Raw genomic sequence first — 113,365 nt, 5'->3', positions numbered from 1 at the left:
GCGTTGCACCCGCGGCCCGGGACAGTAATGGCATGCGGGCGTGGATCTGGTTCATCGTCGGCGGGTTGCCCGCCGCCGTGCTGGCTCCCCAGCTGCCCTCGTTCGCCCGGCAGCTGGTCTACGCCCTCGGCGGGATCGTCGCCATCGTGGTGATCGTGCGGCGGCTGCGGGCCGGCCGGGTCGCGCGCCGGCGCGCCTGGTGGTGCATGACCGCCGCGATGGGCTGCGCCGCGGTCGCGAACTTCTCGTGGGCGGTCGCCATCGCGCTCGGCGGCACCGGGGCCGGGATCGCCTGGATCGACGCGACGTACTTCGCGATGTACCCCCTGATCGCCGCCGGCATGCTCGGCCAGCCGATCGTGCGCCGCTACGGCTCCGCCCTCGCCGGGTTCACCGAGGCCGGGGTGGCGCTGTGCACCGCCGTCGTCGTCACCTGGGTGCTGCTGTACGACCCCTTCGTCCGCGACCAGCCCGCGCACGCGATCGATCTGAGCATCGCCCTGTTCCCGGCGCTGGACCTGCTCATCCTGGGCACGGCGGTGCGGATGGTGGTCGCCTCCGGCACGCTGCGCGCCACCCACCTGCTGCTGCTGGCCGGGGCCGCCTGCCTGCTCACCTCCGACGTGCTGTACTTCGTCTCGGCCTCGCTCGGCGGCGCCTGGGCCGGGTCCGGCATCACGTCGGCCGGGTGGGCCGCGAGCTACGTGTTCATGGCCGCGTCCGTGCTGCACCCGACGGCCGCGCAGCCCCCGGCCGACGCCCGGCCGTCCTCGGGGCGGTGGGGCACGGTGGTGTACGCCGCCGTCGTGCTCATCGGCCCGCTGGCCACCGGCTGGTCGCTGCTGCACGAGCTCGGCGGGCACGGGCTGGAGGTGGCCGACGTGGCGGTGCCGCTGGTGCCGACCGCCCTGTCCGCCGTGCTGCTCGTCGTCCGGCTCGGCCACGCCGGGCGGGTCGAGCGGCGCCGGGCCCACGACCTGCGGGCCGCGCTGCACCAGCAGTCCCAGATGCAGGCCCTGCTGCGCCACCACGCGCTGCACGACGCCCTGACCGGCCTGCCCAACCGGCGGCTGCTCGACGACCGGCTCACCGAGCTGCTGGCCGGCGGCGACGGCGGCGGCCTGATCGTGTTCGACCTCGACGGCTTCAAGGACGTCAACGACCGCTTCGGCCACCCGACCGGCGACGCCCTGCTGGTCGAGGTCGCCCGCCGGCTGGAGAGCCTGCTGAGCCCGGGCGACACCCTGGCCCGGCTGGGCGGCGACGAGTTCGCGCTGCTGTGCCCGCGGGTGGCCGAGCCGGAGCTGCTGGCCCGCGGGTCGCGGCTGCTGGCCGAGTTGCGCCGCCCGGTCGAGGTCGGCGGCGTCGAGCTGTTCGTCTCCGGTACCGCCGGGGCCCGCGCCTTCACCGCGAAGTACAGCGCCACCACGGTGCTCGCCGACGCCGACGTGGCCCTGTACGCGGCCAAGGCGGCCGGCAAGGACCGGGTCATCGGCTTCGACGAGGAGCTGCGCGACCAGCAGCTGCAGCGCAGCAAGACCGCCGAGCGGCTGCGGGCCGCCCTGGCCGCGGACGAGCTGGCGGTGTGGTACCAGCCGATCGTCGCGCTCGACGGGGACCGTACCGTTGGCGTGGAGGCCCTCGTGCGCTGGTGCCCGCCCGGCTCCGCGCCGATCGGCCCCGACCGGTTCATCCCGGCGGCCGAGGCCAGCGGGCTCATCGTGGCGCTCGGCGACTGGGTGCTCAACCGGGCCTGTCTGGACGCGGCCGGCTGGTATCCGGACACCGGCGTCGGCGTGAGCGTGAACGTCTCCCCGCGGCAGCTGGCCGAGCCGGACTTCGTGGCCCGGGTGCACGCCGCGCTGGCCGCCTCGGGCCTGCCGGGCGACGCGCTCACCATCGAGATCACCGAGGGCGTGCTGGTCGGCGCCGGGCCGCAGGCCGAGCAGACGATCGCGCACCTCACGGCCCTGCGCGCGATCGGGGTGCGGGTCGCCATCGACGACTTCGGCACCGGGTACTCGTCCCTGGCCTACCTGCGCGACCTGCCCATCGACGTGCTGAAGATCGACCGCTCGTTCCTGCCGCACAGCCGCGACGACGTGGCCGGGCAGACCGCGCTCGTGCGGGCGATCGTGGACCTGGCCCGCAGCCTCGGCCTCGTCACCGTGGCCGAGGGCGTGGAGACCGAGGAGCACGCGGCGCTGCTGCGCGACCTCGGCTGCGACCGGGTCCAGGGCTTCCTGCTGGGACGCCCGGCCCCCGCGGCCGGGCTGGAGCTCGTGGCCCCGGGCGCCCCCTCGTTCGCCTGAACCGCCGGCCTAGCTCGGCAGGGTCCAGTTCTGGTTGGTCTGGCCGTTGCAGGTCCAGATCTGGATCTGGGTACCGTCAGCGCTGTTCTGCCCCGTCACGTCCAGGCACTTGCCGGTCTCGGGATTGACGAGCGTCTGCCCGGCCCGGCTCCACTGCTGGTGGCCGTTGCCGACGCAGTCCCACAGCTGCACCTTGGTGCCGTCGGCGTTGGTGCCGCCGGCCACGTCCAGGCACTTGCCGAGGGCGCGGACCGTGCCGTCGGAGCCCACCGTCCAGTTCTGGGCGCCGGTGCCGTTGCAGGTGTACAGCTGGATCTTCGTCCCGTTGGCCGTGCCCGACGCGGCGACGTCGAGGCACTTGCCGGCGAGCCCCTTGACCGGGCCGGTCCCGCCGCCGGGGGTGGTGCCGCCGCCGGGCACGGTGAACTCGCCGCGCACCAGCACGCGGCTGTTGAAGTACGTGTTCTGCACATTGGCGTTCGTGTTGTACGCCGGGTCCTGCAGGTACTCCGCCCACACCATGAAGTACGTCCAGCGCGGCTGGGCGTTGAGCAGCGCCACGCTCGGCACCTGCCCGACCTCGGCCAGGGCGATCGGCTTGCCCCCGGCCACGTTCAGCATGGCCTGGTAGTCGCTCGCGCTCGGGGCGAGCTTCACCCACACGTCGAGCGAGGCGACGTCCACATAGGACGCGCCGGGCCAGTAGTCGGCCAGCGAGCCCATGTTGACGTCCTTGACGTTCCACACGTACACGAGGTTGGACAGCCCCTGGCCGGCGTAGTAGTCGTGGACGATCTGGAACAGCTTGCGGCTGCCGTTCGCACCGGGGCGCCCGCCCCACCACGACCAGCCCTCGTTCATCTCGTGCACCGGGCGGAACAGCACCGGCACGCCGGCGTTCTGCAGCTGGCGCAGGTACGGCACGGCCTCGTTGAGCCGGTTCTTGAACGCCGTGTTGAGCGCCGAGCCGTCGGTGACGAGCTGGCTCCACTGGCTGTCGGAGAGGTGGCTGAGCACGCCGCTGCTGTCCCAGCCGCAGGTCGAGCCCACCGTGGGCGGGCACATGTGCCAGGTCAGCGCGACGAGCGAGCCGCCCTGCCACTGGCGGATGGCCTCGGACACCATCGTCTGGCGGGCGTTGACGTCCGAGCTCGCGAACAGGAAGTCACCGCCCCAGAGCCCCGGCGTCTGGCCGGTGATGCCCTGGGCGACCCGGGTCCACTTGGTCGGGTCGGAGTTGGGCTCGCGGTTGTGCTGCCCGGTGATCGTGTACTGCCCGGAGATGCCGGACAGGTACGACACCAACGCCGAGCGGGTGGATGCGGGGAAGGCCTGGGCGGGGGCGGGGGTGCCGACGATCGCGGCGAGCAGGATCGCCGCGGCGGCGATGGCCTTGCGCACTGGTACTCCTTTCAGTTCTGCTGAACCGAGTAAGTGCGGACGACACTAGGACTCCTTCCGCATCGATGTCAATACATGCTGAAACGAGCAAGGGCTCTACGCTGGCCGGATGACCGACTTTCCCAGTTTCGAGATCCCGGGCCGGACCGCCCTCGTCACCGGCGCCGCCCGCGGCATCGGCCGGGCCATCGCCCTGACCCTGGCCAACGCCGGCGCCGACGTGGCCATCGGCCTGCGCGACGCGTCCGCCGACGCCGGCCTGACCGCCGAGATCGAGGCGCTGGGCCGGCGGGTCCTGCCGCTGCAGATGGACATGACGAGCCCCGAGCAGATCAGCGCCGCCGTCGACGCCGTGGTGGACCGCTTCGGCCGGCTCGACATCCTGGTCAACAACGCCGGCATCGCCCCCGGCAACCCGGCCGAGCACGTCACCGAGGCCGACTTCGACCTGACCCTGGCGGTGAACCTCAAGGGCACGTTCTTCGCCAGCCAGGCGGCCGGCCGGGTGATGATCCGGCAGGGGTACGGCCGGATCGTCAACCTCGGCTCGCAGGCCGGCGCGGTCGCGTTGCCGGGCGAGGCGGTGTACTGCATGACCAAGGCCGCCATCGCCCACCTGACCCGCTGCCTGGCCATCGAGTGGGGCCCGCACGGCATCACGGTCAACGCGGTCGCCCCGACGTTCGTGGAGACTCCCGGTAACGCCGACTACCTGGCCGACCCGGCCAACCGCGCCGAGGTCCTGGAGCGGATCGCCGCCCTGCACCGCCTGGGCGAGCCGATGGAGGTCGCGGGCGCGGTGCTGTTCCTGGTCTCCCCGGCCGCCTCCCTCATCACCGGCGAGGTGATGCTCATCGACGGCGGCTGGACGTCGCGCTAGGCAACGGACGGTCTCTCGGGCACCGTTGACCACCGTGCGATGTCCTGAACAGCAGTGGGGGAGCTTCGCTCCACCCACACCCCCTCAACACCGCACACCATCCGACTGGCGGCAGCACGTCAGGCGAACAGGGCGTGGGTCAGGCCGGGGCGGGGCCGGTGCTGTCGCGGACGACGAGGGCGGCGTTGCCGTAGCGGACGCTGCGCGCCGGGCGGTCGTCGAGCAGCTCGAACAGCAGCCGGGCGGTGCGCATGCCGTAGTCGGTGATGTTGCGCTGCAGCACGGTCAGGGCCGGGTGCACGAGCTGGCACAGCGGGGAGTCCTCCCAGGCCAGGATCGACACCTGGCCGGGCACGGGGACGTGCATCTCGGCCGCCACGCCGAGGCCGGCGAGGGCCATGAGATCGTTGTCGTAGACGATCGCGGTCGGCCGGTCGCGCCCCGCGAGGATGCGCCGGGTCGCCTGCGCGGCCGCCTCGCCGGTGTAGTCGGCCGGCACGGTCTGCACGCCGGGCAGCACCGTCGCCAGCGCCGCCGTGCGGGCCGCCGTGTGGGCCAGGTCGGCCGGGCCGCTCACCCGGGCGACGCGGCGGTGCCCGAGCGCGGCGAGCAGCCCCGCCACCTTGGCCGCGCCCGCGTGCTCGTCGGTGGACAGGTTGGCCACGCCCGGCAGCTCGCCGGAGCCCCCCGCCACGACTGCCGGAAGAGCCAGCTCTTGTACCGCCTTCAGCCGCGGATCGTCCAGCCGCAGGTCACACAGGACCACGCCGTCGACCCGGCGCTCGGCGTGCCAGCGGCGGTAGATGGCGATCTCCTCGTCGACGTTCTCGACGAACTGCAGCGCGAGGCCGAAGCTGCGGGCGTACAACTCCATCTGCAACCCGGCGATGAACTGGCGCCGGAACACCTCACTGCGCAGGGCGGCCGAGGTCCGGCGCAGGGCCAGCCCGACCACATCGGCGGCGGCCGACCCGTGCAGCGCGACGGCGGCCCGGTGCGCGGTGAACCCGAGCTCCTCGGCCACCTCGCGGACCCGCTCGCGCAGGTCGTCGGAGACCCCGGGACGGCCGTTGAGCGCGTACGACACGGCGACCCGCGACACGCCGACGCGCCGCGCGATGTCGCTCATCGTCGGCCGCCGCCCCACCGCCATGGGACGAAGCGTAACCAATTCAGTTTCGTGGCGGCGCGGCGATGCTGTCGCGGAGCAGCAGGCGGGGGGTCGCGTCCTGATAGTCGCCGGGCAGGCCGCCGAGCAGGATGCGGGCCGTGTTGGCGCCGTAGGCGTGGATGTCGCGGGCCAGGGCGCTCAGCGCCGGGTAGGCCATCTCGCACAGCTGGGAGTCGTCGCCGGCCACGATGGAGAGCCGGCCCGGGACGTCGACGCCCAGCTTGCGGGCCACGTGCAGGCCGGCGGTGGCCATGATGTCGTTGTCGAACATGATCGCGGTCGGGGGGTCGGCCGCGGTCAGCAGGCGCTCGGTCGCCCAGGCACCGGCCTCCCAGGTGTAGTCGGTGTCGACCACCTCGGCCGCGGTCAACCGGAGCCGTTTCGCGGCCGAACGGAACGCGGCCGTGCGGATGTGGGTGTGTGAAAGCGACACGAGACCGCCGACCCGGGCGATGCGCCGGTGCCCGATGCCGGCCAGGTAGCCGACGGCCTCGGTCAGGGCGGCCGCGTCGTCGCTCCACACGGCGGGGATGGTGGAGCCGGCCGGGCGTACCGACGGATGCCCCACCAGCACGCCCGGCAGGCCCAGCTTCTCCAGCGCCGCCACCCGGCTGTCGTCGACCCACAGGTCGGTGAGGATGGTCGCGTCGATGCGCCGCGCCGCCCACAGCCCGCGCAGGGCCTCGATCGCCCGCTCGTGGTCGCCGACGACCTGCAGCACCAGCGCGGTGCCGGTCCCGGACAGCTCGGTCTCCAGCCCGGCGATGAACTTCATGTAGAACGGCTCGACCCCCAGCGTCGCCGCGTCCCGGGCGATGACCAGGCCGATCGCCTCGGCCCGGGCCGCCGAGAGGTTGCGGGCGGCCACGCTGGGCTGCCAGCCCATCTCGTCGGCGATGGCCCGGATGCGCTCGCGGGTCCGGGCCGACACGCCGGGCCGGTCGTTCAGGGCGAACGAGACCGCGCCGATGGAGACGCCGGCGGCCTCGGCGATGTCGCTGATGGTGGGGCGTTTCACGGTTGTCCTTGCGCCGTCACGTGGTGCTCCGCGGGTTCACTTCGTCGCTCCGCTGGTGAAGCCGTTGTAGATGAAGCGCTGGAGCAGCAGGAACAGGATAAGGGTGGGCAGGATGACGAGGACCGCGCCCGCCGAGATCGTCTCCCAGTGCGCGCCGAACGGGCCCTTGAAGCGGAACAGCGACGTGGAGATCGTCCCCAGCCCCTCCGAGGGCATGTACAGGAACGGGATGTAGAAGTCGTTGTACACGAAGATGCCCTTGATGATGACGACCGTGGCGATCGCGGGCTTGAGCAGCGGCAGGATGACCGACCGGTAGATCTTGAACGTGGAGGCGCCGTCGAGGCGGGCGGCCTCGTCGAGCGAGATCGGGATGCCGCGCATGAACTGCATGAAGATGTAGATCGCCACGATGTCCGTCCCCATGTACAGCAGGATCGGCGCCCACCGCGAGTCGAACAGCCCCAGCGTGTCGATCACCCGGAACGTCGCCACCTGGGTGGTGACCCCGGGCACCAGGGTGGCGACCAGGAACGCCCCGACGACCAGGCGCTTGAACCGGAAGTGGAACCGGTCCAGCGCGTAGGCGGCGAGGGTGCCGGCCAGCACGGTACCGACGACGGAGACCAGCAGGATCAGCGCGGTGTTGGCGAAGCCGGTGAGCATCCGGCCGTTGGTGAACGCGGTGGCGTAGTTGGCGAAGTTCAGCCAGTCGTGCGGCAGGGCCAGGGTGTCGCCGGTCGCCATCTCCTCGGGCGTCTTGAGCGAGGTCAGGAACACGGTCACCAGCGGCAGCAGCACCACGATGGACGCGATGACGAGGCTGGTGTACCGCAGCAGTCCGCCGAGCTTCACGTCAGGTCGGTCCTTTCATCCGGTACGAGCCGCCGCTGCAACCAGGTGATCAGCAGCACGATGACGAGCAGCACGACCGCCGCGGCCGAGGCGAGCCCGGTCTTGTTGAACTGGAACGCGAGCTTGATGGTCTGGATCACGAAGGTCTTGCTCTCGCCCGCGCCGCCGGTCATCACGAACGGGATCTCGAACACCGACAGCGACCCGGACACGGCCAGGATCACGCTGAGGCTGATGATCGGGCGGATGCCGGGCGCCACGATGTGCCGGAAGATCTGCCAGCGGCTCGCGCCGTCGAGCTCGGCCGCCTCGTACAGCTCGCCCGGTATCGACTGGATCGCGCCCAGGAACAGCACGAACGTCAGGCCGGTGAACCGCCACACCGACACCCCGGACAGCGACCAGTTGACCAGGTCCGGGTCGCCCAGCCAGAGCTTGTCCGGGTGCCCGCCGAACATCGCCAGGACCGAGTCGAGGGTGCCGTGCGGGCGGAAGAAGTACAGGAACACGAACGACACCGCGACCCCGTTGATCAGGTACGGGAAGAACAGGATTCCCTTGAACAGGTTCCGCAGCCGCAGCTTGAAGCTCAGGATGAACGCGAAGTACAGGGCGAGCGCGATCTGCACGGCCGCGGCCGCCAGGTAGTACAGGCTGACGAAGAACACCTGGAACAGTTCGGGGCGGGTGAACAGCTCCACGTAGTTCTCGGCGCCGACGAACGCCGGGTCGTCGCTCAGGCCGTCCCAGTCCGTGAAGCTGTAGCCGACCATGCTGCCGACGGGGATGTAGGTGAACGCGACGAGCAGGGCCAGGGCCGGGAGCAGGTAGATCCAGGGCATGAACCTTCGCACGGGTTTCCTTTCGCTGGAGGGGCGGGCCGGCGTGCCACCGGCCCGCCTCTGGATCAGCCGACGGTCTTGGCCGCTTCCATCCAGCGCTTGGTCAGGTCGGCGAAGATGCCCTTGAGGTCGCCGGGGGCGGCGCCGCGGGCGGTGTCGACGATCTTCTGCCGGTAGTCGGGCTTGCTGATCCCGACCTCGGAGGCATTGTCGATCTTCGTGAGCTTGGCCGACTCGGCCTGGGACAGCTCGATGAACTGCACGCCCGCGTCGGTGAACGGCTTGAGCGCGGGCGGCAGCGGGGCGCCCTTCACCGCGGAGACGGCCTGGTTGACCGCGGCCGCGTCGGACTTGTCGATGAACCAGTCGAACCAGGCGCGGGCGGCCGCCTTGTTCTTCGAGTGGCTGTTGATCGCGTACTGGTAGTCCGGGGCCACGACGGAGCAGAACTTGCCGCCGACCTGCTTCGGGAACGGCATGTACCCGATGGAGTTGGGGTCCTTGCCGGCCTTCTTCGCCGCGTCCTGCATCTGCACGATGGCCCACGAGCCGAGCCACATCGTCGCGATCTTGCCGGTGGCGATCGCGCCCTTCGAGTCCTCCCAGTTCGTGGTGGTCGGGTCGGCCTCGGAGAGCTTGTTCTTCACGATGTCGTAGAGCAGGGTGTCGGCGGTGTTGAAGTCGCTGCCGGCCGCCCAGGGGTCGGTGGTGGGCAGCTTGTCGTTCGCCTTCGGGTCGCAGCTGACCGAGCCGATCACGCTGGACCAGGAGCTCAGCGGCCAGCCGTCGTGGTAGTTGGTGTAGTACGGCGTCGCGCTGGTCTTGCTCTTGATCTGCTGCAGGTCGGCCACGAACTCCTCGGGCGTGGTCGGCCACTTGGTGACGCCGGCCTGGTTCCAGACGTCCTTGTTGTAGACGAACCCGTTGACGTAGGCGAAGCCGGCCACGCCGTAGACCTTGTCGGCCACCTTCGCCTTGTCCGTGAAGCTGTACTTGGCGGCGACGTCGGTCGCGCTGCCCAGGCTCGCGAAGTACTTCGGGTAGTCCTCGGTCGACACCGTGTTCGGGATCAGCAGGACGTCACCGTAGTTCTCGGTGTTCATGCGGATCTTGACTTCGCCCTCGTAGTCGGTGACGCCCTCGAACTTGACGTTCACCTTCGGATAGAGCTGCTTGAACTGGTCGGCGTACTTCTGCATCGTCCCGTCGGTGACCAGGTCGGTGCGGTTGGTCAGCACGGTGATGTCGCCGGAGACCGCGGCGGCGTCGGCGGGGGACAGCGCCTCGTCCGACGTGCCGGACTTGCTCGAGCCGCCGCACGCGGCCGCCGTGAGGGCGGTGGTGGCGAGTATGGCGGCGACCATGGCGGTGCACGCTCGTCTGTTCATGGGGTGTGCTCCATTCGGGCCTAAAGCGTTTTAGTGAAGCGGACGCAGAATGGCATCGCTTCGCCGCGCTGGTAAAGACCCTTGACCGAACCGTTATAATCCGACAAATACCGCTATTCGGACACGGCTTCGGGCCCGCCGGCCTTTCCTGGCCGAACGGGCTCGCGGTTATGGAAATAGGGGTGTCAGGCGGTCGGGTTCAGGCGGGCGGTGCTTCCTCTGGGGCTGAGGTGGGCGGGTTCCCCGTGGGTGCTGTGGACCGGCGTACCGGCGATGGCGGCGAGCAGCAGGTGCGCGGCGCGCACGCCGTACGCGCCGATGTCCCTGGTCAGGGCGGTGAGCGGCGGGTGCAGGAGCCGGCAGACGGGCGAGTCGTCCCAGGCGATGATCGACAGCTGGGACGGCACCGGCACGCCGAGCTCGTGGGCGACCGTCAGTCCCGCGACGGCCATGATGTCGTTGTCGTAGATGATCGCCGTCGGCCGGTCCGTTCCGATGAGCAGCCGCCGGGTGGCCCGCGCGCCCGACTCGCCGGTGTAGTCGGCCGCGACGGTGACCGTCTCGCGCAGGCCCAGCCGGGTGCAGACCTCGGTGAAGGCGGCCGTGCGGATCGCGGTGTGCGCGAACTCCGCGATCCCGCCGACCCGGGCGATGCGGCGGTGGCCCAGCGCGGCCAGGTACTCCACCGCCTCGACCATCGACTGCGCGTCGTCGGACCAGACGCTCGGCAGTGCGCCGCTCGCGTCCGGCGGCCCGATGACGATCGCGGGCAGCCCGAGCTCCTCCAGTGCGGCGACGCGGGGGTCGCCGGTGCGCACGTCGCAGACCAGCACGCCGTCGACACGGGCCTCGCTGTGCCAGCGGCGGTAGAACGCCAGCTCCTCGTCGCGGCCGGCGGCCATCTGCAGCAGCAGCGCGTACGACTGGCGGGAGAGCTCCAGTTCGAGGCCGCTGATCAGCTCCATGAAGAACGGCTCGACGCCCAGGGTGCTCGGCGGGCGTTGCAGCGTCAGCCCCACGACCCGCGCCTGCGCCCCGGCGAGCGCGCGGGCGTTGCTGTCGGCGTGGAAGTTCAGCCGGCCGGCCACCTCGAGGATGCGCTCCCGCGTGGCGGGGGAGACGCCCGGGCGGCCGTTCAGCGCGTACGACACCGCGCCCTTCGACACGCCGGCCTCGCGGGCGATGTCGGCGATGGTCGGTCGCTTCACCTCTGCTCCCTCGGCGATCCCGGGTCTTTCTCGGTTCAGGCGGTTTTGCGGTTCAGGCGGTTTCTCGGGTTCAGGCGATGCTAGCCGCAACCGCCGTCCTTGTCGCTACCCGAGGCCGAGCCCGCCACGCGCGCCGGCGCGGTTCGGACCGGCATTGACAGGCGGGAGGGGCCTGGCTACGTTGAGCGCGCTTACTCGGTTCACAAGGACGATAACAGGGGTCGCCGATGTACCGCTCGCTGCACGAAGGCTGGACCGTCTCGACCACCGGGGACGTCGACCTGCAGGACGTCGCGGCCACCGTGCCGGGCTGCGTGCACACCGACCTGCTCGCCGCCGGCTTGATCGACGACCCGTACCTCGACGACAACGAGCACGGGCTCGCGTGGATCGGGCGGACGCACTGGCGGTACAAAACCGGCTTCGAATGGCGGGCCGAGGGCTTCGAGCGCATCGACCTGGTCTGCGACGGCCTGGACACGATCGCCGCGATCACGCTGAACGGGCACCGGGTCGGCGAGACGCGCAACATGCACCGGCGCTACCGGTTCGACGTGACCCCGCACCTGCGCGAGGGCGCGAACGACCTCGTGATCGACTTCACCGCACCCTACGAGTACGCGGAGACCCAGGCGACCCTGCTCGGCGCGCGCCCGGGCCCGTACGACGAGCCGTACGCGTTCATCCGCAAGATGGCCTGCAACTTCGGCTGGGACTGGGGCCCGACGCTGGTCACCGCCGGCATCTGGCGCCCGATCGGGCTGCACTCGTGGTCGGGCACGCGCATCGCCGAGGTGCGCCCGAGCGTCCGCCGCGACGGCGCCGACGTCACCGTGGTCGTCGAGCACGCCGGGGAGCACGCCGGGGACAGTGCCGCCGTCGAGGTCGGCGCGGCCATCGGTGACGTGCGCGTCGAGGGCAAGCTCGCGCCGGGCCAGACCGAGACGACGCTGCGGGTCGACGTGCCCGATGCGCGGCTGTGGTGGCCGCGCGGACACGGCGAGCAGCATCTGTACCCGCTCACGGTCACCGCGGCCGAGGACGTGCACACCAGCCGGGTCGGGCTGCGCAGCGTCGAGCTCGAACCGGACGCGTTCCGGCTGGTGGTCAACGGTGAACCGGTGTTCGTGCGCGGGTTCAACTGGATCCCGGACGACACGTTCCCGGCGCGCACCGGGGCGTCCGAGCTGGCCGAGCGGTTCGGGCAGGCGGTCGACGCGGGGGCGAACCTGCTGCGCGTGTGGGGCGGCGGGGTGTACGAGTCCGACGGCTTCTACGCCCTCGCCGACGAGCTCGGACTGCTCGTGTGGCAGGACTTCCCGTTCGCCTGCGCGGCGTACCCGGAGGAGGAGCCGTTCACCGCCGAGGTCGAGGCCGAGGCGCGCGACAACATCGGCCGGCTCATGGGGCACCCGAGCCTCGTGCTGTGGTGCGGCAACAACGAGAACATCGAGGGCCATCAGCACTGGGGCTGGCCCGGCGAGCTCGACGGCCGCAGCTGGGGCGCCGGCTTCTACTACGACCTGCTGCCGCGGCTGGTGGCGGAGCTCGACCCGGCCCGCCCGTACTGGCCGGGCTCCCCGTACTCGGGCGCGCCCGACCGCGACGTGCACGATCCGTCGACCGGGACCATCCACATCTGGACGGTCTGGGGCTCCAAGGACTGGACCCACTACGCCGACTACACGCCGCGGTTCGTGGCCGAGTTCGGGTTCCAGGGGCCGCCGACGTACGCGACGCTGCGCGCGGCGGTCAGCGACGAACCGCTCGCCCCGGACTCGCCCGGCGTGCGCCACCATCAGAAGGCCACCGACGGCAACGCGAAGCTCCTCAGTGGACTCGGCGCGCACCTGCCGCAACCGTCCACGTTCGACGACTGGCACTACTGGACCCAGCTCAACCAGGCCCGCGCCATGGCGTTCGGGGTGCGCCGGTTCCGGGCGCTGATGCCCTACTGCATGGGCACGATCGTCTGGCAGCTCAACGACTGCTGGCCGGTGACCTCCTGGGCCGCGGTCGACGGGGGCCGCCGGCGCAAGCCGCTCTGGTACGCCCTGCGCCGCGCCTACGCCCCGCGCCTGCTCACCTTCCACGAGCAGGGCGTGGCCCTCGTCAACGACACCGCGACGCCGTGGACCTCGACCCTGACGCTGACGTTGCGCGACCTGTCCGGCGAGGTGGTGTCCACGACGTCCACGGCCGTGACGGTGGAGCCGCGATCGGTGGTGCGGGTGCCGTCGGGGATGGACGGCACGCCCGCGCAGCTGCTCGAAGCGACCTTCGACGACGCCCGGGAGGTGCGCTTCTTCGCCGAGGACCCGCAGGTGCCGTTCCCGCCGGCCGCGTTCGACGCGCAGGTGCGCGACGTCCCCGGCGGGCAGGAGGTGCGCGTCACCGCGGGCACGGTCCTGCGCGATCTGGCGCTGTTCCCCGACCGCCTGCACCCGTCGGCCACGGTGGACGACCAGCTCGTCACCCTCCTGCCCGGCGAGTCGGTCGTGTTCCGGGTGCGAGCGGACATCGCGCTGGACCCGGCGGCGCTCGTCGCGTTCCCGGTCCTGCGCTGCGTGAACGAGCGACGGCCGTGACGCGGGTGCTGGCCGTGGACGTGGGCGGCACGAAGTTCGCGGCGGCGGTCATCGACGCCGACGGGGTGGTCCACGCGCGCACCGAGGAGCCGATCGCCGGGGCCGAACCGGTCGAGGTGCTGCGGCGGGTCGTGACCACGGCCGGACCCGCGGACGTCACCGCGGTGGCGATCGGGTCGGCCGGGCCGCTCGACCGGGAGCGGGGCACCGTCAGCCCGGTGAACATCCCGGCGTGGCGCGACTTTCCCATCGTGGACACGGTGGCCTCCTGGTTGCCGCCGGTGCCGGTGCTGCTCGCCGGGGACGCGCAGTGCATGGCGCTCGGCGAGTGGTGGCGCGGGGACCGGCCCGGGGCGTTGCTCGGGGTCGTGGTGTCGACCGGGATCGGCGGCGGGCTCGTGCTCGACGGGCGGCCGCATCTCGGGCCGACCGGGAACGCCGGCCACATCGGGCACATCACCGTGGATCCGCGCGGAGAGCCGTGTCCCTGCGGCGCGGTCGGGTGCGTCGAGATGTTCTCCAGCGGGCCGGCGATGGTGCGCTGGGCGCGCGGGCAGGGCTGGTCCGGAGCCGACGCGAGGCACCTCGCCGAGGACGCCCGCGGTGGCGACCCCGTCGCCGTGCGCGCGTTCGCGCGCGGGGCCGACGCGCTCGCGACCGGGCTGCTCACGACGGCCGCACTGTGCGACGTGGACCGGGTGGTCATCGGCGGCGGGGTGGCCGCGGCCGGGGACGTGCTGTTCGGGCCGCTGCGCAGCGCGCTCGCGGGCCGCCGGGGCATGGCGTTTCTCAAGCGGCTGTGCGTCGAACCGGCCGTCCTCGGGCGCGATGCCGGGCTGTTCGGGGCGGCCGCGCTGGCGCTGCAGACATCGGTTGACTTAACTGCATTTAGCTGCCTTACTCGGTTCAGCTGACGTTCAGTACGGGCGTCGGCGAACCGAGGAAGGAGTTCCTGTGCGCAAGGCTTTTGCCGCGACGGCAATCCTGCTCGCCGCGCTTACCGGCACCATGACGGCCGCCACCGCCGCCGGCGCCGCGCCCCCGACCGCGAGCGGCACCGCCACCGCCGCCGACGTGGTGAACTACCTGCAGAGCATCACCGGGCGTTCGATCATCTCGGGGCAGCAGGACGGGCCCAGCTCCGCCCCCAGCACGTGGCAGCAGAAGGTGCACGACATCACCGGCGTGTATCCGGGGGAGTGGGCCGGGGACTTCGCGTTCGAGCAGAACGACATCAACGCCCGGCCGACCGTCATCGCGCAAGCCAAGTCGGTCTGGGCGGCCGGCAGCATTCCGGCGCTCGTCTGGCACATGTGCCCGCCCACCGTGGGGCCGTCCTGCCACTGGGACTACGGGACCGGCGCCATCGAGTCGAAGCTCACCGACGCCCAGTGGAACGAGCTCGTGACCGACGGCAGCTCGCTCAACACGGCGTTCAAGCGGCGGCTGGACGAGGCGGTGCCGTACCTGCAGGACCTGAAGAACAACGGGATCCCGGTGCTGTTCCGGCCCCAGCACGAGATGAACGAGGGCTGGTCCTGGTGGGGCGGGCGGCCGGGTGCCAACGGCAGCCGCAAGCTGTTCCAGATCACCCACGACTACCTCGCCGGCGTCAAAGGCCTGTCGAACCTGGTGTGGGTCTGGAACCTCAAGGACGTCGCCGGCGGGGAGAGCCACGTCGCCGACTACTGGCCGGGAGCGTCCTATGTGGACGTGGCCACCCTCGACGCCTGGGTGAACAAGCAGCCGACGCAGGCCTGGTACAACGCGATGCTCGGGATCGCCGCCGGCAAGCCGATCGGGCTGTCCGAGGTGGGCACCGTACCGACGCCGGAGACCATTTCCGCGCAGCCGCGGTGGACGTTCTTCAGCGTCTGGATCAGTTGGCTGACCGATCCGGCGTGGAACACCAACGACGCGATCAAGCGGACGTACTACGACCCGCGCGTGCTGCACCGGGGCGACATCCACTTCGGCGGCACCACCACCCCGGGCGGAACCGGGCCGGTCAAGGGGCTGGCCGGGAAGTGCCTCGACGTGGCGGCCGCGGGCACGGCGAACGGGACGAAGATCCAGCTGTACACCTGCAACGGCACCGGCGCCCAGAACTGGACGGTGGGCTCCGACGGCACGGTCCGCGCCCTCGGCAAGTGCCTGGACGTGGCCGGCGGCACCAACGCCGACGGCACCAAGGTGCAGCTGTGGGACTGCGTCGGCAACGGCCACCAGCAGTGGTCGCGCTCCGGGCAGACGCTGGTCAACCCCGAGACCGGCAAGTGTCTCGACGTCACCGGGCAGAACAGCGCCGACGGCACCCAGATCCAGATCTGGACCTGCAACGGCCAGACCAACCAGAACTGGACCCTGCCCTAGCTGTACTTGGTCATGACGGTGGTGACACGCCGGTGCGGTAGTTGATCGGACGAGGACCTCCAGGCGAAGTGGAGTTTGCCGACTTCACTGATCATCCTGGAGGTCCTCGTGGCCCACCGTAATGCCCGCCTGACCGTGTAGGGGCGTTGGCTGCTGGTGCAGCGGGTTCGTGTCGAGGGGCGTCCGGTCGCGCATGGGGCCAAGGAGCTGGGTGTGTCCCGGCAGTGCACGCACCGGTGGGTCGCCCGCTACGACGCTGAAGGCGTCGCCGGGCTGCATGACCGTTCCAGCCGGTCGCGGAGCAGCCCGGCCCGGACGCCGACCGGCATCGAGCGACGGGTCCTGGCCGCCCGCCGGCGGTGGCGGTGCGGGCCGGCCGGACTGGCCCGCCGCACCGGCGTGCCGGCTGCGACCTGCGGACGCATCCTGCGCCGCCATGGGATGCCCCGGCTCGCCGACTGCGACCCGCTGACCGGCACGCCCATCCGGGCGCCCAACGAACAAGGGACCACCGCCGCCGCCGTCCTGCACCGGGCCGCGGCCTGGTCCGCCGCCCACGGCATCCACATCCAACGCGTCATCACCGCAACGCCTTCGCCTACCGCAAAGCCACCGCATTCCAGCAGGCCGTCACCGACCTCGGCGCCGTCCAGCGGTTCACCAAACCGCACAGCCCCTGGACCAACGGCAAAGTCGAACGGTTCAACCGCACCCTGCAAACCGAATGGGCCTACCGCCGCCCCCTACACCAGCAACACCCAGCGCGCCGCCGCACTCCCACGCCGGCTCAAGGAGCACAACCATCACAGACCCCACAGCGCCCTGAACGGCCAACCCCCGATCAGCCGACTGTCACCAACGTCATGACCGGGTACACCTAGCGCGCCGGACGCCGGCGGTGGGCGAGCGATCCGCCCACCGCCGCGGCCAGGGCGACCGCGGCGAAGATGACGAGCACCGGCCGCGGATCGTCGCCCTTGGCGGGCGGCGCCTCGCTCACCACGACCGGGGCGTTGGGAGCGGGCGGCACGAGCGGCGGAACGGCCGGGGCGATCCGCGTGATCGCCCCGGTCCGGGCATCGGCGGCGTACAGCACGCCCGGCGCCGCCGCCACCAGCGAACCGGTGCACGGCCCGGGCGTCGGCGCCGGCTCGGGCGCGTCGCCGGCGGGGAAGCGGCGCACCGTGCAGCCGTCCCCCGCGTACAGCGTGTCCGAGGCATCCACCGCCAGCGCCCGCGCCCCGCTGGAGGCCACCGTCAGCCGGGTGCCGATCGGCGTCAGCTCGACGATCTGCGTGCCGGTGGCGACGAACAGGTTGCCGTTGTGGTCGGCGACGAGGGCGGTGGGGTGCGGGACCTGGGCGTACCGGACGGGCTTGCCGTTCGCGACCCGCCACACGGCGCTCGCGTCGGCCCAGGAGACGGTGCCCTCGTCGTCGACGGTCACGGCCAGGACCGCGGCCCGGCCGGCGGCGGCCACGCTCCGGGTGCCATCCGGGGCGAACCGGAGCACCCGGCCCGCGCTCGTGCCCACGTAGATGTTGTCCTGCGCGTCGACGGCCAGCCCGGACGGCCCGGCGATCTGGTCGGCGAACAGCGTCGGGCGGCCGTCCGTGCCGATCGTCATGACGCGGCGGCGCTGCGGGTCGGTCACGAACACCGTGCCGTGGCTGTTCACGGCGATGTCGTGCGCGCCCGGCACCGTGCCGACGGCGGTCACGACCTCGGCGGCGCCGGCCGGGGCGGGGACGGGCAGGGCCGCGAGCACGCCGAGCCCGGCGCCGATCAGTGCCGCCCGCAGTCTGTCCATCCCGCCGCCCCCTTCAAAGCCAGTACATGCCAGCTTCAAGGCCTAACGACTGAGCAATATTTCGGACATGTCGGAAATATCCGTGGGAAGATCAGCAGTGATGGAAGCCGAGCGGGAGGCGGCACGACTCGCCGCGCTGTACGCGACCGCGGTGCTCGACACGCCGCCCGAGGCGGACTTCGACGACATCGCGGCGCTCGCGTCCGACATCTGCGGTACCGCCATCGGCATGGTCAGCCTGGTCGACGGCGACCGGCAGTGGGCCAAGGCCGGCGTCGGCTGGGACGGCTCCCCGCAGACCCCGCGCGAGCTGTCGTTCTGTGCGCGCGCGATCGAGCACCCCGGCATCTTCGAGATCGGCGACACGGTGGCCGATCCGCAGTTCGCCGGCAACCCGCTGGTCACCGGCGAGGGGGTGCGGTTCTACGCCGGCGCGCCGCTCGTCCTGCAGGACCGCGTCGGCGGCACCGACGGGCCGGGGCTGCCGATCGGCACCGTCTGCGTGCTCGACCGGGAGCCGCGCCGCCTCTCCGAGCAGCAGCGGCGGGCGCTGCAGTCGCTGGCCCGGCACGCCGCCGCCCACCTCGAACTGCGCCGGTACGCGCGCGACGTGACCACCACGGCCGACCGGCTGCGCGAGCTCGAGCGCATGAAGGACTCGTTCCTGGCCAGCGTCGGGCACGAGCTGCGCACGCCGCTGTCGTCCATTCGCGGGTACCTGGAGCTGCTCCTGGACGGCGACGACATGTCCCCGGACACGTCGCGGCAGTTCCTGTGCGTCATGCAGCGCAACGCCGACCGCCTCCTGCGGCTGGTGGAGGACCTGTTGCTGGTGAGCAGCCTGCAGCAGCAGGACGGGCTCGCCCTGGACCTGCGCACCGTCGACCTGGCCGCGGTGGCCCGGGCCACGAGCGCGGAGAGCCGCCCGCTGGCCGCCTTCCAGCAGATCGAGATCGTCGAGCGGCTGGAAACGCCCGCCCCGGTCTGCGCGGACGCGCACCGGCTCGGGCAGGCGCTCAGCCGGATGTTGTTCAACGCGCTCAAGTTCACCCCGGCGGGCGGCACGATCACGGTCGGCGTGACCGCGGACCCGGTGCCGACGCTGACCGTCACGGACACCGGCGTCGGCATCCCCGCGGCCGACCTGCCGTTCGTCTTCGACCGGTTCCATCGCTCGACGACCGCCGACGAGCTGTCCACCCAGGGCGCCGGCGTGGGCCTGACCATCGTCAAGGCGATCGTCGACGCGCACGGCGGCACGATCGCGATGGCCAGCAGCACCGGCCCGGACTCCGGCACCGTGATCAGCGTAACCCTGGACGCGGCCGCCGAAGACTGCCCCTGAACGGGATTCAGATCGGTACCCCGGCTGCCGATGTCCCGACCGGCTCCACACGACGAGACGGGGAGGATCGCGCATGGGCGCGCACCGGGTACGGCGGGCGACCGCGGCCGGTCTCACCGTCGTCGTCCTCGCCCTCGCCACGCTCAGCACCGTCGGCGTCATGCGCACCCGCCGCGCCGCCGACACCGTGACCCGGGCGACCGCGCTGGCCACCGCGTACGAGCACGCGCACGACGCCGTCGCCGCCGAGCAGCTCGCCGAGCAGCACTACCGGCTGGACCCGGGCCCCGAGGTCCGGGCCGACCACGCCGAGGCCGCCGCGACCCTCCGCGGGGCGCTCGACGACGTGTCCGCCCGCGGCGACGCCGGCGACCGCGCGCTCGCGGACCGGGTCCGGGCGCTGCACGACGAGTACCTGGCCGCGATGAACAGCCTCTTCGCCGCCGTCGACGGGGCCGACGCGGCGCTCGTGGCGCGCATCGACGCCGACTTCACCGACCCGGTCTTCGACCAGCTCACCGCGATCGTGCGCACCGCGAACTCGGCCCACGCGGCCGAGGCCGCCGACGCCGTGTCCGAGCTGCGGCACACCGAGTCGATCGTGTTCACCACCACGACGCTCGGCTTCGCGGTCGGGCTGGTGCTCATCACCGGCTTCGCGCTCGTCGCCGCCGGCTACCAGCGGCGGCTGCTGCGCCAGGCGGCCGAGAACGAGCGCCAGGCGCTGCACGACGCGCTCACCGGCCTGCCCAACCGCATCCTGCTCGCCAAGCGCGCGGAGGCGGCGCTGGCCGATCCCGACGCGCCGGTGGCCGTGCTCGTGCTCGACCTCGACCGCTTCAAGGAGGTCAACGACACCCTCGGCCACCAGTACGGCGACGAGCTGCTGCGCCAGGTCGCCGCCCGCAGTACCGGCGCGCTGCGCCCCGGTGACCTGGTCGCGCGGCTGTCGGGCGACGAGTTCGCGGTCCTGCTGCCGGGAACCCGCACCGACGAGGCCGCCGAACTGGCCGCGCGCCTGCAGCAGGACCTGCACCGCAGTTTCGTGCTCGGCGACGTGACGGTCGACGTCGAGGCGAGCATCGGGGTGGCCGGCGCGCCCGGGGACGGTCACTCCGCCGACGCCCTCCTGCGCTGCGCCGACATCGCCATGTACGTGGCCAAGGAGGCCAAGAACGGCGTCGCGGTGTACCGCCCGAGCATGCACACCGACGACAGCAGCCGCCTGCTGCTGCTGGGCGACCTGCGCCGCGCCCTCGACGCGACGGACCAGCTGACCCTGCACTACCAGCCGAAGGTCCGGCTGGACGACAACGGCCTCAGCGGCGTCGAAGCCCTCGTGCGCTGGCAGCACCCGACCCGCGGCGCGATCCCACCGGCCGAGTTCATCCCGGTCGCCGAGACGACGGGCCTCATCAACCGCCTCACGTTGTACGTCCTGAGGCTCGCCCTCGCGCAGGTCCACGACTGGCGGGCGGCGGGCCTCGCCATTCCCGTCGCCGTCAACCTCTCGCCCCGCTGCCTGCTCGACGCCGAGCTGGTCCGGCACGTGACCGGCCTGCTGGAGGAGCTCGCCGTGCCGGCGCGGCTGCTGCGCCTGGAGGTCACCGAGTCGGCCGTGATGGCCAACCCGGCCCAGGCCACGGCGACCCTCACCGAGCTGCACGACCTCGGCATCCACCTGTCGATCGACGACTACGGCACCGGCTACTCCTCGATGGCGTACCTGAAGCAGCTCCCGGTCGACGAGCTCAAGGTGGACCGCACCTTCGTCCAGCACATGCACGTCGACCAGGACGACGCCATCCTGGTGCGCGGCGCGATCGAGCTCGGCCACAACCTGGGCATGACCGTCGTGGCGGAGGGCGTAGAGGGCACCGCCCACGCCGCCGCCCTACTCCGACTGGGCTGCGACATCGCCCAGGGCTACCACTACGCCCGCCCCATGCCGGGCAGTGATATCGAGCAGTGGCTGCGCACCCACACGGCGACTTCGGCCATGCGCGACTTGGCCGAGGCTTAGCAGCTGAAGGTCTTTCGGGCACCGTTGGATACCGTGCGATGTCCTGAACAGCAGTGGGGGAGCAAGCTCCACCCACACCCCCTCAACACCGCACCGGGTCCCATGGGCGACGGAAGGTCTTAGAAGAGCTCGGCCTCAAGATCCGCGGGGCACTGCCAGAGCTCGTGGGTGAGCCGCATGTTGCTGGCGGTCCAGATCATGCTCAGGCGCGGGGTGCCGTCGTGGGTGTCGAGGGCCACCATGGGCTTGGACTGCTGGTTCATCCCCTTCAGGCCGAACAGCGCGATCGGCTCCCCGCCGGGCCGCTTCGCCGCGCGCCGCTCGTCCTGGTGCACGTCGTACGCGGCCGCGAGGCGCCAGGGTGCGCAGAGCTGCAGCTGGTCGTACAGGCGCTTCACCCAGGTCTCGGCGTGCTGGGCCAGGCCGTAGGAGATCGGGTAGCCGGCCAGCAGCGCCGTCAGCTCCTCGTCCAGCTCGACGCCGCACCGGGCCAGCGCCTCGCCGATCGCGTACCGGTCGAGCAGGTCCAGCACGGGGCGGGCACTGGCGGCGTCGGGGAGATTCCACCGTACAAGCGAAGGCTCCTGGCTTGTCCAGAGCCAGGGCAGGCGATCCCAGCGGTGGTCCTGGTTGGCGCCGATGAGCCCCTCCAGGCTCACCACCAGCTCGTCGTCGAGGGACCGCACCGACAGCCAGGGCCCGCGCCGGCTCAGGCCCGGCCCGTAGCCGGCCAGCGCGACGACGGCGCTCTTGAGATAGCGGCCGTTGCGGTCGCGGGGGAAGTTGAACGCGAGCCGGGCGTCGTCGAGCGCGCCGAGGTCGCGCGCGATCGCGGAACGCTGCTCGGCCGGCAGGTCGGCCCCGATGCCGAGCCGGCGGACCCGGGGACGCGCGGCGGCGGACCGGCGCGCGGCGGCGACCCGGATGCGCAGGGAGCGGCGGCGCTGCGGGGCCGGCTTGGGCGGCGTGGCGCGCAGCATGTCGCGGTACCCGTGCCACAGCCGCACCGCGTCGACGACGGCCTGCTCGTCCCGCGCGAGCCGGCGCGGCGCCCACACCGCGCCCGACGAGTCGGTGGCCCCCTCCAGCAGCGTCACCTCGAACAGCAGTTCGCCGTCGGCGGCGGTCAGGTCGTGCTCGATGTCGACGTCGCGGGTCCAGGTGTGCCCGTCGGCGGACAGCCCGCCCTCGCCCGGCGGCACCAGGCGGCGCGCGGCGACCACGGTGACCTGCATCCGCCCGGTGCCGTGCGGCTCGTCGACCACCAGCCCGGTGAGCTCGGCGGGCACCTTGCCGTAGAAGTCGTACGTCGGGGTCAGCGACCCGAACGCGGGCTCGATGCCGGCCTCGCGCAGCCGCGCCCACACGCCCGCGAGCTCCAGGCGGCGGCGCCGCTCGTGCCGGTCGACGGCCTCTGCCACGGGCGTCATCCTGCCACAGCCCGTAGCGTGGACGCGTGGGTGATCTCGATGCCTGGCTGCGCGGCGCGCTGCCCCGCGAACGGATCGTCGAGCGGCGGCAGCTGACCGGCGGTCACAGCAACCACAACGAGCTGCTGCGGACCGAGCGCGGCCACCGCTACGTCCTGCGCCGCTATCGGGGCACCAACGCCTGTGCCAAGGAGGCCGCCCTCGCCGCCCGCCTGGCCGGGATCGTCCCCGTGCCCGAGGTGGTCGCGGCCGACCCCGCCGCGGGCGTGCTGCTGTCCCGGTTCGTGCCCGGCGCCCCGATCGCGCTGGAGCCCTTCGCCGTCGGCGAGACGCTGGCCCGGATCGGCTCCGTCACGTTCCCCACCCCCGGCTTCTTCCAGGCCGCGTTGGTACCCGACGAGGCCGAACCCACCGCCGGCCTCGACGCGTGGGTCGACCGCTGCCTGCGCGAGGGCAACGCCGACGGTCACCTGACCGCGGCCGAGCGGGCCCGCCTGCTCCGCTACGCCTCCGCCGCCACCGACGACCTGCGCGTGCTGGCCGGCGCCCGGCAGCTCGTGCACGCCGACTACAACCCGAAGAACCTCGTCGCCGGCCCCGGCGGCACGGTGGCGGCGGTGCTCGACTGGGAGTTCGCGTTCAGCAGCAGCCCGCTCTTCGACATCGGCAACATGCTGCGCGATCCGCGCCCGGACGGCTTCGCCGCGGCCTTCGTGGCCGGGTTCGCGGCGGGCGGCGGGGAGCTGCCGCCGAACTGGCGCGAGCTGAGCCGGGCCCTGGACCTGTACTCCCTCGCGGACTTCCTCACCCGCCCCGTGGCGCACCCCTACTTCGCCCGGGCGATCACACGCATCCGTGCGTTGGGGTAGCAATGGGGTATGGACTTCGGAGTCGGCTATTTCCCCACCCACAATGCCATGGGCCCCGGGCCGCTTGCCCGGCTGGTCGAGGAGCGTGGGCACAGCGCGCTGTTCTTCGCCGAGCACACCCACATCCCGGCCGCGCGGGAGACGCCCTACGAGCGGGGTGAGCTGCCGCAGCGGTACTGGCACACGTACGACCTCTTCGTCGCGCTCACGGCGGCCGCGGCGGCGACCGGCCGGCTGCGCGTGGGCAGCGGGATCTGCCTGGTCATCGAGCGTGACCCGATCATCACCGCGAAGGAGGTCGCCTCGCTCGACCAGCTCTCCGGCGGGCGGTTCGAGTTCGGGGTCGGCGCCGGGTGGAACCGGGAGGAGATGCGCAACCACGGCACCGACCCGCGGGTGCGGATGAGCGTCCTGCGCGAGCGGGTCGAGGCGATGAAGGCCATCTGGGCCGAGGAGGAGGCTTCGTACCACGGGAAGTACGTGGACTTCGACCGCATCTGGTCGTGGCCCAAGCCGGCCCAGCGCCCGCACCCGCCGATCCTCGTCGGCGGCACCGGCCCGACCGTGCTCGACCGGGTCCTGGCCTTCGGCGACGCCTGGTTCCCCAACTACGACGAGAGCATCTTCGACCGGATCAAGGAGCTGCAGGCGAAGGCCGAGCGGCCGGTCGACGTGCACGTGCTGTCCGCGCCGGCCGATCCGGCCGTCCTCGAGCGGCTGCACGCCGCCGGTGTGGTGCGGGCCAGCCGGTGGATGCCGTCCGGGCCGCGGGCGACCGTGGAGCGGGCGCTCGACGAGTGGGAGCACGCGATCGCGGTCTTCGCGGGTGAGGCCTCGTGACCAGCCTGGACGAGGCCGAGTCGCGGCGGCGGTTCGCCGCGGCCCGGGTCGCCCGGATGGCCACGGCGACGCCGGACGGGCGGCCGCACCTGGTGCCGATCGTGTTCGCGCTGGACGCTGACACGATCTACCACGGGGTGGACGCCAAGCCGAAGCGGCACACGGCGCTGCGGCGGCTGGCCAACCTGGCCGCCAACCCGCGGGCGGCGGTGCTGGTCGACCACTACGACGACGACTGGTCGCAGCTGTGGTGGGTCCGGGCCGACGGCGGCGCGCGGGACGTGCTGCCCGACGCGCCCGAGGGGCTGATGGCGGTGGACCGGCTGCGGCAGCGGTACCCGGCCTTCTCGCTGCGCGGCGGCCTGGTGGCGATCGACGTCACCAAGTGGACCGGGTGGTCGGCCGCCAGGAAATCGGACATTTAGCCGCGCGCCGCGGGTGTGCCGAGCGGGGTGGGTGGCCGGCGGATAAAGTTGCTGATCATGACCGACTTCTCCGCGGCACACCAGCAGCTGATCGACTCCGTCGCCGGCCCGGACGGGGCCCGGCTCGACGAGACCGTGGTGACCTACGAGCACGACGGCGCCCCGATGGAGGGCTACTCGGTGCACGACGCCGCGGTGGCCGGACCCAAGCCCGCGGTGCTGATCGTGCACGACTGGACGGGGCTGCGGGAGTACCCGAAGGCCCGCGCCCAGATGCTCGCCAAGCTCGGCTACTTCGCGTTCTGCGCCGACGTCTACGGCACCGGCCGGCGCTTCGACGACCACGAGGGCGCGGCCGCCGAGGCCGGTAAGTACTACGGCGACCTGGCCCTGCTGCGCGCCCGGGTCCGCGCCGCCTACGACGTGCTCGCGGCCGACCCCGCGGTCGACGCGAGCCGGATCGTCGTCACCGGCTACTGCTTCGGCGGCTCGGCCTCCCTCGAGTTCGCCCGCACCGGCGCCCCGCTCGCCGGCACCGTGTCCTTCCACGGCCGCCTGGTCACCCACGACCCGGCCGAGGTGGACCTGATCAACGGCCCGGTCCTGGTCCTGACCGGCGGCGCCGACCCGGTCGTGCCCGACGAGTCGATCGCCGCGTTCCAGGACGAGCTGCGCACCCGGCCCGACCTCGACTGGCAGGTCACTACCTACGCGGGGGCCGAGCACGGCTACACCCTCCCCGAGGGCCCGTATCACGCGGCCGCGGACCGGCGCAGCTGGCGCGCGTTCGAGGCCTTCCTGGAGGAGGTCTTCCATGGCGGCTGAGGGCGGCAGCACCCGCGCGGTCGTGACGGCGCTCGCGGCCAACCTGGGCATCGCGGTCAGCAAGGGCGTCGGCGCGGCCATCACCGGCTCGTCGTCGATGCTCGCCGAGGCCGTGCACTCCCTCGCGGACACCACGAACCAGGCGCTGCTACTCGTCGGCGGGCGCCGGGCCAGGCGGGCCGCGGACGAGCAGCACCCGTTCGGCTATGCCCGTGAGCGGTACATCTACGCGTTCATCGTCTCGATCGTGCTGTTCAGCCTCGGCGGCCTGTTCGCGCTGTACGAGGGGTACCACAAGATCCTGCACCCGGAGGACCTCGAGAACCCGCTCGTCGCCGTGATCATCCTGGTCATCGCGATCGGCCTGGAGGGTTACGCGCTGCTCACCGCGGCGCGCTCGGCCAACGAGACCCGGGGCAACCGCACCTGGTGGCAGTTCATCCGGCACGCCAAGGCCCCGGAGCTGCCGACCATCCTGCTCGAGGACGCCGGCGCGGTCACCGGCCTCGTCGTGGCCCTGCTCGGCGTGGGGCTGTCGGTGCTCACCGACAACGCGATCTTCGACGGCATCGGCACGCTCGTCATCGGCCTGCTGCTGGTGGCGATCGCCTGGATTCTCGCGCTGGAGACGAAGAGCCTGCTCGTCGGCGAGTCGGCGTCGAAGGCGAACATCGCGAAGATTCGCGAGTCGCTGCTCGCCGAGCCGCTGTTCGACCGCGTCGTGCACCTGCGCACCATGCACCTGGGCCCGGACGAGCTGCTCGTGGCGGTGAAGGTGACGGTCGCCGAGGGTACCGTGGCCGAATCCATCGCGGAGGCGACCAACAGCGCCGAGGCCCGCATCCGGGCGGCCGTCCCGATCGCCACGCTCATCTTCGTCGAGCCCGACATCTATCAGCCGGCGAGCGGGAGCAGCCCGATCCTGCCGTGATACTCGCCGCCGATGCGGTCCGTGTCCGAGCCGACGAGTAGCCCGGCCGCGCACGGCACCAGCACGCCGACCCCGACGCCGCGGCTGTGCGTGGGATTCCACGCCAGCGCGGCGCCGGTGGCCGGGTCCAGCGCGGCGATCCCCGGCCGCTCCACGGCGCCCGGCCCCTTGCTCTTGTGCCCCTTCGGGTTGTCCATCCACTGCATGTGCCCGCCGACGTAGACCGCGGCCCCGGTGATGGCGACGGTCCAGAGCGTGTTGCCGCCGGTACGGTTCACCCACATCGGCCTGTGGTTGCCGGACCCCGCCACCTCGAACCGCGCCACGCTGTCGCACATCCGCGTCGGCCCGGACATCCCGCCGGTCGCGGTCACGGCGAGCCAGGTCCCGTCGGGCGCGAAGTCGACACCGCGCAGATAGCTGTCGTACAGCGTGTTGCACCGTCCCGCGTACGCGTCGCTGGACCATCCGGACAGCCCCGGCGCGGCCCCGAGGTCGGCCACCACCACCTGGGTGCGCCGCTGCCCGCCGGCCGCGTCGAACGCCCCGACCGCGGCCAGCCTCGCCCCGTCGCCGCTGACCGCCACCCGCTCGACCTTGACCAGCCCGCGATCGCGCCGGCTCAGCTTGAGATCGAGCGCGGGGTCGGCGGCCCCGGTGAACGCGTCGACCCGTGCGAGCCCGACCCGGTTCAGCCCGCCGATCCTGGTGAACGTCCCGCCGAGGTACAGCCAGGGCCCGTTCGTGGCCAGCGAGCGGATCTGCCCCTTCCCGGCCGTGGCGCCAAACCCGGGCACCACGACGCCACTGGTGGCGTCGACCTCGACCAGCCCGGTGCGCGCCTGACCGTTCACCCGCGCGAACCGCCCCGCCACGAACACGCCATGCCCGTCGGGCGCCGCGGCGAGCGCCTCCACGGGCCCGTCCAGGTCGGGCGCGGCGTCGAGCACCCGCCCGGTTCCCAAATCAAAAGCGAAGACATACCGCCGCTTGTACTTCACTGTGCCCGACGAGTCCGCCACCTTCGTGAAGTCCCCGCCGACCACGACGGTCGACCCGACGACGGCGATGGCGTTGACCGTCCCGTCGAGCACGTTGGGCGTCCACGCGGCGGGCTTCTCGCTCACCACCCCGCGCTGTCCGATCCCGGCCGCCGCGGGCCCGGCACCGGCGATGGCGAGCAACAGCACGACAAGGGCGATCAACCGGCGGCGCTTCCTGGACACGGGATCTTCAACGACGCTTCCCGGATTTCGGTCACGCGGGGTGCAACCGTGCGGGTGGGGTCGCGCATCTCAGTCAGTCGAAAGCCGATGACGACGACCGGGGAGGGGAGCGCGTGGCGCAGGAGGAGGCCCGGACCGCGGTCGCCGAGGCGTACCGGGCGCACTACCGGCGCCTGGTGGCCGCCGTGTACGCCGCGACCGGCGACTTCGCTGGCGCGCAGGACGCGGTCCAGGAGGCGTACGCCGCGGCCATGGACCGCCCGGCCAGGTTCGCCGCCCTGGAGGACCCGCAGGCCTGGCTGCGCGTGGTCGCCCTGAACGCGGCCCGCCAGCGCTGGCGCCGCCGGCAGGTGTTCGACCGGCTCGTGCGCCTGGGCCGGGTCCCGAAGGATCCCGAGCCCGCTCCGCCGCTGACCGGCGACCGGATCGACCTCATGCGCGCCCTGCAGAGCCTGCCCCGCCCCACCCGCGAGGCGATCGTCCTGCACCACCTGTTCGACCTGACCGTCGAGCAGGTCGCCGACGAGCTCGGCGCCCCGGTCGGCACCATCAAGGCCCGCCTGACCCGCGGCCGCGCCCGCCTCGCGGACGTCCTGCAACCCGATCCCGCCCACCGCTGAGGAGGCCGCGAACATGTCTTTCACCGATCTCACGAACGAGCTCATGGACTCCGTCGAGCAGCCCGGCCTGGCCGAGATCGAGCGCCGGACGCGCCGCCGGCGCCGGCGGCGGGCGCTGCGCGGGGGGCTGACCGGCGCGGCCGCGGTCGTCGCCGTGGTGGCCGGGCTGGCCCTGCTGCGGCCCGGCCCGGCGCCCGCTCCCGAGCCGGCCGCGCCCGGCGACGGCACCGTGCACTGGGCGGGCACCGGCGACGCCGGCCACGTGTACGCGATCGTGCAGTCCTGCGCGAGCTGCCCCGCCGAACTGCTCGGGTCCGACGACGGCGGCGACACCTGGACCGTACGCACCTCCTCGGTCGGCACGGCCCTGGTGGTGCGCGGCCCCCGGACCCTGTCCGTGACCATCGGCGTCGACATCACCATGGTGAGCGTCGACGGCGGCCGGACCTGGCAGCAGGTGACCCTGGACCCGGCCCCGGCCGCGGGCGTCCCGGACGGCGGCTGGCTGCAGTGCGCCGACTTCCTCGCGCTGGAGGGCCCGGTCGCCCCGACCGGCGAGACGTGCATCCCGACGGTGATCGACCCGGCGGCCCGCACCGCCCGGCCGCTCGCCGACCCGCCCGAAGCCTTCGCCGCGCGCTCGCTGGTGCGCCTGCCGGCCGCGGCCGGCTGGTGGCTGCTCGGCAACCGGGACGGCGAGCCGGCCGTCGCGGTCAGCCAGGACCAGGGCGCGCACTGGGTCGTCACCCGGCCGTTCGGCCCCGTGGCGGGTTCGGCCGCGATGAGCGTGACCAGGGAATCGCTCGACGGCCGGCGGGCCGCGTGGACCGTGGTGTGGCAGGACGCCGGCTCGCGGTCGACCTCCCGGCAGTTCACCACCGACGGCGGGGTGCTCTGGTCGGCCCAGCGCGAGGACGCCGTCGCCCCGCTCGACCTCCCGCCGCAAGCCGTGGCCGGCCCCGACGGCCGCTGGACGGTCACCGCCGGCGACACGATCCGGATCACCACCGACGGCGTCCGCTACGAGGAGCTCCGCCCGCGCCTGTGAGGTGTGCCGCACGGTGATCCGCGTGGCGGGCGTCTCGTGGCAGGCTCTGGCGGTGACCCACACCGAGCCTGCCGCGCAGACGTCCTCCGCACCGGGAACGCAGCCGGAGCGGACCGGGTGGAGCGGCCGGCAGCTCGTCGTCGTGCTGGTCATCGGTACCGCCGCGCTCATGGTGTCGCTCACCCAGTCGCTGCTCGTGCCGGTCCTGTCCGAGCTGGCCGTGGACCTCAACGCCGGGCGGGACGGGGTGGCGTGGCTGCTCACCTCGACGCTTCTGGTCGGCGCGGTCGCGGTCCCGGCGTTCGGGCGGCTCGGCGACCTGTTCGGAACCCGCCGCATGCTGCTCGTGACCATCGGCGCGCTGGTCGTCGGATCGCTCATCTGCGCGCTGGCGAACGACCTGACGACCATGATCGTGGGGCGGTCCGTGGTCGGTCTGGCCGTGGCCGCCGTGCCGCTCAGCATCAGCCTCATCGGGGTGTCGCTGCCCCGGGAGCACGCGCCGGCCGGCATCGCGCTGATCAGCGCCATGCTCGGCGTCGGCGGGGCGCTCGGGTTGCCGCTGGCCGGGCTGATCGCGCAGTACGCCGACTACCACGTCCTGTTCTGGGTCTGCGTCGGCGGCGGGCTGCTCACGGTGCCCGGAATCGTGCTGCTGGTGCAGGAACCGGCGCGGATGGCCAAGGGGCGCATGGACCTGATCGGGACCGCCCTGCTCGGGGCGGCCATGCTGGCGCTGCTGCTGCCGCTCGCCCAGGGCGCCTCCTGGGGCTGGACCAGCCCGTGGACGCTCGGACTGCTCGCGGCGGCGGCCGTACTGCTGCTGGTGTTCGTGCTCGTCGAGCTGCGGCTGCGCTCGCCACTGGTCGATGTGCGCACGACCGCGCGGCCTTCGCTGCTCCTCACGAACATCGCGTCGCTGTGCGTCGGGTTCGCCTTGTTCGCCACGCTCATCGGGACCGCGTCCTACGTGCAGGCGCCGGCCGCCACCGGCTACGGGTTCGGGCAGTCCGTGCTCGCCGGGGGACTCTGCATGCTGCCCGGCGGCATCGCGATGCTGCTGCTCTCGCCGCTGTCCGCCCGGTTGCGGCCGCGGACCGCGCTCATCATCGGGTCGCTCATCATCGCGGCCGGGTTCGCCACCCGCATGGTGCTCGTCGACTCGCTCTGGCAGGTCGTGCTCGGCGCCACCATCTCCGGCGCGGGGACCGGCATCGCGTACGCGGCCATGCCCGGCCTCATCATCCACGCCGCGCCGCGCTCGGAGCTGGCCGCCGCGAACGGCCTCAACGCCCTGTTCCGCAGCGTCGGCAGCTCCCTCGCGAGCGCCATCGGCGGGGCGATCCTGGCCGCGCAGACGATCTCCCTCGCCGGGCACGAACTGCCGTCGCTCGGCGGGTACCGCATCCTCTTCGCCATCTGCGCCGCCGCCGCGATCGGGGCCGCAGTGCTCGCGGTGTTCATCCCGCGGCACGCCTCGACGGCGGACGCGGCGCTACCGGAAGACTAGAAGGGGATCGCCGTCAGCCAGTCGCCGCCCCGCAGCGGGCGGTAGCCCAGGCGGCCGGCCAGGGTGCGCACGACCGCCGGCATGTGGGCGGCGCCGTAGACGACCGCGATCTCGATGTCCTCGGCCGCGCGCTCGGTGTGCAGCTTCGTCAGGGCCGCGGTGAGCAGTTCGTCCCGTTCGAGCAGCAGGGCGCGGTTGAAGAAGCGCAGCCGCGGCTCGTCGTCGTCGCTCACCTCGTAGCGGCGTTGCAGCGCGGCGTCGCGGCCGCCGACCGCCATGCTCACCGTGAGCGCCGGGGTGAGCAGCAGCAGGTCGAGCCAGGCGACGAACGGGAGGCGGTCGCGCCGGCCGGCGCGGATGAGGTTGTCCGGCCAGACCGTCGGGACGCCCAGGGCCGCGTAGTCGATGTTCTGGTGCACGAGGCCGGCCGCGCAGCGCTGGCGGGTCAGGCGCATGGCCGTGACGTACGCGAGCCCGGTCGAGCTGGGCCCGTCGTACGTCTCGGCCACGATGACCTGCGACCCGCCGATCCTGGCGGCGATGCGCCGGTAGTACTCCGGCCGTCCCATGTGGATGGTGGGCACGAGCACGAACCGCAGCGGGGTGTGCCGGTGGCGCAGCACGACCACCGCCGTCCGCACGCCCAGCACGCTCACCTCGGTGATCTGCATGGCCGCCTCCCCCGCGACGTGTCATCGAGGGTAGAGCGGCCACGCCACACCAGGACTACACGGCGGCGGCTACGGCGAAGGCCTCCGCCTCGTCCAGCAGCCGGTGCGCGGCGGGCAGGGACAGGTACCGCGTGTCCACCTCGACGACCATCCGCACCACGTCCGGCACCTCCTCGACGTGGAACATGAGCTTGGGGCCGAGGAACGCCGCCGGCTCCACCGTCCGCGTGGTCAAGGACAGGGCCGCCCGCGGATCGTCGTCCGAGGAGGCCGAGACCGCCGGCGCCGGGCCGAAGCGGCGGTCGTTGTACAGCACCCGCAGGTCCGGCCGCGCCCCGCGATCCCGGGCCAGCCGCTCGAACAGGTCCTCGCGGGCCGCCGGGTCGTAGTAGGCGTACTTCGACGCGCTCATCGACGCCGTCCGCGCCCGCGCGATCGCCTCGTCGGGGGTTGTGCCGGCGACGTCGAGCACGCACAGCCCGTCCTGGGTGAGCGGGCTGACCACCTCGCGCAGCGCCGGCCGGAACCGGTTGCCGATGATCCCCAGCGCCACGAACGGCCCGCGCCCCGGCACCGCCCTGTCCAGCCCGGTCGCGATGGCGGCGAGCAGCACCCACGCCGGGTCGGCCCCGACGCGCGCGCAGAGCCGGGCCGACGCGAGGTACAAGGCCCGCGATTCCCAGAAAATGCGGCAGAACGTCGGATCGCCCCGGTCGACGGCGTCGCCGAGCAGGCTGACGGGGACGCTGCGCAGCTGGTGCTCCCAGTACCGCATCGCCGCCGCCGTGTGCCGCAGCATCGCCGGTTCCCGCTGCGCCCGGGCGAGCTCCAGCGGTGAGAGCGCGGTGTGCGGGGCGGGGTCGGCCAGAGCCAGGTCGCGCATCATCACCTCGACGCCGCCGAGGTCGGCCGCGATGTGGCACATGAGCGCGACGACGTGCGTGACCGCCCCGCCCCGGCGGACCACGCCCATGCGCAGCGGCCACTCGGTGTCGTACTCGAACTTGCGCTCCCGCCACCGCGCCGCGAGCGCCTCGGCGACCGCGGCCGGGTCCGCGCCGTCCGCCGCCTCATGGATCTCCAGCACCGCCTCGCCGGACCCGAAGACCTCCTGGCTGACCGCGCCGTCGTCGCCGAAGCGCAGGAGGGTGCGCATCGACGGGTACCGCGACATGTGGAACCGCAGCTCGCGCACGAAATCGTCGACCGTGCGCCCGTCGTCGACCGCGACCACGCCGCCCATCGGCAGCGAGGACCCGATGTCGAGCATCGCCTCCCAGACCTGCTGCTGTCCCCAGGCCAGCGGCCCGGTTCCGGCCCCGCGGCCCTCGAACGGCACGACGACGCGATCCACCAGCACGGTGTGCTCCTGTCTGCAGAGCCCCCGTGAACTGACATCCGTCGCCATGAATGTTGACATCGCCGGGAACCGTTGCAGGATCGGCCGTTCGGCTTAGTTCATTACTTGATGTATGTCGTGTCGTCGCTATATGTGGCGATCCGGGTGCACCTTGGCGCGGCTCAGCGCGAACGCTCCCAGGATCGCGGCCGGCACCAGCACGCCGATCCACAGCCAGAGCGCGGCGCCGCCGGTCGGGCGGTCGGCGGCGAACGACGGGCGCACGATCCCGGTGCGGTCGAACACCACGGGCACGAGCGTGCCCACCGCGTGGTGCTCGCCCGAGGCCAGCCGGCCGCAGGTGAGCGTGTACTCGTAGCTCGTCGACGGGTCGCCGTTGCGGTACGTGCCCAGGTTCGTGTCGTAGCCCAGCACCCGGCACTGCTCGGTTTCGCCGAAGACGTCCAGCCAGAGCAGCGGCGCGCCGAGCGGCCCGGTGAGCAGCAGCACCAGCGCGGCCGGCATGGCCAGCAGCCCGACCGGATTCGACTCGAAGGCCACGCTGCACACGGCGAACGCCCCGGTGAAGCCGAGCACGACCGCGATGCCGACGCCGAGCGGGCCCGGCGCGAGCAGCCCCCAGACGATGGCCAGGACAAAGACCCAAAGACCAAGGCTGCGTCGGTACCGCAGGTGCCCGTCCTCGGCCGCGCCCGCGCGCACCGGGATCGTCAGGACCGCGAGCGGCGCGACGAGGGCCAGCCAGGCGATCGCGTCGGCGGGGTGCTGCCAGAGGTGCCGGATCAGGATGCCGGAACCAAGTCCGGCCTGGATGGCGGCGGCGACCGTGAATCCCGCGAGGGTCGGCCGGGCGCGGCCGCGGGCGGAGCGGAACCAGGCCACCGCGCCGATCGCGCCGAACGCGGCCGCCCAGCCGTCGGCCCGCGCCGAGCCGATCAGGCCGCCGCCGAAGATGCCGGCGGCGATCGCGAGCGCGATGCCGTACCACGCAACCAGCTTCGATCGCATGCGCGGACGCTAGGGCCGGCGGCTTGCAGCGTGATTGCACCGCGCTGCAAGCCGCCGGCATGCTGGTCGTTCGCCCTGGGTGTTACGTGCCGCAGGAGACGGTCGGCCAGTTCCAGTTGCCGTTGGCCATGATGGTGACGCCGAACGAGTTGCCGCTGCCGTTCGGTTTGCCGATCATGACCTGGGAGCTGGGCCAGGTCGCGTTCACGTTCCAGGTGGAGCTGATCTTCGCCGGGCTCGGCACGTTCATCGTCACGGTCCACGCGTTCGAGCCGGAGACGGTGACGTTCAGGTTGTACCGGTCGGACCAGCGCTGGCCGGCCGAGAGCGTCGCCGTACAAGTGCCGCTCTGGGGTGGTGTCGTTGTTCCTCCACCGCCGGTCGGCGGGGTGCCGCCGCCGTCGGGTGCGACCGCGCGGCCGGTCGACGGGGAGATCATGCCGGCGCAGAGGTTGCGGCTGGCCAGGCCCTGGGCGATGCGCGGGATCGCGGCGAGGGTGTTGGCCGGCCACTCGTGCATGAGGATGATCTGCCCGTTGGTGAGCCGGGCGTTGGCGGCGACGATCGCGTCCACGCTCGCGCCGTTCCAGTCCTGGGAATCGACGTCCCAGATGATCTCGCGCAGGCCGTACTTCTGCTCGACGGACTGCAGGGTGCCGTTCGTCTCGCCGTACGGCGGGCGGAACAGCCGCGGGGTGCCGCCGCCCGCGTTGGCGATCGCCTGCTGGGTGCGGGAGATCTCCGAGTCGATCTGGGCCTGGCTCTGCTGGACCAGGTGCGGGTGGGTGTAGCTGTGGTTGCCGACCCACATGCCCGCGCTGACCTGCGCCCGGACCTGGGCCGGGTACGAGGCGGCGAACTGGCCCTCGTTGAACATGGTCGCCCGCAGGCCGTTCTGGCGCAGGGCGTTGAGGATGGCCGGGGTCTTGTCGTTGGACGGGCCGTCGTCGAAGGTGAGCCCGACGTACCCGTTGCAGGTGGCGGCCCGGGCCGGAGTGGTCCCGACCACGCCGACGGCGAACGTGGCCCCCGCGGCGAGGGCGAGGGCGGCGATCAGGATGCGGTTGCGGTCTCTCATGTGCGCGCGTTTCCTCCTCAACAGGGCAGCAGCGTGCCGTGACCCGGCTGGGGCGGGACCGAGTAGACGGATGTCGATGGCGCCAGTATTGGGCGGCCGTTCACGCGGTGTCAAAGATTTCCGTTCCGGCCTGTACCGCTTCAGCAGCCACGACGTGGGAGGCTTCTTGATCGAGTCGTGAAAATTCCGGGGTTGGTTTCGGAAAACACCGGCATGCGAAAATATCGAAAACGATGAGGGGGAGCTCGTGACCGTCGAGGACGCAGGCAGGGTGACCATCACCGCGATCGCGCGGGAGGCCGGCGTCTCCGTGCCCACGGTGTCCCGGGTGCTCAACGGGCGCTCCGACGTCTCGCCGCAGACGCGCGAGCGGGTGGAGGCGATCCTGCGCGAGCACGGGTACCGCCGCCGCACGGCCCGCAACAAGCCCGCCGCCAACCTCATCGACCTGGTCTTCAACGACCTGGACAGCCCGTGGGCGGTGGAGATCATCCGCGGCGTCGAGGAGGTCGCGCACGCCACCGGCAGCGGCACCGTCGTCTCCGCGATCCACGACAAGCCGGCCTCGGCCCGGCAGTGGCTGCAGAGCCTGCGCGCCCGGGCCACGGACGGGGTCATCTTCGTGACCTCGGACGTCACCCCGCCGATGCACGCCGAGCTGCGCCGGCTCGACATCCCCCTGGCCGTGATCGACCCGGCCGGGGTGCCGACCATCGACGTGCCGACGGTCGGCGCCACCAACTGGGCCGGCGGCCTGCGCGCGACCGAGCACCTGCTCGCGCTCGGCCACCGCCGGATCGGCTTCATCGCCGGCCCGAAGCGCTTGCTGTGCAGCCGCGCCCGGCTCGACGGCTACGGCGCGGCCCTGTCGGCGGCGGGCCTGGAGATGGACCCCGACCTGATCCAGCAGGGCGACTTCTACCACGAGTCCGGCTGCTCTGGCGCGGAGGCGCTGCTGTCGCTGCCGGAGCCGCCGACCGCGATCTTCGCCTCCAGCGACCAGATGGCGTTCGGCGCCTACGAGGCCGTCCGCCTGCGCGGCCTGCGGGTGCCCGACGACGTCTCGGTGATCGGCTTCGACGACCTGCCGGAGAGCCGCTGGGCGTCGCCGCCACTGACCACGGTCCGCCAGCCGCTGGCCGAGATGGGCCTGCTGGCCGCGCGGACCGTCCTGCGCATGGCCCACGGCGAGACCATCGAGACCCCGCGCGTCGAACTGGCCACCGAGCTGATCGTCCGGGACAGCACCGCCGCCATGAGCTAGGCCCTGTCCTGGGGCCGGCCGCCGTCACTCGCGCTGACCGATGTTCTCCATGAGCGGCGCCCGCAGCAGGCGGCCGATCGGCAGGATCGTGGTCGCGAGCGCGAGCACCGTCGCCCCGCCCAGCACCAGGACCCAGCCCAGCGGCGGCACGTACGGCAGCAGGCTCCCGGTCAGCGCCCGGACCACCGCCGTCAGCGTCAGCGCGGCGATCGCGACGCCGAGCAGCAGCGCGGTGCCGAGGAGGCCGACCTGCTCGGCCCGCACCATCCGGGCCGCCTGCCGGCGGGTCACGCCGGCGAGCCGCAGCAGGGCCAGCTCCCGCCGCCGGGACAGGGCCGCCATGACCATCACGTTGGCCGCCGCCAGGGCCGCATAGCCGACCATGACGCCGATCAGCAGGCGGTTGAGCCAGGCGCTGACGGCCAGGTCGTGGCCGACCTTCGCGGTGAGCTCGCCGGCGGCGGCCACCCGGGCGCCGGGGTAGCGGGCCGTGATGGCGCTCAGGTCGGCGTCGCCGCGGACGAGGACCGCCTCGTCGGTGGTCGCCGCGGTGTGGCCGGCGACCGTGGCCCGGGCCAGGGTGAGGTCGCCGAAGCCCAGGCCGCGGTCGTAGATCGCGACGACGGTCAGGGTCCGCGGGGTACCGTCGCCGAGGCGCACCTCGGCCCGCGAGCCGACGTGCCAGCCCTGGGTGGCCGCGCGCAGCGACGACACCGCGACGGTGTCCGCCGCCAGCTGGTCCAGGTTGCCGTCGGCCACCCGCAGGTCCATCGTCCCGGCGAGCCCGGCCGGGTCCACCACCTGCGCGGACGCCGGCTCCGGCTCGCCCATCGCGGTGACCACGACCGCGGTGTGGGACAGGCCGGTCGCGGCCCGTACGCCCGGCAGCCGGCGCACCTCGTCGGCGACGGTCGGGGGCAGGCCCGCCGGGGCGATCAGGGCCCGGTCGGCGGTCAGGCCGGCGCGGCTCTGGTCCACCGTGCCGCGCTCCAGGTTGTTCTGGACGAACCACACCGAGCCGCCGAAGCCGACGGACAGCACCAGCGCGGTCAGCACGGCGGCGCCGCCCCGGGCGTTCGCGCGCAGGTTGGCGGCGGCCAGGTAGCCGCTGGTGCCGCACAGCGCGCGCAGCGGCCGGGCCAGGACCCGCGCGGCGTACCCGTTGATCCACGGGGCCAACAGGGCGACCGCGGTCACGAAGAGGTACAGCATCCCGATGGCGCCGGCGAGGGCGGCCGTGCCGGTCGCGGCCACGGTGAACGCGCTCGAGGTGGCCGCGCCGGCCAGGACCACCAGGCCCGAGATCAGCCGGACCCGGCCGCCGCGCGCCGGTTCGACCGCGGCCTCGCCCAGCGCCTCGGCCGGGCGGACCCGGGTGATCCGGCGCGCCGCGACGAGCGCGGCCAGGACCGCCGACACGACCGTCAGCAGGGCCACCGCGGCCGCCCCGATCGCGCCGGGCACCATCGGGAACGCCGCCGGGATGAAGCCGCGGCCGACCAGCTCGCCGTGCACCCAGCGGGCCGCCAGCAGGCCCAGCGGGATGCCCAGGGCCACGGCCAGCAGCCCGACCAGCCCCGCCTCGGCCATGATCAGGCGGCGGGCCTGGCCCGGGGTGGCCGCGATCGCCCGCAGCAGGGCCAGCTCGCGGCGGCGGTGGCGGACCGAGAGGCCGACGGTGCCGGCGACGACGAAGACCACGAGCATGACGACGTACCCGCCGAAGCTCCCACCGGCGAGGACCAGCAGCTCGGCCGCGGCGCGATTGTCCGAGCGCAGGGCCCGGCCGACGTCGGCGCCGGCGTACACGTTCGCGTCGGGGCCGGCCAGCTCGGCGATCGGATCGATCAGGCTCTTCGCCGGCGTGCCGGGCGCGACCTTGACGGTGATGGCGTACGCCCGGCCCGGGTGGGACGAGAGCGCGGCCATGCGCGCCTCGGTGAAGTACACCGCCGGGGCCGCTCCTGACACCACCCCGTCGACGCGGAACCGCAGCGGCTCGCCGCCCACCACCACGTCGACGGTGGACCCGGGCGCGAGGCCGAGCCGGGCGTCCGCGACCAGCGCGTCGTCGGCGGGCACGGCGGGCGATCCGTGGCCCTCGACCAGCGCGCCGCCGACGAGGACCGGCACGGTGTCGTCGACCGCCGCCGACGCCACGCCCGGGAGCTCGCGAAGCTTCGAAGCCAGCTCCACCGGTACTGTGCCGCCCTCCGGAAGCGCGATCGTGCTGCGCTGCTCCTCGCCGTCGAAGTCGCGGCTGGTGATGGTGACGTCGGGCCGGGCGACGACGATGTCGGCGCCGGCGTAGCGGCCGGGCGGGGGCGCATAGCGCAGGCCCGACTCGACCAGCACCCCCATCGCGGTGAGGATCACGGCCCCGGCGGTGAGCGCGAGCAGGGTCGCGATCGCCGAACCGGGCCGGTTGCGCAGCATCTGCCAGGCGAGTCGGCGCATCGTTCAGCCCTCCAGCACCGGCGTGCGCCGGTCGAGGCCGGCCAGGAGCGCGGCGATCCGCGCGGTGCCCGGCTGCGGAACGTCGCGGACGATCCGGCCGTCGGCGAGGACCACGACCCGGTCGGCGTACGAGGCGGCCACCGGGTCGTGGGTCACCATCACCACCGTCTGGCCGTGCTCGTCGACGATCCCGCGCAGCAGCGCCAGCACGTCGGCCGCGGTGGTCGTGTCCAGCGCGCCGGTCGGCTCGTCGCAGAAGACCACGTCGGGCCGGGCGGCCAGGGCGCGGGCGATCGCCACCCGCTGCTGCTGGCCGCCCGACAGCTCGGCCGGGCGGTGCCCGAGCCGCTCGCCGAGGCCGACCCGCGCGACCACGTGGGCGAGCCACGCCGGGTCGGGCCGCACCCCGGCCAGGCGCAGCGGCAGCTCGATGTTCTCGGCCACGCTGAGCGCGGCGATCAGGTTGAACGCCTGGAACACGAAGCCGATCCGGCCCCGGCGCAGCTCGGTCAGCCGCGTCTCGGACAGCCGCGACAGCTCCGTGTCGCCGACGAAGACCCGGCCCGACGTCGGGCGGTCCAGGCCGGCCGCGGTCTGCAGCAGCGTGCTCTTGCCGGAGCCCGACGGGCCCATGACCGCGGTGAACGTGCCCCGCGCGAACGCGGCGTCGACCCCCGCGAGGGCGTGCACCGCCTGCGTCCCCGTGCCGTACGTGCGGGTCAGCGCCTCCACGCGCACCGCCGCAGCCATGACGGACATGTTCGATCCCTCCGTAGTGGACGAGCCCCCGGGCCCCTTCGAGAGACGCTAGGGTTCGCTTCGACGGCGGACGATGCAGCACACTGGCCAACGCGGGTACAGCAGGCACTACCAAACCGGAGGAGCTCGAAGATGGCGGCGCCGTTCGACACCGGACGACCCCACCCCGCGCGGGTGTACGACTACCTGCTCGGCGGCAAGGACAACTTCGCCGCCGACCGGTCCGCGGCGCAGGCCGGCCTGAAGGTGAACCCGAACGCGGCCACCGCGCCGCTGCAGAACCGCGCGTTCCTGGCCCGCACGGTCAAGTTCCTGGCCGAGGCGGGCGTGCGGCAGTTCCTCGACATCGGCACCGGCCTGCCGACATCGCCCAACGTGCACGAGATCGCGCAGGGCATCGCCCCGGAGTCGCGGATCGTCTACGTCGACAACGACCCGATCGTGCTCACCCACGCCCGGGCCCTGCTGACCAGTGCGCCGGAGGGGCGCACCGCCTACGTGGACGCGACCCTGCAGGAGATCAAGGGCGAGTTCTGGGAGCACCTCGACCGCGACCGGCCGGTGGCGCTGCTGCTGTTCGCGATCCTGCACTTCGTGGATGACGACGACGAGCCGTACGAGCTCGTCCGCCGGCTCATGGCCGCCCTGCCCAGCGGCAGCTACCTGGTGCTCTCGCACATCACCGCGGACTTCGAGCCCGAGGAGTGGGGCCGCTTCGCCGCGATCATGCGGGCCCAGGGCATCACCACCCGGCTGCGCGACAAGGCCGAGGTCACCCGCTTCTTCGACGGCTTGGAGCTGGTCGACCCGGGCGTGGTCCCGATCCTCCAGTGGCGGCCGGACGCGACCGCCCCGCTCACCGACGCGCAGGCCGCCCTGTACGGCGGCGTCGCCCGCAAGCCGTGAGCGCCCTGCTCAGGACGCGAGGGACCTGAGGCCGGCGGAGCCGCCGTTGACCACGTCGCGGTCGTGGCTGTGGGCCTCATCGGGGTTGCCGGGGGCGTATTGCCACAGGGCGAACGTCGACCATCCGGCGGGCAGCTTCGGCGGGCCCTTCGTGTAGTTGGCGATGTCGAGCGGGTAGTCGCCGTAGGAGGCGTCGTTGCCGGTGCACGGGTTCCACCAGTAGGTGTTCGTGTAGATCATCGGCTTGCGGCCGATCTCGCGCTCGATGCGGCCGATGAACGCGCCGATCCAGGCCCGCATCTGGGCCGGGGTCAGGTTGTAGCAAGGTCCGGACTTCACCCCGGCGTAGGGCCACTCCAGGTCGACGAACGGGACGAGGGTGCGCGCGTCGCGGGTGTACCGGGCGTGGCGCAGGAAGTGCTCGGCCTGCCCGACCGGGTCGCCCTTGTCCGGCCGCGCGTACACGTAGGCCCCCACGTACCGCCCGGCCGCCCGCGCCGCGGTGTAGTCGGCCGCGAAGTGCGGGTTGACGTAGGACAGCCCCTCGGTCGCCTTGATGTAGACGAACTCGCTCCCGGCGGCCACCTCGGTCGGCCAGTGCACGGTGAACTTGCGGTGGTCATGGCTGGAGATGTCGATCCCGCCGATCTCGTACCCCACCGGCCGCCCCTGCTCGATCGCCATCACGGCCGCGGGGGACGGCGGCTCCGGCGGTGGCCCGGGCACCCGCAGCAGCGGCGGCGCGGACGCCACACCCCAGATCCCGCCGGTGAGCACGAGCAGCACAAACGCCACCGAACGCCGTTCGTGCGGGGTGCGGGCCATGCGACCGAGCCGCCGCCGCACGACGTCCCACACCACCCTCCAGCGCTCCGGCACCCATCCAGCGTGCCACGAGACTCCTATCGCGGCATCGTGACGCTATGTAGTCGACGGCGGACCCCGCACTGTGTAGATGCCGGTGGGATGAGAGCGATAACATCTTTTCGGCCATTCGTTGGAACCGATGTGACGGCGCCTTTACAGGCCTGGTTGGGTGTGCCAACATACGGCTCGGCCAGGGGTGCCGGGCGGCCGCCAAACGTCCGGCGCCGGGGTCGCGGGTCGGAGGGATCAGCGGTGACGCAGGGTGAGACCGTGCCGGTCAGGGACACGACCTCGCTCGTCGTGGCCGCGCAGCGCGGGGACGAGGGCGCGCTCGAGGAGCTCGTGGCCGCGCACCTGCCGCTCGTCGCCAACGTCATCGGGCGGGCCCTGCACCGGCACGCCGACGCCGACGATCTCGTCCAGGAGACGATGATCCAGGTCGTGCGGGGGTTGCCGGGGCTGCGGGAGCCGGCCCGGTTCCGGTCCTGGGTGGTGGCGATCGCGTACCGGCAGATCCAGATGCACCGCCGCGGCGCGAACCGGCGGCATCCGCCGGCTCGGGAGGTACCGGAGGAGCTTCCTGATCCGGGCGGCGAGTTCGAGGAGCGCAGCCTCACCGGCCTGATGCTGACCGGGCAGCGGCGGGAGCTGGCCGAGGCGACCCGCTGGCTGGACGACGCCGACCGGCACCTGCTGGCGCTCTGGTGGCAGGAGGCGACGGGGGAGCTGACCCGGGCCGAACTGGCGGCCGCGCTCAAGCTCAAGCCGACCCACGCCGCGGTGCGGATCCAGCGCATGCGGGCCCAGCTCGACTCGGCCCGCGGGCTCGTCCGCGCCCTGCACGCCGTGCCCCGCTGCCCCGGGCTGGGCGAGGTGGTCAAGGCGTGGGACGGCACCGCCGACGCGCTGTGGCGCAAGCGGATCACCCGGCACGTGCGGGCCTGCGGGCGCTGCTCGGCGCTCGCCGGCGACCTGCTCGCCCCGGAGAAGCTGCTGCCGGGCATCGCCGCGCTGCCGGTCTTCGGCCATTTCAAGCTCGGGACGTTGCAGCACTTCGTGCAGACCAAGGCGGCCGCCGTCGCCGCGGTCGTGGTGGTGGCCGGCGGGGGGCTCGCGTTCGCGGTGTACGAGACGCCCCTGCCCGGCGAGCACCGCCCGTCCGACATCGCCGCGTCCGCGCAACCCGGGGGAGCGGTCGCACCCGAGCCGCCCGCCGGCTCCACCCCGCCGGCCGCGGCCGTGCCCGCGCCGACGGTCGTGCGGGCCGAGTACTTCGTCGCCCCCGACGGCGACGACGCCGGCGACGGCAGCCTGGAGCACCCGTTCGCCACGCTGAACAAGGCGGCCGCGGTGGTGCGGCCGGGCCAGACGATCGCGCTGCGCGGGGGCACCTACCGGCCGACCGCGCCGATCGTGCTGGACACCGACGGCGATGCCGGGCACCGCATCACCCTCGGCTCGTACCGCGACGAGCACCCGATCATCGACGCCGCCCGTATCCCGGCGGACAAGTGGGCGATCACGCAGCACGGCAGCTACTGGACCGTGCAGGGGCTCGAGGTCAGGAACTCGGCCAGCCACGCGTACGTGTGCCTGTCGTGCGCGCAGAACGTCTTCCAGCGCCTGTCGCTGCACGACAACGTCGAGTCCGGGCTCACCCTGCGCGGCGCGGGCACCACCGGCAACCAGGTCCTCGACAGCGACTTCTGGGCCAACCACAACCCGGCCGACCAGGGCCAGACCGGGATCGGCCTGGGCATCAAGTTCGGCTCCGGCGACGGCAACGTCGTGCGCGGCTGCCGCGCGTTCGGCAACGCCGACGACGGCTTCGACTTCGGCGAGTTCGCCAGCCCGATCGACATCCAGCACAACTGGGCCTTCGGCAACGGCGTCAACCGCTGGAACGTGCCCGGCTGGCGCAGCAACGGCAACGGCTTCACGTTCGGCGGCGGCAGCCCGGTCGTCGCGGCGAGCCACAGCGTGCGGCACAACGCGGCCTGGGCGAACGTGCACGACGGGTTCGCCGACGGCGGCAACCCGGCCGAGCTGCGGCTGTCGAACAACACCGCCTACCGCAACGGGGCCACCGGCTTCGGGGTGCCGGCCGGCCCGGCGACGCTGCGCGCGAACGTGGCCATCGGCAACGACGACCCGGTCAGCATGGGCGCGGACGGGCACACCAGCCGCAACACGTGGGACGAGGGCAGCTGGACCGCGGCGATGTTCCGCTCCACCGACGCGGCCGTGGCCGAGGGCGCCCGCCGCGCGGACGGCACCCTGCCGGCCACCGACTTCCTGACCACCGGCAACGGCATGGGCGCCTCGATGTCCGAGTCGTGAAACTTTCGCCGGTACCGCAGCACATCCAACAAATGTCCCGAGTTCTCGTTATCGGCCGGGCGGCCCCGTCATCTACGGGTGCGTCAGCCTCAGTCCCGAGAAGAGGACCGCCATGCCTCCACCCCCGGTCGCCGGTGCCCGCCGGCGCATCCGACCCCGCATCCTGGTCGCGGCCGCCGTCACGGCCGTGGTGCCCGCCACCGTCCTGGCCGTGACCGTCTGGCCGTCGGAGGCGGCCACGGCCCCGGTCGGCGGCGGGGTGTACACCCTCGCCTCCGGCGCGTCCGGCAAGTGCGTCGACGTCGTGGGCGCCTCGCTGGACAACAGCGCGCCGCTCGTCCAGGTCGCGTGCAACGCGTCCGCGCGCGATCAGCAGTGGACGGCGGTCGCCCGCGGCTCCCAGTTCAACCTGGCCAACGTGAACAGCGGCCGGTGCATCGACGTGCCGTCCGCGTCCACCACGTCGGGGACGCAGTTGCAGCAGTACGGCTGCGGCGATGGCACGAAGACGAACCAGTTGTGGACGTTCACCGCGTCGACCGCCGCGTCCGGGAAGTACCTCGTGAAGTCGGTGGCGACCGGCCTGTGCGTGAGCGACAAGGACGGGTCGACGGCGGGCAACAATCCGATCGTCGAGGAGAGGTGCTCGGACATCGCGCGGATGCAGTGGTCGTTCAACTATGTGAGCGGTGCGACCTCCGGCCCGACCACCGGCACCGGGACGAAGCCGACGGTGGCCGCCGACGGGTCGGGCACCTACCGGACCGTGCAGGCCGCGATCGACGCCGTCCCCGCCAACAACACCAGCCGACGGACCATCACCATCAAGGCCGGCACGTACCGCGAGATCGTCACCATCCCGGCCAACAAGCCCTTCATCACCCTGCAGGGGCTCGGGTCCGGCCCGTCGAACACGGTCATCGTCAACAACCACAACGCCGGCACGTACGGCACGTCGGGCAGCGCCACGCTCTTCGTCAACGGCCACGACTTCATCGCGACCAACCTGACGATGTCCAACGACTTCGACGAGAACTCGTCGGACACCGGTGACCAGGCGCTCGCGCTGAACTTGAGCGCGGACCGCTCGCAGCTGCTCAACGTGCGGCTGCTCGGCGACCAGGACACGTTCTACCTGGCCGACTCCGCGCGCACGCTGATCAGGAACTCGTACGTCGAGGGGACCGTCGACTTCATCTTCGGCGGCGGCACGGCGGTGTTCCAGGGCTGCTCGATCTACGAGAAGCGCTCCACCGGCGGCCCGATCACCGCCGCCAGCACGCCGAACACCAAGATGTACGGCCTGCTGTTCTACCAGTCGACGATCACCGGCGCGGCGAACAACGTGACCCAGCTCGGCCGGCCGTGGCGGGCCGACGCGCAGGTGCTGTATCGGGAGTCGAACCTGAGCGCCACGATCAGGACCAGCCAGCCGTGGACGGACATGAGCACCAACTCGTGGAAGAACGCGCGGTTCCTGGAGTACCGCAACACCGGCGCCGGAGCCGGCACGAACAGCAACCGGCCGCAGCTCAGCGACGCGCAGGCGGCCAGCTACACCCCGCAGAAGTACCTGGCCGGCACGGACGGATGGAACCCGCTGTGAACATTCGACGGAAGTTCGCTCTCGCCGCGGCCGCCGCGGTGGTACCCGTGACCGTGCTGACGGTCGCGGTCTGGCCCTCGCAGGCCGCGACGGCCCCGGTCGGCGGCGGGGTGTACACCCTGGCGTCCGGCGCCTCGGGCAAGTGCATCGACGTGACCGGTGCGTCCCTGGACAACAGCGCGCCGCTCGTGCAGGTCGCGTGCAACACGGCGGCGCGGGACCAGCAGTGGACGGCGGTCGCGCGCGGCTCGCAGTTCAACCTGGCCAACGTGAACAGTGGCCGGTGCATCGACGTGCCGTCGTCCTCGACCACCTCGGGGACCCAGTTGCAGCAGTACGGCTGCGGTGATGGCACGAAGGCGAACCAGCTGTGGACGTTCACGGCTTCCTCCGCCGCGTCCGGGAAGTACCTCGTGAAGTCGGTCGCCACCGGCCTGTGCGTGAGCGACAAGGACGGCTCGACCGCCGGGAACAACCCGATCGTCGAGGAGACCTGCTCGGACGTCGCCCGGATGCAATGGTCGTTCAACGCCGTGTCGGGCTCCGGCACCAGGACCTGGTCGAACACCGCCGACGGGTTCGCGCAGGGCACGACCGGCGGCGCCGGTGGGACGACGGTGACCGTCACGACGTACGCGGACCTGCTCAAGTACGCGACCAGCAGCTCGGCTTACGTGGTGCGGGTGAACGCGACGATCACCGTGCCGACGTACGGGTACGAGATCCCGGTGACGTCGAACAAGACCATCATCGGCGTCGGCAAGAACGGCCGGATCAAGGGCGGCGGGTTCTTCCTCGGCGCCGGCGTGCGCAACGTCATCATCCGGAACCTGACCATCGGCGACACCGCGGTGGCCTCCGACGACCCGGACGACAAGGACTTCGACTACGACGGCATCCAGATGGACACCGCCGACCACGTGTGGATCGACCACAACACGTTCACGAACATCAACGACGGGTACATCGACTCGCGCAAGGACACCAGCAACGTCACGGTGTCGTGGAACGTGCTCGGCAACCACAACAAGACGTTCGGCATCGGCTGGACCGAGAACGTCACCGCCCGGATGACCATCCACCACAACTGGTTCCACGACACGAACCAGCGCAACCCGAGCGCCGACAACCTCGCCTACGCCCACCTGTACAACAACTACCTGCAGAACGTGACCAGCTACGGCAACTACGCGCGCGGCTCGACGAAGATGGTGCTGGAGAACAGCTACTTCGACCACGTCAACAACCCGTACTACCCGGACAGCACCGCGCAGCTCAAGCAGTCCGGCTCGATCGTGGTGAACAGCAGCGGGAAGCAGCAGACGTCCGGTTCGGCGTTCGACCCGCGCTCGTTCTACTCCTACACGCTCGACCCGGCGGCCGACGTGCCGAACCTGGTCAAGACGTACTCCGGTCCCCAGTCGAACATCGGAGCCTGACGTGAACCGGTGGAGAGTGGCCGGGATCGCCGCCGCGGTGGCCGTCCCGGGTGTCGTGCTCGCCGTGACCGTCTGGCCGTCGGAGGCGGCCACGGCCCCGGTCGGCGGCGGGGTGTACACCCTCGCCTCCGGCGCCAGCGGCAAGTGCGTCGACGTCGTGGGTGCGTCACTGGACAACAGTGCGCTGCTGGTGCAGGTCGCGTGCAATACGGCGGCGAAGGACCAGCAGTGGACGGCGGTCGCGCGCGGTTCCCAGTACAACCTGGCGAATGGCAACAGCGGACGGTGCATCGACGTCCCCAGTTCGACGACCACGTCCGGGACGCAGTTGCAGCAGTACGGCTGCGGTGATGGCACGAAGACGAACCAGTTGTGGACGTTCACGGCGTCGAGTGCCGCGTCCGGGAAGTATCTGGTGAAGTCGGTGGCGACGGGGTTGTGCGTCAGTGACAAGGACGGGTCGACGGCCGGGAACAACCCGATCGTCGAGGAGACCTGTTCCGACATCGCGCGGATGCAGTGGTCGTTCAACTACGTGAGCGGTCCGACGTCCGGGCCGACCACGCCGTCCGGCACCGGCCGGCAGGCCGAGAAGCTCAACCGTGGCCTCATGAGTGTCCGGTCGGGCAGCGGCAACTACGTGTCCTGGCGGCTGCTGGGCACCGACCCGGCCGGGGTGGCGTTCAACCTGTACCGGGGCGGCACGAAAGTGAACAGCAGCCCGATCACCGGCTCGACCAACTACTACGACTCCGGCGCGGCCGCCGGCGCCGGCTACACCGTCCGGCCCGTGGTGAACGGGGCCGAGCAGGGCGACTCCGAGGCGGCGTTCCAGGTCGGCAGCGGCGGGTACTTCGACATTCCGATCGGCGCGCCCGCCGGCGGCACCACCCCCGACGGGGTCGCCTACACGTACACGGCCAACGACGCGTCCGTCGGCGACCTCGACGGCGACGGGCAGTACGAGGTCGTGCTCAAATGGGACCCGACGAACTCGAAGGACAACTCGCAGTCGGGCTACACGGGCAACGTCTACGTCGACGCCTACCGGCTCAACGGGACCCGGTTGTGGCGCATCGACCTCGGCCGCAACATCCGGGCCGGGGCGCACTACACGCAGTTCCAGGTGTACGACTACGACGGCGACGGCAAGGCCGAGGTCGCGATGAAGACCGCCGACGGTACCAAGGACGGCACCGGTGTTGTCATCGGCAGCTCCTCGGCGGACTATCGCAACTCGTCCGGCTACGTGCTGTCCGGGCCGGAGTTCCTGACCATGTTCAACGGGCAGACCGGCAAGGCCATGGCCACCGTGAACTACGACGTGCCGCGGGGCACGGTCTCCAGCTGGGGCGACTCGTACGGCAACCGCGTCGATCGCTTCCTGGCCGGCACCGCCTACCTGGACGGGCAGCGACCCAGCCTGATCGAGTCGCGCGGGTACTACACCCGCACCGTCGTCACCGCCTGGGACTGGCGAAACGGGGCCCTGACCGAGCGGTGGAAGTTCGACTCCAACAGCGCCGGCAGCCAGTACACCGGGCAGGGCAACCACCAGCTCGCCATCGCCGACCTCGACCAGGACGGCAAGGACGAGATCGCGTTCGGGGCGATGGCGATCAACGACAACGGCACCGTCCTGTGGAACACCGGCCAGGGCCACGGCGACGCCTACGACGTCGGCGACCTCGACCCGTCCCGCGCGGGCCAGGAGGTGTTCAAGGTCGATGAGGACACCTCGAAGAAGGCCGGCTGGATGGCCGACGGCCGCACCGGTGCGCTGCTGTGGTCGTGGCCGACGTGCGGCTGCGACAACGGCCGCGGCCGCTCCGACGACGTGTACGCCGGCAGCCCCGGCGCCGAGTCGTGGAGCACCGGCACGTCCGGGCTCTTCAACACCAAGGGCGCGCAGATCAGCACCCGCCGCCCGGCCGCGGTCAACTTCGTCGTCTGGTGGGACGCCGACCCGGTCCGCGAGCTGCTCGACGCGACGCACATCGACAAGTACGGCACCGGCGGCGACACCCGCCTGCTCACGGCGAGCGGTGTGCACTCGAACAACAGCACCAAGTCCACCCCGTCGCTGACCGCCGACCTGTTCGGCGACTGGCGCGAGGAGGTCATCTGGCCCACGTCGGACGACAAGGCCCTGCGGGTCTACGTCAGCACCGCGGTCACCGACCGGCGGCTCGTCACGCTGATGCACGACATCCAGTACCGCGAGGGCGTGGCCTGGCAGAACACGGCGTACAACCAGCCGCCGCACCCGAGCTTCTTCCTCGGTGACGGCATGGCCACGCCACCCGCACCCAAGATCTACACTCCGTGAATCACCGCCGGCGGGCAGGCTTGCTGGCCCTCGTCCTGCCCGCCGGCGCCTTCTTCGGCTCTTGCTTCGGTTCCCGCTTCGGTTCCTGGCCGCGCGTGCTGTTCGCGGTCCGCCCGCGCACGATGCCGATCATCTCCTCGACCAGCTCGGAGTGCCCGTCGACCGGCCAGGCCAGGGCCACCTGCGAGCCGGGAGCATCAACCACCGGCTTGTACTTCACGTCGCGCCGGTGGTACAGCCGGGCCAGGGACTGCGGGGCGACGAGCAGCCCGACCTCGGCCGCCACCCATTCGACGGCCTGTTCGGTGGTCTCGGGCCGGTCGCCGCTCGCCGGGGTGTCCCAGGCGAGCACGTCGTCGAGCGGGCGCAGCAGCGGCTCGCCCAGATCCAGCAGTTCGGCCATCGTGAGCTCGTCCGCGGCGTGCAGGGCGTGGTCGCGGTGGGCGAGGACGACGGACTGCTCGGAGTACAACGGGATGGCGTGGTTCTTGTCCTTGTCGACCGGCAGCCGCAGCAGCGCCGCGTCCCCGGTCTCGCCGAGTTGCCCCGCCGCCTCGGCCGCCGTGACCTGGACGAGTTCGAGGGGGACGGCCGGGCGCCGTTCGGCCCAGATGTGCCGCCAGCGGTCGATCACGATGCCGGGCACGACGAGCAGGCGGAAGGTCACGGGCGTCCACGGTACCCTTGCCCGGTGAGTCAGGCGAAGAAGACCCAGCTGATGAAGTCCGCGACGGCCGCGCAGAAGCTCGACGTGTTCCTGCCGGCGACCCCGCGGGAGTTCCAGGAGCGGCTGGTGTCCCGCGACGAGCTCGACGAGTTGCAGCGCAACCCGCCGCAGTGGCTGGTCGACCTGCGCCGCGACGGCCCGCACCCGCGCAACGTGGTCGCCGCGCGGCTGCGGGTGTCCAACAGCGGCCTGGCCCGCGGCGGCGTGACCGAGGCCCTGACCACGGCCCAGATCGCCGAGCTCAACGCCGACCCGCCGGAGTGGCTGCTCCGCGAGCGCGAGTCGTTCGCCGAGGTCCGGCGCGAGCAGCGGCGCCTCGCCGACCGCTGAGCAGGGCTACTCACGTGAGTAGGGCTGCTCACGCCTCCATCGCGGCGTTGAAGTCCGAGGTCGCGCCGGCCTTGCGCAGGGTGTGGATGCCGTCGTCGCGCAGCAGGCGCAGGCCGTCCTCGGCGCGGGCGTTCTGCAGCGCCCAGTGGATCGCGAAGCCGAGCACCGGCAGCAGGGCGACGCCGAGCAGCGTGAGCGCCACCGCCTGGGCCGGGGTCCGCGCGGCCAGCGCCGGCAGGAACAGCACCGGGATGAGCGCGACCGGTCCGGCGGCCGCGATCTGCCAGCCCAGCCGGCGCCGGCGCAGGCCGTCCGGTCCGGCGATGGCGAAGCGCACCGGCCGGCCGCACTCCGGGCACGTCATGGTGGCCACGGTGCGGCCCGCCGGCGGTCGTTCGGCCGGGATCGGATGCAGGGCGTAGGTGTTCCAGGAACCGCCGGTGGTCTCCCCGGACCCGGTTCGATGGGCGAGCTGCCGCAGGGGCGCATCTATCGCCATCGAACTACGATACGGTCAGCAGCCCGGATAGAACATGGACAGCACGGACAGTAATGCGAGCACGGCCCATCCCGCGCGCAGCCCGGCCCAGTAGGCCGGCGGCGGTTTGACCAGGTAGGACACCCCGAACGCGAGCCCGAGCAGGACGAGCTGCGCGATGCCGTAGGTCAGGATGAGCGCCGTGAGCAGCTCGAACCGGCCGCTGGGGTCCAGCGACGACCCGCAGCCGAGGCCGTCGCCTTTCGCGCGCAGCACGACGAACGCGGCGGCGTCGGCGATGAGATTCCCGACGATGGCGACCGCGACGCCGAGCCCGGACTGGAGGATGCGAGGCGACATCGCGCCCGATCTTAGGGGATGATCGTGCGCGCACGCGTCCGCAGGTCTCCGGCGCGCTTGCCCTTGAAGCAAGACGTACGTACGGTTTGCAAACATGGAGACGGATCGGCGGGCGGTGGCCCGCGCTCTGGCCGGCGACGGTACGACGACGGCCTGGTTCGAGGAGCTGTACGCCCAGGCGGAGTCGGGGCGGGCGACCGTGCCGTGGGCCGACCTGGAACCCAACCCGCTGCTGACCGCCTGGACCGGGCGCGCGCGGCCGGCCGGCCCGGGCCGTGCGGTGGTCGTGGGCTGCGGTTACGGCGACGATGCCGAGCACGTCGCGGGGCTCGGCTTCACCGTCACCGCCTTCGACATCGCGCCGACCGCGATCGAGCGGGCCCGGCGGCGTTTCCCGGACTCGCCGGTCAGCTACGTGGCGGCGGACCTGCTGGACCTGCCGCCGGACTGGGCGGGCGGGTTCGATCTCGTCATCGAGGTGTACACCGTGCAGGTCCTCCAAGGCCCCGCCCGCGCGACGGCGATCGCGCGGGTCGCCTCGCTCGTCGCCCCGGGCGGCACCCTGCTGGTCCTGGCCCGCGCCCGCGCGGACGGCGACGACCCGGGCCGCATGCCGTGGCCCCTGGACCGCGCGGAGATCGAGGCGTTCGCGGCCGGGCCGTTGCGCGTCGTCACGGCGGACGTCGTGCTCGACGGCGAGCGGCCGCCGGTGCCACGCTGGGTGGCCGAGTTCGCGGGCTGACCTGGGTTTCCTGCTTGAATGGGCAGTTGTGACCCGACCCACCGCGCGCGTGCTCGCCCTGCTCGAGGTCCTCCAGCGCGGCGGCACCCGCACCGCCGCCGACCTCGCCGGGCTGCTCGGCGTGGACGAGCGCACGATTCGCCGGTACGTCGAGCACCTCGTCGACCTCGAAGTGCCCGTCCGCACGGTGCGTGGCCGGCACGGGGGCTTCCGCCTCGCGCCCGGCTATCGGATGCCGCCGCTGATGCTGACCGACGAGGAGGCCCTGTCCGTGCTGCTCGGCCTGGTGGCGAGCCGCCGGGCGGGGCTGAGCGCCGCCCCGGTCGCGGCCACCGAGAGCGCCGCCGCCAAGGTGCGGCGCGTGCTCCCACGCCCGGTCGGCGAGCGCCTGGACGCCCTGCTGTCCACGCTGGACTTCACCGCGCCGCCCCGGGCCGCGGCCACCCCGGAGACCGGCGTCCTGCTGACCCTGGCCGAGGCCGCCCGCGACCGGCACCCCGTGGAGCTCACCTACGCCGGCCGCCCGACCGCCCGGACCGTGCACCCGTACGGCATCGTCGCGCACGCCGGCCGCTGGTACCTCACCGCCGCCGACGCCACCCACGGCGAGGCGCGCACGTTCCGCCTCGACCGGATCCGCTCGGTGCGCGCGGTGCCGGGAACGTTCGCGGCCCCGGACGGCTTCGACCCGGCGGCGGAGGTGCTGTCCGGGATCGCGCACGCCCCGTACCGGCACGCCGTCTCGGTCGTCTTCGCGGCCACGGCGGAGGAGGTGCGCCGCCGCCTGCGCGTCGCCATCGTCGAGGAGCTCCCGGACGGGCGCGTCCGCGCCACGTTCCGCGCGGCGTCGCTCGACTGGGTGGCGGGCGCCCTCGCCGCCGTGAACCGCCCGTTCACCATCGAGTCGCCGGACGAGCTGCGCGCCGAGGTGCGCGCGCTCGCCGCCCGGCTCAACGACTACAGCCTTTAGAGGGCGGCGGCGAACACCTCGCGGAGTTGTTCCTCGTTCAGCGGTACCGGATTGCCGCGCATGCTGCTCGCGCCGGCCGCCTTGGCGACCACCTCGTCCGCGTGGGCGACCGACAGCCCGAAAGCGCCGAGACCGCGCACGCCGAGCTGCGCGACCGTCTCGTGCAGCCACGCCACGAGGTCCGCAACCGATGCGTTCGCGCGGCCGGTGAGCGACCGCGCGGCCGAGGCGTAGCGTTCGAGGACCGCGTCATCGGCCGCCGCGCGGAGGTTCATCTCCACGACCGGAACGAGCAGCGCCGCGCACGCCTCGCCGTGCGGGACGTCCACCATGCCGCCCACCACGCCGGCGAAACCGTGCACCGCGCCCAGTTTCGCGTTCGCCAGCGCCATCCCGCCGAGCAGGCCGCACAGCGCCAGGTCCGTGCGCGCATCGACATTTCCACCGTCCGCGTACGCCGCGCGCAGCGAACGCCCCGCCCGTTGCAGTCCCTCGCGGGCGAGCGCGTCGGTCAGCGGGTTCGCGAAGGACGACACGAGCGGCTCCAGGCACTGCGTCAACGCGTCCAGCCCGCTCGCCGCGGTGACCGCCGGCGGGCAGCCCAGCGTCAGCAACGGATCCACCAGCGCCACCGACGGCAGCAGCGACGGCCCGCGCAGGCTCGCCTTCACACCGGCCGACGCGACGGCCAGCACCGCGTTCGCGGTCACCTCGGCACCGGTCCCGGCCGTCGTCGGCACGGCCACGAACGGTGCGCTCGGCCGCGCGAACGGCCGGCCCCGCCCCACGACCTCCAGATGGTCGAGCGGGTCGGTGCCGTTGCCGAGCAGCGCCGCCACGGCCTTGCCGAGATCGAGCACGCTCCCGCCGCCGATGGCCACCACCACGTCCGCGCGATGCGCCCGCGCCGCGGCGACCGCGAGCCGTGCCGTCTCCACGGACGGTTCGCCCGGCACCGGATGCACGAGCCGCGGAGCCGGCAGCCGATCGAGCAACTGGGCGTGCCGGGCGGGGTTTTTCCCGGTACACACGAAGGGACGAGCGCCCAGGGCACCCACCACGTCCGGCAGCTCGGCCGCGCGGCCCGCCCCGAACAGCACGCGCGTGGCGGTGGCGAACCCGAACGGGGGAACCGGCGACATGCCCACCATCGTGCAACATCGGTAGGGCTCACCCCACCACGGGGACTGCGGGTCGCAGGATCGAAGGAAGTCACTGCCAACCAATAGCTTCATGGGCATGCGAATGCTGAAGCACACAGTGGTTCTCGGGCTCGTGGCGGCGACCACCGCGGTCGCCGTCGGGCAGCCGGCACAGGGCGGGGACGACGGGCGCGGACAGATCGTGGCGGTGCAGCCGCTGCGCTCACTGGACGCCGCCGCGGTGCGTGCCACGCTCACGGGGGCGCAGTTCGCGCCGGGCGAGGTCCGGTTCGGGGTGGACACCTTCCAGGTGGTGTACCGCACCGTCGACGCGAACCGGAAACGCACGATCGCCAGCGGCCTGGTGGCCCTGCCGCGCAACGACGAGCGGCAGTTGCGCGTGGTCTCGTACGCGCACGGCACCGAACTGAACCGCACGGACGCCCCGTCCATGTGGCGCGACGAATGGGCCGTCGCACCCGCGCTCGCCTACGCCTCGGCCGGGTTCGCCGCCGTGGCGCCCGACTACCTGGGCATGGGCCTCGGCCCCGGCCCGCACCCCTACCTCGACGTGACCACCGAGGCCACGGCCTCCCTCGACCTCCTGCGCGCCGCGCGCACGTTCGCGCAGGAGCGATCCAAGACGCTCAAGCGGGAGGTGTACGTCACGGGCTTCTCCCAGGGCGCCAGCGCCGCGACCGCGCTGGGCGGAGCCCTCGAACACGGCGCCGACGACTGGTTCCGCCTCGGCGCCCTCGCCCCGATCTCGGGCGCGTTCGACTTCCGCGGCCACGAGCTGCCGGCCCTGCTCGGCGGCACCGTCCCGCCCCCGTACAACGTCGGCTACCTCGGCTACCTGGTGGTCGCCTGGAACCGGCTGCACGGGCTGTACCAGCGGCCGGAGGAGTTCTTCGCCGCGCCGTACGCCGGCAGGGTCGAGACCCTCTACGACGGCGTCCACGGCGGCGAGGACCTGGCGGCGACCCTGCCCGCCTCGCCGCAGGAGCTGTTCACCGCGCACGGCCTCGACGTCCTGCGGCACCCGACCGGCCCGTTCGCGCAGGCCCTGGCCGAGCACGACGGGTCCTGCGACGGCCTGCGCGCGCCGGTCAAACTGTTCGTGGACCGGGCCGACGAGCAGGTCCCGGCCGCGAGCAGCGACTTCTGCGCCACCCGCGCCCGCAACGCCACGGTCGCCGACCTCGGCACCCACCCGTGGGAGGAGTCGCCGCACCTGGGCACCAACGTGACCGGCACGGCGGCCGCGCTCTCCTGGTTCAGGACGCTCCGCTAGCCTTGCGGGCCCGGTAGGCGGCCACGTTCTGCCGGTTGCCGCACCCCGATTCGCAGAACCGGCGGGACCGGTTCTTCGAGAGATCCACCAGTACGTCGGAGCAGTCCGGCGCCGCGCACACGCGCAGCCGGTCGAGCCCCTGGAGCCGGATCACGTCGACCATCGCCATCGCGAACTCGACCATGAGCCGGACGTCCAGGGGCTCTTCCGCGTCCGTGGCGTGCAGGTGGTACTCCCACTCGTCGTGCCGTACCAGCTGCGGCAGGGCCCTTCCCTCGCGCAGCATCGCGTTGACGAGGTCGACGGCCTCGTCCTCGCTCGCGCCCCACAGCGCCCGCAGCCGGGGCCGCAGCGCCCGCACGGCGTCGAGCTCGGCCCGGTCGTGGCGGCGCGACCCGGTGTAGCGCTCGCGCTCGACGAACGCGTCCAGCGCGGCGACGTCGGGCAGCAGCTCGCCGTCGTCGGCGGAGTCGGTGTTGACGAGCGCGGCGGTCGCGATGAGCGTCGCCTCGGTGTCATGAGCAAAAATCTTCTTGACTCCTTACGATCGTCAATCTAGGTTGATGACATGAGCATAACGCGGTTTGCCCATGACGGTCGCGGTGCGGCCGGGCTCGGCCTGGCGGTGCTGGGCTCGGCCATGTTCGGCACGTCGGGCACGTTCGCCGACGCGCTGATGGCCACCGGCTGGACGCCGGGCGCCCTGGTCACGTTCCGGATCGCGATCGCCGCGGTCGTGCTCACCCCGTTCGCGCTGTGGTCGCTGCGGGGGCGCTTCGGGCTGCTGCGGGCGGCGCTGGGGGAGGTGCTCGCCTTCGGGCTGGTCGCCGTGGCCGGGTGCCAGCTGTTCTTCTTCAACGCCGTCCAACGGCTGGACGTGGGCGTCGCGCTGCTTTTGGAGTACGGCGGAATCCTTCTGGTCGTTGCCTGGGTCTGGCTCCGGCACGGGCAGCGACCCCGGCGGCTCACGGTCCTCGGCGGCATCGCCGCCCTGGGCGGCCTCGTGCTGGTCCTCAACCCGGCGGGCGGCGGCCTCGACCCGCTCGGCGTGATGTGGGGTTTCCTGGCCGGCACCGGTCTGGCCGTGTACTTCGTGATGGCCTCCAGCAGCACGAGCGTCCTCCCGCCGATCGTGCTGGCGTGGGCGGGGATGATCGTCGGAGCGCTCGGGCTGGCGGCCTTCGACGTGACCGGCCTGCTGCCCTGGCACACGTCGACGGCCGACGTGACGCTGCTGGACCGCTCGATGCCGTGGTTCGTGCCGATCGCCGGGCTGGCCGTCATCGCCGCGGCCCTGGCCTACGCGACCAGCATCGCCGCGACCCGGCTGCTGGGAGCCAAGGTGTCGTCGTTCGTGGGGCTGCTCGAGGTGCTCTTCGCGGTGCTGTTCGCGTGGCTCGGGCTGGGCCAGCGCCCCGGCGCCTGGCAGCTGGCCGGCGGCCTCGTGGTGCTGGTCGGCATCGCCCTGGTCCGCGCCGACGAGTCACGCACTCCCGGCGGGGCGGACCACGACGGGGAAGTCGACCCGGCGGAAGGGGTTCGCCATGCCGTACTGCCCGGCGAGGGCGGCGTCGTCGACCGTCTCGAAGACCCGCACGAGGCTCTCCTTGACCCCGAACACGGCGTCGGAGTCGAGGTAGGGCGAGCCGTCGACGAACAGATGCGTGGTGAGGGTGCGCACGCCGGGCGCTGAGACCTCGACGTGGATGTGGGCCGCGCGGTACGGGTGCCGCGCGGTCGCCCCCAGCAGGGTGCCCACCGGCCCGTCGGTCGGGATCGGATAAAAACGCGGAACGATCGTGCGGAACCAGAACCGCCCGTCGCCGTCCGCGGTGAAAAGGCCCCGGAGATTCTGCTGCGGTACCGTCTCCGGCCGCTGCACGTCGTAGAAGCCGTCCGCGTCCGCCTGCCACACGTCGATGCGCGCCCCGCCCACCGGCCGCCCGGCGGTGTCCACCACACTCCCGGTGACCAGGCACGGCTCCCCGTCGTCGACGACGGCGATCGACTCCCCGAGCCCCCGCGGCGGCGAGGCGACCAGGTGGAACGGACCCTCCACGGTGGACTCGGTGCTCCCGCCGATCGACCGGTTGTTGAGCGTCTCGACGAGCATCGACACCCCGAGCACGTCGGACAGCAGGATGAACTCCTGCCGGGTGGCGTCGCAGTGCTGCCCGGTCGCGGTGAGGAACCGGATGCCGGCCGCCCACTCCTCCCCGGTCAGCCCGACGTCCTTGACGAACGCGTGCGCGTGCCGGACCAGGGCCGTGAGGATCTCGCGCAGCCGCGGGTCGGGCGTCGCGGCAAAGCTCGCGACGACGGCGTCGGCCGAATGTTCCTCGTCGAACATGGCGGAAGCCTACTCCCGCCCGGCTTACCGCGGCCGTCCCTGACTTGGCTCCGGCGGTCATGATGGCGGCGTGGAAGATTGGCTGTGGGCGGAGCTTGTGGCGGCCGCCTTCGACGTGGGGCCGCCGGCCGCACCGCTGATCCGCGTCGAGGGCGGCGTCTCCCATGCGGTTTTCCGGCTGTCGACCGACACGGGACAGTACGCCGCGAAACGCCTCAACGTCGTCGCCGAACCGTGGTGGTGGGACGCCTACCGCGCCGCCGCCCGCATCGAACGCACGGCGGCGGCGGACGGCGTGCGGACGGCGGAACGATTGCCGCCGATGGTTGCCACGCTCGACCTGGCCGGCACCCGCCACCACTGGCAGCTGCACCGCTGGCACGACGGCCCGCACCCGGTCGCACCCACCGACCCGCGGTGTTCCACGGCATCGTCGAAGCGCAACTCCAGACGGCCGAGTGGCTACTCTGGCGCGCCCTCGGCCACCGCGGTGACGACCGGGCCGGCCGCACGCTGGCCGCCGCCGAATGCCTCGCCCGGCTGCGCGGCGTCGCCAAGAGCCTGCGCCGCATCCCCGAGTGGTCGACCTGGCTCGATCGGCTGGACGACGCGGAGGGTCGGGTTCGTCAGTGCTGACGTGGGGCCGTTTCCCGCGTCAGGCCGGCGATGACCAGGCCGACCATCCGGTGGGTGTCGTAGCCCGGGGTGCCCGCCCCGATGCAGAGGTTGCCGATGCCGTGCATCAGGGTGAGCGCGTCCATCCCGGGCTTGATCTCGCCGGCCTGTTCGGCGGCGTGCAGCAGGCCTGCGCAGACGGGGACGAGGCGCTCGAGGAAGTACGCGTGCAGCGACTGGAAGGCGGCCTGGTCGGAGCGCATCGCCTCGGCCAGGCCGTGCTTGGTGACCAGGAAGTCGACGAACTGGTCGATCCAGGCGGCCAGCGCGGCGTGCGGTGAGGGGCTGTCGCGCAGCAGGGCCGGGCCGGCGGCCACGCAGGACTCGACCTGGTGGCGGTACACGGCGACGATCAGGTCGGCGCGGGTGGGGAAGTGGCGGTAGATGGTGCCGACCCCGACGCCGGCGCGGGCCGCGATGTCGCGCACCGGGGCGTCGACGCCGGACTCGACGAAGGCGGCCGCGGCCGCGTCGAGCAGGGCCTCCTCGTTGCGCTTGGCATCCGCGCGGCGCTTGCGCGGCGGCTCCGTCACTGTTGCTCCCGTCACATCCGGTGGTAAGCGGAACGCGGTTCCGGATAGCTTAGTGGAACCGTGTTCCGCTAAGCATAGCGTTAGGAGCGACCATGCCGACGCCTGTCGTCTCGGTCCACCCGATCACCGTCAGCCAGCACGATCGCGGGGTGCGGGTCTCCGCGCCCGTCGATGGCTCGGACCTGCCCGTCGTCGTCTTCTCGCACGGATTCGGGCAGTCCGCGCGCAGCTACGAGCCGCTCGCCGGGCACTGGGCCGCGCACGGTTTCGTCGTCGTCCAGCCCACGCACCCCGATTCGCGCACACTCGGCCGTCCGCTGACGCCGGACGTGTGGCGGGTCCGGGTCGACGACCTGCGGCACGCCATCGACTCGCTGGAGGACCTCGAGGCCGCCGTGCCGGGGCTGCGCGGGCGGGTCGACCACGGGAACATCGCCGTGGCCGGTCACTCGTGGGGTGCGCAGACGGCGAGTGAGCTGCTCGGTGCCCGTACTCCGGACGGCGAGGACCTGCGCGACCCGCGCGTGAGCCGGGGTGTGCTGCTCGCGGTCACCGGCCGGGGCGGCGCCGACCTGACGCCGTTCGCGGCCGAGCACTTCCCGTTCATGAGCCCGAGCTTCGACGACATGAAGACGCCCGCGCTCGTCGTGGCCGGGGACGCCGACCAGTCGCAGCTGTCGACGCGCGGGCCGGACTGGTTCACCGACGCCTACCACCTGAGCCCCGGCGACAAGACGCTGCTCACCGTGTTCGGGGGCGAGCACTCGCTCGGCGGGATCAGCGGCTACGAGTCGGCCGAGACCACCGACGAGAACCCGGCCCGGGTCGCGCTCATCCAGCGGGTCACCACGGCGTTCCTGCGCGGGGAGCCGCTCGACGTGGACAGCTCACTGGGCGGCGTCGAGCGGAAGTGACAGCCGCTCGCGCAGTTCGTCGACGGTGGTGCCGAAGGTCTCCGTGACCACCACGCCGGACCCGGTCAGGTGGAACACCGCGTGGTCGGTGTAGACCCGGTTCACGCAGGCCAGGCCGGTGAGTGGGTACGTGCACGCCGGGACCAGCTTCGGGGTGCCGTCGCGGGCGAAGAGGGTCATCATGACGTACACCTGCTTCGCTCCGATGGCGAGATCCATCGCCCCGCCGACGGCCGGAATCGCGCCCGGCTCGCCCGTGTGCCAGTTGGCCAGATCGCCGTTCGTGGCCACCTGAAAGGCGCCGAGGACGCAGACGTCGAGGTGGCCGCCGCGCATCATCGCGAATGAGTCGGCGTGGTGGAAATAGGCGGCGCCGGGCAATTCCGTCACCGGCTGCTTGCCCGCGTTGATGAGGTCGGGGTCCTCGTCGGCCGGGTCGGCGGGCGCCGGCCCCATGCCCAGCATCCCGTTCTCGGTGTGCAGCACGATGCCCTGCCCGGCGCGCAGATGCGCGGCGACGCGGGTCGGCTGGCCGATGCCCAGGTTCACGTACGACCCGTCGGGAATGTCCCGCGCCACCAGACGCGCGATCTCGTCCAGCGACAGCGTCATTCCGGCACCTCCACGAGCCGATCGACGTAAATGCCCGGCGTGACGACCGCCTCGGGGTCGAGCACGCCGGGCTCGACGATCCGCACGACCTCGGCAATCGTGAGCGCCGCCGCGGTCGCCATGACCGGGCCGAAGTTGCGCGCGGTTTTGCGGTACACGAGATTGCCCATCCGATCGCCGGTGTGCGCGCGAATGAGCGCCACGTCGCCGCGGATCGGATACTCGAGCACGTATTGCCGCCCGTCGATGACGCGCGTTTCCTTTCCTTCGGCGAGCGGGGTGCCGGCTCCGGTCGGGCAGTAGAACGCCCCGATCCCGGCCCCGGCCGCGCGCATGCGCTCGGCGAGCGTCCCCTGCGGCACCACTTCGAGCTCGATCCGACCGGCCCGGTACAGCCCGTCGAACACCCACGAGTCGGCCTGCCGCGGAAACGAGCAGATCACCTTGCGCACCCGCCCGGCCGCGAGCAGCGCCGCCAGCCCGGTGTCGCCGTTTCCGGCATTGTTCGACACGACGGTGAGCTCGCCGGCCCCGTGCGCGATGAGCGCGTCAATGAGCGTCACCGGCATGCCGGCCATCCCGAACCCGCCGACCAGCACCGTATCGCCGTCCCGTACGGCTGCGACCGCCTCGTCGGCCCCGCACACGACGGCGGTCACCGATGTCTCGGAAACGTCAGGAACACGGTCTCATTCTCCCCCTGCAGCCGCACGTCGAACCGGAACCCATGCGCGTCGGTCTCGGCCCGCAGCGACTCCGGCAGTCCCGGGGGCAGCGGCGCGCCGGGCAGATACGCGCGGGTGAACAACCGGTTCGTCAGCCCGCGCGCGAACACCGTCAGCGCGAAGAACGGCGCCGCCCCGCCGGGCGCGAGGGTCGTGAACGAATAGTGCCCGGCCGCGTCCGTTGCGGCACGCCCCCACCCGGTGAACGTCCAGCCGTCACGGCGCAGCGACCCGGCCGCCCGCACCACCCGGCCGTCGGGATCGGCCTGCCACAGCTCGATCAGCGCGTCCGGCACCGGATTCGCCGCCCCATCAAGCATAAAACCATGCAGTTGTACCGCCTGTGCGTGCCCGCCCGGCACCAGCTCACGGTCACCCGGGAACGGCAGGCCGAGGTGGAAGAACGGCCCGACGGTCTGTCCCGGAGTTGTCTCACTCATGCCGCGTCGTCCGGCTCGAACGGCGTGCGGTGCGCCCCGGTCAGCACGACGTCCCAGCGGTACCCGAGGCTCCGCTCCGGCGTCGTCAGCCGGTGGTCATAGGCGGCGACGAGCCGTTCCCGGGCCCGCGGATCGGTGATCGACTGGAAGATCGGGTCCCGGGCGAAGAGCGGGTCGCCCGGGAAGTACATCTGGGTGACGAGCCGCTGGGTGAAGTCCGTGCCGAACAGCGAGAAGTGGATGTGCGCCGGCCGCCACGCGTTCAGGTGATTGCGCCACGGGTACGCGCCCGGCTTGATCGTCACGAACCGGTAGGTGCCCTCGGCGTCCGTCAGGCAGCGGCCCCGGCCGGTGAAGTTCGGGTCGTGCGGGGCCGGGTGCTGGTCGCGCTGGTGCCGGTAGCGCCCGGCCGCGTTCGCCTGCCAGATCTCGACCAGCTGGTGCGCGATCGGCCGGCCGTCGCCGTCCACGACGCGTCCGGTCACGACGATCCGCTCACCGATCGGCTCACCCGCGTGCTGGATGGTCAGGTCCGCCTCGTCCGCGGCGACGTCCTGCGGCCCGAAAACCGGCGCCCACAGCTCCACGCCCTCCGGGTCCACGGCGAGCGGGGGACGGTTCGGGTGGCGCAGGAGCGTGCTGCGGTACGGCGGATAGTCCAGGCGCGGCTGCGAGCCCCCACCCGTCGCCCCGGCAGCGGCGATCTCCGCGTCGATGTCGGCCTGCGTGGGCAAACTGCTCATTGCTCGAACGGTATGCGCCCGCGACCGTCCCCGCGACGGGACTCTTCCATCAGGCGGAACGCCGGGCTTGTCGGCTTCCCGGCGGGAGGGTTGGCTGGGTGACATGCGTACCGAGGTCGCCGTGATCGGGGCCGGACCGGCCGGGCTGCTGCTGTCCCACCTGCTCGCCCGGGCCGGCATCGACTCCGTCGTGGTCGAGACCCGCTCGCAGGAGTACGTCGCCTCGCGCATCCGGGCCGGCATCCTGGAGCACGCCGCCGTCGACCTGCTCACCTCCGCCGGCCTGGGCGACCGCCTGCACGCCGAAGGCCACGAACACCGCGGCGTGTACCTCCAGTGGCCGGAGGAACGCCACCACCTCGACTTCCTCGACCTGACCGGCCGCAGCGTGCACGTCTACGGCCAGACCGAGGTGCAGAAGGACCTGGTAGCCGCGCACCAGGGCCCGGTCGTCTACGAGGTCACCGACACCCGGCTGCACGACGTGCACACCGACCAACCGCACCTCACCTTCGTCGACCGCGACGGCGTACACCAGCGCCTGGACGCCACGGTCATCGCCGGCTGCGACGGCTCCTTCGGCCCGAGCCGCGCCGCCGTGCCGGAGCCCGCGCGGCGGGTGTTCGAACGCACCTACCCGTACTCCTGGCTGGGCATCCTGGCCGATGTCGCCCCGTCCACCGACGAGCTCATCTACGCCTGGCACCCGGACGGCTTCGCCCTACACTCGATGCGTTCACCCACCGTGTCGCGCCTCTACCTGCAGGTCCCCAACGGCACCGACCCGGCCCGCTGGTCCGACCAGCAGACATGGGACGAGCTGGCCAAGCGGCTGGGCCACGGCCAGGACGGCTGGACGCTGACGCCGGGCCCGATCACCGACAAGTCGGTCCTGCCGATGCGCAGCTTCGTCCAGACCCCGATGCGATACGGCAACCTGTTCCTGGCCGGCGACGCCGCCCACATCGTCCCCCCGACGGGCGCGAAGGGCCTGAACCTGGCCATCGCCGACGTCGCCCTCCTGGCCCGCGCCTTGACCGCCCAACTGCGCGAACACACCACCGCCCTGATCGACGCGTACTCCGAAACCGCCCTCCGCCGCGTGTGGCGCTGCACCCACTTCTCCTGGTGGATGACGACGATGCTGCACGCCTCCGACGACCCCTTCGAGGCGGAACTGCAGCTGTCGCAGTTGCGCTGGGTGACGTCGAGCACCGCCGGCGCCACGGGCCTGGCCGAGAACTACGCGGGGCTCCCGCTCGCCGTCTGACGGGAACCGGGGGCGGGGCGATCGGACGATCCGGGCGTGTCGCGGGACGACCGGTCACGCCCGCAGCGACGGCCGGGGGATCTTGCCCGGACCTTCGGGCAGATCGATGGACATGATGTGTGCCGCCTGGCAAGGATATGGCGACGGGTCCTGGATCGAGCGACGACGGGCGGTTGTGGGCAGTGGCGCCGTACGGACATCCACCGCAGCAGTACGAGAAGGCCCGGCTCGAGCGGGGGGAGGCGCGGCTCAAGTTCGTCGCAGCGGTGCTCGGTCTGGTCACGGCGATTCTCGGGATCGTGGCCGCGTTGTTCGCCGTGAAGAGCAACAGCGCGAACGAGCAGGCCGATCAGTCGCAGCAGCGGGTGCAGGCGCTCGAGAGCGAGAACGCCGCACTCAAAAGGGAGCTCGCGAACCGGCCGACCGCGCAGGCCGCCGGCGCCGGCACCCAGACTGCGGCGCCGACCAGTGCGGCCGCCGTGGCCGGGCCGGCGATCAGGCACGAGGGGGACATCACGCTCGTGCCCAACTCGGGGTACGACCTGACTTCGCTCGATCCGCAGTGGGGGCAGGAGCAGAACTGCAAGCACCAGATCAACTTCGAGGCGGGCACGCCGCCGCAGATCTCGACCGATGGGCTGTGCAGCGGGCATTCGATCTACGTGGACAGTCTGTTGCTCAACAGCGGCGACCCGGCGACGTACGCGAAGTGCCGGACCTCGACCGGCTACGGCCGGCCGGCCACGCTGAACACCAAGGCGGGCAACCGGTTCTGCCTGCGCACGCAGGACGGCTACTTCTCGCTCGTGAGCGTCACGGCCGTGTCCGCGCAGCGGATCGATGTGCATGTGGTCACGTGGGAGAAGGAGTAGCCGCCAGGCCGGTGCAGCGGCGCAGGTCGGCGAAGCGCTTCAGCTGTGCGGTCGCGGTGCTTCCGGTGACCGGTTTCGGCTGGCCGGTCGACGAGACCAGGGCGGGGCTCAGGTCGGCGGAGACCGCGGTGCGGCCGTGGACCTTGACGCGCAGCACGCCGGTCTCGGCCTGGCCGACGTACCAGACGAAATTGCCCAGGCCGTAAGCCACATAGGTGCGGCCGAGCCAGCCGTCGCCCTGCAGCACGTGGGCGTGCGCGCCGATGATCAGGTCGGCCCCGGCGTCGGCCAGTGCCTTGGCGAACGACTTCTGGTCGGTGTTCGGGCACGTCACGGTCTCCGTGCCCCAGTGGTTGAAAACGATCACCAAATCTGCTTCGGTACGCGCGGTGCGTACCGCGGACACCGCCCGTTGTACGTCCCAGGCGAGCGCGATGCCCGAGGTGGACGGACCGGCCTTCCATTCGTCGGCGAGGGTGTGGATCTGACTGAACGCGAGCAGCGCCACGCGCACCCCGCGCACGGTCAGGACCAGCGGCTTGTACGCCTCGTCGATGGTGCGTCCGCCGCCGAACACCGGCATGTCCTTGGCGGCCGCGGCGTCGAGGGTGTCGGCAAAGCCCACCCGGCCGTAGTCGAGAGCGTGGTTGTTGGCGATGGTCACCGCATCGATTCCGGCGGCTTTCAGGGCGTCGTACGCGGTCGACGGGGCCCGGAAGTGGTACTCCTTCGGCTCTGGCGTGCCCCGCGTGGTCACCGCGCTCTCCAGGTTTACCACCGCCAGGTCCGCCCCCGCCAGCACTGGTGTCATCGGCCCGAGCGCCGTCTCCGGGTGCTGCAGCAGGCCCGCCGTACGGCCCGTGAAGTGCACGTCTCCGGCGAACGCGAGGCTCAGATCGGCCGCCGCGGGGGAGGCCGGCGGGGCCGAAATCGATGAAGCAGGCGCAGAAGGCGCAACAGGCGCAGGAACAGCCGAAGGAACAGGTGTGGGCGCGGCCGAGCAGGCGGCCAGGAGCAGGACCGCCAGCGCCGGCGTCCACCGAAGCGTCATGGCAACGACGGTAGTCGAATCGTCAAGACCGTCCCCTGTGGATGGTTGGGCGACACGAACACCTGGCCGCCGTGCTGGGCCGCCGTCTGCGCCACGATGGCCAGCCCGAGGCCCGAGCCCGGTAGCCCCCGAGCCGCGGGTGCGCGATAGAACCGCTCGAAGATGCGCGGACGGTCGGCCTCGTCGATGCCGGGGCCCTCGTCGCGGACCGTGAGGGTGGCGCCGGCGGTCAGGACCACGGATACGGTACCCCCGGGCGGACTGAACTTCGCCGCATTGTCCAGCACGTTCACGGCCATCCGCTCCAGCTCGCCCGGCCGCCCACGCACCGTCACCGGCGCGAGGTCGGTGGCGAACGTGAGGCCCGGCGCGCGGATCCGCACGCGCTCCACCGCCGCCGCGACGACGTCGGCGAGGTCCACGTCGACCGGGTCCTCGCGGGTGGTGTCCTCGCGGGCCAGCTCGACCAGCTCGGTGGTGAGCGTGGCCAGCTCGCCGACCTGCGCCTCGAGGTCGGCCAGGAGCTTCGCGCGCTCCTCCGGCGGGAGCCGGTGCGCGAGCTCGGGGCGGCGCTCGACGGCGAGCAGCAGCTCGACGTTGGTGCGGATGCTCGTGAGCGGGGTGCGCAGCTCGTGGCCGGCGTCCTCGACCAGGGTGCGCTGCGCGCGGCGGGCGGCGCCGATCGCGCCGAGCATCGCGTTGACCGAGCGGCCGAGGCGGGCGATCTCGTCGGCGCCGTGGACGGGCACCGGGCGGGTCAGGTCCATGGTCACCGCCACCCCCTCGACCGCCTCGGCCAGGCGGGTCACGGGCGCGAGGCCGGCGCGGGCGATGGCCCGGCCGAGCAGCGCCGCCCCGGCGATGCCGAGCACCGAGCCGGCCAGGAGCAGGACGCCGAGCTGGGCGATGGTCCGCCCGGCCGGGTCCTGGCTGATCGCGACCTGCACCACGCCGCCGCCGGTGGCCGGGACGGTGAGCATCTGGTACCGCTCGCCCTCCAGCACCACCGTCTCCTGCACCGAGCTGCGGCGGCCGCCGAGGACCTGCTCGACGCCGGCGGTGACGGGCAGCGCCGAGTCGGTGGCCACGGCCCCGTCGGCGTCGACGATCTGCCAGCGGGTGCCGAGGTCGCGGGGCCGGTGCCAGGGCGGGCCGTGCTGGCCGGGGCCGTTGGGCGCGGCCGGCGGCCCGTACTGCCGGTCGGGCTCGGGCAGCTGCGCCGCGCCCGCCCGCCACTGGTCCGGCTGCGCGGCGATCGCTTGCGCGTCGGCGGTGAGCTGGGACTGCAACTGCCGGTGCTGGATCTCGAACACGGCGGCGAAGGCGACCGCGGCCACCACGAGCACGGCGACCGCGACCGCCCCGGACACCAGGATCGACAGCCGGTCGCGGAGTGTCCGCCGGTGCCACCAGGCCCTCACAGCGGCTCCTCGCGCAGGACGAAACCGACGCCGCGGACGGTGTGCAGCAGGCGCGGCTCGCCGTCGGACTCGAGTTTGCGGCGCAGGTACCCGAGGTACACATGGATGCTGTTGGACGTTTCGCCGAAGTCGTAGCCCCACACGTGCTCGAAGAGGACCTCGCGGGTCAGCACCTGGCGGGGGTGGCGCAGGAACACCTCGAGGATGCTGAACTCCGTGCGGGTGAGCCGCAGCAGCCGCCCGCCCCGCCACACCTCGCGGGTCTGCGGGTCCAGCCGCAGGTCGGAGAAGCGCAGCTCACCACCCGGGGCCGCGGGCGCGCTGCCGCCGCTGCGGGCCCGGCGCAGCAGCGCGCGCAGCCGGGCCAGGAGCTCCTGCAGGGCGAACGGCTTGACCAGGTAGTCGTCGGCGCCGGCGTCCAGCCCGGCGACCCGGTCGCCGACGCTGTCGCGGGCGGTGAGCATGAGCACCGGCACCAGCACGCCGCCGGCCCGCAGCTCGCGGCATGCCTCGAGGCCGTCGAGCACCGGCATGCTGACGTCGAGCACGACGGCATCCGGCTCGGCGGCGCGCACCGAGGCGAGGGCCTGCGCGCCGTCAAAGGCGGTTTCGACCTGGTACCCCTCGAAGCGCAACGTCCGCGCGAGCGAATCCCGCACGGCGGCGTCGTCGTCGACCACGAGTATCCGCAAGCCCGCCCCCTCGTCCACGCCCCCGAGTCTCACGACGGCGCGTGAGAGTCTCCGGCGCGCGGGCCTAAGAATTGCCTAAGAGCTCGACTCTCTCACGCAATTCTTAGGAACGTCCGCTCGCTGTCCTTAGCGATGCGATCGAAGCTGGTGACATGAGCGAGGAAACCTCCGAAACCAAGCGCCAGGTCCCGGACCCGGACCCGGTCCCCTCCGCACCCATGACGCCGCCGGCCACCGCGGCCGACGCTCCCCGCACCGTTCCCGCGACCACCGCGGCCGACACGCCGCACGTCGCTGCGGCGGCGAGTGCGGCCGAGGCCCCACCGGCCGCCCCGTCCGCGGCCGGTCCACCGCCGCCTCCGCCGCCCGGCCGTCCCGGATGGGGCGAATGGCGCGGCCAAGGCTGGCGCGGTGGCCGGGGCAGGCGCAATGGCCTGCTGATCGCGATCCTGGCCCTGATCGTCGGCTGCTGCCTCGGCGCCGGCGTCACGGCCGTCGGCGCGCTCGTCGTCGGCCACCACCACGGCCCGCAGCGCGTCGGGCCGGGCTGGGACCGCAACGACCACTACCGCAACGGCGACCCGCGCGACCGCCGCGGCCCCGGCCCCGGCTACGGCCGCCCGGGCAACATCCCGCCGGCCCCGGGCGCCACGCCCGCCGCTCCGGCCCCGGCCCAGACCACGGCCGCCCCGACCCCGACGGCCTCCTGACCGGTCGAGCAAGCAAACGCGAAAACCGGCCCGGCCGAGCAAGCGTGAAATCGGCCCGGTCGTGCGAGCGCAACGGACGACGGTCAGAAGTTGTGGGCCGCCCCAGCCGGCAGCAGCAGGCTGCGGCGGCCCGGCCGGGTCCGCGCGGACCACAGCAGCACCGCCCCGCCAAACAGCGCCAGCAACCCGGCCCCGGCCAGCGGCCCGGTCGGGTCCCCGGTGACCGGCAGCGAACCATCCGGGGAAGCCGCCCGCACGGTCACCGCGAGCTTCATCGCCCGCGCGGTACCGTCCGGCGCCACTCCCTGCGCGACCAGCGTGTGCGCGCCCGCGGCGAGCGACGCCGGCACCGTGACCGCCTTGGAGAAGTTTCCGTTCGCGTCGGTGACGGCGGTCCCGAGCGTCTGCGGCGCCGAGTAGAGCGTGACGGACACGGTCGAGTACGCCGCGAATCCGGTCCCGATCACCGTCAGCTGCGTTCCCGGCCGGGTCGTCGAGATGTCACCCTTGTCGGTCGTCAGCGTGAGTTGGGTGTCCGGCACGGTGGCGGGCGCGGAAGGTGCCAGCACGGTCACCGGCGCCGAGGGGCCGGCCGCGGAGGACGGCCCGGCGGCGGAGTTCGCGACGACGGAGACGGTGTAGGTGGTGCCGGCCGTGGCGCCGAGGACGCACGTCAGCGCCCCGGTGGTCGTGCACGTGGCCGGCCCCGGCGAGGCGGTCGCCGTGTACCCGGTGACCGTTGACGAGGAAGCCGTCCAGCTCACGTCGATCGAGGACACGCCGGCCGTGGCGGTGACCGTTCCGGGCGGTTCCGGCAGCTGGCCGACCGGCGTGACCGGCGTGCTCGGCGCGGCGGGCGTCACGGAGCTGCCCGCGCTGGGATCGCCGTTGCCCGCCGGGTTCACCGCACGGAGCTTCACGGTGTACTGCACCCCGTTGGTCAGTCCGGGAATGGTGCCCGTGCGCGCGGCGCCGGTGCCGGTCGGCGTCGTGGCGAACTCGTGCCAGGTGGTGTTGTCGACGGTGTACTCGAACCGGGTCACCGCCGAGCCGCCGTCCGCCCCGGGTGTGAAGGTGACCTGCGCGTTGCCGTTGCCCGCGGTGATGGTGGTGACCGTCGGGGCGGCCGGGACCTGCGCGGCGGCGACCAGCGAGACGATGCGGTGCTGGGGCGGCACGGTGACCAGCAGGCGGCCGTCGGGGGCGAAGGCGAGGCCGTACGGGTAGTTGATAGGCGAGCTCATCGCCGGGCCGGGCACCAGGTCGCCGGGTTCGCCGTTGCCGGCCAGGGTGGCCAGCGAGGCGGTCTGCACGTCGAGGGTGCTGACCGCGCCGAGGCCCTCGGTGAAGTACAGAGTGCCGTCGGCGGCGAAGCGCAGCCCGAGCGGTACGGCCAGGCCGGTCTTGAGCACCGTCAGCGCGCCGGCCGGCGTGATCTTGACGATCTGGCCGTTGAAGACGGAGTTGGTCACGTACATGTTGCCGGCCGCGTCGACCGCCGCGCCGGTGGGCATGTCGAGCTTCGAGTTCGTCGCGGTGCCGGCCGTCGGGGTGCCGTTGACGCCGGTACCGGCGAGGATCGTGAGCTCGCCGCTGGCGAGGTCGATCTTGCCGAACTGGCCCCATTCGCGCTCGGGGACGTAGATGGCGCCGTCGTGGTACACCATCTGGGCCGGTGAGTCGAGCTTGCTGATGATGGCCGGTCCGTTCGACATCGCCCCGGGGGTACCGGTGCCGGCGATGACGGAGAGCTGGCCGGCGGTGGAGACCTTGTAGATGCGCCCGGTGTCGGTCTCGCCGAAGTACAGGTTGCCGGTGGGGTCGAAGACCACGCTGCCGGGTTTGCCGATCGGGGTGGTCGCGGCCGTGCCGGAGGTCGCGCCCGGGGTGCAGGTGCCGGTGCCGACGAGGGACGACAGGGTGCCGCCGGGGGTGATCTTCAGGATCTGGCAGGTGCCGGAGTTGCTGACGTACAGGTTGCCGGTGGCGTCGACGATGACGTCGAGCGGCGCGCTGAGCGGCGACTGGTCCGCACCCGGGCCGGGCGTCGGGGCGGCCGCGGTCCCGGTGCCGTACGCGTAGGCCAGGTTGTACTCGGCCGCCGGTTCGGCCTGGGCGGGGGCCGGGATGGCGGCGGTGAGCAAGGGTACCGCGCCGGCGAGCAGCAGCCGGGCAACGCGTGACGTCATGTCACGCATAGTAATCAGGCGATTACGCCCGCCGGTGCCGGAATGTGGATATCGAGTGCGTTCCACACGGATGGGATCGCGGCCAGGGCGGCGCCGGCCACCGGGTCCGTCTCCCGCAGCCAGGCCAGGTGCCGGGCCGCGTGGGTGGCCACCGCGTCCGGGCAGACCTGCGGCGGGCTCGGCCGGCGCGGGTCGGGGGAGCGGGCGATGCCGTGCTCGGGCAGCTCGCGGGCGCCGGGGCCGGGGGTGCCGTCGAGCACCGCGGCGTACGTGAGCACGACCCGGCCCTCGGCGTAGCGCCACGAGGTGGAGTGCAGCACGGTCAGGTCCGGCGGGTTCCCGGCCAGCGCGGCCGCGACGGCGTCCGGGTGCCGGTCGCCGATGACCTGCGCGCCGTGCGGGGTGTAGTGCAGCGCGCCGTCGCGGGCGCTGAACACCAGCAGTTCCACGCAGACGCTCACCGTTGCAAGGTAGCCGTTGTTGCCAAGTCTGTGCAACAAGGCGCGCCGATCAGACGGGCACCTTCCAGCTGACCCGGGTGCCGCGCTGCTCTGCCGGGCCCAGCGCGCACTCGCCGCCCAGGTCGGCGGCGCGGGCCCGCATGTTGGGCAGGCCGTTGCCGGCCGTGGAGCCCGCTGGGAGGCCGACGCCGTCGTCCTCCACGGTGAGGTCGAGCGTGCCGCCGCCGACGGTGAGGAAGACCCGGGCCGAGCCGGCCTTCGCGTGCTTGGCGATGTTCGACAGGGCTTCACGCAGTACAGCCAGGGCAGCTGTTCTTTGGGCGTCGGGGACGGCGGTGTCGACCGGGCCGTCGATGCGCAGCGCGGGCCGGAACCCGAGCGCGTCCTCGGCCTCGTCGACCAGGTCGCGCACCGCCTTGCGCAGGCTGTTGCCGCCCGCCCCGCGCAGCTCGAAGATGGCCCCGCGGATCTCCCGGATCGTGGTGTCGAGGTCGTCGGTGACCCGGCCGATGCGCTCGCGGACGTCGTCCTGGGAGCTGCGGTACGCCGCGCCCTGCAACTGCATGCCCGCCGCGAACAGCCGCTGGATGACCACGTCGTGCAGGTCACGGGCGATGCGCTCGCGGTCGCCGACCACCGCCAGCATCTCCCGCTCGTCCTGCGCGCGGGCCCGCTCCAGGGCCAGGGCCGCCTGCCCGGCGAACGTCTCGACCATCGCCAGCTCCAGGCCCTCGGTGATCGGCGCGCTCTCCTTGCCGAAGGCGACCACGAGCGCGCCGAGCGCCACCCCGCCGACGGCGAGCGGCACGAGCAGGGCGGTGCCGGTGGGCAGCAGGATCGGCCAGCTCGCGGCCGCGCCCAGGTCGGTGACGACGGCGACGTGCCGGTGGTCGAGCACGTCGGCGAAGTCGCTGCCGGCGATCGGGATCGACCAGCCGGCCGCGTCGGTCGGGCCGCCCACGGAGACCTCGACCACCAGCCGCTCGTCGCCGGCCAGCAGGACCATCGCCAGCTCGGCGCCCGCCACCTCGCGGGCCCGGGTGGCGACGAGTTCGAGGGCCTCGGTGCGGCGGACCTCGCCCAGCAGGACCGAGGTGATCTCCGCGGCCGCGCCGAGCCAGCGCTGGCGGCGTTCGGCCTGGGCGTACAGGCGGGCGTTGTCGATCGCCGCGCCGGCGGCGACCGAGAGCGCCGCGACCAGGTCTTCGTCGTCCTGGGTGAACTGCTCCCCGCCGTGTTTCTCAGCGAGGTACAAGTTGCCGAACACCTGATCCCGGATGCGCACCGGCACGCCCAGGAAGCTGTGCATCGGCGGATGGTTGGGCGGGAACCCGTAGGCCCGCGGGTGCTCGGTGATGTCCCTGAGCCGGATCGGCCGCGGCTCGTCGATGAGCAGGCCGAGCACGCCGTGGCCGCGGGGCAGGTCGCCGATCTGGGCCCGCTGCTCGGGGGTGACGCCGTGGTTGATGAACTCGACGAGCATCCGGTCGGCGCCGATGACCCCGAGCGCGCCGTACCGCGCGCCGGCCAGGGTGCAGGCCGCCGCCACGATCCGCTCCAGCGTGCTGTGCAGGTCGAGGTCGGAGCCGATCGCGACGACCGCGTCGAGCAGCGCGCGCAGCCGCTCCCGGCTGGTCATCACCTCGCCGACGCGGGCGAGCAGCTCCTGCAGCAGCGCGTCGAGGTCGACGCGGGACAGTTCGGGCAGCGGCAGCGGGGACGTCACGGCTTCTTTTGTAGCAACCGCGAGGCGAGCACCGCCGCTTGCGTCCGCCGTTCCAGCCCCAGCTTGGCCAGCAGGCTGGAGACGTAGTTCTTGACGGTCTTCTCGGCCAGGAACATCCGCTCGGCGATCTCGCGGTTGGTCAGCCCCTCGGCCACGTGCAGCAGGATCTTGCGCTCCTGCTCGGTGAGGTGCTTGAACTCGTCCGGCTGCTCGGGCCCGTTGCGGATGCGCTCCAGCACCCGCGCGGTCACCGCGGGGTCGAGCAGCGACTGCCCGGCCGCGACCCGGCGGACCGCGTCGACGAGGTCGGTGCCGTGGATCTGCTTGAGCACGTACCCCGACGCGCCCGCCATGATCGCCGCGAACAGCGCCTCGTCGTCGTCGTACGACGTGAGGATCAGCGCGTTGATGGTCGGGTCGATGGAGCGCACGTCGCGGCACACGTCGATCCCGCTGCCGTCGGGCAGGCGCCCGTCGAGCACGGCCACGTCCGGGCGCAGCGCGGGGATGCGGTGCGTGGCCTCGACGGCCGAGCCGGACTCGCCGACGACCTCGATGTCGCCCTCGCGCTCGAGCAGCTCGCGCAGGCCGAAACGGACGACCTCGTGGTCGTCGAGCAGGTACACGCGGATCATGACCACCTTTCTACTCACCTTCGCCGCGCCTCGCCAGGGAACTCAGGACCCTCCTTCGGGACTTTCGGCCCTGTTCCGGGTCCCCGGCCGCGTGACTTCGTAGCTGTCATGAACGTCACCGCGCGCGGGTTGCGCCCGCACGAGCGCACCGCCGCCGAGGCGCTGTTCGGCGCCCTCGCCATCCGGCACGAGCTGGACGGGGAGCTGCGGCTGCGGCTCACCGGTGCGGCCGCGCCCGGCGGCCCGATGCTGGTCCAGGTCAACCTGCGGCTCTTCGGGGCGCCGGCGCGCATCCAGGTCGCGGGCCGCGATCCGGCCGAGGCCATCGCCGTCGGGGCCGCGCGCCTGGATCGGCAGGTCCGCCGGCTGTCCACCGCCTGGGAGCCGTGGCCCTGGCCCGATCCCGAGCGCAGGCCCCTCGCCGTGCCCGGGCGCCCGGTCATCTCCAGGATCAAGAGCCCGCGTTTGTACCGCCAGAGCTTCTGCCAGGCCGCCGCGCACCTGGCCGCCATGGACTACGACGCGTACTTGTTCGTCGATTCCGCTACTGGCGAGGACGCGGTGGTGCACCGGGCCGGACCGACCGGCCTGCAGCTGACCCGGCAGCGGAGCATGCATCCGGCGGGAGGGCCCGGCATCCCGCCGCCGACCGTGAACCCGCGGCGGCCGCCGGTCCTCGCGGCTGAGGCGGCGGCCGCGCGCATGGCCGAGGGGTGGCTGCCGTTCCTGTTCTTCACCGATGCGGCGAGCGGGCGAGGAAGTCTGGCCTACCGGCGGTACGACGGCGGCACCGGGCTTGTGCGACCCGGAAAAGTCCCGCCGCGGACGTGACCAATGGCCCTGCTCCGGTTCCGGCCGGCAACAACAGAATCGCGGCATGGACAAGCTGGACCTGGCACGGTGGCAGTTCGCCATCACCACCGTGTACCACTTCATCTTCGTGCCGATCACGATCGGCCTCTCGGTGCTCGTCGCCGGGCTGCAGACCGCGTGGGTGCGCACCGGCAAGGACACGTACCTGCGCGCCACGAAGTTCTGGGGGAAGCTGTTCCTGATCAACTTCGCCATGGGTGTCGTCACCGGCATCGTGCAGGAGTTCCAGTTCGGGATGAACTGGAGCGCCTACTCGCGGTTCGTCGGCGACATCTTCGGCGCGCCGCTCGCGATCGAGGGGCTGCTCGCGTTCTTCCTGGAGTCGACGTTCCTCGGGCTGTGGATCTTCGGCTGGGACCGGCTGCCGAAGCGGGCCCACCTGGCCAGCATCTGGCTCGCGGCGATCGGCACCATGCTCTCGGCGTACTTCATCCTGGCCGCGAACTCCTGGATGCAGCATCCGGTGGGGTACACGATGAACGCCTCCCGTGGTCGCGCCGAGCTCACCGACATCATGGCCGTGCTGACCAACAGCACGGCGCTGGTGACCTTCCCGCACACCCTGGCCGCGTGCTTCCTCACCGCGGGCGCGCTGCTGCTCGCGGTCAGCGCCTGGCACCTGCGCCGGCGCAACCAGGTCGAGGTGTTCCGGCCGGGCCTGCGGCTCGGGGCCTGGGTCGTGCTCGTCTCCGGGGTGGCCGTGCTCGTCACCGGCGACCTGCAGGCGCGCGTCATGACCGAGCAGCAGCCGATGAAGATGGCCGCCGCCGAGGCGCTCTACGACACCAGCCGGCCCGCGTCGTTCTCCATCTTCACCATCGGCTCCCTCGACGGCCGCTCGGAGGTCTACAGCGTGCGGATCCCGTCGCTGCTGTCCTTCATGGCCACGGCCGATCCGCAGGGCGAGGTCGAGGGCATCAACGACCTGCAGCGGCAGTACGCCGACCGGTACGGCGAGGGCGACTACGTGCCCTACGTCCCGGTCACCTACTGGTCCTTCCGCCTGATGATCGGCTTCGGCGCGCTGGCCATGCTCGTCGCCCTCGTCGCGCTCTGGAGCACCCGCAAGGGGCGGCTGCCGGCCGGGCGCTGGCTCTGGGCCGCCGCCGTGTCCACGGTCGTCATGCCGCTGCTGGCCAACTCGTTCGGCTGGATCTTCACCGAGGTCGGCCGGCAGCCCTGGACGGTCTTCGGGCTGTTCAAGACGGCCGACAGCGTGTCGCCGTCGGTGGCCACGAGCCAGGCCGCGTTCTCGGTCATCCTGCTCACCCTGTTGTACGGCGGGCTGGCGGTGATCGAGCTCGTCCTCATGCTGCGGTACGCCAAGCAGGGCGCGCCGGAAATTGTCGTACCCGAGGGCGAGGATGACCCCGATCGCCCGCTGGCATTCGCCTACTGAGGAAGGAGGCACTTCACATGGAGCTCACCACCGTCTGGTTCGTCCTCATCACCGTGCTCTGGTGCGGGTACTTCCTGCTCGAGGGCTTCGACTTCGGCGTCGGCCTGCTGCTGCCGGTCCTCGGCCGCGACGACCGCGAGCGCCGGCTGCTCATCAACACCATCGGCCCGGTCTGGGACGGCAACGAGGTGTGGCTCATCGTCGCCGGCGGCGCCACGTTCGCCGCGTTCCCGGAGTGGTATGCGACCCTCTTCTCCGGCTTCTACCTGCCGCTGCTGCTGATCCTCGTGGCGCTGATCCTGCGCGGGCTCGCGTTCGAGTACCGCGGCAAGTCCGACAGTCCACAGTGGAAGCGCTACTGGGACTGGGCCATCATCGGCGGGAGCTTCGTGCCCGCGCTGCTGTGGGGCGTGGCGTTCGGCAACATTGTGCGCGGCGTGCCGATCAGCCGCGACCACGAGTACGTCGGCGGCTTCTTCAACCTGCTCAACCCCTACGCGCTGCTCGGCGGGCTGACCACCCTCGCGCTGTTCGTCCTGCACGGCGCGGTGTTCCTGGCCCTGAAGACCGACGGCGACATGCGCGACCGGGCGGGGCGGGTCGCCGGACGGGTCGCGCTGCCCACGGTCGTCATCGCGGCCGCGTTCCTGCTGTGGACGCAGCTCGCGCACAGCGACGCGTGGGGCTGGGCGCTGTCCGGCGCGGCCGCGGTGGCCCTGACCGGCGGCGTGCTGGCGGCCCGGGCGCGCCGGGAGGGCTGGGCGTTCCTCGGCACCGGGGCGGCCATCGTGCTCGCCGTCATCGCCCTGTTCGTGACGCTGTTCCCGGACGTGATGCCGACGACCCTCGCCGGCGGGGACTCGCTGACGACGACGAATGCGGCCTCCACGCCGTACACGTTGAAGGTCATGACGGTGGTCGCGGCCTGCTGCACGCCGGTCGTGCTGGCCTACCAGGCCTGGACCTACTGGGTGTTCCGGCGGCGGCTGCGGGTCGAGCACATCCCGGCGGGCGGGCACTGATGCGGCCCCTGGACCCGCGGCTGCTGCGCTACGCCCGGGCGACGCGCGCCTTCCTGGTGCTCTCCGTCGCCCTGGGCGTGGCCCTGGCCGTGCTCGTCGTCGCCCAGGCCACCCTGCTCGCCTCGGCCATCACGTCGGCGTTCCTGGACGGCGGATCGGTCGCGTCCGTGGTGCCGTGGCTCGCGGCGGTCGTGGTGCTCCGGGCCGGCGTGGCGTGGGCGCAGCAGGCGGCGGCGACGCGGGCCTCGGCCGCGGTGAAGCGGGAGCTGCGGGCCCGGTTGCTGGCCCACGCGGCCGCGCTGGGTCCGGCCGCGGCGCCGCCGAGCGGGGAGCTGGCCACGCTGGCGACGCGGGGGCTGGACGCGCTGGATGCGTACTTCGGGAAGTACCTGCCGCAGCTGGTGCTCGGCGCGCTGGTCCCGATCATCGTGCTGGCCCGGCTGGCCCCGCCGGACCTGGTCGCGGCGGTGACGGTGGCGGTGACGCTGCCGCTGATCCCGGTGTTCATGGCCCTGGTCGGGCTGCACACCGAGGCGGCCAACCGGCGCCAGTTCCGGCTGCTGACCCGGCTGTCGCACCACTTCCTCGACGTCGTGGCGGGCCTGCCGACCCTGCGCGTCTTCGGCCGCGCGAAGCGCCAGGCCCAGGTCATCGCCGCGATCAGCGCGGAGCAGCGCCGGGTCACCATGCGCACGCTGCGGGTCGCCCTGCTGTCCTCGCTGGTGCTGGAGCTGCTGTCCACCCTGTCGGTGGCCCTGGTGGCAGTCGGGATCGGGCTGCGGCTGGTGGACGGGGAGCTCGGCCTGTCGACGGCGTTGCTGGTGCTGATCCTGGCACCGGAGGCCTACCTGCCGCTGCGCCAGGTCGGGGCCAACTACCACGCCTCGGCGGAGGGCCTGGCCGCGGCCACGTCCGTGTTCGCCGTCCTGGAGACGCCGTTGCCCTGCTCTGGTTCCTCGGTCGGGTCGGGCGCGGGAGTCGTGCTCGACCAGGTTGTCGTCGCCTACCCGGGGCGGCCCGCCCTGCCGACGGTTTCGCTGACGGTGGCGCCGGGCGAGTTCGTGGCGCTGACCGGGCCGAGCGGGTGCGGCAAGTCGACGCTGCTGTCCGTGCTGATGGGCTTCGCCACGCCGTCCTCGGGGTCGGTCGCGGTGGGCGGCGCGGCGCTGGACACGCTCGACCTCGACGCGTGGCGGCGGCGGGTGGCGTGGCTGCCGCAGCGGCCCTGGCTGGGGGCGGGGACGATCGCGGACAACATCCGCCTCGGTGCGGCCGAGGTGTCGCCGGCCGCGCTGCGATCCGCGGCGGCGCGGGCGGGTGCGCTGTCGTTCATCGAGGCGCTGCCGGACGGGTTCGACACGCCGCTCGGTGACGACGGGGCGGGGCTGTCGGCGGGGCAGCGGCAGCGGATCGCCCTGGCCCGGGTGTTCCTGCGGGATGCGCCGCTGGTGCTCCTCGACGAGCCGACGGCGGGGCTGGACGCCGGCACCGAGGCGGAGTTGCTGGCGGCGATCCGGGCGCACGCGGCCGGGCGGACGGTCATCATGGCCGCGCACCGGCCTTCGCTGGTGGCCATCGCCGACCGTGTGATCGCGCTGCCCGCCGGGGTGACCGCGTGAACTGGCTCTTGCTGCTGCGACCCGCTGCTGGACGGCTGTTCGTCGCGTTGGTGGCCGGGATCGCCGCCGCCGGATGTGCGGTGGGGCTGATGGCGACGTCGGCGTGGCTCATCTCGCGGGCGGCCCTGCATCCGCCGGTGCTGCACCTCATGGTCGCGATCGTCGCCGTGCGGGCGTTCGGCATCGGGCGGGGGGTGCTCCGCTACGTCGAGCGGGTCACCGGCCACGACGGGGCGCTGCGGGTGCTCGGGGAGCTGCGGGTCCACGTGTACCGGCGCCTCGAGCGGCTCGCCCCCGCCGGCCTGGCCGGCTTCCGCCGCGGCGACCTCGCGGCCCGGCTCGTCGACGACGTCGAGTCCATTGTGGACCTGGTGGTGCGGGTCGCGCTGCCGCTCGCCGTGGCCGCCGTCACGGGGCTGGCGTCGGTGTTGCTGATCTGGGCGCTGCTGCCGTCGGCCGGGCTGGCGCTGGCCGTCGCCGTGTTCGTCGTCGGGGTGGGTGTGCCGGTGTTGCAGGCCGCGCTGGTCCGGCGGTCCGATGCGCGGCTGGCGCCGCTGCGGGGGAGCCTGGCGGCCGGGACCGTGGATCTGGTGCAGGGGTTGCCGGATCTCATTGCTTATGGCGCTGTGGACGCTGCGCTGGCCGCGCTTGATCGGACTGATCGGGAGCTGCTTGCGGCGACGCGGCGGTCCAGTGGCGCAACCGGGGTCTCAGCGGCCGTCACCGCGCTGTGCACCGGCCTCGCCGTCCTGGCCGCGTTGGTTGCCGGCGCGCTGGCGGTGCGCGGGGGGACGCTCGATGGCGAGTTGCTGGCAGTGGTCGTGCTGACGCCGCTGGCCGTGTTCGAGATCGTCGGCGCGGTGCCGGTCGCCGCGCAGAACCTGGGGGCCGCTCGGGCTGCGCTGGGCCGGCTCGCCGAGGTCGCCCGCACGCCCGAGCCGGCGCCGGACCCGCGCTTCCCGGCCGAGCTGCCGACTGCCGCGCCTGGGTTGGTTGGTTCGGTCCTGGGGTCTGAGGCGCCGGTGGTGCGGGTCGAGGGGGTCGCGGCGGAGTGGGTTTCCGGGCGGCCGGTGATCGAGGACGTGTCGTTTGTGCTCGCGGCCGGCGCCCGGGTGGCGCTGGTCGGGCCCAGCGGGTCGGGGAAGTCGACGATCGCGGCGCTGCTGGTGCGGTGGCTCGATCCCAGTGCCGGGCGGATCACGCTCGGCGGGGTGGATCTGCGCGAGTTGCGGGGGGACGACGTGCGGCGGGTGGTCGGCTACCTGGGCGACGACGCGTACCTGTTCGACAACACGATCGAGGCGAACCTGCGCATCGGCAAGCCCGACGCGACCGGCGACGAGCTTGCCGAGGTGCTGCGGCGGGCTCGGCTCGACGGGTGGGTCCGCGGGCTGCCGGACGGGCTGGCGACCCAGGTCGGGGAGCACGGGGTGGCGGTCTCCGGCGGGCAGCGGCGGCGGATCGCGCTCGCGCGGGCGTTGCTCGCGGACTTCCCGGTGCTCGTGCTCGACGAACCGACCGAGCACCTCGATGAGGAGACGGCGGTCGGGCTGCTGCGGGATCTGATGGCGGCGACGCGCGGGCGGACGGTGTTGCTGGTGACGCACCGTACCGATGCGCGGGAGTTCGTCGACGAGGTGCTGATGCTGAAAGGTGGTGACGGCCATGGGGTCGATGCGCTCACTGGGGCGGCGGCGGTGTCTTGAGCTGCTCGGCTCGGTGCCGGTGGGGCGGGTGGTGTTCACCGACCGGGCGCTGCCCGCGATCCGGCCGGTCAATCATCTGCTCGACGGGGAGACGATCGTGATCCGCAGCAGCCTCGGGGGTGGGCTCGCGTCCGCCGCCACGGCTCATGGGTCGCTGGTGGTCGCCTATGAGGCCGACGAGATCGACGCCGTGACACATTCGGGGTGGAGCGTCGTGGTGACCGGGACGGCGCGGCTGGTCATGGACGAGGAGCGGCTGCTGCGGTACGAGGGGCGGCTCCAGCCGTGGGTCGACGAGCCGATGAACTGCGTGATCGCGATCGACTGCGACCTGGTCAACGGGTTCCAGCTCGCTTCGACCGGCGTGTGAAGCGCGTCGCCGCGGTCGGCTGCGGCCTGGTCGACGGGTTTATTGCTCGCGTCGACCGGCGTGTGAAGTGCGTCGTCGCGGTCGAGTGCGGCCTGGTTGACGGGTTTCCACTCGCCGCCACCGGCGGCCCGGCAGTCGGTGACGATCGCGGTTGCCGCCCGGACGGAGTATGGCGGGAGGGTCCCGGGCGATTTGTGACTTCCGGCCCTGACGGGGGTGGTGACCTCTCGGCGAGTGTTGGGGTGTACAGCCGGGACGCTTGCTTGAGGAGTACGCCATGAACCGCGACCTTCGTGCCGAGATCGACCTCGTTGCCGAGGCGTCCATCGCGGCGCTGCGGGCCCCCTCGATTCTCAACAGCCAGCCCTGGCGGTGGCGGCTCGCGGGGGACCACGCCGAGCTATGGGCGGATCGGTCCCGGCAGCTGACCGGGCTCGATCCGGACGGGCGGCTGTTGCTGCTCAGCTGCGGCGGGGCCCTGCACCACGCGGTGGTCACGCTGCACGCGGCCGGGTACGAGGCGGACGTCGCCCGCCTGCCCGACGCCACCCGGCCCGATCTCGTCGCGCGGTTCGGCCGGGGCGGGGAGCGGTTCGGCCGGGGCGGGGAGCGGTTCGGCCCGGGCGGCGAAGGGTTCGGCCGGGGCGGCGAGCGGTTCGGCCGGGGCGGCGAAGGGTTCGGCCGGGACGGCGAAGGGTTCGGCCGGGGCGGGGAGCGGGACCGGGACACCGAGGCGGCCGCCGCCATCGAGCGGCGGCACACCGACCGGCGGCCGTTCGGGGACGCGCGGCCCTCCGCCGCGGTGCTGGAGGAGTTGCGGCGGGCGGCCGGGCGGCATGGGGTACACCTGCAGGTCCTAAAGGACGAGCAGCAGACGGACTTCGCGGCGGCCGTGGCGCACGCGGGGGACGTGGAGCGGGCCGATCCGCGGTTCCGGGCCGACCTGCGCACCTGGACGAACCGGGCACACGGCGACGGGGTGGCGCCGCCGAGCGTGGTCGCCACGAGCCGGCGCACGGTGGCCCCGCGCGACTTCGCGCTCAAGGCGGGGCTGGCGGCGGGGCCGGGGAGTGATCGCGGCACCGTGTACGCCCTGCTGGTAACCGACGGCGACGAGCCCCGCGACTGGCTGGCGGCCGGCGAGGCGCTGTCCGACGTGTGGCTGACGCTGACCGCGCGGGGGCTGGCCGCCTCGCCGATCAGTGAGGTGATCGAGGTCCCGGGGGTGCGGGGCGCGCTGCGCGGGCTGCTGGGCGGGGTCGGGAACCCGGCCGTCGCGCTGCGGATCGGGGTGCCGGTGCTTGAGGACGCGCCGCCGGCCAGCCCGCGCCGTTCGCCGTCGACCGTGCTCAGCTGACGCGCCGACCTGCGAAGACAGCCTGCGTGTTGGGGCAGGCCTGCATGCTGGGGTCGGGCCGCGTTGGGCGTTCGACCCGGGCGGGGCGCGGGCGGCCTTCGCCACGATCTCGTCGATGTCCCGCGGGGAGCTCGGCCGAGGTGTCGAAGCTGGGGACGATGGAATCGGCTCGCGTGTTGGCAGTCGGTTCGTGCGGTGGAGTCGGTTCATGCGGTGGAGTCGGTTCCTGCGGTGGAGTCGGTTCGTGCGGTGGAGTCGGCTTGCGCGGTGGAGGGAAGCCGCCCGCCGCGTGATGGCTTGCGGGTGAGGGCGCGGGCGTGGCGGGCGGGGGCGATCGGGGTCGGGGCGGCGTCGGCCGGGCGGCGTCGGGGCGGGCTCGGGCGCAGGCAGTAACGTCGGCGGCGTGGGTGGGCTTGCGGGGCGGATTCGGCAGCGGCTCGGGGTGCGGATGCGCTCCGCGCTCGCGGCGGCGGCTGTGGTGGCCGTGGCGTCGGTGCTCACCGGGATCGCGTTCGTGGTTGCCGCGCGGATCATTCTTACCGGGAACGTCGATCAGGATACCGGGGACCGGGCGGCGCAGGTGGCCGGCGCGCTGGACGACGAGGCGGCGCTCGCGGCGGTGATGCGGCCGTCGCTGCGGGACCGTACCGTCGTGCAGGTCCTCGGGCCCGACGGCAAGGTGCTGCGCGCCTCGGCGCTGATTGCCGGGGCGCAGCCGATCTCGTCGCTGCGGCCGGCGGCGGGGCAGACCCGGCGGGAGCAGCGGCGGCTGGCGGTGGCGCATGACGAGTACTACCGGATCACCGCGCTCGGGGTGGCCACCGACAGCGGGCCGCGGACCGTGCTGGTCGGGCAGTCGATCGACGAGATCGACGACGGGACCGAGGCGGCGGTCGGGGCGCTGGCGGTCGGGCTGCCGCTGCTGACGGTGATCGTGGGGGTGGCGACCTTCCTGTTCGTGGGGCGCTCGTTGCGGCCGGTCGACGCGATGCGGCGGCAGGCGGAGACGATTACCGGGCGGAATTTGCATCGGCGGCTGCCGGTACCGCCGACGAATGACGAGATCGCCGCGCTGGCGGTCACCATGAACACGATGCTGCACCGGATCGAGGCGGCCACGGCGGCCCAGCGCCGGTTCGTCGCCGATGCCTCGCACGAGTTGCGCAGCCCGCTGTCGACCGTGCTCGCGGGGCTGGACCTGGTCGGCGAGGGGCCGCACGTGACCCGGATGCGCATGGAGAGCGACCGGATGGCCCGGCTGATCTCCGACCTGCTGTTGCTGGCCCGGGTCGACGAGAGCGGGCTGCAGCTGCGGCGGGAGGACGTGGACCTCGACGACCTGGTGTACCTCGAGCGCGAGCGTCTCGTCGCTGCCCATCCGCGGCTGCGCGTGACGGCCCGGGCGGCGCCGGTGCGGGTGAGCGGCGACCCGCACCACCTGCAGCGGGTGCTGCGCAACCTGGTCGACAATGCGGCCCGCCACGCGGAGCAGACGGTCGAGATCACGGTGGCGGCACTGGACGGTACCAGCGAAATCACCGTAGCGGACGACGGGCCGGGGATCGCCGAGGAGGATCGCGAGCGGGTGTTCGACCGGTTCGTGCGGCTCGACGAGGACCGGTCGCGCACCGGCGGCGGCACCGGGCTGGGGCTGCCGATCGCGCGGGACATCGTGGCCGCGCACGGTGGGACGCTCACCATCGAGACGTCGCCGTCCGGGGGGACGCTGGTCCGGCTGCGCCTGCCGAAATGAGTAAAGATGCGGCCGCGCCGGGCGTCGCCGTCCGGGGGACGCTGGTCCGGCTGGGCCTGCCGAAATGAGTAAAGATGCGGCCGTGCCGGACGTCGCCGTCCGGGGGGACGCTGGTGCGGCTGCGCCTGCCGAAATGAGTAAAGATGCGGCCGCGCCGGGCGATGAGCCGGATGGATGAGACCGAGGACCGGCGGATGGACGGTGGCGCGCCTGCTCGCCGCCGGGTACCTGCTGGCCATCGGCGGCCTGCTGCTCGTCGGCGCGGCCGCCTCGGTGCGGATCGGGGAGCTGCTCGATGCGCGCGCCTCGGTGGAGGCCGGGCACGCCGTCATCGACGACCTCGACGCGCTGCGCGATGAGCTGCAGGATGCCGAGCGGGGGCAGCGCGGCTATGTGATCACGGGCGATGAGGGGTACCTCGGGCCGTACACGACGGCCATCGCGGAAATCCCGAGGACCATGCAGCGGCTGCGGGACCGGACCGCCGCCGACGCGGGGCAGCGGGCCACCCTCGCCGAGTTGAGCGGGCCGGTCGACGACAAGCTGGCCGAGCTGGCGGAGACGATCGAGCTGCGCCGTACCGCCGGGTTCGCGGTGGCCAAGCAGGTCGTCGACACCGACCGCGGGGCCGACGACATGACCGAGATCGAGGCCGGCCTGGACACGCTGCGCTCGGCCCAGCAGACCAGGCTCGCCGCCGACCAGCGCCGGACGGCGGCCGCGGCCCGCTCGACCCGCGGCGGCATCCTCGGGGTGACGCTGCTGACCGCCGTGCTGACCGGGATCGGGGCGTGGTGGGTGACCCGGCACGTGTCCCGGCCGATCGCGGCGATCACCGCGGCCGCCCGCCGGGTCGCGACCGGCGAGGTGAGCGCTCCGGTCGCCGGGGCCGCCGCCGCGCGCGGGCCGGCCGAGCTCGCCGAGATGGCCGACGCGGTCGAGGACGCGACGCGGGTCGTGCTGCGCGCGCGGGACGAGGCGATGGCGGCCACCCAGGCCAAGTCGGCGTTCCTGGCGACCATGAGCCACGAGATCCGCACGCCGATGAACGCCGTGATCGGCATGACCGGCCTGCTGCTGGACACCGAGCTGAGCGCCGAGCAGCGCGAGCTGGCCGCGACCGTGCGCGACAGCGGCGAGGCCCTGCTGGTGATCATCAACGACATCCTGGACTTCTCCAAGATCGAGGCCGGCCAGCTGGAACTCGAGGACGCCGTGTTCGACCTGCGCGAGTGTGTCGACAGCGCCCTGGCCCTGGTCGCGATGCCGGCCGCGGACAAGGGCCTGGAGCTGATCGCCGAGGTGGCCGAGTGCCCGCCACTGTGCGGTGACGTCACGCGGCTACGCCAGGTCGTGGTCAACCTGCTCTCGAACGCGGTCAAGTTCACGTCCAGCGGCGAGATCGTGGTGACCGGCACGTTCGCCGCGCAGGACGAGCATATCCGGATCGGCCTGGCCGTGCGCGACACCGGCATCGGCATCCCGCCCGACCGGCTGGATCGCCTTTTCCGTTCGTTCAGTCAAGTCGACGCGTCGACCACCCGCACGTACGGCGGAACGGGACTCGGCCTCGCGATCAGCCGCCGCCTCGCCCGCGCCATGGGCGGCGACCTGACCGTGACCAGCCGCCCTGGCGAGGGGTCCACGTTCACGCTGACCGCGCTGCTCAAGCGCTCGCCGACCGCCCCGCCTTGCCTCGCCTCGGTCGCCGACCTGACCGGGCGCAGCGCGCTCGTCGACGCCGGCAACGCCACCTTGCGCCGGGTCCTGCGCGCCGAACTCGCTGGCTGGGGTCTCGCCGTCTCCGGCTCCGACTCCGTTTCCGGGTCTGGCTCCGTTCCCGGGTCTGGCTCCGGCTCCGGTTCTGGCTCCGGTTCTGGCGACTGGGACGTGGCCCTGGTCGACGGTCCTCGGCCGGACCTCGCCTGCCCGCTGATCCTGCTCACCACCGTCAATGCGCCCCGCGAGCGGCCCCCCGGGTTCGCCGCCACCCTCACCAAGCCCGTCCGCGCCGCGGCCCTGCGCACAGCCCTGGCGAGCGTTCTCACCGGCACCCAAGCGGCCTCAGAAGATCAAGAGCCTGCGTTTGTACCGTCTGTGCGTCCCCTCCGCATCCTGATCGCCGAGGACAACCAGGTCAACCAGACCGTCGCCACGATGATGCTCGCCAAGCTCGGCCACCGCGCCGACGTGGCCGCCAACGGAGCCGAGGCCCTGGAGGCGGTGCGCCGCGCCCGGTACGACGTGGTGCTCATGGACGTCCAAATGCCCGTGCTCGACGGGCTCGACGCGACCCGGCGGATTCGCGCGGAACTGCCGGCGGAGCGGCAGCCGCACATCATTGCCCTGACCGCCAGCGCCTTGATCGAGGACCGCGCGGCTTGTGAGGCGGCCGGGATGGACGACTACCTCACCAAACCCATGCGCCCCACCGACCTCGCCAATGTCCTGGGCAACTACCGCGGTCAGGCCCCGGCTGCAGCTCTTGCGCCACCGGCCGGCGGGTCGGAGGACGACATCCGGGACCTGACCGACGACGGTCAGGCTCCGGCTGTTGCGTTTGCGTCACCGGCGGACGGGCTGGAGGATGACATCCGGGCGCGTATCCGGGACCTGACCGACGACGACCCGTCGCCGCAGGAGCTCGAACTGGTCGGACGCGTGCTGGGATCGTTCTGCGCCAAGGGGCCGGACACGCTCGGGCAGCTTTCGGCCGCGGTGGGAGAGGGCGACTCGGCCGCCGCGGTGAAGGCCGCGCACACGCTGACCGGCGCGGCGGGCAACGTCGGGGCGGCGGTGCTGGCCCGGATGAGCGGCGCGTTCGAGGCGCAGGCGCGGGCCGGCCTTCCCGACGACGCCGTGACGGCCCTGGACGAGCTGCGCCATGAGCTGGACCGGGTGGTCGCGGCGGTGAGCGCCGTCCGCGAGCAGCTTCCGGGCGCGGAGGCGGCGCGGCAACCGTGACCGTGGCACGCGGGGTTAGAAGCCTTTGACCGGGACCGACTCGATGGCTGCCCAGGCCAGGGCGCCGGCGGTGCAGGCGAGGAGGGCGGCGGCGGCGTACGCGGGCCAGGTGCGCGGGCCTTGGCGGCGCGCGAAGGACCAGGTCGCGACCGTGATGCCGGCCAGGGCCTGCAGCACCGCCTCGCCGGCGCCGCCGAAGCGCTGGCCGGGTATTGCCACGATGGCGAGGCCGGCGCCGGCTAGGAGGCCGCATGCGATTCCGGCCGCGATTGCCGCTCGTTTGGGGCTGGCGTGGCGCACCGCGTGGGCGAGGACGCCGAGGAGGGTGCCGCCGGCGATGGAGAGCAGCATCCAGTACAAGAAAGCCTTCAGGAGTGGTTCTAACCCGCCGCCGGGCAGGTTGAGCCAGTAGTAGCAGCCCGTTGCGGTGCACAGCACGATGACCGCTGCGGCTGCCGCGCCGCGTCGGGTGTGGGCCGGGAGGGCGGCCACGAACGCGGCGCAGCCCCACGCGAAGCCGGTGCTGGCCCCGAACTGCAGCACGGTGCGCAGGGTGCCCTGGGCGAGATCGGCGCAGAAGGAGGCGATGCCGAGCGCCACGCCTGCGGTCAGCGGCCAGCCGAGGCCGATCCGCTGCCGGGCGGGCGCCCCGCCGGGGGACTCCACCATGCAGCCATCATGCGGTGGGCGCGCCAGTCGCGGTACGCATATGGAAGGTTACAGCGCTTTCAGCGTCTGGATGACCGGCGCGGTTTCGAGGTGCTGGATGGCGGGGAGGGCGGCGACGCGGGTCGAGAGGTACCGGTAGAAGGCCGTCGGATCCGGGCACAGCACCGCGGCGTAGAGGTTGGAGCTGCCGGTCGTGGCGCCGACGAAGACGGCCTCGGGGTGGGCGGCCATCGCCTCGCCGGCCTCCACGAGCCGGTCGGGCGCGACCGAGAGCCACATCATGGTCTGCATCGGCAGGCGGAGGGCGCGGTGGTCGATGTCGACGTCGAAGTACAGGGCGCCGCATTCGCGCAGCTCCTGGACCCGCCGCCGGAGCGTGGTGTGCGGCCGCCCAGTCGCCGCGGCGAGCTCGGTGAAGCCCATCCGCCCGTCGGCGGCCAAGAGGTCGAGCAGGGTGCGATCCTCGGGGGAGAGCACGGCCTGGCCGTCGTCGGGCGGTTCGGGCCAGCGTAGCGCGGCGGCCTGCTCGGCGCTGAGTGCGTCGACCGGGCTCTGGGCGCCGCCGTAGTACACGTGCAGCAGGCAGTTGGCGGTGACCGCGGTGACGTTGGGCGTCTTCGGCAGCTGCTCCAGCAGCAGGGCGGACGAGTCGCGGTCGGAGGCGGCGCGGACCATGCACATGATTTCGGTACCGCCGGAAGCGAGCTTCACCCACGATGTGTCCGAGCGGCGGGCGAGGGCGCGGCCGATGGTCAGCGCGACGCTGGGCACGCAGCGGATGCGTACGCACCACGACACTTCGCCGACGCGCGCGGCGTCGGTGCGGGCGCTGATCCGCACCCGCGAGTCGCTGCGCAGCCTGGCGTAGCGGCGGGCGACGGTCTGGTCGGACACGCCGAGCACCTCGCCGATGCGGGTGAACGACGCTCGGCCGTCGAGGTGCAGGGCGTGGAGAATGCCCAGATCGAGCTCGTCGAGGTCGGATCTCGCCATGTCGCCCCCTGTTCCCGGGCGATCGTATCTCGGCGATCTTGACGCGCGACGTTGTTGTCGTGCGCCTGCGGTGGGATCGGGGCGTGGAGCGGTGCTCGGCGATCTTGGTGCGTGACGTTGTTGTCGTGCGCCGGCGGTGGGGTCGGGGCGTGGAGCGGTGCTCGGCGATTTTGGTGCGTGACGTTGTTGTCGTACGCCGGCGGTGGGTTCGGGGCGTGGAGCGGTGCTCGGCGATCTTGACGCGCGACGTTTTTGTCGTACCCCTGTGGTGGGATCGGGGCATGGAACGGTGGGTCAGGCGGTCAGCAGCAGGAAGTCTTGCAGCATCGGGGGTTCGGTCGCGCTGCAGCGGTATTCGCCGTTGCCGCCCAGCAGGCTCAACGGGTAGCGGCCGCGGAGTCCGCGCCGGACCTGCTCGAATCCGTAGACGGTCTCGGGCGGGACGAAGCGCAACTGGTACGGCACGTAGTCGCGGGTCGCCCCGTCCACGCCGATGAAGTCCCACCGGTCGCCGACGCGCTGGTTGCCCACTACCCCGCGGGCGCCGATGAGGTAGGCGTTGCTCACCAGTGAGCGGGCGCCGATCGGGGTGTCGGCCGGCGCGGTGTAGAGCGCGAAGTCGTGCGGGGCGAACACCTGCACGCCGTGGATGCGGCGGCCGTCCTCGGCCAGCTGCGGTGGGACGGGCACGGGGCGCGGGTTACGGCCGTCGGGGTCGGCGATGAGCAGCGTGCCGTCGGCGGCGAGCCAGGAGAGGGCCTGGCCGCACACCGAGTACATCGGGTGGGCGGCATCCGAGAGGTCGGCGGGCAGGGCGGCGAATCGTCCGCTGCCGGCGTCGACGGTGCCGGCCGTGCCGTCGAGCGCGCGGACCAGGACGCGTCGCGAGTCGTGCGTCCACACCGGCGGGAAGAGGAGCCCGTCGACGTGCTCGTGCAGGATGCGCTCGGGCTGCGCGCCGGTGAGGTCCCGCACGTAGAGCTCACCGGCGTCGACCCAGCTCAGCCAGCGCAGATCGGGGGAGAGATTGGCGGTGTCGATGGCGGCCGCCGGGAGGGTGGCCAGCAGCGTCGGCTCGGGCGTGTGCGGGTCCCACACGACGAGGCGGGGGGCGGTGGCGGTGCGCTCGAGGTAGTACAGGGGAGGCATGACGTTCTTGTAGACCCCGGGCGGGTCCCGGTCGATGCGGTAGTAGAACGTGGCGGGGGCGAGCACGGCTTGGCGGCGCTGGCGCAGGCGGTCGACCTGCTCGGCGAGCGCGGCCGGCCCGGCGTCGTGCAGGTTCGCGCCGGCCACCCGGATGTGCTGCGGGAGGTGCCCGCACAGCTCGGTCAGCGTGCGCGCGAGCGGCTCGTCGGCCGGGTCGAGCGGCGCGCGCAGCATGCCGGCGAGCAGCCGCAGCGAGTCCGTGGGGGCGAGCGGGCCGACTTCGACGTGGCTGGCGTCGCGTTCCACGGTCAGCTCGGGCAGCGGACGCCGGGTGGCGACGATGACCGCGCAGCCGGGCGCTCCGGGCAGCAGGGGCAGCACCTGCGCGGCGTCCGCGGCGTTGTCGAGCACGAGGATCATCCGCTTACCGGCTAGCGCGGAGCGGTGGGAAGCCTCATTGACGGCGGCTTCGTCGTTGCGGTCAGCTTCGTTGTTGCGGCTGGCTCGGTCGTTGCGGCTGGCTTGCTCGTTGCGGTCAGCTTGGTCGTCGCGGCGGTCGTCGCGGTCGTTGCGGTCGGCTTCGTTGTTGCGGCTGGCTTGGTCGTCGCGGCGGTCGTTGCGGTCGTTGCGGTTGTTGCGGTCGGCTTGGTTGTTGCGGTCGGCTTCGTTTTCGGTGGTTGTGCTGTGGCTGGCTTTGCCGGTGGCTTGGTCGGCGACTTGGTTGTCGGTCGTTGTGCTGCGGCTGGTTTCGCCGGTGGCGTTGAGGATTCGCAGGGCCTCGGCGGCCGTGAGCGGCGAGGAAGGGGAGTAGCCACGCAGGTTCACGTACAGGCCGCCGTCCGGGTAGGCGGCGGCGTTGCGGTGCGCCCAGTGCAGCGCGAGGCCGGACGTGCCGACGCCGGCCGGGCCGGTCAGCACCACGAGGCCGGTCGCGCCGATCGCCTCATCGAGTGCCTGCAGTTCCCGCTCGCGGCCGATGAGGAGGCGGACGGTGCCGGGGAGCTGACGCGGTACCGTTGCGGCGTCGAAATGATGTCCGGCGATGGCCTTGTGCGTCTTCGTGAGGGCCGCGCCCGGCTCGATCCCGAGCTCCGTGCGCAGCCGGGCGGCCAGCGACCGGTAGTGGGCGATGGCCTCGGCCCGCCGGTCGAGCCGGGCCAGCACCACCATGAGCAGCCGCACCGGCCCCTCGCGCAGGGGGTGGGCGGCGACGAGCCGGGTGAGCTCCCCGGCGACCTCGCGGTGCCGCCCGGCCATGATCTGCAGCTCCAGCCACTCCTCGGTGACGAGATCCCGCACCGCGTCGAGTGCGGCGGCGTCGCGGGCGAGCGTCTCCCCGCCGATCCCGTCGAGCGCCGGCCCGCGCCACAGCTTGAGGGCCGCCCGCAGGTGCTCGGCGGCCCCGCGCACGTCGCCGCCCGCGGCCGTCTGCCGGCCCGCGCCGACGAGCTCGTCGAACACCCAGCGGTCGAGCTGCCCCGGTTGGATGTGCAGCGTGTACGCGTCCTTGTCGGCCACGATCGCCAGCGACGACCCGACCCGCCCCAGCAACCCGCGCAGCGCGGAGACGTGGTTCTGCACCTGCCGCCGCGCGAGCGCCGGCGCGCCCCCGTCCCACACCGCACCGGCGAGCGCGTCGATGGTCACGGGGCACCCGGCGTGCAGCACGAGCGCGGCGAGCAGCCGGCGCTGCTGACCCGGCAGGTGCACGGCACGACCGGCCACCTCGACCGCGAGCGGCCCGAGCATCCGAACCTCCATGCACTCGACGGTATCGACGCCTGTCGTGCCTCGGAACACCGTCGCGTAGGACGTTCATAGGACGTACGGTGCTCGACGTGGACACGGCGCTGCGGGTCGACCGGGCCGACGTACGGTGCTCGACGTGAACACGGCGCTGCGGGTCGACCGGGCCGACGTGCGGGCCACCGACGACGAGCACACGCTCATCCTCGCGGCCGGCGGCGTGCACGTGCTGCTGATCCGGCTGCGCTACGACGGCTGGGTCGACGAGCTCGTCAACGCGGCCGGTACCGTCGGCACCTGGGCCGTCGCGGCGTGGACGCTCGTCGGCCACGACCTGACCCTGGAGGTCGGCCGGTCGGCGTCGGCCGAGCTCGGCCTGCCGCGCGATCTCCGGCTGCGGCTCGAGGTCGACGACGCCGGGATCAGCCTGGTGCGGGCGGCGCTGCTGGAGATTCTGTCGTGTGCCTGCTACCTCGTCGACACGCCCGAGGGGCGGCTCGCGAACTGATCGTCGCGTCACGCGCCCAGGTTGGCCGTTCCGCGCGCTCCGGCGTCGTCCCCGTTCACGAGACGTCGACGGACTCCAGGGCGTGCACCGATTCGACGGCGAGCGGTTCGAGGTCGGCGAGGCCGGGCACGTCGTGCAGGCCCGGCGCGAGATCGGCGAGCAGCCGCGCGGCGTCGAGGGCCAGCTGTGCGGCCTCCGCCGGGTCGTCGTCGCCGAGGCGCGCCTTGATCTCCCCGCCCAGGCTGGGCAGCGTGGCCTCGTCGCTGACCGGCGGCAGGCGCTCGGCCAGCGACGGCGGGTCGGGCACGTGGAGCCGCCGGTGGTTGAGGGCGGCGACGACGGCGCGGCGGTCACCGTACCGGTCGAGGAGGGCCACCAGCTCCAGCGCCCGCGTCACCAGCCGGGGCCGCCCGGGGAACTGGTCGAGCCACGTGAGCAGGGCCTCGTCGCCGCCGACGTGGTCCATCACCCGCTGCAGCCCGGCCGCGACCGGCGTTGGCGGGGGCTCGAACTGCCCGACGAGGTACGCCACCTGCCCGGCGAGCCCGGCCTCACTCTCGGCGTCGAGGCGCCCGGCCGCGAACGCCCCGGTGGCGCCCAGGTCCAGGCCGCCCAGGGGGAAGGTCGTCACGGGCCGTGCGCTACCCGCGGTCAGCCCCGCGAAACCGCGCGCCCGACCACGGTCCAGGCCGACGCTCGCGCCACCCGCGGTCAGTCCTGCGAAACCGCACGCCCAATCACGGTCCAGGCGGATGCGGTGATCTCGATCGGCCCGGTCGCCGGGAGCAGCTCCGCGCACCGCTCGCGCAATGCCGCCACCCTCGGCTCGTCGAGTGAGCGCACGTAATCGCCAGCCGGCCCCACCCCGAGCGTGTACGGCTCCCACCACGCCTCGAAATCCGCGAAGTGCGCGCGAACGGACAGTTCGGTCGGCTCCACCTCGCGCAACCCGGCCGCCACGAACAGCTCGGCCAACTGCCCCTCGCGCGATCCGGGCAGGTCGGACTCGTCGCGCGCCTGCGGGTCGACGTCGAGCACGGCCCGCCAGAACAGCGAAAGCGGCCCGCCACCGCCTGGCGCGAGATCCCACACACACGCCGCGACGACCCCACCCGGCCGCGCCACCCGGGCCATTTCCCGCAGCCCGGCCACCGGATCGCGCATGAAGTGCACAACCAACTGCGCAAGAACAAGATCAAAGGCCCCGTCACGGTACGGTAAGTGCTCCGCCGACCCCGCCCGCACATCCGCCGTGGGGAACCGAGCCCGCGCCGCCGCCACGAACGACTCCGACGGATCAACGGCCGAAACCGAGGCGGCCCCGAGCTGCGCGACAAGCTCCGCCGTGAGCGCGCCCGTCCCACACCCGACATCGAGCGCACGCTGCCCGGCCACGACCCCGACGAGCGTCGCGAACCGTTGTGCCAGGGGCTCCGAGTACCGCCCCATGAACCGCCCGTACGCATCCGCGTGAACCTCAAAGCTCACGGGAAGATGCTAGTCCTCGTCCCGCCGCCCGCACCCTCCTGGCAGCGACCGGGTTTCCGACATTTGCCGCGGCGCTGTCGTGCCCGTCACCGTTTCCGTTGGGTGCGTCACGTTTGATGCGGGGCAGATCGGGGTTCCGCCGGGCACGGGCACGCGTAGGCCAGGCCGATCGGGCTCGGCGGACAAGGTCAAGCTGAGGCGACACCCGCATAGGGTTAGCCCGCATCGGGCAGGATGGAGGTATGCCGCTGCCCCTGCCGCGTGTCTCGCAAGTCGTCGACCTGGCCGTTTCCGCGGCCGGGCAGGCCGTCAGCACCGCCGCCGCCATCGTCGCCCTCCCGGGCCGCGTGGTCCGCATCGTCGACGGCGCCGAGGTGCTCGTCGCCCGGGCCACCGCGACCCTGGACGCGGCGAACGAGGCGATCGGGGACGTACGCGCGGTCACCGCCACCGCCGCCGGCCTGATCGAGGAGGCCGGGCGGACCTCCGCCGCCGCCGCCGTCGTCGTGACGCAGGCCAAGCAGACCGCCACCGCCGCCGACGCCATCGTGGCGCAGGCCAAGCAGACGGCCACCGCCGCGGACGGCATCGTCGCGCAGGCCGAGCAGACCGCGACCAACGCCGACGCCATCGTCGAGCAGGCCGCGCAGACGTCGGTGAAGGCGAACGAGCTCATCACCGCGTACGAGCCGCACCTGCGCCGCTTCGTCGACAACCTCTCGCCCGAGGAGGTCGAGGCCGGCATCCGGATGATCGACGAGCTGCCGCGCCTCGCGTACCACCTGCGCACGGACGTCATGCCGATGCTGGCCACGCTCGATCGGGTCGGGCCCGACATCCACGAACTGCTCAACGTGACTCGCGACCTGCGCCAGGCCATCATCGGCCTGCCCGGCTTCGCCATGTTCCGCCGCCGCGGCGCCGCCGCCGAGGACGACGTCAAACCCGGCTGACCTAGGTGGCCGGCACCGGTCGGGCGTTCTGCGCGACGCGGATCGCGCGCCGGCCCGCGACCGCCACCGCCGCCGCGTTCGTGCCCACGACGATCGCCATGCCGGCCCAGACGTGCGCGGCCGGGATCTGGCCCAGGATCAGCGCGCCGGCCAGCGCGGCCCACACCGGGTGGACGCTCTGCAGCAGGCCGAAGAACCGCGGCGGCACGCGACGCAGGGCCACGACGTCCGCGGCGTACGGCACGACGGAGCACAACACGCCGGCCCCCAGGGCGTAGGCAAGTCCCATCCAGCTGAAGCGGCCCTGCGCGAGCAGGACGATAGCGACCGGCAGGTACAGCAGCGCCGCGACCGACGTACCCACCGCCGGGCCCTGCAGTCCGGGCAGCCGGGCGCCCACGACCCGGTTGAGCAGGATGTACGACGCCCAGCAGCCCGCTGCGAGCAGGCCCAGACTCAAGCCCACGAGGTCGGTGCTGGAGCCGGGCAGCACGAGCACGTAGACGCCGACGCCCGCCACAACCGCGCACACCAGGTCGATCGGGGTGCGCGAACCGCACAACGCCACCGCGAGCGGGCCCAGGAACTCCAGGGTGACGGCCAGGCCAAGGCCGATGCGGTCGACCGCGGTGTACAGGCTGATGTTCATCGTGGCGAACACCACGCCCAGCAGCAGCGTCGGCCACCACTGGGACCAGGTCATCCGGCGCAGGTCGGGCCGGGCGATCGGCAGCAGCACGGCCGCCGCCACGAACTGGCGGACCGCGACCACGCCCGCGGGTCCGATCGCCGGGAAGGCCCGCGCGCCGAGGGCGGCGCCGGCCTGGTTCGCTGCGGCGCTCGCGACCATGGTCGTCAGGGCGCCGCCGGTGCCGAGGTTCAGCCTGCTCACAGCCCCGATTGTCGGCGCCGTTCCGGGGGTCGCGGAAATGCGCGGGGCGGCGGATTCATACGCTGTACGCATGGATCTGGAGCTTCGGCAGCTGCGCGCGTTCGTGGCCGTGGTCGAGGCCGGCACGTTCACGGACGCGGCGGCGGTGCTCGGGCTGTCGCAGGCGGCGGTGTCACGCTCCGTCGCCGGACTGGAGTCGGCGCTCGGAGCGAAGCTGCTGCATCGTACGACCCGGCAGGTCCGGCTGACCGCGGCCGGCACCCAGGTGCTGACCCGGGCCCGCGCGGTGCTGGACGAGGTCGCGCACCTGCGGCGCGTGGTCGAGCGGTCGCGCACCGAGCTGCGCGTCGGCTACGCCTGGGCCGCGATGGGGCGGCACACCCGGCGCATCCAGCGGGCCTGGTCGGGGCGGCATCTGGGCGTACCGCTGGTGTTCGTCCAGCACAACTCGCTGGCGGCGGGACTGACCGACGGTACCGCCGACGTCGCCGTGCTCCGACGCGCCCTGGACGACGCGCGGTTCGTCACCGCCGAGGTCGGCCTGGAGCACCGCTGTGCGGCGGTCGCGACCGAGCACACCCTGGCCCGGCGGCGCACGGTGCGGCTGGCGGACCTGACGCGGTACACGATGGCGATCGACGACCGGACCGGCACCACCAGTCTGGGGCTCTGGCCCGAGGGGGCGGGCCCGGCGTCGGTCCGCCCCACGCACGGCACGGACGAGTGGCTCACGCTGATCGCGGCCAACCAGGCCGTCGGTGTGACCTCGGAGGCGACCGCCCACCAGAACCCGCGGCCCGGCGTGGCCTATCGGCGCATGGCCGACGCCCCGCTGATCGAGGTCCGGCTGGCCTGGTGGCGCGACGACCCGCCGGCCCACCTGGACGACCTGATCGCCCTGACCCGCGAGGCCTACGGCTACGAACAGTGATGGCCGGGCCGCGCCCGGACGGGCCGGGAGCGCGCTCGGGTAGGCTGCGCGGCATGAGTCTGCCGCAGCGGACCGCGATCCTGGAGGCGATGCACCGCGAGGCGGAGGTCGGGGAGCAGACCCTGGCGCCCAACAGCTACCTCGTGCTCGTCGCGCCCGGCGATCTCCCGCACCTGGTGCCGCTGGCCGGTCCGCTGGCCCGGGCGCAGGCCGAGTTCCTCGCCGAGCAGCGCTGGGGCATCTGCGACGAGGTGGTCGTGGACCTGCAGCCCGACGACACCGTGCCGCCCGGTGAGTTCAGGATCGTCGCCGACGTGCGCAAGGCCAAGACCCGGCGCGAGGACGAGGCGGGGCGCGGCATCCTGCTGCTCATCGACGACGGTCGTCGCTATTCCATGCAGTCCGGCGAGACCGTCATCGGCCGGGGGCGGCAGGTGGATCTGCGCGTGCGGGACGAGGGAGTTTCGCGGCGGCACGCGTCGTTGCGGTACGACGGGAAGGCCCTGGTTCTGATGGATCTCGGCTCGACCAACGGGACGCTGCTGAACAGCCGCCCGGTGACCGAGCCGATGGCCGTGAGCCCGGGCGATGTCATCACGCTCGGTGGTGTGCAGGTCACCGTGCAGAAGGACTGAGCACCATCCGCGCCGGCGCCGTGCCGGTGGCCTGGGCGGTCCAGGCCGCCGGGGCCTCGTCCAGGGGGACGGCCTGGTAGGAGACCGTGAGCCGGCCCGCCGCCGCGTGGCCGGCGATCGTGCGCATGGTCTCCGCGCGCTCGGGCTTGGTGAGCGTCGTGTTCGTGTACCCCAGAATGCGCAACGACCCGCTGCGCAGCGTGGCCGAGTCGAACGGTGCCGTCGGTGATGCCGAGCCGCCCAGGTTGACCAGGCGGCCGCCGGGGCGCAGGACCTGCAGCGCGGCCGCCGCCGGGATGCCGAACAGCGGGTCCAGCACCAGATCCAGCGGGCCGTCCAGGGCCGGGCGCAACCGGGCGGCCAGATCGGCGACGGTGTCGTTGTCCCGCAACGGTACGACCGCGTCGGCGCCCAACGACGTCGCCCGTGACTGGGCGGCGGCGGAGCGGCACGCGGCCACGACGCGGCGGGCGCCGAGCAGCCGGGCGATCTGGATCGCCGCCTGCCCGACGATCCCGCCGCCGCCGAGGACGAGCACCTGCTCGCCGTGGTGCAGATCGCCGCACGAGGTGAGGGACTGCCACGCCGCCACGGCGGACAGGCCCAGTGCGGCGACCAGGGTCGGCTCCGCCCCGGCGGGGAGAGCCACGATGTCGGACGGGTCGACGTCGGCGTACTCGGCCATGCTCCCGTCGCCAGCGCGCATGCCGGCGTCGGTCGCGAACCACACCGGGGTGCCGTCGTCCAGTGTTCCCACGCCCTGGACGCCGGGGACGTAGGGCACGGCGGGCGCGCCGAAGTACGACGTCCCGCTCGCGCACAGCAGGTCCAGCGGCGTGATGGGCGCGGCCGTGACCGCGACACGCGTGCCCCGCCCCGCCAGATCGCGCGGGCCGACCACCGGTGACTGTCCACACTGGACCATGAGCAGGGCGCGCATGTCAGGTCGCGATGTCCGGGTACGGCATGTCGAAATGCGCCAGCCGCAACGCGTACTGCTTCTGGAAGCCCAGCGGCTCCTCGTGGTCGCGCTCGAACATGGCGATGAACAGCGTCAGCGTCAGGAACGGATGCGCGCCCAGCGAGAACAGCGCCGGGTAGTCGTGGTCCACCAGCGCGGAACGCTCTTCGGCGGTGAAGGCCAGCCACGTCGAAGCCTCGCCGGAGTGGCAGTTCAGCAGCGAGTTGGCCACGTTGGCCTCCCACCACGCGACGGTTTCCGCGGGCTCGGTGCGGTACCGCTCCACGAGCGCGGGGTCGCGGTCCACCGTGAACAGGAACTTGTTCAGCAGGTACTTGCTCATGCGACGCCTCCGGAGGGGTACCAGGTGAAGTAGGCCTCCATGGTGTGGAACAGGTCGTAGGTGTCCACGTAGTCGGCCTTCCGGCCGGCCCCGGCCACGCCCATCATGAGCATGAAGTCCATGAACCCGTGGGTGGCGTTGCCCGGCGCGTGCAGGCTGTCCAGCGTCACCTCGGACAGGCAGCCGTCGAGGTCGCCGTTCGCGATCCACTCCACGGCGCGCGCGTCGAACTCCGGGTCGGGGCCGTGCGGGCCGAACTGGCGCGGGCCGCCGAGCTCCAGCGAGAGGTGCCCGGTGCCGATGACCGCCACCCGCAGGTCGCTGGGCCACGACTCCACCAGCTCCCGGATCGTCTGTCCGAGCTGGACGAACCGCTTCGGCTGGGGCAGCGGCGGGGCGAAGATGTTGGTGTACACCGGCACGATCGGCAGGTCGGCCTCGGGCCGCAGGGTGATGATCGGGCACGTGATGCTGTGGTCGATCCGCAGCTCGTTGCTGAACGCGAGGTCGAAGCCCGCGTCGAGACCCTCCCGCAGCATGTACGCCGAGAGGTCCTCCTGCCCCGCCAGCCGCATCCGCGGGAGGCCGAACTCGCGCTCCTCGTTGTACCAGTTGGCATCGTAGAACGGCGCCTTGCCGATGAGGAACTGCGGCATGTTGTCCAGCCACAGCTGGTGGAAGTGGTCGGAGCCGACCATCACCAGCACGTCGGGCCGGGCCTTGGTCAGCGTCTCGCGGAACCGCCCGATCTTGGCGACCCACTCGTCGGCGAACGGCGGGCGCTCCTCGCCGACGGCCGTGCTGGCCTTGTAGTAGAAGGGGTGGTGCGTCGAGGCGATCACCGCGACGATCTGAGCCACGGCGGCTCCCTTCACGAGGTGTATTTGGCGTTCCGATCCACGGTGCGGTAGATCTCGAGACCCAGATTGGTGCGGCGCTCCTCGGCGAGGTGTCCCAGCAGTCCGGCCGCGCGCGCGAGCAAGGCGAAACCGCGGAGCATCTCCACCGGCAGGCCCAGATCGGCGAGCGCGGCACCGCAGACTCCGGCGCCGTTGAGCGGCAGGGTCCGGCCCAGCACCTCGGGGTGAACGCGGCCGATGGCTTCGAACAGCCGCAGGTGCGGCCCGCGCAGGCCTTCTTCCGCGGCAATGGCGATCAGCACCGGTGTCCGCGGGTCCCGAACCTTGTGCACGGGGTGACCGAGTCCGGGTACGAACTTGCCCGCCGCGCGCTGATCCCGGACAGCGGCCAAGGCGACCTGATCCCACTCGCCGTCAGACACAGGCAGAGCGGACAACCCCTGTAATACCCCCGCCAGAAAGCGTCCGCAGTCCTCGGTGACGCCCAGGAATCGCGAGCCACCACCCAGGAGCCCCGCGGCCAGGGCACCCTGCAAGGCTTCGGGGGCGCTGGCATACGTCACCCGAGCCGCGATCGCCGTCGGGGTGAAGCCGTGGTCGGCCAGGGCCACCAGCACGGCCTCGAACACGCGGGTCTCGCCCGGGGTGGGCCGGCGCCCGGCCACCAGCCAGAACGCGAGCTCGCCGAAGCCCACCTTCCCCATCAGATCGGCCGCGAGGTCCTGGCCCAGCAGCCGGATCTGGTCGGCGTCGGACGTGCCGATGCCGGTCGGGAAGCTCAGCTCTTCAGCCATTGCCGGATCTCCTCGCCGTGCTCGTCCAGGGCCGGCGGCGGCAGCTCGTACCGCGCGGGAGTGGCCGAGAACCTGATCGGGTTGCGCACCCCGGGGATGCCGCCGGTCGTCACGACCGGGTCCAGCCCGAGGGCCTCGGCGTAGGCCACGCCGCCGTCGATGGTGTTGATCGGCGCGCACGGCACCCCGGCCGCCGTGAGCAGGTCGAACCACTCGTCCTTGGTCCTGGTGACGAGGACGTCGACGAGCAGCGGGCGCAGCGCCTCGCGGTTGGCCGTGCGGTCCTGGTTGTGCGCGAAGCGCGGGTCGTCGAGCAGGTGCTCGAGGCCGAGGACGGCGCACAGCTTGCGGAACTGCGGGTCGTTGCCCGCGATGACGATCAGCTCGCCGTCGGCGGTCGGCAGCGGCTCGTACGGGAACAGGCTCGGATGCGCGTTGCCCATGCGGAACGGGACCGTGCCGCCGGCGACGTACCCGCTGCTGTGGTTGACCAGGCCGGACAGCGCGGACGAGAGCAGGTTGACCTCGATGTGCTGGCCGCGCCCGGTGCCCGCGCGGTGGTGCAGCGCGGCGAGGATGCCCAGGCCCGCGTGCATGCCGGCCATCACGTCGAAGACCGAGATCCCGGCGCGGTACGGCGGGCCGTCGGCGTCACCGGTGAGCGACATCAGGCCCGAGATCGCCTGCACCATGAGGTCGTAGCCGGGAAGGCTCGCGCCCTGGGCGGTACCGAAGCCGGAAATCGAGGCGTAGACCAGCCCGGGGTTGCCGGCCGACACGCTGTCGTAGTCGAGGCCGAAGCGCTCGAGGCCACCGGGTTTGAAGTTCTCGATCACCACGTCGGCGCGGCGGGCCAGTTCGCGTGCGGCCTCCAGGTCGTCCGCATTGCGAAAGTCCAGCGCGATCGAGCGCTTGTTGCGGTTGATGCCGAGATAGTAGGTGGAGAGGCCCTCGCGAATCGGGGGCATCCACGTGCGGGTGTCATCCCCGCCCGGCCCCTCCACCTTGATCACGTCGGCGCCGAGATCGGCCAGCAGCATCGTCGCGTACGGCCCCGCGAGGATTCGCGAGAAGTCCGCGACCAGCAGCCCGTCCAGTGGTCCCACGGCGCCTCCTGACCGCTGTGCGGACAACTGTCCGCAACTCGTTGACACGATACAACACCGGGATGAGAATTCCAGCACCTGAGCAATGACCGCCAGGCGGACACTTGTCCGAGATTGGAGCCCCCCGCTATGGGCGCAGTCATCTTCCGCAACGGCCTGGTCCTGACCATGGACGACACCCACACCGTGCTGCCCGGCGCCGACGTGCTGATCGTCGACGACAAGATCGCCGAGATCGGGGTCGGCCTCACCGCCCCGCCCGGCGCCCAGGAGATCGACGCCACCGGCGGGATCGTCATGCCCGGCATGATCGACACCCACCGCCACATGTGGCAGACCGCCATGCGCGGCTACGGCGCCGACTGGACCCTCACCCAGTACTTCGTCTGGTACTACCTCGAATCCGGCAAGCACTTCCGCCCCGAGGACATCCACGCCGGCAACGTGCTCGCGGCCTGGGAGGCCCTCGACGCCGGCGTCACCACCACCGTCGACTGGTCGCACGGGCTGCAGACCACGCAGCACGCCGACGCCGCCGCCGACGCGCTGGAGTCCGTGCCGGGCCGGTTCGTGCTCGCGTACGGCAACATCCAGCAGGGCCCGTGGCAGTGGTCGGCCGCGCCCGAGTTCCGCGACTTCGTCAACCGGCGGATCAAGGGCTCGGACATGCTGGGCTTCCAGATGGCCTTCGACGTCACCGGCGACCCGTCGTTCCCGGAGAAGGCCGCGTTCGAGGTCGCCCGCGACCTGGGCGTGCCGGTCACCACCCACGCCGGCGTCTGGGGCGCGACCAACGACGACGGCATCCGGCTCATGCACGAGCACGGGTTCATGACCCCGCAGACCGTCTACGTGCACGCGGCGACGCTGAACCAGGACTCGTACCACCGCATCTCCGCCACCGGCGGCAGCGTCTCGGTGTCGACGGAGAGCGAGCAGAGCGCCGGGCAGGGGTACCCGCCCACCTGGACGCTGCGCGACCACGACATCCCCGTCTCGCTGTCGATGGACACCTCGGTGTGGTGGAGCGGCGACCTGTTCTCCGCCATGCGCACCACGCTCGGCGCCGACCGCTCCCGCGAGCACCTGCAGGCCCACGGCCGCGCCGAGACCGTCACCCACGTGCACCTGCGGGCCGAGCAGGTGGTCGACTGGGCCACCCGCGGCGGCAGCCGGGCCCTCGGCCTCGACGACAAGGTGGGCAGCCTGCAGCAGGGGAAGAAAGCGGATGTCGTACTGCTGAAAAATGACGCGAGTCCCGTGATGTTCCCGATCCTGAACCCGTACGGCCACGTCGCCTTCCAGGCCCAGCGCGGCGACGTGCACACCGTGGTGGTCAACGGGCGGGTCGTCAAGCACGAGCACAAGCTGGTCGGCGCCGACCTGGCCAAGGCCCGCGCCGACGTCGAGCGCACCGTGGAGCACCTCGTCTCCGTGATGGGCCGCGACGCCTGGGAGAAGGGCATGAACCCCGACATCCCGGAAACCAAGGTGATGGACAACCCGTACACGTATACCGAGTGGGACGCCGGATCCGCGCAATGGAAGCATGGGTCTGCCCAATAAGGAAGGATCCGCATGCCACGCGAAGCCGGACCGGATTTCATCGAGGCTCTCGCGCGCGGCTTGGACGTGGTGCGCTGCTTCAGGCCGGGCCGGCCGGTGATGACCCTCAGCGAGGTCGCCACCGCCACCGGCCTGGCCCGCCCCACCGCCCGGCGCATCCTGCTGACCCTGGAGGAGCTGGGCTACGTCCGCTCGGCCGGTGAGCGCGGTTTCGCGCTCACCCCGCGGGTGCTGGAGCTGGGCATGGCGTACGTCAACGCGCTGAGCCTCTGGGACGTGGCCCGGCCGCACATGGAGAGCCTGGTCGCCAAGACCGGCGAGTCGACGTCGCTGTCCCAGCTCGACGGCTCCGACATCGTGTACGTGGCCCGGGTGGCGGTCCCGAAGATCGTCACCCTGGCCGTCACCATCGGCACCCGCTTCCCCGCCCCGGCCACCTCGATGGGCAAGGTCCTGCTCGCCGGGCTGGCCCCCGACGAGCTGACCAAGCTGCTGTCCGAGCCGAGCCGCTCCGGCATCGTCCCGCGCTGGCAGCCGCCCCGCGACGAGCTCGACGCGGCCCTGCGCGAGGTCCGCACCAAGGGCTGGGCCCTGGCCGACCAGGACCTGGCCCCGGGCGTCCGCTCGGTCGCCACCGGCGTGCGCAACGGCGACGGGCGGGTGGTGGCCGCCCTCAACGTGACCGTCCACGCGGCCGAGACGACCGTCGAGCACCTCCTCGACCACCACCTGCCGCTGCTCCTGCGCACCGCCGCGGACGTCAGCCACGACTGGTCGCTGCTGGACTCGGTCCCGATCGTCACCTGAGCGCGGCCAGGTCCTCCGCTCGCGGCAGGGCGGCCCGCGCGCCGACCGCGGTGGTGGCCAGCGCCCCGGCCGCGCACGCCAGCCGGGCCGCCTCCTCAAGGTCGTGCCCGGCGTCCAGGGCCCACGCGAGCGCGCCGCAGAAGGCGTCCCCGGCGCCGGTGGTGTCCACCGTGGCCACCCTATGGCCGGCAATGTCCACGGTGGAGCCGGGCCGGTGGATGCGGCACCCGGCCGCGCCGAGCGTGACGACCACGGCCCCGACCCCGGCCGCCAGCAGGTCGGCGGGGGAGCCCAGCACGGCGAGCTCGTGCTCGTTCGGCACCAGCACGTCCACCAGCGACAGGATTTCAGGCCGCAGTTGTACTGCCGGTGCCGGATTCAGCACGAACCGCTTGCCCGACCGGGCCGCGGCGAGCACCGCGTCCAGCGGCACCTCCAGGCTCGCCAGCAGCACGCCCGTCGCGGGCAGGTCCGGCACGTCGGCCGCGCACAGGTTCGCGTTGGCGCCCGGGACGACCGTGATGGCGTTCTCGCCGAGCTCGTCGACGAGCACCACGGCGAGCCCGGTCGGCACCGTGTCCCGCACCACGTACGTCAGGTCCACATCGGACAGTGAGCCCGGGTCGAAGTCGGGGCCGACCCGGGCGATCAGCGCGCACTCGCCGCCGAGCCGCGCGACCGCCGCCGCCTGGTTGCCGCCCTTGCCGCCGGGCCCGGTCGAGGAGCCGGTCGCGATGACCGTCGAGCCGGGCGCGGCGATGCTCGGCACCCGTACCACGAGATCGGCGTTAATCGCCCCCACGACGAGCACGCTCATGGGACGGGATGCTACGGGACTCGTCCATCATGAAGCGCGCGTACCAGTCCGGCCAGCCCTCGTCGAAGTGGCCCAGCGCCTTCTCGTGGACGCCGTGCGCCTCGGCCGCCCGGCGCAGGGCCGCCGCCAGTTCCTCGGCCGTGCCGTAGGTGATCACCGGCCCGGCGCCTTGACCCGGACCTCCTGCATGACCCAGCCGTTGCCGTCCGGATCGGCGAAGGTGGCGAACGAGTCGTACGACCCGTGCTGCGGGTCCGGCCCGGGCACCCGGCCCTCGGTCCCGCCGTGATGGAAGATCCCGCCGGCGTCGTGGAACGGCTCGCTGACGTCGATGCCCCGCCGCACCATCTCGGACCGCGCCTGCTCGATGTCCTGCACCACCAGGTGCAGCCCCTCCACCGACCCCGCCCCGGCGGTGGTGAGCCGGTCCCCGAAAATCACCGAGCACCCGGATCCCGGCGGTGTCACCTGGACCACCCGAAGCCCGTCGTCCGCCGCGAAGTCCGCATCCAGCCGCCATCCGAGCCGCTCGGTGTAGAAATCCTTGGCCCGATCGACGTCGCCGACCGGGATCACGATCACCTCGAGTTTGAAGTCCACCGCGCCACGCTGCCCCGGCCCGGGTCATTCAAGCCCCGAACCGTCCCGGCTCATCCGCGCCCTCACTAGAGTTGCGCCATGGCGAGCATGCAGCCGCAGTTGTGGGTCGACGGCGCGGCCACGGCGGTCGAGTTCTACACCGCGGCGTTCGGCGCGCGGGTCCTGCACCGGGTCGGGGAGGGCGAGGACATCGTCGCCCAGCTCGACGTCGAGGGCGCGGTGTTCTGGGTGGCGGCGGCCGACCCGCAGCGCCGGCGCCTGAGCCCGCCGCTGGTCAACGGGACCACCGGGCGGATCCTGCTCGTGGTGGGCGACCCCGCCGCCATGCACGCGCGGGCGGTGGCGGCGGGCGCGACCCCGACGTCGGAGGTCGCGCCCGAGCACGGCTGGCAGGTCGGCCGGGTCGCCGATCCGTTCGGCCACGAGTGGGAGATCGGGCACCCGCTCTGAAGCGTCGTCGCTACAGGCCGAGGGCGTTGAACAGGTACAGCCAGATCTCGCTGCGCGTCGGGAACGCCGGGATCGCGTGGCGCAGCCGCCCCAGCGGCACCTCGCCCACCACCGCGATCGTCGCCGCCTGCAGGAAGTCGGCGATCTCGGAGCCGGTGATGGTGGCCCCGACGATGACCTGGCGCTCCTCGTCGATGACGAACCGGCTGGTGCCGCGCGCGCCGCTGCCGTAGTAGGAGCCGCCCGCGTTGCCCGAGGTCGGCAGGTCGACCACGCGCACGGTCAGCCCGGCCGCCCGGGCCGAGGCCTCGGTGTGCCCGACCGCGGCCACCTGCGGGTCGGTGAAGATCACCCGCGGGGCGCCGCTGCCGTCGGCGAGGTGGGTCGCCGCCATCGGCCGGCCCAGGATGTGCCCGGAGGCCAGCGCCGCCTGATACTTCGCCATGTGCGTGAACAGCGCGCGGCCGTTGAGGTCGCCGATGACGTACAGCCAGTCCTTGCCCGGCACCCGCGTGTGCTCGTCGACCTTGATGGCGCCGCCGCCGGTGAGCCCGACCGTGTCCAGGCCCAGCCCTTCGGTGTCCGGCACCCGTCCGGTCGCGACCAGCAGCTCGTCGCCCACGGCCGTGCTGCCATCGCCGAGCGTGACGACGACGGTGTCACCTTCACGCCGTACCGCCGAAGCCTTCTGTCCGGTGCGGATGTCCACGCCCTGCTCCCGCAGCGACGCCGTCACCTGCTCGCACGCGAACTGCTCCTCGCGGGGCAGCAGCCGGTGCTCGCCCTCGATCAGGGTCACCTTCGTGCCCAGCGAGACGTAGGCCTGGCTGAGCTCGGCCCCGACCACCCCGCCGCCGAGCACCACGAGCCGCTTCGGCAGCGTCTTGGACGTGGTCGCCTCGCGGTTCGTCCACGGGTTCGCCTCGACCAGGCCCTCGATCGGCGGCATCGCGGGCACGGTCCCGCCGGCCAGGATGACCGCCTTGCGCGCGACGAGCACGGTGTCGCCGTCGCCCACCACCACCCGCTTCTCCCCGTCGAGCCGGCCCCGCCCGCGGAAGAGCTTGATGCCGCGCTCCTCCAGCCAGGGCACCTGCCCGGCGTCGTCGAGGTTGCCGATCAGCTCGTCCCGGCGGCGCAGCACGGCGGCGCTGTCCAGCGGCCCGGTCACCGCCTCGGTCACCCCCGGCACCCGGCGCACCTCGGCGAGCAGCTCGCCCGGGCGCAGGAGGGCCTTGGACGGGATGCAGGCGTAGAACGAGCACTCCCCGCCGACCAGGCGGTCCTCCACGATCGCGACGTCCAGCCCGGCCTCGGCCAGTCGTCCGGCCGCGACCTCCCCACCGGGCCCGGCCCCGACGACCACGACGTCGAAGCTGCGTTCCTCCATCACGGACTTCCCTTCGCGTTCGGGCAACTAGTTATGACCGTACGCGGGAGGGCCGGGGGTTGCGCCGGGGCAGCACAATGCGGGGGTCAGTTCCATGCAGGGGGAGGCACCCGGTGCAATTTCAGGACTACCTGGCCGCCATCATCTTCGGCGCCGTCATCGGCATCGTGGCACGCATCATCCTGCCCGGCCGGCAATCCATCGGCATCATCCTGACCATCCTCATCGGCATGGGCGCCGCGGTGGCCGGCACCTGGGCGGCGGACCGGTGGGACCTGCACAGCGACAAGCACTTCACGGTCAGCGGTCACAACTACGACTGGCTGGTCGTGGGCCTGCAGGTCGGCATCGCCGTGGTCGGCGTCGGCCTGGCCGCCGCCCTGACGAGCATGTTCCGCTCCGACCGCGACGACGACCGCCACCGCCACCACCACGACCGCGACCGGTACTAACGCTTCACCCGCCGCGACCAGGAGTCGGTGCGCTGTTGAGGGGGTGTGGGTGGAGCGAAGCTCCCCCACCGCTCTTCAGGACATTCAACGGTAAACCACGCCGCCAGACAGACCATCCGCGGCTCACCGTTCGCTCTCAGTAGGTCCCGCGCGCTTTTCGGTCGGCGGCTCTACCGCTCGTTCAGCAGGGTCGCCAAGTGCGCCTGGTCCTCCAGGATCGCGGTGATTCGGGACTGGACCGCGTCCATCTGGCCGATCGTGTCGCTCGTGGTGTGGATGCCGGCCGAGACCGAGCGGGCGCTGTCCTGGATGCCGGCGATCTGGTCGGCCACCTTCTGAGTCGCCGCCGCGGTCTCCCGGGCCAGGTCCTTCACCTCGCCCGCGACGACCGCGAAGCCCTTGCCCACGTCGCCGGCCCGGGCCGCCTCGATGGTGGCGTTGAGCGCCAGCAGGTTCGTCTGGTCGGCGATCGACGAGATGATTTTGATGACGTCGCCGATCGCGGCCGAGGCCCGGCCGAGCGCGTCGACCTCACCCGTCATCGTTGAGGCGCGGCTGACCGCCTCCTGGGCCACGCCGGTCGCGTCGCTGCTCGCCTCGCGGAGACGGGCGATCGAGTCCAGCAGCATCCGGCCGTTGCGCTCGGCCGCCTCACCCGCCCGGACGATGTCCAGGCGCTGGGAGACCAGTTGCTGGACGTTGCGCAGGACCGAGGCGCGGGAGTCGCTCAGCGAGATCCGCGCGGTGGTGAAGAAGTCCATCGTGCCGACCACGCGGCCGCCGGACTGGATCGGGAAGCAGACACCCGAGCGCACCCCGGCGCGCTGGGCCGCCGGGGCCCGCACGCAGTCGGTCAGCTCGGCGAGGTCGGGCACGAACACCAGGTCGCGCGCCTTCCACGCCCGCCCGGACAGGCCGATCCCCTCGGCGAACGTGGCGGCCAGGGTCACGTCGCGGAACTCCGGACCGGCCGAGCCGGACTCCAGCCGGAACACCAGCACCGGCCCGGAGCCGCGCTCCTCGACCTCCCAGTACGAGCCGTACGCCCAGCCGAACGCGCTGCGCACGGTCTCCAGGGCGCCCCGGATCGCCGACTGGCTGTCCGCGGCCCGGCCCAGCGCGGTCACCACCTCGGTCACCGCCGCCCGGTCCTTGGCGTCCTGGCGCAGCTCGGCCGCGGCCAGCACCTGGGCGCGGGCCAGCTCGGCGATGCGCAGGACGGCGTTCCATTTCTGCGTGCGCGGTTCGTCGACGTGGAAGTGGTACGGCGAGTAGAACTCCAGCACCGCCACCACCCCAGCGTCCCGCACGACCGGCACCACGGAGGCGGCGACCATCCCGGCCCGGCGCGCCTCGGCCGCCCGCGGGTCGTTCTTGACGTCGTCGAGGTCGCCGGCGTAGATGGCCTGCCGGCTCTGCTGGGCCCGCTGCACCATCCCGGTCGGCGCCGCCCGCACCTGGTCCGCGTTCGACCCGGCGACGTGCCCGATCTCCAGCGCCCCGCCGGGTCCGGTCGGCAGCCAGACCGCCCCGTACTCGTAGCCGTACGAGCGCACCAGCGACTCGACGGTGATCCGCCACGTGCTCGCCTCGTCGGACGCGCCGGCCAGCGCGGTCACGAGCTCCTCGAGCGCCTCGACATCCCGCGGCGCCGGCTCGGGCCGGGCGGCGGAAACTGAACGCGACAACAGCCCCACGCCCTGCCATCGTCATCGGGGAGCGGTTCTGTAGCCATTCGGTTCATCCATGGAACTTCCATGAAAACGGACATGGCTCGCCGAATCTCCCAGACCACCGAAAACCCGAGCGCGGCGGAGCGGGCGGCCCGGGGTGATCGACCAGCGTGGCGGTGGTGCGGGACGGGACGTGGGGGACCGGCTACCGTGTGCGCCATGGCAACGATCGGTGACGTGGCGAAGCAGGCGGGAGTCTCCCCGAGCACCGTCTCGTATGTCCTGAGCGGCAAGCGGACCATCTCGGAGGAGACCCGGGCCCGGGTCCTCGCCGCCATCGAGGTGCTCGGCTACCACCCGCACGCCGGGGCGCGGGCCCTGGCGAGCAACCGGTCCAACGTCATCGCGCTCATCATGCCGCTGTACACCGGGCTGTACGTGCCGATTCTCATGCAGTTCGTCATCTCCGTGGTGACCGCGGCGCGGCGCTTCGACCACGACGTGCTGCTGCTTACCCAGGACGAGGGGGAGAAGGGGCTCGAGCGGGTCGCCGCCAGCTCGCTCGCCGACGGGCTCATCGTCATGGACATCGAGGAGCACGACGCCCGGCTGGCCCGGCTGCGCACCCTCGGCCGGCCGTCCGTGCTCATCGGCTTTCCCGCCGACGGCACCGGGCTGACCTGCATCGACCTCGACTTCGGGGCGGCCGGGGCGGCCTGCGTGGACCACCTCGCCGACCTCGGGCACCGGTGCGTGGCCCTGGTCGGTTCGCCGCCCGAGGTGTACGAGCGGGGCCTCGGCTTCGCCCGCCGCACGGCCGACGGGTTCCACGAGGCCCTGCGGCGCCGGGGTCTGAGCGGCTCGACGCTGCCGTGCGAGCCGACCCCCGACGCCGTGCTGGAGCTGGCCGAGTCGCTGCTGGCCCGGCACCCCGACCTGACGGGCGTGGTGGTGCACAACGAACCGGCGGTACCGCTGCTGCTTGATGCTTTTGCCGCTCTTGGCCGTTCGGTGCCGCACGACATCTCGGTGGTCGCGATCGGCCCGGACGACCTGGCCGAGCGGTCCAAGCCGCGGCTCACCTCGGTCGGCATCCCCGCCGAGGAGATCGGCCGGCGGGCGGTGGAGCTGGTGGCGGCGAAGCTGGACGGCCGCCCGGTGCCCGACGCCACTCTGGTCGAGCCGGTGCTGGTCGCGCGGGACAGCGCCGGCCCTATCTGAAGTAGCGGTTCGCCCGCGGCGTGAACATCAGCCCGCACGCCGTGAGCACCGCGCCGACGTGCAGCACGCGGCTGCCGCCGAACAGCAGGTCCACGCCGCCGGATTTACGGATGACTTCGGTGACGGAGTTGCCGTCGGCCAGCCACAGCAGCGGGTCGACGACGATGGACAGGGTGCCCAGCACCCCGAGGCCGATGGCGAGCGCGAGGCGGGCCCAGCGCTGCCCGCGGTACATCCGCAGCGTTGTGAAGAGTGCGGCCCCGAACACGACGGCGCGCAGGGCCACCCCGGCCACCGCCCCGTCGCCGGCCCGGCCGCTCGCGACCACGAGCACGGTCTCGAACACCCCGGCCCCGACCGCCACGAACCACAGCGTCCGTGCCTGCCGCACGGCCCCCGGAACTTCCACGATGCTTCGCATGCCATCGATGCTTCCGGCCGCGGCCGCCCCGATCCATCCCGCCGCCCACCGCCCCCGTCCTGGGGCCAGCCCCCGTAGGGAATGATCATCCTCGTGGACATCACGACCTGGCACCTGGAGCAGACCGACCCCGCGCAGCTCCGCCCGGCCGCGCCGCCCGCCGAGCCGGTCGAGATCATCAGGGCCGAGGTGGTGAGTCCGGAGCTGAACCGCTTCCTCTACACGGCGGTCGGCGGCGACTGGTGCTGGACCGACCGGCTGGGCTGGACGTGGCCGCAGTGGCGCGACTGGCTGGACCGGCCCGGGGTCGAGACGTGGGTGGCCTACCTGCGCGGCACCCCGGTCGGCTACGTGGAGCTGGACGGGCCCGCGGGCGGCGAGGTCGAGATCGCGTACTTCGGCCTGCTGCCCCAGTTCACCGGCCGGCGCATCGGCGGGCACCTGCTGACGGTGGCCCTGCAACGCGCCTGGACCCTCGCCGAGCGCTGGCCGTCGCTGCCCGCGACGCGCCGGGTCTGGGTGCACACGTGCAGCCTCGACGGGCCGGCGGCGCTGTCGAACTACCAGGCGCGCGGGATGGCGGTCTACAACACCGAGGTCGAACCGTCCGCGACGCCGGCCGCGACCCCCGGGCCCTGGCCCGGCGCCGCGCGGCCCTGACGCACCAGCCCGGCCGTGGCCATGGACTGCTGGCGGGCCAGGAGCTCGGTGACGCCCTCGGCGGTCAGCGGCTCGGCGAGGTGGTAGCCCTGGCCCAGGGTGTACCCGAGCTCGCGCAGCACCGCCGCCTGTTCGGCGCTCTCCACGCCCTCCGCGACGGTGTCCAGGCCCAGGGCGCGGGCCAGCTGGATGACGGCGCGGGCCACGGCCTGGCGGGCGTCGGCGGCGGCGGGGCGGCCGTCGTCGATCTCGATGCCGTCGACGAAGGACTTGTCGAGCTTGACGATCGCGGCCGGGAAGGCGCGCAGCAGGCTCAGTGAGGACTCGCCGGTGCCGAAGTCGTCCAGGGCGAGCCGGATGCCGAGGCTGTCCAGCTCGTGCAGGGTGCGGGAGACCTGCTGGCCGCGCAGGACCGCGGACTCGGTGACCTCCAGGACCAGGCGCTCGTTGGGCAGGCCGCTCTCGGCCAGGGCGGCGGTCACGTCGGCGACGAAGTCCGGGTCGTGCAGCTGGCGGGCGGAGACGTTGAGGCCCGCCTCGCGCAGGGCGTGCGGGCCGAAGCGGCGCAGCCACACCGCGGCCTGCCGGCACGTCTCGCGCAGCACGAAGCGACCCAACGGCACGATCAGGCCGGTACGCTCGGCCGCCGCGATGAACTCGCCCGGGCCGACGACGCCGCGGTCCGGGTGGTGCCAGCGCAGCAGGGCCTCCACGCCGACCACGCGGCCGTCGTAGAGGGAGAGGATCGGCTGGTACACGACGCGGAACTCGTCGTCGTCCAGGGCCCGGCGCAGCTCGCCGCCGAGGCGCATGTGGGCCAGCACGGGCTCGCCCATGCCGTCGACGTACCGCACGAAGCTCGCCTTCCCGCCCTGCTTGGCGGTGTACATGGCGACGTCGGCGTCGCGCAGCACCGAGTCGACGGTCGCGTCCGGGCCGGCGGCGGCGATGCCGATGCTCGCCTGGACGAGCAGCCGGTGCTCGCTGATCGGGCGGTCCAGGGCGGCCAGCAGCCGGGCGGCGAGCGCCTCCGGCTCGGCGCGGGGGCCGGTGAGCAGGACCGCGAACTCGTCGCCGCCGACCCGCACCGGCAGGGAGTGCGGGCCCGCCTCGGCGCGCAGCAGCTGGGCGACGGAGACGAGCAGGTGGTCGCCGACGCCGTGGCCGAGCAGGTCGTTGACGGTCTTGAAGTCGTCGAGGTCGACGAGCAGCACGTGCACCGGCTCGCCGGAGGCCAGGGCGGCCGCGAGCTTGTCGCGGAACAGGGCCCGGTTCGCCAGCCCGGTCAGGCCGTCGTGACTCACCTCGTACTGCAGCCGCTCCTCCTGCACCCGCGTGCTGTGCAACAGGCGGTTGTTCTCCCGGAACGCGAGGTACTGGCGGAGGGTCACGAGCACCGTGACGACGACGGCGGCCAGCAGCACCACGCGGCTCGGCCAGCTCAGCGGGGCACCCAGCGCGACGGCGACCAGCGGCACGTCGGCCGCGGCCACGGCGAGGTAGGGCAGCAGCACCCCGCTGCGCCCCGGTCGGTGGCGCAGCCCGGCGTCGGCGCGCGCCTGGACCCAGACGGCCAGGGTGGCCAGCAGCGGGGTCAGCGGCATGACGATCGCCTGGGCGGGCACGGCGCCGGGCGGGCCGAGCCGGACCGCGATCACGGTGACGATCGCCGCGGTGAACCCGCCGGAGGCCGCCATGAGCCGGATCGCGTCGCGGTCGACCGGGCCGCCGGCGACGTAGGAGACCTTGGTGGCGGCGCCGACGGCGACCAGCAGTCCGAGGCCGGTGAGCACCATCGCCTGCGGGCTCCACGGGTCGGCGGCGCCGATCATGGGGGCGAGTCCGGCGTACCAGAGGACGACCGCGCAGCCCAGAAAACCGATGGTGCGGTCCAGCAGGATGCGCCACCACTCGACGCCCTCGGACGGCACGACCGGCACCCGGATCATGGCCCAGATGGCGACCAGGAACCCGATCGCGGCGCAGGCGGCGGCGGGCAGCGGCATCCGGCGGGTGGCGGCCTCGGTCCAGTGCACGAGGATGTCCGTGGCGAACCAGGCGTAGCCGAACGAGACGAGCGCGACCGCGGCGAGCATGGTGCGCCAGAACCGCCGGGCGACGGGGCGCAGGCCGCCGGTGCGCAGCAGGCGGAAGACGGCGGCGGTGGCGAACACGCCGCCCGCGGGGGCGAAGGCGTAGGCGACGGCCTCGGTGCCGGCGCCCACGGTGAGGTGGGCCACGCACCAGACGGTGCCAAGCGCGGCGACCACGGCGGCGGCGAGGACATAGCGCCGGGCCTCCCGCGTCACGAGTGGAACGATATCGTGCCGGTTGCGTACCGGATCTCACCCGAACGTTCCGTTTCCGGCCACCGCATCAGCGCCGGATCAGGCTCGTTTCAACGGCGTTTCAACGCTCGTCCCGATACTCACCGTCATGAGAACTCTTGTCGCGGCGGCCTTCGGGGCCGCCCTGCTGCTGATGGCGTCGCCCGCGATGGCCGCGCCCGCCCCGCCCGACCTGCTGGTCAAGGTGCCGGACGTGGTCGGGCTCAACGACCGCGACGCGGTGAAGACGCTCAAGACGGCCGGCCTCGGGGTGGCCGCCGCCACCGCCGTGGACTGCGCGAACATCGACGTCGTGCTGGCCCAGGACCCCGCCGGCGGCCGGATCGTCGCCCGCGGCACCCGGGTGCTGATCACAATCGGCGTGGCCCCGGAGAAGGGCTGCCCGTAGCGGCCCGACCGGCCGGGCGGGGACGGGACCACCATTGGGCCAGGAAGACGGCGCCGACCACGAGCAGCGCCGCCACGAGGGCGAACCATACGCTGATCTCGGTCTTCTTGTGCTGCAGGGTCACCTGGCTGGGCAGGTCGCGCAGGACGTCGCCGAGGTCCTTGGCGTTGTCGGCCTTGAAGTACTTGGCCCCGGTCATGTCGGCGACCTTGGTCAGGGTCGGCTCGTCCATGTCCTGGAAGCGCCCGCGGCCGCCGAAGCCGAAGCCCCCGCCGCCGCCCGGGCCGCCGCCGCGCCAGCTCTGGTCGCCGGCGATCTGGTTGCTGGAGCACACCATCGGCGAGGGCTGGTCGGTGCCGAAGCCGATCGTGTAGACCCGCAGCCGGCGGGCGGCGGC

General features: G+C 72.7%; 104 protein-coding genes and 2 pseudogenes (1 of these 106 running past the window's edge). 52 read left to right on the top strand and 54 right to left on the bottom strand.

All coding sequences use genetic code 11. The features are described from left to right. Positions 1-32 precede the first annotated feature (32 nt). On the top strand, positions 33-2,312 hold the full coding sequence (locus tag ACQP00_RS33795; RefSeq protein WP_433203246.1) for a putative bifunctional diguanylate cyclase/phosphodiesterase: 2,280 nt from the start codon (positions 33-35) through the stop codon (positions 2,310-2,312). Positions 2,313-2,321: 9 nt separating this feature from the next. Here ACQP00_RS33795 and ACQP00_RS33790 read toward each other — a convergent pair whose 3' ends face one another. Beyond that, positions 2,322-3,713, bottom strand: coding sequence for a glycosyl hydrolase (locus ACQP00_RS33790; protein WP_433203243.1), 1,392 nt, complete (start codon positions 3,711-3,713; stop codon positions 2,322-2,324). Positions 3,714-3,822: 109 nt separating this feature from the next. Between ACQP00_RS33790 and ACQP00_RS33785 the strand changes: the two genes are divergently transcribed. Then, the gene (locus ACQP00_RS33785; protein WP_433203240.1) at positions 3,823-4,593 is read left to right on the top strand and encodes an SDR family NAD(P)-dependent oxidoreductase; all 771 of its coding nucleotides are present in this window, start codon (positions 3,823-3,825) and stop codon (positions 4,591-4,593) included. A 139-nt stretch (positions 4,594-4,732) separates the two neighbouring features. Here the strand turns inward: ACQP00_RS33785 and ACQP00_RS33780 are convergent, their stop codons facing one another. The 6 genes from ACQP00_RS33780 to ACQP00_RS33755 form a co-directional block, all read right to left on the bottom strand. After that, positions 4,733-5,746, bottom strand: coding sequence for a LacI family DNA-binding transcriptional regulator (locus tag ACQP00_RS33780; protein WP_433203237.1), 1,014 nt, complete (start codon positions 5,744-5,746; stop codon positions 4,733-4,735). Between the two features lie 19 nt (positions 5,747-5,765). Then, positions 5,766-6,782 (bottom strand): LacI family DNA-binding transcriptional regulator, encoded by a 1,017-nt coding sequence (locus ACQP00_RS33775; protein WP_433203234.1) that lies wholly within the window; start codon positions 6,780-6,782, stop codon positions 5,766-5,768. A gap of 36 nt (positions 6,783-6,818) precedes the next feature. Then, the gene (locus ACQP00_RS33770) at positions 6,819-7,637 is read right to left on the bottom strand and encodes a carbohydrate ABC transporter permease (RefSeq protein ID WP_433203231.1); all 819 of its coding nucleotides are present in this window, start codon (positions 7,635-7,637) and stop codon (positions 6,819-6,821) included. Further along, a complete protein-coding gene (locus tag ACQP00_RS33765) occupies positions 7,634-8,491 on the bottom strand; it encodes a carbohydrate ABC transporter permease (RefSeq protein WP_433203228.1) in 858 nt (285 codons plus the stop codon). The genes ACQP00_RS33770 and ACQP00_RS33765 overlap by 4 nt, the downstream gene beginning before the upstream one ends. A gap of 53 nt (positions 8,492-8,544) precedes the next feature. Further along, positions 8,545-9,867, bottom strand: a complete 1,323-nt coding sequence (locus ACQP00_RS33760; RefSeq protein ID WP_433203225.1) for an ABC transporter substrate-binding protein — start codon at positions 9,865-9,867, stop codon at positions 8,545-8,547. Positions 9,868-10,052: 185 nt separating this feature from the next. Continuing rightward, on the bottom strand, positions 10,053-11,075 hold the full coding sequence (locus ACQP00_RS33755; RefSeq protein WP_433203222.1) for a LacI family DNA-binding transcriptional regulator: 1,023 nt from the start codon (positions 11,073-11,075) through the stop codon (positions 10,053-10,055). Positions 11,076-11,302: 227 nt separating this feature from the next. Here ACQP00_RS33755 and ACQP00_RS33750 point away from each other — a divergent pair, with 227 nt between their 5' ends. The 4 genes and pseudogenes from ACQP00_RS33750 to ACQP00_RS33735 all read left to right on the top strand — a co-directional run bounded on the left by ACQP00_RS33750 (position 11,303) and on the right by ACQP00_RS33735 (position 16,903). Beyond that, positions 11,303-13,663, top strand: a complete 2,361-nt coding sequence (locus ACQP00_RS33750) for a glycosyl hydrolase 2 galactose-binding domain-containing protein (RefSeq protein WP_433203219.1) — start codon at positions 11,303-11,305, stop codon at positions 13,661-13,663. After that, a complete protein-coding gene (locus ACQP00_RS33745) occupies positions 13,660-14,577 on the top strand; it encodes an ROK family protein (protein ID WP_433203216.1) in 918 nt (305 codons plus the stop codon). Before ACQP00_RS33750 ends, ACQP00_RS33745 begins: the two co-directional genes overlap by 4 nt. A 40-nt stretch (positions 14,578-14,617) precedes the next feature. Beyond that, positions 14,618-16,036 carry a lectin gene (locus tag ACQP00_RS33740; RefSeq protein WP_433203213.1) on the top strand — a complete coding sequence of 473 codons (1,419 nt, stop codon included), beginning with the start codon at positions 14,618-14,620 and terminating at the stop codon, positions 16,034-16,036. Between the two features lie 150 nt (positions 16,037-16,186). After that, positions 16,187-16,903: pseudogene (locus tag ACQP00_RS33735) on the top strand (integrase core domain-containing protein). A gap of 10 nt (positions 16,904-16,913) precedes the next feature. Here ACQP00_RS33735 and ACQP00_RS33730 read toward each other — a convergent pair. Continuing rightward, positions 16,914-17,846: a hypothetical protein gene (locus ACQP00_RS33730; RefSeq protein ID WP_433203210.1), complete on the bottom strand. Its 933-nt coding sequence runs from the start codon at positions 17,844-17,846 to the stop codon at positions 16,914-16,916. A gap of 100 nt (positions 17,847-17,946) precedes the next feature. On the opposite strand from ACQP00_RS33730, the gene ACQP00_RS33725 reads away from it, so the two are divergent. Further along, positions 17,947-19,191, top strand: coding sequence for a GAF domain-containing sensor histidine kinase (locus ACQP00_RS33725; RefSeq protein WP_433203207.1), 1,245 nt, complete (start codon positions 17,947-17,949; stop codon positions 19,189-19,191). 73 nt (positions 19,192-19,264) lie between these two features. After that, the gene (locus tag ACQP00_RS33720; protein WP_433203204.1) at positions 19,265-21,214 is read left to right on the top strand and encodes a putative bifunctional diguanylate cyclase/phosphodiesterase; all 1,950 of its coding nucleotides are present in this window, start codon (positions 19,265-19,267) and stop codon (positions 21,212-21,214) included. Between the two features lie 119 nt (positions 21,215-21,333). Here ACQP00_RS33720 and ACQP00_RS33715 read toward each other — a convergent pair whose 3' ends face one another. Beyond that, entirely contained in the window at positions 21,334-22,635 is a 1,302-nt protein-coding gene (locus tag ACQP00_RS33715) for a hypothetical protein (protein ID WP_433203201.1), read from the bottom strand. A gap of 35 nt (positions 22,636-22,670) precedes the next feature. Between ACQP00_RS33715 and ACQP00_RS33710 the strand changes: the two genes are divergently transcribed. Genes ACQP00_RS33710 through ACQP00_RS33690 form a run of 5 tightly spaced genes read left to right on the top strand, consistent with a single transcriptional unit; the run spans position 22,671 to position 26,534 of the window. Next, positions 22,671-23,513 (top strand): phosphotransferase, encoded by an 843-nt coding sequence (locus ACQP00_RS33710; RefSeq protein ID WP_433203198.1) that lies wholly within the window; start codon positions 22,671-22,673, stop codon positions 23,511-23,513. A gap of 9 nt (positions 23,514-23,522) precedes the next feature. Then, entirely contained in the window at positions 23,523-24,353 is an 831-nt protein-coding gene (locus ACQP00_RS33705) for an LLM class F420-dependent oxidoreductase (protein ID WP_433203195.1), read from the top strand. Further along, positions 24,350-24,778, top strand: coding sequence for a TIGR03668 family PPOX class F420-dependent oxidoreductase (locus ACQP00_RS33700; RefSeq protein ID WP_433203192.1), 429 nt, complete (start codon positions 24,350-24,352; stop codon positions 24,776-24,778). Before ACQP00_RS33705 ends, ACQP00_RS33700 begins: the two co-directional genes overlap by 4 nt. A gap of 57 nt (positions 24,779-24,835) precedes the next feature. Beyond that, a complete protein-coding gene (locus ACQP00_RS33695; RefSeq protein ID WP_433203189.1) occupies positions 24,836-25,603 on the top strand; it encodes a dienelactone hydrolase family protein in 768 nt (255 codons plus the stop codon). After that, on the top strand, positions 25,593-26,534 hold the full coding sequence (locus tag ACQP00_RS33690) for a cation diffusion facilitator family transporter (protein ID WP_433203186.1): 942 nt from the start codon (positions 25,593-25,595) through the stop codon (positions 26,532-26,534). The genes ACQP00_RS33695 and ACQP00_RS33690 overlap by 11 nt, the downstream gene beginning before the upstream one ends. On the opposite strand, the gene ACQP00_RS33685 is transcribed toward ACQP00_RS33690, so the two are convergent. Continuing rightward, positions 26,498-27,760: a PKD domain containing protein gene (locus ACQP00_RS33685; RefSeq protein WP_433203183.1), complete on the bottom strand. Its 1,263-nt coding sequence runs from the start codon at positions 27,758-27,760 to the stop codon at positions 26,498-26,500. The two genes, ACQP00_RS33690 and ACQP00_RS33685, sit on opposite strands and share 37 nt — an antisense overlap. A gap of 113 nt (positions 27,761-27,873) precedes the next feature. Here ACQP00_RS33685 and ACQP00_RS33680 point away from each other — a divergent pair, with 113 nt between their 5' ends. The 3 genes from ACQP00_RS33680 to ACQP00_RS33670 are packed head-to-tail and all read left to right on the top strand — an operon-like array spanning position 27,874 to position 30,938. Then, complete coding sequence (locus tag ACQP00_RS33680) at positions 27,874-28,380, top strand: sigma-70 family RNA polymerase sigma factor (protein WP_433203180.1); 507 nt, start codon at positions 27,874-27,876, stop codon at positions 28,378-28,380. A gap of 13 nt (positions 28,381-28,393) precedes the next feature. Then, entirely contained in the window at positions 28,394-29,428 is a 1,035-nt protein-coding gene (locus tag ACQP00_RS33675) for a hypothetical protein (RefSeq protein ID WP_433203177.1), read from the top strand. 22 nt (positions 29,429-29,450) lie between these two features. Then, positions 29,451-30,938 carry an MFS transporter gene (locus ACQP00_RS33670; protein ID WP_433203174.1) on the top strand — a complete coding sequence of 496 codons (1,488 nt, stop codon included), beginning with the start codon at positions 29,451-29,453 and terminating at the stop codon, positions 30,936-30,938. Here ACQP00_RS33670 and ACQP00_RS33665 read toward each other — a convergent pair. The 4 genes from ACQP00_RS33665 to ACQP00_RS33650 all read right to left on the bottom strand — a co-directional run bounded on the left by ACQP00_RS33665 (position 30,935) and on the right by ACQP00_RS33650 (position 35,055). Further along, a complete protein-coding gene (locus tag ACQP00_RS33665) occupies positions 30,935-31,609 on the bottom strand; it encodes a hypothetical protein (protein ID WP_433203171.1) in 675 nt (224 codons plus the stop codon). The two genes, ACQP00_RS33670 and ACQP00_RS33665, sit on opposite strands and share 4 nt — an antisense overlap. A gap of 55 nt (positions 31,610-31,664) precedes the next feature. Then, entirely contained in the window at positions 31,665-32,969 is a 1,305-nt protein-coding gene (locus ACQP00_RS33660; protein ID WP_433203168.1) for a hypothetical protein, read from the bottom strand. A gap of 126 nt (positions 32,970-33,095) precedes the next feature. Next, positions 33,096-33,977: a hypothetical protein gene (locus ACQP00_RS33655; protein WP_433203165.1), complete on the bottom strand. Its 882-nt coding sequence runs from the start codon at positions 33,975-33,977 to the stop codon at positions 33,096-33,098. Between the two features lie 82 nt (positions 33,978-34,059). Beyond that, entirely contained in the window at positions 34,060-35,055 is a 996-nt protein-coding gene (locus ACQP00_RS33650) for a polysaccharide deacetylase family protein (protein WP_433203162.1), read from the bottom strand. Between the two features lie 247 nt (positions 35,056-35,302). Between ACQP00_RS33650 and ACQP00_RS33645 the strand changes: the two genes are divergently transcribed. Further along, entirely contained in the window at positions 35,303-36,319 is a 1,017-nt protein-coding gene (locus tag ACQP00_RS33645; protein ID WP_433203159.1) for a LacI family DNA-binding transcriptional regulator, read from the top strand. A 24-nt stretch (positions 36,320-36,343) separates the two neighbouring features. Here ACQP00_RS33645 and ACQP00_RS33640 read toward each other — a convergent pair whose 3' ends face one another. Together ACQP00_RS33640 and ACQP00_RS33635 are read right to left on the bottom strand one after the other, a co-directional pair. After that, the gene (locus ACQP00_RS33640) at positions 36,344-38,776 is read right to left on the bottom strand and encodes an ABC transporter permease (RefSeq protein WP_433203156.1); all 2,433 of its coding nucleotides are present in this window, start codon (positions 38,774-38,776) and stop codon (positions 36,344-36,346) included. A gap of 3 nt (positions 38,777-38,779) precedes the next feature. Then, positions 38,780-39,535, bottom strand: coding sequence for an ABC transporter ATP-binding protein (locus ACQP00_RS33635; RefSeq protein WP_433203153.1), 756 nt, complete (start codon positions 39,533-39,535; stop codon positions 38,780-38,782). 132 nt (positions 39,536-39,667) lie between these two features. Here ACQP00_RS33635 and ACQP00_RS33630 point away from each other — a divergent pair, with 132 nt between their 5' ends. Then, positions 39,668-40,441, top strand: a complete 774-nt coding sequence (locus ACQP00_RS33630) for an SAM-dependent methyltransferase (protein WP_433203150.1) — start codon at positions 39,668-39,670, stop codon at positions 40,439-40,441. A gap of 9 nt (positions 40,442-40,450) precedes the next feature. Here the strand turns inward: ACQP00_RS33630 and ACQP00_RS33625 are convergent, their stop codons facing one another. After that, complete coding sequence (locus ACQP00_RS33625; RefSeq protein WP_433203147.1) at positions 40,451-41,320, bottom strand: GH25 family lysozyme; 870 nt, start codon at positions 41,318-41,320, stop codon at positions 40,451-40,453. A 240-nt stretch (positions 41,321-41,560) separates the two neighbouring features. On the opposite strand from ACQP00_RS33625, the gene ACQP00_RS33620 reads away from it, so the two are divergent. The 4 genes from ACQP00_RS33620 to ACQP00_RS33605 all read left to right on the top strand — a co-directional run bounded on the left by ACQP00_RS33620 (position 41,561) and on the right by ACQP00_RS33605 (position 49,022). Continuing rightward, entirely contained in the window at positions 41,561-43,648 is a 2,088-nt protein-coding gene (locus ACQP00_RS33620) for a sigma-70 family RNA polymerase sigma factor (protein WP_433203144.1), read from the top strand. 112 nt (positions 43,649-43,760) lie between these two features. After that, the gene (locus ACQP00_RS33615; RefSeq protein WP_433203141.1) at positions 43,761-45,254 is read left to right on the top strand and encodes a pectinesterase family protein; all 1,494 of its coding nucleotides are present in this window, start codon (positions 43,761-43,763) and stop codon (positions 45,252-45,254) included. After that, entirely contained in the window at positions 45,251-46,693 is a 1,443-nt protein-coding gene (locus ACQP00_RS33610; RefSeq protein WP_433203138.1) for an RICIN domain-containing protein, read from the top strand. Before ACQP00_RS33615 ends, ACQP00_RS33610 begins: the two co-directional genes overlap by 4 nt. Before the next feature lies 1 nt (position 46,694). Then, positions 46,695-49,022, top strand: coding sequence for an RICIN domain-containing protein (locus tag ACQP00_RS33605; RefSeq protein ID WP_433203135.1), 2,328 nt, complete (start codon positions 46,695-46,697; stop codon positions 49,020-49,022). Between the two features lies 1 nt (position 49,023). On the opposite strand, the gene ACQP00_RS33600 is transcribed toward ACQP00_RS33605, so the two are convergent. Then, the gene (locus tag ACQP00_RS33600) at positions 49,024-49,689 is read right to left on the bottom strand and encodes a LysR substrate-binding domain-containing protein (protein ID WP_433203132.1); all 666 of its coding nucleotides are present in this window, start codon (positions 49,687-49,689) and stop codon (positions 49,024-49,026) included. 24 nt (positions 49,690-49,713) lie between these two features. Here ACQP00_RS33600 and ACQP00_RS33595 point away from each other — a divergent pair, with 24 nt between their 5' ends. Continuing rightward, positions 49,714-50,079, top strand: a complete 366-nt coding sequence (locus tag ACQP00_RS33595; RefSeq protein WP_433203129.1) for a DUF5997 family protein — start codon at positions 49,714-49,716, stop codon at positions 50,077-50,079. Positions 50,080-50,107: 28 nt separating this feature from the next. Here the strand turns inward: ACQP00_RS33595 and ACQP00_RS33590 are convergent, their stop codons facing one another. Continuing rightward, on the bottom strand, positions 50,108-50,578 hold the full coding sequence (locus ACQP00_RS33590) for a hypothetical protein (RefSeq protein WP_433203126.1): 471 nt from the start codon (positions 50,576-50,578) through the stop codon (positions 50,108-50,110). A gap of 15 nt (positions 50,579-50,593) precedes the next feature. Continuing rightward, on the bottom strand, positions 50,594-50,917 hold the full coding sequence (locus ACQP00_RS33585; protein WP_433043606.1) for a hypothetical protein: 324 nt from the start codon (positions 50,915-50,917) through the stop codon (positions 50,594-50,596). A gap of 94 nt (positions 50,918-51,011) precedes the next feature. Between ACQP00_RS33585 and ACQP00_RS33580 the strand changes: the two genes are divergently transcribed. Together ACQP00_RS33580 and ACQP00_RS33575 are read left to right on the top strand one after the other, a co-directional pair. Continuing rightward, entirely contained in the window at positions 51,012-51,659 is a 648-nt protein-coding gene (locus ACQP00_RS33580) for a class I SAM-dependent methyltransferase (RefSeq protein WP_433203123.1), read from the top strand. Between the two features lie 28 nt (positions 51,660-51,687). Then, positions 51,688-52,629, top strand: coding sequence for a helix-turn-helix transcriptional regulator (locus tag ACQP00_RS33575; RefSeq protein ID WP_433203120.1), 942 nt, complete (start codon positions 51,688-51,690; stop codon positions 52,627-52,629). Here the strand turns inward: ACQP00_RS33575 and ACQP00_RS33570 are convergent. Beyond that, positions 52,626-53,771, bottom strand: coding sequence for an iron-containing alcohol dehydrogenase (locus ACQP00_RS33570; RefSeq protein WP_433203117.1), 1,146 nt, complete (start codon positions 53,769-53,771; stop codon positions 52,626-52,628). The two genes, ACQP00_RS33575 and ACQP00_RS33570, sit on opposite strands and share 4 nt — an antisense overlap. A 97-nt stretch (positions 53,772-53,868) precedes the next feature. Here ACQP00_RS33570 and ACQP00_RS33565 point away from each other — a divergent pair, with 97 nt between their 5' ends. Further along, positions 53,869-55,065, top strand: coding sequence for an alpha/beta hydrolase family protein (locus ACQP00_RS33565; protein WP_433203114.1), 1,197 nt, complete (start codon positions 53,869-53,871; stop codon positions 55,063-55,065). Here ACQP00_RS33565 and ACQP00_RS33560 read toward each other — a convergent pair. Further along, positions 55,049-55,495, bottom strand: coding sequence for a CGNR zinc finger domain-containing protein (locus ACQP00_RS33560; protein WP_433224087.1), 447 nt, complete (start codon positions 55,493-55,495; stop codon positions 55,049-55,051). The two genes, ACQP00_RS33565 and ACQP00_RS33560, sit on opposite strands and share 17 nt — an antisense overlap. 138 nt (positions 55,496-55,633) lie before the next feature. On the opposite strand from ACQP00_RS33560, the gene ACQP00_RS33555 reads away from it, so the two are divergent. After that, the gene (locus ACQP00_RS33555) at positions 55,634-56,758 is read left to right on the top strand and encodes an EamA family transporter (protein ID WP_433203111.1); all 1,125 of its coding nucleotides are present in this window, start codon (positions 55,634-55,636) and stop codon (positions 56,756-56,758) included. On the opposite strand, the pseudogene ACQP00_RS33550 reads toward ACQP00_RS33555, so the two are convergent. Next, positions 56,693-57,415: pseudogene (locus ACQP00_RS33550) on the bottom strand (dioxygenase); the annotation flags it as partial. The gene ACQP00_RS33555 and the pseudogene ACQP00_RS33550 sit on opposite strands and share 66 nt — an antisense overlap. Before the next feature lie 417 nt (positions 57,416-57,832). Between ACQP00_RS33550 and ACQP00_RS33545 the strand changes: the two are divergent. After that, positions 57,833-58,051 (top strand): hypothetical protein, encoded by a 219-nt coding sequence (locus tag ACQP00_RS33545; RefSeq protein ID WP_433203108.1) that lies wholly within the window; start codon positions 57,833-57,835, stop codon positions 58,049-58,051. Here ACQP00_RS33545 and ACQP00_RS33540 read toward each other — a convergent pair. Further along, positions 58,042-58,623 (bottom strand): TetR/AcrR family transcriptional regulator, encoded by a 582-nt coding sequence (locus tag ACQP00_RS33540; protein WP_433203105.1) that lies wholly within the window; start codon positions 58,621-58,623, stop codon positions 58,042-58,044. The genes ACQP00_RS33545 and ACQP00_RS33540 overlap by 10 nt on opposite strands. Before the next feature lie 92 nt (positions 58,624-58,715). On the opposite strand from ACQP00_RS33540, the gene ACQP00_RS33535 reads away from it, so the two are divergent. Then, complete coding sequence (locus ACQP00_RS33535) at positions 58,716-59,537, top strand: alpha/beta hydrolase family protein (RefSeq protein WP_433203102.1); 822 nt, start codon at positions 58,716-58,718, stop codon at positions 59,535-59,537. On the opposite strand, the gene ACQP00_RS33530 is transcribed toward ACQP00_RS33535, so the two are convergent. From ACQP00_RS33530 to pcaH, 4 genes are read right to left on the bottom strand one after another with little or no spacing between them, the layout of a single operon-like run. After that, the gene (locus tag ACQP00_RS33530) at positions 59,511-60,149 is read right to left on the bottom strand and encodes a 3-oxoacid CoA-transferase subunit B (RefSeq protein ID WP_433203099.1); all 639 of its coding nucleotides are present in this window, start codon (positions 60,147-60,149) and stop codon (positions 59,511-59,513) included. The genes ACQP00_RS33535 and ACQP00_RS33530 overlap by 27 nt on opposite strands. Continuing rightward, positions 60,146-60,808 (bottom strand): 3-oxoacid CoA-transferase subunit A, encoded by a 663-nt coding sequence (locus tag ACQP00_RS33525; RefSeq protein ID WP_433203096.1) that lies wholly within the window; start codon positions 60,806-60,808, stop codon positions 60,146-60,148. Before ACQP00_RS33525 ends, ACQP00_RS33530 begins: the two co-directional genes overlap by 4 nt. Further along, a complete protein-coding gene (gene pcaG, locus ACQP00_RS33520) occupies positions 60,805-61,314 on the bottom strand; it encodes a protocatechuate 3,4-dioxygenase subunit alpha (RefSeq protein WP_433203093.1) in 510 nt (169 codons plus the stop codon). Before pcaG ends, ACQP00_RS33525 begins: the two co-directional genes overlap by 4 nt. Beyond that, the gene (pcaH, locus tag ACQP00_RS33515; RefSeq protein ID WP_433224085.1) at positions 61,311-62,048 is read right to left on the bottom strand and encodes a protocatechuate 3,4-dioxygenase subunit beta; all 738 of its coding nucleotides are present in this window, start codon (positions 62,046-62,048) and stop codon (positions 61,311-61,313) included. Before pcaH ends, pcaG begins: the two co-directional genes overlap by 4 nt. Positions 62,049-62,160: 112 nt before the next feature. Here pcaH and ACQP00_RS33510 point away from each other — a divergent pair, with 112 nt between their 5' ends. Both ACQP00_RS33510 and ACQP00_RS33505 read left to right on the top strand, forming a co-directional pair. Continuing rightward, on the top strand, positions 62,161-63,327 hold the full coding sequence (locus tag ACQP00_RS33510) for a 4-hydroxybenzoate 3-monooxygenase (protein ID WP_433203090.1): 1,167 nt from the start codon (positions 62,161-62,163) through the stop codon (positions 63,325-63,327). A 182-nt stretch (positions 63,328-63,509) separates the two neighbouring features. Beyond that, the gene (locus ACQP00_RS33505; RefSeq protein WP_433203087.1) at positions 63,510-64,199 is read left to right on the top strand and encodes a hypothetical protein; all 690 of its coding nucleotides are present in this window, start codon (positions 63,510-63,512) and stop codon (positions 64,197-64,199) included. Here ACQP00_RS33505 and ACQP00_RS33500 read toward each other — a convergent pair. The 3 genes from ACQP00_RS33500 to ACQP00_RS33490 are packed head-to-tail and all read right to left on the bottom strand — an operon-like array spanning position 64,180 to position 67,381. Beyond that, positions 64,180-65,250, bottom strand: a complete 1,071-nt coding sequence (locus tag ACQP00_RS33500; protein WP_433203084.1) for a CapA family protein — start codon at positions 65,248-65,250, stop codon at positions 64,180-64,182. The genes ACQP00_RS33505 and ACQP00_RS33500 overlap by 20 nt on opposite strands. After that, complete coding sequence (locus ACQP00_RS33495) at positions 65,247-66,671, bottom strand: HAMP domain-containing sensor histidine kinase (protein WP_433203080.1); 1,425 nt, start codon at positions 66,669-66,671, stop codon at positions 65,247-65,249. The genes ACQP00_RS33500 and ACQP00_RS33495 overlap by 4 nt, the downstream gene beginning before the upstream one ends. Continuing rightward, positions 66,668-67,381, bottom strand: a complete 714-nt coding sequence (locus tag ACQP00_RS33490; protein ID WP_433203077.1) for a response regulator transcription factor — start codon at positions 67,379-67,381, stop codon at positions 66,668-66,670. The genes ACQP00_RS33495 and ACQP00_RS33490 overlap by 4 nt, the downstream gene beginning before the upstream one ends. A gap of 134 nt (positions 67,382-67,515) precedes the next feature. Here ACQP00_RS33490 and ACQP00_RS33485 point away from each other — a divergent pair, with 134 nt between their 5' ends. Further along, complete coding sequence (locus ACQP00_RS33485) at positions 67,516-68,073, top strand: hypothetical protein (RefSeq protein ID WP_433203074.1); 558 nt, start codon at positions 67,516-67,518, stop codon at positions 68,071-68,073. A gap of 83 nt (positions 68,074-68,156) precedes the next feature. Here the strand turns inward: ACQP00_RS33485 and ACQP00_RS33480 are convergent, their stop codons facing one another. From ACQP00_RS33480 to ACQP00_RS33465, 4 genes are read right to left on the bottom strand one after another with little or no spacing between them, the layout of a single operon-like run. Further along, complete coding sequence (locus ACQP00_RS33480; protein WP_433203071.1) at positions 68,157-70,262, bottom strand: fibronectin type III domain-containing protein; 2,106 nt, start codon at positions 70,260-70,262, stop codon at positions 68,157-68,159. Between the two features lie 14 nt (positions 70,263-70,276). Continuing rightward, positions 70,277-70,723: a hypothetical protein gene (locus ACQP00_RS33475; RefSeq protein ID WP_433203068.1), complete on the bottom strand. Its 447-nt coding sequence runs from the start codon at positions 70,721-70,723 to the stop codon at positions 70,277-70,279. 49 nt (positions 70,724-70,772) lie between these two features. Then, positions 70,773-72,431 carry a GAF domain-containing protein gene (locus tag ACQP00_RS33470; protein ID WP_433224083.1) on the bottom strand — a complete coding sequence of 553 codons (1,659 nt, stop codon included), beginning with the start codon at positions 72,429-72,431 and terminating at the stop codon, positions 70,773-70,775. A 14-nt stretch (positions 72,432-72,445) separates the two neighbouring features. After that, positions 72,446-73,084 (bottom strand): response regulator, encoded by a 639-nt coding sequence (locus ACQP00_RS33465; RefSeq protein ID WP_433203065.1) that lies wholly within the window; start codon positions 73,082-73,084, stop codon positions 72,446-72,448. 108 nt (positions 73,085-73,192) lie between these two features. Between ACQP00_RS33465 and ACQP00_RS33460 the strand changes: the two genes are divergently transcribed. The 9 genes from ACQP00_RS33460 (at position 73,193) to ACQP00_RS33420 (ending at position 86,147) form a co-directional block, all read left to right on the top strand. Continuing rightward, positions 73,193-73,915, top strand: coding sequence for a hypothetical protein (locus ACQP00_RS33460; protein WP_433203062.1), 723 nt, complete (start codon positions 73,193-73,195; stop codon positions 73,913-73,915). A 46-nt stretch (positions 73,916-73,961) separates the two neighbouring features. Continuing rightward, on the top strand, positions 73,962-75,356 hold the full coding sequence (locus ACQP00_RS33455; RefSeq protein WP_433203059.1) for a cytochrome ubiquinol oxidase subunit I: 1,395 nt from the start codon (positions 73,962-73,964) through the stop codon (positions 75,354-75,356). 17 nt (positions 75,357-75,373) lie between these two features. Continuing rightward, positions 75,374-76,378 carry a cytochrome d ubiquinol oxidase subunit II gene (cydB, locus tag ACQP00_RS33450; RefSeq protein ID WP_433203056.1) on the top strand — a complete coding sequence of 335 codons (1,005 nt, stop codon included), beginning with the start codon at positions 75,374-75,376 and terminating at the stop codon, positions 76,376-76,378. After that, positions 76,378-77,997, top strand: coding sequence for a thiol reductant ABC exporter subunit CydD (gene cydD / locus ACQP00_RS33445; RefSeq protein ID WP_433203053.1), 1,620 nt, complete (start codon positions 76,378-76,380; stop codon positions 77,995-77,997). Before cydB ends, cydD begins: the two co-directional genes overlap by 1 nt. After that, entirely contained in the window at positions 77,994-79,703 is a 1,710-nt protein-coding gene (gene cydC, locus ACQP00_RS33440; protein ID WP_433203050.1) for a thiol reductant ABC exporter subunit CydC, read from the top strand. The genes cydD and cydC overlap by 4 nt, the downstream gene beginning before the upstream one ends. Continuing rightward, on the top strand, positions 79,672-80,073 hold the full coding sequence (locus ACQP00_RS33435) for a pyridoxamine 5'-phosphate oxidase family protein (RefSeq protein WP_433203047.1): 402 nt from the start codon (positions 79,672-79,674) through the stop codon (positions 80,071-80,073). The genes cydC and ACQP00_RS33435 overlap by 32 nt, the downstream gene beginning before the upstream one ends. A 277-nt stretch (positions 80,074-80,350) precedes the next feature. After that, a complete protein-coding gene (locus ACQP00_RS33430; protein WP_433203044.1) occupies positions 80,351-81,430 on the top strand; it encodes a hypothetical protein in 1,080 nt (359 codons plus the stop codon). Positions 81,431-81,833: 403 nt separating this feature from the next. Beyond that, entirely contained in the window at positions 81,834-83,183 is a 1,350-nt protein-coding gene (locus ACQP00_RS33425; protein ID WP_433203041.1) for a sensor histidine kinase, read from the top strand. A gap of 174 nt (positions 83,184-83,357) precedes the next feature. Continuing rightward, the gene (locus tag ACQP00_RS33420) at positions 83,358-86,147 is read left to right on the top strand and encodes an ATP-binding protein (protein ID WP_433203038.1); all 2,790 of its coding nucleotides are present in this window, start codon (positions 83,358-83,360) and stop codon (positions 86,145-86,147) included. A gap of 15 nt (positions 86,148-86,162) precedes the next feature. Here ACQP00_RS33420 and ACQP00_RS33415 read toward each other — a convergent pair whose 3' ends face one another. From ACQP00_RS33415 to ACQP00_RS33405, 3 genes are all read right to left on the bottom strand, one after another. Further along, positions 86,163-86,816 (bottom strand): DUF6518 family protein, encoded by a 654-nt coding sequence (locus ACQP00_RS33415; RefSeq protein WP_433203035.1) that lies wholly within the window; start codon positions 86,814-86,816, stop codon positions 86,163-86,165. Positions 86,817-86,864: 48 nt separating this feature from the next. After that, entirely contained in the window at positions 86,865-87,809 is a 945-nt protein-coding gene (locus tag ACQP00_RS33410; RefSeq protein WP_433203032.1) for an Lrp/AsnC family transcriptional regulator, read from the bottom strand. Between the two features lie 294 nt (positions 87,810-88,103). Continuing rightward, positions 88,104-90,719: a BTAD domain-containing putative transcriptional regulator gene (locus tag ACQP00_RS33405; protein ID WP_433203029.1), complete on the bottom strand. Its 2,616-nt coding sequence runs from the start codon at positions 90,717-90,719 to the stop codon at positions 88,104-88,106. Positions 90,720-90,843: 124 nt separating this feature from the next. Between ACQP00_RS33405 and ACQP00_RS33400 the strand changes: the two genes are divergently transcribed. Continuing rightward, positions 90,844-91,212 carry a hypothetical protein gene (locus ACQP00_RS33400; RefSeq protein WP_433203026.1) on the top strand — a complete coding sequence of 123 codons (369 nt, stop codon included), beginning with the start codon at positions 90,844-90,846 and terminating at the stop codon, positions 91,210-91,212. Positions 91,213-91,267: 55 nt separating this feature from the next. On the opposite strand, the gene ACQP00_RS33395 is transcribed toward ACQP00_RS33400, so the two are convergent. Further along, entirely contained in the window at positions 91,268-91,843 is a 576-nt protein-coding gene (locus ACQP00_RS33395; protein ID WP_433203023.1) for a hypothetical protein, read from the bottom strand. Positions 91,844-91,923: 80 nt separating this feature from the next. Beyond that, positions 91,924-92,661: a class I SAM-dependent methyltransferase gene (locus ACQP00_RS33390; RefSeq protein ID WP_433203020.1), complete on the bottom strand. Its 738-nt coding sequence runs from the start codon at positions 92,659-92,661 to the stop codon at positions 91,924-91,926. A 281-nt stretch (positions 92,662-92,942) separates the two neighbouring features. Here ACQP00_RS33390 and ACQP00_RS33385 point away from each other — a divergent pair, with 281 nt between their 5' ends. Further along, the gene (locus ACQP00_RS33385; RefSeq protein ID WP_433203017.1) at positions 92,943-93,653 is read left to right on the top strand and encodes a hypothetical protein; all 711 of its coding nucleotides are present in this window, start codon (positions 92,943-92,945) and stop codon (positions 93,651-93,653) included. A 1-nt stretch (position 93,654) separates the two neighbouring features. On the opposite strand, the gene ACQP00_RS33380 is transcribed toward ACQP00_RS33385, so the two are convergent. Next, positions 93,655-94,545: an EamA family transporter gene (locus tag ACQP00_RS33380; protein ID WP_433203014.1), complete on the bottom strand. Its 891-nt coding sequence runs from the start codon at positions 94,543-94,545 to the stop codon at positions 93,655-93,657. Between the two features lie 70 nt (positions 94,546-94,615). Between ACQP00_RS33380 and ACQP00_RS33375 the strand changes: the two genes are divergently transcribed. Next, positions 94,616-95,476 (top strand): LysR family transcriptional regulator, encoded by an 861-nt coding sequence (locus ACQP00_RS33375; RefSeq protein WP_433203011.1) that lies wholly within the window; start codon positions 94,616-94,618, stop codon positions 95,474-95,476. Positions 95,477-95,529: 53 nt separating this feature from the next. Continuing rightward, positions 95,530-96,111: an FhaA domain-containing protein gene (locus tag ACQP00_RS33370; RefSeq protein ID WP_433203008.1), complete on the top strand. Its 582-nt coding sequence runs from the start codon at positions 95,530-95,532 to the stop codon at positions 96,109-96,111. Here ACQP00_RS33370 and ACQP00_RS33365 read toward each other — a convergent pair. The 5 genes from ACQP00_RS33365 to ACQP00_RS33345 are packed head-to-tail and all read right to left on the bottom strand — an operon-like array spanning position 96,092 to position 100,175. Beyond that, positions 96,092-97,051, bottom strand: a complete 960-nt coding sequence (locus tag ACQP00_RS33365; RefSeq protein WP_433203005.1) for a quinone oxidoreductase family protein — start codon at positions 97,049-97,051, stop codon at positions 96,092-96,094. The two genes, ACQP00_RS33370 and ACQP00_RS33365, sit on opposite strands and share 20 nt — an antisense overlap. Before the next feature lies 1 nt (position 97,052). Beyond that, a complete protein-coding gene (locus ACQP00_RS33360; RefSeq protein ID WP_433203002.1) occupies positions 97,053-97,415 on the bottom strand; it encodes a hypothetical protein in 363 nt (120 codons plus the stop codon). Next, the gene (locus tag ACQP00_RS33355) at positions 97,412-98,275 is read right to left on the bottom strand and encodes an extradiol ring-cleavage dioxygenase (protein ID WP_433203000.1); all 864 of its coding nucleotides are present in this window, start codon (positions 98,273-98,275) and stop codon (positions 97,412-97,414) included. Before ACQP00_RS33355 ends, ACQP00_RS33360 begins: the two co-directional genes overlap by 4 nt. 11 nt (positions 98,276-98,286) lie before the next feature. Continuing rightward, the gene (locus tag ACQP00_RS33350; protein WP_433202997.1) at positions 98,287-99,069 is read right to left on the bottom strand and encodes a citryl-CoA lyase; all 783 of its coding nucleotides are present in this window, start codon (positions 99,067-99,069) and stop codon (positions 98,287-98,289) included. Next, positions 99,054-100,175, bottom strand: a complete 1,122-nt coding sequence (locus tag ACQP00_RS33345; RefSeq protein WP_433202994.1) for a CaiB/BaiF CoA transferase family protein — start codon at positions 100,173-100,175, stop codon at positions 99,054-99,056. The genes ACQP00_RS33350 and ACQP00_RS33345 overlap by 16 nt, the downstream gene beginning before the upstream one ends. 129 nt (positions 100,176-100,304) lie before the next feature. Here ACQP00_RS33345 and ACQP00_RS33340 point away from each other — a divergent pair, with 129 nt between their 5' ends. Together ACQP00_RS33340 and ACQP00_RS33335 are read left to right on the top strand one after the other, a co-directional pair. Continuing rightward, positions 100,305-101,741, top strand: a complete 1,437-nt coding sequence (locus tag ACQP00_RS33340; RefSeq protein ID WP_433202991.1) for an amidohydrolase family protein — start codon at positions 100,305-100,307, stop codon at positions 101,739-101,741. Between the two features lie 12 nt (positions 101,742-101,753). After that, positions 101,754-102,548 carry an IclR family transcriptional regulator domain-containing protein gene (locus ACQP00_RS33335; RefSeq protein ID WP_433202988.1) on the top strand — a complete coding sequence of 265 codons (795 nt, stop codon included), beginning with the start codon at positions 101,754-101,756 and terminating at the stop codon, positions 102,546-102,548. Here the strand turns inward: ACQP00_RS33335 and ACQP00_RS33330 are convergent. Genes ACQP00_RS33330 through ACQP00_RS33320 form a run of 3 tightly spaced genes read right to left on the bottom strand, consistent with a single transcriptional unit; the run spans position 102,541 to position 103,965 of the window. Continuing rightward, a complete protein-coding gene (locus ACQP00_RS33330) occupies positions 102,541-103,365 on the bottom strand; it encodes a ribokinase (RefSeq protein WP_433202985.1) in 825 nt (274 codons plus the stop codon). The genes ACQP00_RS33335 and ACQP00_RS33330 overlap by 8 nt on opposite strands. Then, positions 103,337-103,522, bottom strand: coding sequence for a hypothetical protein (locus tag ACQP00_RS33325; RefSeq protein WP_433202982.1), 186 nt, complete (start codon positions 103,520-103,522; stop codon positions 103,337-103,339). Before ACQP00_RS33325 ends, ACQP00_RS33330 begins: the two co-directional genes overlap by 29 nt. Next, positions 103,519-103,965: a VOC family protein gene (locus ACQP00_RS33320; RefSeq protein WP_433202979.1), complete on the bottom strand. Its 447-nt coding sequence runs from the start codon at positions 103,963-103,965 to the stop codon at positions 103,519-103,521. The genes ACQP00_RS33325 and ACQP00_RS33320 overlap by 4 nt, the downstream gene beginning before the upstream one ends. 78 nt (positions 103,966-104,043) lie before the next feature. On the opposite strand from ACQP00_RS33320, the gene ACQP00_RS33315 reads away from it, so the two are divergent. Then, positions 104,044-104,415, top strand: a complete 372-nt coding sequence (locus tag ACQP00_RS33315) for a VOC family protein (RefSeq protein WP_433202976.1) — start codon at positions 104,044-104,046, stop codon at positions 104,413-104,415. A gap of 10 nt (positions 104,416-104,425) precedes the next feature. Here ACQP00_RS33315 and ACQP00_RS33310 read toward each other — a convergent pair whose 3' ends face one another. Continuing rightward, positions 104,426-105,805: a dihydrolipoyl dehydrogenase family protein gene (locus ACQP00_RS33310; RefSeq protein WP_433202973.1), complete on the bottom strand. Its 1,380-nt coding sequence runs from the start codon at positions 105,803-105,805 to the stop codon at positions 104,426-104,428. A 113-nt stretch (positions 105,806-105,918) separates the two neighbouring features. On the opposite strand from ACQP00_RS33310, the gene ACQP00_RS33305 reads away from it, so the two are divergent. Continuing rightward, the gene (locus tag ACQP00_RS33305) at positions 105,919-106,257 is read left to right on the top strand and encodes a GlsB/YeaQ/YmgE family stress response membrane protein (RefSeq protein ID WP_433202970.1); all 339 of its coding nucleotides are present in this window, start codon (positions 105,919-105,921) and stop codon (positions 106,255-106,257) included. Between the two features lie 170 nt (positions 106,258-106,427). Here ACQP00_RS33305 and ACQP00_RS33300 read toward each other — a convergent pair whose 3' ends face one another. Beyond that, positions 106,428-107,954: a methyl-accepting chemotaxis protein gene (locus ACQP00_RS33300; protein ID WP_433202967.1), complete on the bottom strand. Its 1,527-nt coding sequence runs from the start codon at positions 107,952-107,954 to the stop codon at positions 106,428-106,430. 195 nt (positions 107,955-108,149) lie between these two features. On the opposite strand from ACQP00_RS33300, the gene ACQP00_RS33295 reads away from it, so the two are divergent. After that, the gene (locus ACQP00_RS33295) at positions 108,150-109,151 is read left to right on the top strand and encodes a LacI family DNA-binding transcriptional regulator (RefSeq protein ID WP_433202964.1); all 1,002 of its coding nucleotides are present in this window, start codon (positions 108,150-108,152) and stop codon (positions 109,149-109,151) included. Here the strand turns inward: ACQP00_RS33295 and ACQP00_RS33290 are convergent. Beyond that, on the bottom strand, positions 109,144-109,572 hold the full coding sequence (locus ACQP00_RS33290; protein ID WP_433202961.1) for a hypothetical protein: 429 nt from the start codon (positions 109,570-109,572) through the stop codon (positions 109,144-109,146). The two genes, ACQP00_RS33295 and ACQP00_RS33290, sit on opposite strands and share 8 nt — an antisense overlap. A gap of 93 nt (positions 109,573-109,665) precedes the next feature. Between ACQP00_RS33290 and ACQP00_RS33285 the strand changes: the two genes are divergently transcribed. Further along, positions 109,666-110,232: a GNAT family N-acetyltransferase gene (locus ACQP00_RS33285; protein ID WP_433202958.1), complete on the top strand. Its 567-nt coding sequence runs from the start codon at positions 109,666-109,668 to the stop codon at positions 110,230-110,232. Here the strand turns inward: ACQP00_RS33285 and ACQP00_RS33280 are convergent. Further along, positions 110,157-112,541, bottom strand: a complete 2,385-nt coding sequence (locus tag ACQP00_RS33280; protein WP_433202955.1) for a putative bifunctional diguanylate cyclase/phosphodiesterase — start codon at positions 112,539-112,541, stop codon at positions 110,157-110,159. The genes ACQP00_RS33285 and ACQP00_RS33280 overlap by 76 nt on opposite strands. A gap of 127 nt (positions 112,542-112,668) precedes the next feature. Between ACQP00_RS33280 and ACQP00_RS33275 the strand changes: the two genes are divergently transcribed. Next, positions 112,669-112,968 (top strand): PASTA domain-containing protein, encoded by a 300-nt coding sequence (locus ACQP00_RS33275; RefSeq protein ID WP_433202952.1) that lies wholly within the window; start codon positions 112,669-112,671, stop codon positions 112,966-112,968. On the opposite strand, the gene ACQP00_RS33270 is transcribed toward ACQP00_RS33275, so the two are convergent. Next, positions 112,931-113,365, bottom strand: partial view of a VWA domain-containing protein gene (locus tag ACQP00_RS33270; protein WP_433202949.1) — the 3' end only. Its footprint extends 687 nt past the window's final position; the window shows 435 of its 1,122 coding nt (coding positions 688-1,122); its start codon lies off the right edge, out of view; the stop codon is at positions 112,931-112,933. The genes ACQP00_RS33275 and ACQP00_RS33270 overlap by 38 nt on opposite strands.

It is taken from the genome of Dactylosporangium sp. CS-047395 (assembly GCF_050942185.1).
Lineage (GTDB): Bacteria > Actinomycetota > Actinomycetes > Mycobacteriales > Micromonosporaceae > Dactylosporangium.
Note: the sequence above shows the minus strand (reverse complement) of the source record. Positions and strands in the feature narration are given on the sequence as shown.

Bases quoted from the DNA above. Each gene is read 5' to 3' on its own strand.
- ACQP00_RS33795 (WP_433203246.1), top strand. From the start codon at position 33: ATGCGGGCGTGGATCTGGTTCATCGTCGGCGGGTTGCCCGCCGCCGTG.
- ACQP00_RS33785 (WP_433203240.1), top strand. From the start codon at position 3,823: ATGACCGACTTTCCCAGTTTCGAGATCCCGGGCCGGACCGCCCTCGTC.
- ACQP00_RS33780 (WP_433203237.1), bottom strand. From the start codon at position 5,746: ATGGCGGTGGGGCGGCGGCCGACGATGAGCGACATCGCGCGGCGCGTC.
- ACQP00_RS33760 (WP_433203225.1), bottom strand. From the start codon at position 9,867: ATGAACAGACGAGCGTGCACCGCCATGGTCGCCGCCATACTCGCCACC.
- ACQP00_RS33750 (WP_433203219.1), top strand. From the start codon at position 11,303: ATGTACCGCTCGCTGCACGAAGGCTGGACCGTCTCGACCACCGGGGAC.
- ACQP00_RS33730 (WP_433203210.1), bottom strand. From the start codon at position 17,846: ATGGACAGACTGCGGGCGGCACTGATCGGCGCCGGGCTCGGCGTGCTC.
- ACQP00_RS33725 (WP_433203207.1), top strand. From the start codon at position 17,947: ATGGAAGCCGAGCGGGAGGCGGCACGACTCGCCGCGCTGTACGCGACC.
- ACQP00_RS33720 (WP_433203204.1), top strand. From the start codon at position 19,265: ATGGGCGCGCACCGGGTACGGCGGGCGACCGCGGCCGGTCTCACCGTC.
- ACQP00_RS33705 (WP_433203195.1), top strand. From the start codon at position 23,523: ATGGACTTCGGAGTCGGCTATTTCCCCACCCACAATGCCATGGGCCCC.
- ACQP00_RS33695 (WP_433203189.1), top strand. From the start codon at position 24,836: ATGACCGACTTCTCCGCGGCACACCAGCAGCTGATCGACTCCGTCGCC.
- ACQP00_RS33690 (WP_433203186.1), top strand. From the start codon at position 25,593: ATGGCGGCTGAGGGCGGCAGCACCCGCGCGGTCGTGACGGCGCTCGCG.
- ACQP00_RS33675 (WP_433203177.1), top strand. From the start codon at position 28,394: ATGTCTTTCACCGATCTCACGAACGAGCTCATGGACTCCGTCGAGCAG.
- ACQP00_RS33665 (WP_433203171.1), bottom strand. From the start codon at position 31,609: ATGCAGATCACCGAGGTGAGCGTGCTGGGCGTGCGGACGGCGGTGGTC.
- ACQP00_RS33655 (WP_433203165.1), bottom strand. From the start codon at position 33,977: ATGCGATCGAAGCTGGTTGCGTGGTACGGCATCGCGCTCGCGATCGCC.
- ACQP00_RS33650 (WP_433203162.1), bottom strand. From the start codon at position 35,055: ATGAGAGACCGCAACCGCATCCTGATCGCCGCCCTCGCCCTCGCCGCG.
- ACQP00_RS33640 (WP_433203156.1), bottom strand. From the start codon at position 38,776: ATGCGCCGACTCGCCTGGCAGATGCTGCGCAACCGGCCCGGTTCGGCG.
- ACQP00_RS33635 (WP_433203153.1), bottom strand. From the start codon at position 39,535: ATGTCCGTCATGGCTGCGGCGGTGCGCGTGGAGGCGCTGACCCGCACG.
- ACQP00_RS33630 (WP_433203150.1), top strand. From the start codon at position 39,668: ATGGCGGCGCCGTTCGACACCGGACGACCCCACCCCGCGCGGGTGTAC.
- ACQP00_RS33615 (WP_433203141.1), top strand. From the start codon at position 43,761: ATGCCTCCACCCCCGGTCGCCGGTGCCCGCCGGCGCATCCGACCCCGC.
- ACQP00_RS33590 (WP_433203126.1), bottom strand. From the start codon at position 50,578: ATGGCGATAGATGCGCCCCTGCGGCAGCTCGCCCATCGAACCGGGTCC.
- ACQP00_RS33585 (WP_433043606.1), bottom strand. From the start codon at position 50,917: ATGTCGCCTCGCATCCTCCAGTCCGGGCTCGGCGTCGCGGTCGCCATC.
- ACQP00_RS33580 (WP_433203123.1), top strand. From the start codon at position 51,012: ATGGAGACGGATCGGCGGGCGGTGGCCCGCGCTCTGGCCGGCGACGGT.
- ACQP00_RS33570 (WP_433203117.1), bottom strand. From the start codon at position 53,771: ATGTCGCCGGTTCCCCCGTTCGGGTTCGCCACCGCCACGCGCGTGCTG.
- ACQP00_RS33565 (WP_433203114.1), top strand. From the start codon at position 53,869: ATGCGAATGCTGAAGCACACAGTGGTTCTCGGGCTCGTGGCGGCGACC.
- ACQP00_RS33555 (WP_433203111.1), top strand. From the start codon at position 55,634: ATGAGCATAACGCGGTTTGCCCATGACGGTCGCGGTGCGGCCGGGCTC.
- ACQP00_RS33535 (WP_433203102.1), top strand. From the start codon at position 58,716: ATGCCGACGCCTGTCGTCTCGGTCCACCCGATCACCGTCAGCCAGCAC.
- ACQP00_RS33530 (WP_433203099.1), bottom strand. From the start codon at position 60,149: ATGACGCTGTCGCTGGACGAGATCGCGCGTCTGGTGGCGCGGGACATT.
- pcaG (WP_433203093.1), bottom strand. From the start codon at position 61,314: ATGAGTGAGACAACTCCGGGACAGACCGTCGGGCCGTTCTTCCACCTC.
- ACQP00_RS33510 (WP_433203090.1), top strand. From the start codon at position 62,161: ATGCGTACCGAGGTCGCCGTGATCGGGGCCGGACCGGCCGGGCTGCTG.
- ACQP00_RS33500 (WP_433203084.1), bottom strand. From the start codon at position 65,250: ATGACGCTTCGGTGGACGCCGGCGCTGGCGGTCCTGCTCCTGGCCGCC.
- ACQP00_RS33485 (WP_433203074.1), top strand. From the start codon at position 67,516: ATGAGCGAGGAAACCTCCGAAACCAAGCGCCAGGTCCCGGACCCGGAC.
- ACQP00_RS33480 (WP_433203071.1), bottom strand. From the start codon at position 70,262: ATGACGTCACGCGTTGCCCGGCTGCTGCTCGCCGGCGCGGTACCCTTG.
- ACQP00_RS33465 (WP_433203065.1), bottom strand. From the start codon at position 73,084: ATGATCCGCGTGTACCTGCTCGACGACCACGAGGTCGTCCGTTTCGGC.
- ACQP00_RS33460 (WP_433203062.1), top strand. From the start codon at position 73,193: ATGAACGTCACCGCGCGCGGGTTGCGCCCGCACGAGCGCACCGCCGCC.
- ACQP00_RS33455 (WP_433203059.1), top strand. From the start codon at position 73,962: ATGGACAAGCTGGACCTGGCACGGTGGCAGTTCGCCATCACCACCGTG.
- cydB (WP_433203056.1), top strand. From the start codon at position 75,374: ATGGAGCTCACCACCGTCTGGTTCGTCCTCATCACCGTGCTCTGGTGC.
- cydD (WP_433203053.1), top strand. From the start codon at position 76,378: ATGCGGCCCCTGGACCCGCGGCTGCTGCGCTACGCCCGGGCGACGCGC.
- ACQP00_RS33435 (WP_433203047.1), top strand. From the start codon at position 79,672: ATGCGCTCACTGGGGCGGCGGCGGTGTCTTGAGCTGCTCGGCTCGGTG.
- ACQP00_RS33430 (WP_433203044.1), top strand. From the start codon at position 80,351: ATGAACCGCGACCTTCGTGCCGAGATCGACCTCGTTGCCGAGGCGTCC.
- ACQP00_RS33420 (WP_433203038.1), top strand. From the start codon at position 83,358: ATGAGACCGAGGACCGGCGGATGGACGGTGGCGCGCCTGCTCGCCGCC.
- ACQP00_RS33415 (WP_433203035.1), bottom strand. From the start codon at position 86,816: ATGGTGGAGTCCCCCGGCGGGGCGCCCGCCCGGCAGCGGATCGGCCTC.
- ACQP00_RS33410 (WP_433203032.1), bottom strand. From the start codon at position 87,809: ATGGCGAGATCCGACCTCGACGAGCTCGATCTGGGCATTCTCCACGCC.
- ACQP00_RS33405 (WP_433203029.1), bottom strand. From the start codon at position 90,719: ATGGAGGTTCGGATGCTCGGGCCGCTCGCGGTCGAGGTGGCCGGTCGT.
- ACQP00_RS33390 (WP_433203020.1), bottom strand. From the start codon at position 92,661: ATGGGGCGGTACTCGGAGCCCCTGGCACAACGGTTCGCGACGCTCGTC.
- ACQP00_RS33385 (WP_433203017.1), top strand. From the start codon at position 92,943: ATGCCGCTGCCCCTGCCGCGTGTCTCGCAAGTCGTCGACCTGGCCGTT.
- ACQP00_RS33375 (WP_433203011.1), top strand. From the start codon at position 94,616: ATGGATCTGGAGCTTCGGCAGCTGCGCGCGTTCGTGGCCGTGGTCGAG.
- ACQP00_RS33370 (WP_433203008.1), top strand. From the start codon at position 95,530: ATGAGTCTGCCGCAGCGGACCGCGATCCTGGAGGCGATGCACCGCGAG.
- ACQP00_RS33365 (WP_433203005.1), bottom strand. From the start codon at position 97,051: ATGCGCGCCCTGCTCATGGTCCAGTGTGGACAGTCACCGGTGGTCGGC.
- ACQP00_RS33360 (WP_433203002.1), bottom strand. From the start codon at position 97,415: ATGAGCAAGTACCTGCTGAACAAGTTCCTGTTCACGGTGGACCGCGAC.
- ACQP00_RS33350 (WP_433202997.1), bottom strand. From the start codon at position 99,069: ATGGCTGAAGAGCTGAGCTTCCCGACCGGCATCGGCACGTCCGACGCC.
- ACQP00_RS33340 (WP_433202991.1), top strand. From the start codon at position 100,305: ATGGGCGCAGTCATCTTCCGCAACGGCCTGGTCCTGACCATGGACGAC.
- ACQP00_RS33335 (WP_433202988.1), top strand. From the start codon at position 101,754: ATGCCACGCGAAGCCGGACCGGATTTCATCGAGGCTCTCGCGCGCGGC.
- ACQP00_RS33330 (WP_433202985.1), bottom strand. From the start codon at position 103,365: ATGAGCGTGCTCGTCGTGGGGGCGATTAACGCCGATCTCGTGGTACGG.
- ACQP00_RS33315 (WP_433202976.1), top strand. From the start codon at position 104,044: ATGGCGAGCATGCAGCCGCAGTTGTGGGTCGACGGCGCGGCCACGGCG.
- ACQP00_RS33310 (WP_433202973.1), bottom strand. From the start codon at position 105,805: ATGGAGGAACGCAGCTTCGACGTCGTGGTCGTCGGGGCCGGGCCCGGT.
- ACQP00_RS33295 (WP_433202964.1), top strand. From the start codon at position 108,150: ATGGCAACGATCGGTGACGTGGCGAAGCAGGCGGGAGTCTCCCCGAGC.
- ACQP00_RS33290 (WP_433202961.1), bottom strand. From the start codon at position 109,572: ATGCGAAGCATCGTGGAAGTTCCGGGGGCCGTGCGGCAGGCACGGACG.
- ACQP00_RS33275 (WP_433202952.1), top strand. From the start codon at position 112,669: ATGAGAACTCTTGTCGCGGCGGCCTTCGGGGCCGCCCTGCTGCTGATG.